Here is a 90,910-nt window from a genome sequence, read left to right on the forward strand (position 1 = left end):
TGCGCTGGGCCAACGCCCGCACCTCATCCGCCACCACGGCAAAGCCTCGGCCCTGCTCGCCGGCACGGGCGGCTTCGATGGCGGCATTGAGCGCCAGCAGGTTGGTCTGCTCGGCGACGCTCTTGATCACCTCCAGCACCGAGCCGATGTGCTGGATCTCGGCGCTGAGGCTTTCGATGCTGTGGCTGGCGGAGTCCGCCGCACTGGCCAGGCGCTCGATGCGCTGCATGCTCTGGCGCACCACCTGCTGACCGCTTTCCACCTTGCCGTCCGCCGCCTGCGCGGCCTGCGCCGCCTCCTCGGCATCGCGGGCGACACTGTGCACCGTGGCGGTCATCTGCTGCATGGCGGTGGCTACCTGGTCGGTCTCGTCCTTCTGGCTGCTGACTTCGCGATTGGTCTGCTCGGTCACCGCCGACAGGGTGTGGGCGCTGCTGGCCAGTTTATCGATACCGCTCTGCAGACCACTGACGATGCCGCTCAGGCCGCTGCCCATCTGCTGCATGGCCAGCAGCAACTGGCCCACTTCGTCACGACGATCGACGCTGATTTCGCCACGCAGGTCGCCGGCGGCGATCTCCTGGGCCCGACCGATCACCCGCCGCAGCGGCAGGACAATGGCCCGGGTAATCAGCACCGCCGCGACCACGCCGACCAGCAGCGCCGCCAGTGACGAGACCAGAATCAGCAGCGCGTTGCGCTTCAGCTCGCTTTGCATGCTGGCGTCGATTGCCCCGTTGATCTGCTCGACCCGCGCGGTGACCTGCTCGGCACGCTCCTGCAACTGCTTGCGCAACTGCGCCTCGCGCGCCAGCAGGTCGGTGTACTCGCCGAGTTTCTCGCCGAAGCTGGCGATGTGGGTGGTGACTTCGCCAAGCACGCTCTGGTAGCCCGGGTCCTGCACGCTGGCCTTGAGCTGGTCGGCCAGTTGCGCAGCCTGCTCGGCCTGCTCAATGCGGCCTTGGCGCTGATCCTCGGCGCCCTTGCGGTTCTGCTCCAGGCGTACCCGCGCCTCGTCCATGGCCTGCAGCATCAGCCGCGCCACCTGGGCCACCTGGCCGGCCTGCTCGACGAACTCGGCACCCTTCTGGCCCTGGGAATCCTTCAGGGTCCAGGTGCCGTCATCGGACAGCCCGGACTGCAGGACATCCAGGTTGTTGGCGACGCTGGACACCGACCAACTGGCCATGTCCAGGGCCAGCTCCTTGGACTGGGTCAGCTCGACGAATTCATCGAAGGCTTTGCGGTAGGCCGCGAGCGCATCGGCGACGTCGCTGCCGGCCAGGTCGGGCAACAGCGCGGCCTGTTCGTTGAGGGCATCGACGCCCTTGCGTAGCGCATCGGCCTCCTTGGGATCGGAGCGCTGGGCATAGCGCTGCTCGTGCAGGCGCAGCGCCAGCACGCCATTGTTGAACGCGGTGATCTGCTTGAGGCCATCGAAGCGCTGACCCAGACCATAAAGTGCGGCGATACCAATCGCGGCAACCACCGCCGTCAGCAACAGAACAAGAGTGAATCCCAGCCCCAGCTTGCGGGCCATGCCCAGGTTGGCAAAACCGCCATTCGCGCCCGACTTCATTGCTCGCTGCCCTCTCGTGCTGCCCTTGGAAAACGCCGGATATCCAAGAGCGCAGAGTGGCAACGGCGCCGGGGACAGCACAAGACACCGGGGTCGCAATAATGGCAAAAAGCTACGGAGCCGTCGTTTTCAGGATGCTGGAGGTCGCCGCGACGATGCTTGCGCCACCGCCTGGAAAAACCCTTGGGCACGCCGGTCGCGGGCGTAGGCGACGTTGATCCGCAGCCACTGGCTGTCGCGCCCCTGCGGGTCGAAGGCCGAGCCTGGCGACAGCAGCACACCCTGCTCCTGGGCAATGGCTTGCAGGTCAGCGAAATCGATACCAGCGTAGCGGGTCCAGACGAACATGCCACCGTAGGGCTCGGCAAACACCTCCCAGCCGTTGGCCTCCAGCAGGCGCAAGGCGCTGGCCATATGCTCGGCCAGCCGCACGCGCAGGCGCTGCACGCTCTTGCGATAGACCCCGCTGCCGAGCAGTTGCGCCACCACCTGCTCGGCAAAGCGCGACGCGCCGATGCCGGTGACCATCTTCACTTCCGCCAGCCGGGCGACCAGGGGCGCATCGGCGACCAGGTAGCCGACCCGTAGCGAACTGCTGAGGGTCTTGGAAAAACTTGCCAGGTAGATGACCCGTTGCTGGCTGTCCAGGGTGATCAGGCGGGTGGCCGGGCCTTCCTGGAAATCGGCGTAGATATCGTCCTCGACGATGCGCAGGTCGTGCTCGCCGGCCAGTTCCAGCAGGCGCTGCGCGGTACGCGGGCTCAGGCTGGTGCCGGTGGGATTCTGGTAGAGGCTGTTGATGAACAGGTAGCGCGGGGCATGGGTCCGCAGCAATGCGGCCAAGACGTCCAGGTCCGGCCCTTCGGGCGTGCGCGGCACCTCCAGCATGCGCACGCCATGCAGGCGCAGCAGGTTGTAGAGGTTGTAGTAACCGGGGCTTTCCACCAGCACCGTGTCACCCGGCCTGAGCAGGGTGCGTACCAGCAGGTCGAGGGCCTGGCTGGCGCCCTGGGTGGCGAGGATCTGCTCGGGCTGCACCTGGATGCCGATCAGGGCCAGGCGCTTGCGCACCTGCTGGCGCAACGCGGTCAGGCCCAGGGGCGGGCCATAGCCGAACAGGTCCTGCTCGGCACCGCGACTGACCTGGCGAATCGCCAGGGCGATCTCGTCGCTCTGCCGCCAGCTCGCTGGCAACCATCCGCAGCCCAGGCGCAGCAGGTCTTCCTGTTCGTCGCTGAACAGCCGCCAGCGACCTTCGGCGCCTTCGTCCCACGCCGGCTCTTCGGCGAACGGCGCCTGCCCCCTGCGCTCGGCGACAAAAAAACCGACGCCGTGCCGGGCCTCCAGCCAGCCCAGCGATACCAGGCGATCGTAGGCTTCGATGGCGCAGGACTGGCTCACGCCCTGCTCGCGGACCAACTGGCGGATCGAAGGCAGGCGCGTCCCGGGACGCAAGCGCTGACTGACGATCCACTCGCGCAAAGAGTCGGCCAGTTGTTGCACCAGGGGAATGGACAGTTGTCGATCGACGTTCAGTTGCATGGCGAAGGTGTTCGGTCATTTTGGCCAAACAGTTAATCACAAAAGTCCCGGGACTGTGCCTTTTCCCTCCAGCGCCTGCTTCGGACAATCGGCGAACCTTTCAAGGAGCCCTCCATGCAGAGCCGTCACGCCCCCGCCACGCTGGCCTTGGCCCTGTGCCTGGTGACCTTCGCCGTCAACCTCCAGGCCCCCCTGTACACCACCTACGCTGCGCTCTCCGGCCAGGGTGCGGCGGCGACCGCGGTGGCCTTTTCCGGGTATGTGGTCGGCGTCTTGCCGGTGTTGCTGTTGCTCGGCGGGCTGGCTGATCGGGTCGGGCACAAGCGCCTGATCCTGGCAGCGCTGTGTCTGTCGATGCTGGCCACCGGCTTGATGCTGCTGGCCCCCGGCCTGACCACCCTGGCTTTCGCCCGCACCCTGCTGGGCGTCGGAACGGCACTGGCCTCGGCGACCGGCACCGCCTACATGTGCGAATTGCTCCATGACGGCGACAGCCGCGCAGCAGCGAACCGGGTCACGGCCAGCACCTCGCTCGGTTTTGGCCTCGGCGCGGCGGTGACCAGCCTGTTCCTGCTGCAAGGACCGAGCCTGGCGCCGGGCAGCTTTCATCTGCATCTGGCCCTGGCGTTCGTCGCTGGGCTGGCGGTCCTGCGCCTGCCGGACCCGGTGCAACGTCGCAACACGGTGCTGCTGCGCCTGCCGTTCTATCCACCGGGCAGCCTGCCTTATGGCCTGGCGATCCTGCTGGCGTGGGCTTGCGTCGGCCTGGTCATTGCGTTGATGCCGTCGATCCTCGCCCGTCATCAGTTGGCCAACTGGTCGGGGATGTCGACCTTCTGCGTAATCAGTTGCGGGCTGTTGTTCCAGCCCCTGGCCCGGCGCATGGCCCCGGGCCGCTCGACCTTGCTGGGTTTGCTGGTGCTGCCCTGCAGCTACGCGCTGCTGGCCTGGGGGGCTCATGGCGGGCTACTGGCGGCGGTGCTGCTGGGCGCCATCGGTGCCAGCAGCGCCTGCTACGGCTTTATCTACCTGGGGGGATTGTCGGCGGTGACTACCTTGGCCGGTGCGGAAAAAACCCGCGCCAGCGCCGGATTCTTCCTGCTCGCCTACCTCGGCTTCAGCCTGCCGGTGATTTTTACTGGACTCATTGCCGACCGCCTTGGCGCCGGCCCGGCGCTGCTGCTGTTCGGCGTCCTGCTGCTGGCCGGCTGTCTGGTGGTCGCAGGCACGCTGTTGCGCGCCGGCAGGAACGCTGCGCTGGCAACGATCAGATAGCCGTCGCGCCACCGTCCACGGCCAGGGCATGGCCGGTGGTGAACGCCGCGCCATCGCTGCACAGATAGAGCACTGCGGCGGCGATTTCCTCGACCTTGCCGATACGCCCGACCGGATGCATCGCTGCGGCGAACTCGGCCTTGCGCGGGTCGGCCTCATAGGCGCGGCGGAACATATCGGTGTCGATCACCGCCGGGCACACCGCGTTGACCCGGATCTGCTTCTTCGCATACTCGATGGCAGCCGACTTGGTCAGGCCGATCACCGCATGCTTGGATGCCGCGTAGATGCTCATCTTCGGCGCGGCGCCCAACCCGGCCACCGACGCGGTATTGACGATCGCCCCGCCGCCCTGGGCCAGCAGCAACGGCAGCTGGTATTTCATGCACAGCCACACGCCCTTGACGTTGACGCCCATGATGGCGTCGAACTCCGCCTCGCTGCCTTCGGCCAGACGGCCTTGCTCGATCTCGATACCGGCGTTGTTGAAGGCGTAGTCGAGACGGCCGTAAGCCTCGATGGTGCGCGCCATCAACTGCTGTACCTCGGCATCCTTGGTGACGTTGCACGCTACGAAGATCGCCTCGCCACCTGCTGCACGAATGCCTTGCACCGTGGCCTCGCCACCGGCCACATCGAGGTCGGCTACCACCACTTTCAGCCCTTCCCGGGCAAAGGCCAGGGCCGTGGCCCGGCCGATACCGGCCGCGGCGCCGGTGACCAGGGCGACCTGGCCGCTAAACGTCATACTCATCGATAGCTCCTGCAACAGGTTGAGGACAGTGGTCGGCAGTCTAGTCAGGCCGGTGCTCGCTTGGGCAGCATCATCAAGGTGCCGGTTAAGGCGCCATGCAACCTGATGATTATCCATGGCACCCTTCATCATCTTGCTGGATGCTCGGGTATTCGCTACGGCGGGCGAACTTGCCGAGCAGGCTGCAAGGGTCTATCACAAAGCTTTTGCCCAATCCTTCGCGAGGCTTTCATGACTGCCCAGACCAATCGCCGCTTCCTGCTCGCCAAACGCCCGGTGGGCGCGGTGAGCCGAGACGACTTCAGCTTCGAACAGGTACCGGTAGGCGAACCCGCCGACGGCCAGGTGCTGGTGAAGAACCTGTACCTGTCCCTCGACCCGGCCATGCGCGGCTGGATGAACGAAGGCAAGTCCTACATCCCGCCAGTCGGACTGGGCCAGGTGATGCGTGCCCTGGGGGTTGGCGAGGTGGTTGCCTCACGCAATCCCAAGTTCGCCGTGGGCGATCATGTCAACGGCGCGCTGGGCGTGCAGGACTACTTCCTCGGCGAGCCCCAGGGCTTCTACAAGGTCGACCCGAAGCTGGTGCCATTGCCCCGTTACCTTTCAGCCCTGGGCATGACCGGCATGACCGCCTACTTCGCCCTGCTCGATGTCGGCGCGCCCAAGGCCGGCGAGACCGTGGTGATTTCCGGTGCCGCCGGCGCGGTGGGCAGCATTGCCGGGCAGATCGCCAGGATCAAGGGCTGCCGCGTGGTGGGGATCGCCGGTGGCGCACAGAAGTGCCAGTACCTGACGGACGAACTGGGCTTCGACGGGGTGATCGACTACAAGGCCGAAGACGTGCTGGAAGGCTTGAAGCGCGAGTGCCCGAAAGGTGTTGATGTATTTTTCGACAACGTCGGCGGCGAGATCCTCGATGCGGTGCTGAGCCGCCTGAACTTCAAGGCCCGGGTGGTGATCTGCGGTGCCATCAGCCAGTACAACAACAAGCAGGCGGTGAAAGGCCCGGCCAACTACCTGTCGCTGCTGGTCAACCGTGCGCGGATGGAAGGCTTCGTGGTGATGGACTATGTCAGCCAGTATGCGGCGGCAGGCCAGGAAATCGCCGGCTGGCTGGCCAGCGGCAAGCTGAAGAGCAAGGAAGATGTGGTGGAGGGGCTGGAGACCTTCCCCGAAACACTGCTCAAGCTGTTCAGCGGGGAAAACTTCGGCAAGCTGGTGCTGAAGGTGTGAAACAAAACGGGGCTCTGTAGCGAGCCCCGTTTTTCGTATCAACCGCGGATTTCCGCAACCACGGCCGCCAGCGCCTTGGCCGGGTCGGCCGCCTGGCTGATCGGCCGACCGATCACCAGGTAGTCGGAACCGGCATCCAGCGCCTGACGCGGAGTAAGGATGCGACGCTGGTCGTCCTGGGCGCTGCCTGCCGGACGGATACCCGGAGTCACCAGTTGCAGGGACGGATGCGCAGCTTTCAGGGCCGGCGCTTCCAGGGCCGAGCAGACCAGGCCATCCATGCCTGCCTTTTCGGCCAGGGCCGCCAGGCGCAGCACCTGCTCCTGCGGTTCGATATCCAGGCCGATACCGGCCAGGTCCTCACGCTCCATGCTGGTCAGCACGGTCACGCCGATCAGCAACGGCTGCGGGCCGCTGCGCTTGGCCAGCTCCTCGCGGCAGGCCGACATCATGCGCAGGCCACCGGAACAGTGCACGTTGACCATCCACACGCCCATCTCGGCGGCGGCCTTGACCGCCATCGCCGTGGTGTTGGGGATATCGTGGAATTTCAGGTCGAGAAAGACTTCGAAGCCCTTGCTGCACAGGGTTTCGACAATGCCGGAAGCGCTGCTGGTGAACAGCTCCTTGCCGACCTTCACCCGACACAGCGCAGGGTCCAGCTGATCGGCCAGCTTCAGGGCAGCGTCACGGGTGGGAAAATCCAGGGCGACAATCAGGGGCGTCTGGCAGGCGGACATGTGCAGGGTCTCTTGGCAAGTCGAAAACGGCGCGCATTGTAAACGATGCGGCGCTGTAGCGGGGGCCGCCGATCACGAATTAGCCTCGCACGCGGCCGGTCCTATAATGGAACCAATTCGGTCAAGTTTTACTCGATATTACAGGTACGGCCTAATTTGCCGTCCGAAGGAGAGCACCATGCCCTGGTATGCCTGGTTGATTCTGTTGGTGGCGATCGGCTCGATCGTGGGTGGCCTGATGATGCTCAGGGACACCGCGAAGAAGCTGCCATTGACGGATGAACAGTTGCGACGGATCCACGAACGTAATGCGGAGATGGATGCCAAGGAGGCGCAGGACCGTTAGCCCTGCCGCCTGCCAAAAAGGCCGATCGCAAGGATCGGCCTTCCAGCCTCCGGTGGCTTCAGTTCACCGTCAACTGGTCGCGGTTGCGCTCCAGCAATGCCTTGCCGATCCCCTTGATCTCCAGCAGTTCGTCCACCGAAGCGAAGTCACCGTGCTCCTCGCGATAGGCGACGATGGCTTCGGCCTTGGCCTTGCCGATGCCACTGAGCCGGCTTTGCAGTGTGGAGGCATCCGCCTTGTTAAGGTCGAGGGCGACTTGCTGTTGCTCTGCTACTACCGCAGGGACGGGTGCCGAGGTATCGGGCGCGGCGCTGAGAGGCAGGGAGAAGGCGCCGATCAGGGCGAAGACAAGCGAAGCGAAGTAGGTGTGGCGCATGGTTGGAACTCCTAGAAGAACGAATGACTAGGCAGCGTTTCCTTGGCTGCCTGAATCAAGTTAGCCCCTCATAGAAGAAGATCAAATTCCTTGAACGATCAAAAAGTTACAAGGTAAAACCAGGCACCTGTGCTTGCCTGAAAATGCACCGGAAACGGCCCTGCCAGCTCGTCGAGCTTTTCAGAGTACTTCAGTTTTTCCAGGCGGTAAGCCTTCGCCGCGCAACCTCAGGCTTTGGATCAGAATGCTCAAAGAAACGATGGCGACTACAAAGTAAGGGTTGGTCAAACCATTGGCCGTAACCAGCAGGATTATCGCCAGTGGCAGACTGCTCAGGCCAATCGCCAGGAACATGAGCACCAGCGGGATCAGCACGAGTATTCCGTAGACCACCACCGAGTAGGTGAAGGAATTGAACCAGATTCCCGCAGCAATCCCGGGATTGGCCAAATCCCTCAAGGCCTCATAATTCGGCAGGAAAAGGTTTTGGCTATCGACGAACACCCGGGTGAACGGCTCCACGACACGGATGGAGAGACTGCCCCCCCCTTCCAGGGTTTCCATGACACGGACGGGCAAAATCGGTATCACCCCCGACAAGACCAACCCGGCGAAAACCAGGGCAAACGGCAACAGAATCGCCACATATAGTGGGCTGACAAAGCGCATCAGCGATAGCACGATGAAAATGAACCCCAGTGCAGAGGTCGACAGCAAGACTGCTGCACTGAACAGCCCCCACAACCAGTAACGCTTACACGCTGCCGTGTAGATCAACGCAGGCGCAACGAAGGTCGCAAAGTAGCTGGGTTCCTTGAACACGCCACCGCTGCGGAAGCCCTGCGTTGCGATATCCAGCCCAAGTACCGAGTTCGGCTGGATGTCCAGCGGTGTATCGACATAGGCGAACACCACACCAAACAAATGGTAGGCCAGGACCTGGACGATCAACATCAGCGAGAAGACGACCGAGAGCTTCATATAGCTGCTGATCAGGCACGCAGAAAAATCCGGCCGGCGGCATACGGCCAGAAAAATGAAGAACGCCGAAATATAAAGCGCCATCCTAGCCAGTACGAAGACGCCCTCTGGATAGTCGCTTATGTAGAAGAAGGCCGATACGCAGGACAGGGCGATGATCGCGGTCAGGCCAGCCATGCAGACAATATCGATCTTGCGCAGTGACAAGGCACCGATGACCAGACACCAAAACACCGCCAGGTCGCCAACGGAGAATTTTCCGATCCCATTCAGATTGGCAAGAATCGGCGCCAGCAGAAAGCACAAGCAGAACAGCTTGCCAAAAAAGCCGATCCTGACGACAGGCTGTTGCATTCCGGATTCAACCACACGCATCGAAGCTCCTGGACGACCCGTTTGGTGATCGAGTCGACGCTGCTGATAGAACCAGGCGCCTATTCACCATCTGGCGAATAGACGCTCTCCGTCTCGCGCAGCAGCAAATATAGGGGTTGTTATTACCTGCTCACTCTATATGTGCTGCGTGAAATTTACGCAACACGCTTCAAGGTCGTCCGCAAGCGCTGGAGCAAACCCACCGTCATGCTCATTACCAAAGGATTGGAAAGTAAGCCGATTGCCGCACCAGTCAACAAGCGTTTGAAGCCTGAACAATATGAAAGCAGGTATGGCCGCAACTGCCTGACCTTTTCCGGATTGCGCTTGATTACCTGGCGATACACCTCACCTAGCACATAGCGATATCCGCCGCGCTGGCAGGCCTCCTCAAGTTTCCGATCATCCGGGTAGTGTTTTCTGATGACATCCAGAGTACGCAACGACTCATCCAGCAACTCAAACGTACGGTCGCTGGCACCCCGCCCATGCTTCCTGTATTTGCCATAGACACCGGGCAACTCTACGACCTTGCCCTTCATCGCAACCTCAAGGTCGAAGATCCAGTCGGAAACGACAGGGAAACTCGGATCAAAGCCATGTGCAGGACAGGCGGAACGTCGAACCATCACGGAGGATGCCCCGGGAATCCCGCCCTTGGTGATGAGGTCGTAGACATCGTTGATTCTTTCTTTTTCGGTGGTATTGCTGGTAAAGAGAATCTCGCCAGTCTGATGAAGGAAGATCTCTACCGGATGATAAGAAAGCACCACCTCGGGATCTTCGAACAGTTTCACCTGTGCTGCGATCTTTCCAGGCAAAATAAGATCGTCACCGCCCATCATGGCTACGAGCTCCCCTGTGCAGGCACCAAGGGCTGCATTGCAATTACCGGTAATGCCCAGGTTTACCGGATTCAGCACAGGCTTTATCTGCAGCGGATACTTTTCCTGATACGACTTGATAACGGCCTGAGTACCGTCCGTGGAAGCATCGTCGGCAACGACAATTTCCAGATTCGGATAGTCTTGCAAGATGACACTGTCTATCGTCTCACCAATCAAATCTTCCTGATTATAGGTCACAATCATGACCGATACTTTTGGAGAGTAATTGCTCACACATCACTTCCTGCGTTAGGTTTGGCTTTCATCAACGGTACCGTCGCGGTGCCAACCAGAAGCCAATAAAATAAATAAGTCGCTGCATGCGCAAGCGCCACACCCTGCAGGCCGATCCAATCGGTAAACAGACGGGTCAACAGCACGAACAGTGCTGCGCACGTTATCTCAAACAGGATGAAGCGCTTGACCATCGCCTTGCCCAGCATCAAATAGGCCAGGAGCCAGCTACCGATCTTCAAGGTATCTCCGACCATCTGCCAGGCAAACAATTCGCGCATGGGCTGAAACTCTGCCGTGAACAGCAAGCCAATGATCAAGTCACGGAAGACATAGGCGAAAAGCCCGCACGCCATGGACAAAGGAAGGATCAGCCGGTAGCCATTGAGAATCTCGCGACGCAGCATGGCCGGATCATTGAGTTCCGAGAGCCGCGGCAAAAAGTAGACACTCAAGGTGGTCGTCGCCACGATGAGATAGGCAGAACTCAAACGCCATAGCGCTTCCCAGAAACCAGCAGCTTCCCAGCCAAAGCTATCGCCAAGCTGATTACGCACCAGAATATGGCTAACTGGCACACTGACAGCAGAAACCAGGGCCATCAGAGTGAACTTGGAGAGGTTAATTAGCGCACGTTTCTCAATCCCGCCAAGCAAGTAACCAAGCTTGAACCAGGCTGCTTTTCGGCAGATCCACAGTGTGACGAAAAAGGCCAGGGACTGATATATAGCCAGCGCGACAAGTGCGCCATATAGACCATAAATGATAGTCATGAGTGCTGTCGCGAACAACGCGAACAGACTCCCGGCTATATTGGCGAACACATAAGACAACACCTCTTTCTTGCCATTGAGAATACTCAGCAGCAAAGTGTTGAACGTGAACAGCGTGAGTGTTGCGGCAAACCACAGGAATACACCACCGTACTCCTCGTCTTGCAAAAACCAGGATGCCAACTGCTGATTGAGCAGCGCGATTGCCAGGGACGTGATCAGCGACCCCACTAGCGCGACGGTGCCGGCGGTGCGCCATACAACCCGCTGTTCGTCAGGCTGATCATGATACTCCGCGGTGTATTTGGTCACCCCGGTGTTGATCGCACCACTGGCAAAGGTGGTAATCATCTGCACGGCATTCTGAAACTGCCCGAGGGCGGCATAACCTGCCGGCCCGACGTAAACCGCAAGTATCTTGTTGATACCCAGCAAGGTCAGCATTTTCACAAGTACAGCAATGCCATTCAGCATACTGGTTTTAATGAGTGTCATGGATCAGCAACACTCTACAGCTGGAAGCTGTTGCAGGCAGCGATGACTTTTTCCGCATCGGCAACATCCAGAATCGGACTAAGCGGCAAGCTCAGCACTTCTTGATGAATGGCCTCGGTCAATGGGAAGGACAAATTATTCATGTCCTTGTAAGCCCCCTGCTTGTGAGGAGGAATTGGGTAGTGAATGATAGTCTGGATCCCGTGTGCGGCAAGGTGCGCCTGCAACTTGTCACGGTTCTGGCAACGGATGACGAACAAGTGCCAAACATGTTGCTCGTAAGCAAGAACATCAGTATCGGTTGGCAATGGCAACTGAATCGCGCTGTTATTGATGCCCTGCAGGTACTGAGTGACGATGTTGCGACGATGCCGGGTATGGGCATCCAGATATTTCAGCTTCACACTGAGCATCGCCGCCTGGATTTCATCAAGCCGGCTGTTCACGCCTTCGTAGAGATTCTTGTACTTCTCGTGCGAACCATAGTTACCAAGGGCGCGAATGACTTTGGCCAGTTCGTCATCGTTGGTGGTGACAGCACCCGCATCGCCGAGCGCACCGAGGTTCTTGCCAGGGTAGAAGCTGAATCCGGAGGCATCACCCCATGCACCAGCTTTCTTTCCATCAATGGAAGCGCCATGGGACTGGGCAGAGTCCTCCAGGATCAGCAGGTTGTGCGTTTTGGCGATGGCCACCAACTCAGGCATCGGGGCCAGTTGCCCATACAGATGGACCGCGAGAATCAGTCGAGTTCTCGCGGTGATTGCCTGGCGGACACCTTCAGGGCAAAGGTTGAAAGTCCGTGCATCCGGCTCGACGAGAACAGGCACCAGATTGTTTTCAGTGATGGCAAGGACACTGGCGATATAGGTGTTGGCCGGGACGATCACTTCGTCGCCATCCTTCAACTTGCCGAGTTCTTTCCAGGCACGAATGGTCAGGATCAAGGCATCGAGACCATTGGCAACGCCGATGCAATGGCGTGCGCCACAATAATCGGAGAATTGCTTTTCAAACTCCGCAAGCTTACGACCGTGAATATACCAACCCGAATCGATCACTTCGGTTGCCGCCTCGACAAGCTCACTCCGCAACTGCTTGTTTACACCGGCGAGGTCCAAAAAAGAAACCATGCTGTTCTCCAGTCCCGCGCGAGTATAGTCAAGCGCAGGTTAACTCCATTAATACAGTGAGAAACGGGCTACAGAAGCTCGAAACCCAATGACAAATCAGCCTACCTGCATGCCTTGAGCTGCCAGGAAACTGTCGTAATCGCGAATGTAATCGCTTTCATCGTAAACTTCGCTAGCAAGAACCAGCAGTACGCAGTCCTTGCTGAATTCGTGCATTTCACGCCAGATCATGCCATCGATCAACAGCCCCTTGTCCGGGCGATCGAGCCATACTTCTTCGCGAACCTGACCATCATCCAGAATCATTTTGCATTTCCCGGATACACAGATCGCTACTTGTTTCAATTTCTTGTGCGCGTGATAACCACGACTAACGCCTTCTACCGTGTGGTACAGGTAATAAACCCTTTTTACGGCAAAAGGAACGACAGTACCGTCGTCGATCGCGACAAGGCTTCCCCGTTCATCCCCATGAGTCTGGAGTTCAATCAAATTGACCAGACTCATCTTTATACACCCTCGATTTGGGAAAACAGCGATGCTTCCTGATCTTTTTCACTAATGATCAAGTGATCCAGCTGTGGCCACTCGATGCCCAGGTCAGGGTCATTCCAAAGAATCGCGCCCTCAGACTGCTTGGCATAATAATCCGTGGTCTTGTACAGAACGTGGCTGTCGTCTTCTAGAGCGACAAACCCATGGGCAAAACCTTCTGGAATCCACAGCGTGCGCTTGTTCGACGCATTCAATTCTACGCCGACCCATTGACCGAAGGTCGCCGAGCCCTTGCGGATATCTACCGCAACATCGAAAACAGCGCCTTGAACGACACGGACCAATTTACCTTGAGCATGTGGCGGCTTTTGATAATGAAGCCCACGGACCACCCCGACCTTGGAGCACGACTGATTGTCCTGGACAAAGGACCGGGGCGTTGGAAGACCCAGAGCTTGCAACTCGGAGTGAAAACGCGCTTCGTTGAAGCTCTCCATGAACCAGCCACGGTCGTCCGTGTAAATGCTGGGCTCCAGGATAACCACGTCTGGAATACGAGTTTGTGTGAGTTTCAAGACGTCTACCTCCTATCGATTTTTGCACCAAGGGCCATCGTGGACGGCCCTGGAAAGGTCTGATTCGAATGATGATCGAACAGTGTTGGTGAGCGAGCTCTGTCAGTCCAGCAACACCTTGGCTTTTGCGGCAGGCAATACAGGCCCGCTCAGGTCAAGATTTTGTGGAGTAACCGACATCAGGCGTACGAGTTCTCGAACTCCTGCGACCCCAAGACCAAACATCAAACCAAGTAATGCGCCCAACGCGATCACAAGAGCCTTTTGGGGCTTGAGCGGCGATGTTGGTTGAACAGCACGGCGGTCGACGTCGACAAGCTGCACATCGCCGACATCGATACTCAACGCTTTAAGACGCAGGGCCTCCTTGCGCTGAGCATCAATGTCGATATAGAGGTCTTCGTTTGTACGACTCTTCAACGCTTGAACTTCACGGTTGACCTGAAGCATCTGCAGCTCTTTGGCGATCTGAGAAACACGTACGTCAGTGAATTCATCCGAACCACGCTGATTCAAGGCTGCGCGCTCTGCCTCAAGAGCGTCTGTGCCCATGAAGTACAAGGGAATCGCCTGATTGTTGACTTCGGTTCTTACACCTGAAAAAGATTTCGCGTCGGACTCACCTAGCGAAGATGGTGTCGTTGGCTTTTTGATCCCCAGGGAACGAGCAACCGTGATCGCTTCGTTCAGTTGGGCAATTCGATCTTTACGGAGCGTTTTCAATTGCCGGCGAAGTGCAGCCAACTCATCCTGCAACTGAGCACGACGGATTTCATCGCTTTCTTCAAGGCGAGCGATCTTGGAGTCCTTATCGAACGCATAGGAAGTGCGGGCATTAACGATAAATTTTTCGATCTCGCTTAGCCGGTTAGCCAGAATCCCGTCGAAGTCCGACTCGAGGCTAGCACGCTGAGCCTGAAGCGTGAAATCCACAAAGCGGTTGAGCAACTGCACACCATCAACCTTGCTGGAGTAATTCAACTCCAGCAATACCGAGGTAGTACCACTGGTCGCGCTGTCATCTCTCATAACGCGAAGCGCATTACGGTTGAACTCTTCGAAGTTTTGCTCAGGCGTTTTTCCAGAGTCCTTTATATTTTCAAAAAGTTCTGGATTAGCCCGATAAAACGCCAGGCGGTTCTCATATGACTCCAGCGCCGCATAGACTCGCTGCAGTGCTGTTTCAGGAGACAGGCTGTAAATCTGTGATCGGTTGATAACGTCCAGTGCCTTTATCTGGGTCGGGCGAAGAGTGCTGCTCACACGATATTCGGGAGTGGCAAGGAACGCATACAACGATGCCAATACTGTAAACAGGAGCATGACAAAGAGAATCAAGCTCTTTTGCCGCCACATGGCTCTGAAGAGAGAGAACAAGTCAAGCTCGCCACGCTCATGCATGCTTGGAATTCTGGTTACACTACTCACGTGTCGCACCTGCCCTGGAAATTAAACTTCAGCTTCGCTTTTTCAAAGCAGATCAAGCTGTACGGGTGTTTACTAAGCGAAAAAGGACGCACCGAGACCTGTCTGCCCCCCTAAAGCTTGAGCATTCTGCCACCGCTACCACCCTTTTGAAATCATGCGCTTGGGTTTTGCCTGGCAGCACTTCCACACAGAAGACAAGCGGCGGCTGCATGCAGGGCCGCTCAGGGATGGCAACCGCCGCAAGATGATCAGGGATCCTGGCGACGCTGCTGATAGATCAGATCGACAATGTCGCCATCAGGCGTGTAACCACTGACTGACTCGCGCAGCAACTGGCGAACCTTCGGATAATCGCCGCCCCCGACTGCCACAAGCAGATCCTGAATCCGCAATTTCAGAACCTCCCAGGCCAGGTAGTCCTCGTTGGCGCTCATGATCATCGGATGAGGTGTTACGACCACGTTCTCGCCGATCAGCAACTCCTCATAAAGTTTCTCGCCGGGGCGCAAGCCGGTGAACTCGATGGAGATGTCACCATGAGGGTTTTTTTCGGAGCGAACACTGAGACCCGATAGATGGATCATTTTTTCAGCCAACTCGACGATCCGCACCGGCTCCCCCATGTCCAACACGAACACATCCCCACCTTGCCCCATGGAGCCGGCCTGAATCACCAACTGTGCAGCTTCGGGGATGGTCATGAAATAACGGGTGATCTTAGGGTGGGTCACGGTCAACGGACCGCCGGCCTTGATCTGTTTGTGGAACAACGGAATCACCGAGCCGGATGAGCCCAGGACGTTGCCGAAGCGCACCATCGTGAATCTGGTCTTGTTGACTTGGGCCACGTTGCCATTTTCCCCGAACAGCACAGGCGCCACTTCCTTGCTCAGCGCCTGCAGCACCATCTCAGCCAAACGCTTGGTACTACCCATGACGTTCGTCGGACGAACGGCTTTGTCCGTGGAGATCAACACAAAGTTTGACACGCCTGCACGCAACGCAGACTGAGCAGTATTCAACGTACCAATAACGTTGTTAAGCACACCTTCAGCGATGTTGTGCTCAACCATTGGCACGTGCTTGTAAGCTGCCGCATGGTAAACAGTATCTACATGCCAGGTCTGCATAATGTCGAGGAGCAGATCCGGATTGCGGATCGAACCCAGAATCGGCAGAACCCTCACCGCCAGCGACTCACGGGTAACGCGCTGCTCCAGCTCGCTGAGAATACTGTACAGGTTGAATTCGCTGTGTTCGAACAACAAGAGGGTAGTTGGCTGGCAGCCCAGTATCTGCCTGCATAGTTCAGAGCCGATGGAACCACCAGCGCCGGTCACTAGTACCGACTTGCCCTTGATACAGTGCTCCAGAAGACTCTCCTGGGCGGGTACCGAGTCACGCCCGAGAAGATCGGCGATATCTACCTCTTGGATATCATCGACCTTGACCTGGCCACTAGCGAGATCCATGAAACCAGGAACGCTGCGGACATGAAGCGGAAAGCGCTCAAGATGTCCGAGGATTTCGCGCCGACGTGCACGACTTGCGGAAGGAATGGCCAGCAGGATTTCCTGGACCCCTGGTACGTCGATGAGCTTCTGGATATTTTCCGGGTGATACACCGGCAATCCTGAAATCACATGATCAACGATGCTCGGGTCGTCATCGATGAAGGCTACAGGACGCATCACTCGCCCCATGCGCAGGGCAGCGACAAGCTGGTTGCCAGCGGCGCCAGCACCATAAACCGCGACCTTCGTCAGGCCATCGTCCCGGTTGGAGAATGGAACATGTTGGGTCGCGGAGAACCAGTCACCCAGAAAGTACTGACGCATGGCCAGGCGCAATCCACCGATCATGATCAGGCTCAACCACCAGTAGTTGAAAATGATCGAGCGGGGAACCACTGCCTGATGACTGCTGTACCAATATACAGCGAGCGTAAGGATCAGCGATGACAGACTGACGGCCTTGATGATCGCCACCAGCGCATCGTTGCCGAAGTAGCGCATCACCGCTCGATACATACCGAAACGAATGAAAAGGGGAATGGCAATCACCGGCGCCACAATGAACAGCCACCCATGCTGGACCATCGGGTTGATCATTTCATCGATACCGAGGCGGACCACGAACGCCAACCACAGGGCGAACCAGACCAGCACGATATCGGCAGATACCTGCATCAACCGTTTTAGCTTGCGCGGCAACCCAAGCAATTTAGCCCTGAACCTGTCCATAACCCCTTCCAGCATCATTACTACTTCCAATCTTTAAACGATTTCGCTGTAGTTCAAACGGCCCATCCAGACCGCGACATATCCCAACCCAGCGGGTTAACTCTCAGGCTTCCCGGCACCGAACTTGACTGCAAGGACAACCAGCGGGGCATAGGCAACGAGCAATCCAACGATACCATCCACACCCTGACATGCTACAACCCAAGCCATCGGAAGCAACCATAACAGGTTGATCAGAAGAACCCCGAGAGTCACCGGCAAATGCTTTCCATAGCTGCGGGAAGCATACTGATATGCGTGGGTTCGATGAGCTTCGTAGACTTTCTGGCCAGCCATCAGGCGGCGAACCAGAGTCACCGTGGCATCCACTATGAACACGCCCAGCAGAATCAGCCAAGCCCAGAACAACTGGCTATCCGACCAGGCAGCGTGCAGTGCCAGGATACCCAAGGCGATCCCGAGAAACCCACTCCCGGCGTCGCCCATGAAGATGCGAGCGGGCGGAAAGTTCCAGAACAGAAAACCGGCGACTGCGAGCGCCAGGACCGATGCAGGCCAAATCAGCGCGAAATGCCCCGTAACCAGATAGATTGCGCACATACCAAGAGTGGCGCACATCGCCTCCACACTGGCAAGTCCATCAATGCCGTCCATGAAATTGTAAAGATTGAGCATCCATACCAGATAGACCGCAGCCAACAAGGTCCCCAACCAGCCCAGGTCCAGAACGAAGCCGAATACGTTCAACGCTGGTAATCCACCCAACCAGAACAGCGCCCAAGCCGCCCCGGTAAAGTGCCCTAGCAAACGCCAACGCGCGGCGATATGGCCGTGGTCGTCCATGAAGCCGATAATCGCGATCAATGCTCCCGCGCCCAACAGTGCGAGCATGGCTTCGAGCGACAGTACCCCCTGCACCCAACCGAGAGGAAGTGCCGCCAGGAAACTCAGAACGATCGCAACGCCACCTCCCCTTGGCGTCGGCACTGTATGGGAACTACGCGCATTGGGGATATCAATCAGACTCGTGGAAAGCGCATAACGTCGCAACGCACCAGTTATCAATAGCGAGGCACCGGCCACCAAAGGGAGAACAAGCCAGAGATTCATTGGGTTAAACCTGATTTTCGTAAAATTGGAAAATCCATTTTGACCACGGCAAAAGGAAACTGTGTCATCGGACTGCAACCAACACCCTCGCCCGCAACGTGCGCTGAAGAGCAATAGAGGCTGCACTTATCCAAGAAGACGCCCTCGACAAGCAGAGTTTTCATCCCAGCTCCTTCTCGAGTATTTCGTCCAGCCAACCCTCAAGCCGATAGCGCTCATAGATAGACCGCTCAACATCCACATACGGCGTCCGCAAGAACTCTTCCGGCACAACAGGATCGTTTCGATCGATAACGCATATATTGCTTGATGAAAAAAAGTCGTACGACTGCACACTCGCGTTGGTTGTCACCAATTTCTTCCGAGCACCCAGCGTCTCCAGTGTCCTCATGGTCAACCCGGTTTGCCGAGGATGCTCAATATCGAGCACTGCGGCTGACCCGAAAAATACTCGCTGTACGTCTGCCTTGGTCAAGGGGGTGAACTTGAAATCGGCAAGCCTGGCAGGACGGAACCCAGGATTGATTAGCCGGTACGCCCAATAAACCCATTTTGCCTGAAGGAATAGATACCAGTGCGCTCGAACCTCGCTGCCGAGCCCCTTGGCTACTTTCGAGGCAACGGCATAGCGGTCGCTATGGGCAGTACCCACGAAGCTGATATCCCACTGCACGGGAACATCCGCTCCTGCCTCGAAGCCTCTGGAGAAGAATAAAGGCCTGAAATGGATGTTGTACTTACTGGCGTCACCCTGCTCGAAGGTGAAGACATGATCAAAATATCGCAAGTTGCTAATCGCATCTTTTCGATTACCAAACGAGTCCCACATATAGAGGAAGAACTTGGCATTCTTAAAACTATTGCGCCACTCCTCGAGTATCTCCGCGGAGAGCGTCTGCCCATTAACCACGAACACATAATCATAATCAGCATTAAAATTCGTGTTGGCACGGTAGTAGCGATCAGCGGCCGACATTACCCACTGGCGGCGCCAGCGAGTAACAGCCTTGAGAAATGGAGACGTGAAAGGTCGGTCAAGAAGAAAGTCGACTCGTGCTCCACGTCGTTCGATCTCACTTCTGATTTCTTGCTCATAGCCAAAAAACTGAGGAGCTACGAAGAGCACTTTCTTGTTAGCCAGTGAATACTTCACGCCATTCCATTCCGCGTCTTGAGAATCTTCGCCGGAACCCCGCCCACCACACAGTGGTCCGGTACCGACATCAGCAATACAGCATTCGCGGCAACAGTTACACCATCGCCCACCCGGATACCGCCAAGCACCTTCGCTCCGGCGCCCAACATAACGCAGTCACCCAATACCGGACGATGATCCTCGTCATAAGTAAAATCGAGATCTCGCGCTCCGACTGTCACACCTTGATAGATAATCGCATTACTGCCGATGCGATAGGCACCGATGACTGTTCCTTGGGTGTGAGGGAAAAACAACCCTGGGCCAATTTTACAGTTCACCGCGATTTCAATACCGAAGAACATGAAGTTCAGCATTGAAAAAATCTTCGCCAATGGGGACAACCGACAACGTTGGCTGCTATACGCCAAGCGGTAGAGCAACACCGGCGCAAAGCGGGGCGAAAGCATGCCAAGACACAGCCTGAGCCGGGATACGTCCGGGCGAGCGCCAAACAATTCCCGGTGGCGACTGACATCCATGGACAGCAAGCGAAACAGCCCAATTTCATCCGAGTTCATTGGAAAACCTTCAGTTCATCAACTTCCGTTCGCGCAGTTCCTGATTGGCTTTTTCCAACAGATCCTCAGGCAGCGGCTGACTGCTTACCCACTGCGCAAAGCGCTCCAATCCCTGAGCGAGCGAAATTTTGGGCGTTACGCCAAGCAGGTTCTGCAAGCGGGAAATATCAGCGAAATTATGACGAATATCGCCAATACGAAACTGACCGGTGACAACCACATTCGGGGCTTTTCCAAATGCCCTGGACAGTTCCTCAGCTACGGTACGCACTGAGGTAGCGATGCCACTGCCGACATTGACAGCGGTGTTTGGTGCTTGGTCGACAACCACTGCTGCCAGCAGAGCGTCGGTAACATCTTCAACATGCACAAAATCGCGACTTTCCTCACCATCCTCGAATAGCGGCAGTTCGCTACCACGGCGGATTTTCGTGGAGAAAATAGAAAGAATGCCAGTGTAAGGATTATTCAGAGACTGGCGCTCACCATAGACGTTCTGCAGACGCAAAATCGCGTAACCAATTCCCATGGACTGGCAACCTATGCGCACAAGATCTTCCTGGGCATATTTAGTCGCAGCGTAGATGGAGGCAGGAGAAACCAAATCCGACTCATGAGTAGCAACCAGTTGCAACGCAGCACCAGTGTCGGGGCAAACCGGCTCCCATTGGCCATTTTTCAGTTGCTCACCACTGCGCGCGGACGGGTAGACTCGTGCGCCCGATTGCGGGTGCACGTAGGCACCTTCACCGTAGATAGAGCGACTGGACGAAAGCACAACGCGCTTGACCTGATGGCTTTCCATCTTGCCAAGAACATCGAACATGAGAGCAGTGCCCTGGCTATTGACTTCGTTATAACGAGCCACCTGGTACATCGACTGGCCGGTACCGGTTTCGGCGGCGAGGTGAACGACAGCATCGACACCCGGCAGGGCCGATTCCCAGTCACCGCGCTGGGTTACGTCACCACGCAGAAACTCGATGCCTTCCCCAGACAACCATTCAAGATCACGAGGGATCACGCCATGAATCTGGGGAGAAAGCGAGTCCAGAACACGCACCTGATAACCAGACGCAATCAACTTGGGAATCAGGTGAGAACCGATGAAGCCAGCGCCACCGGTCACAAGAATTCTTTTCGACATTTTTCTCTCCTAGAAATCGGCGTGCGTGCCACTGTCGAGGCAAAAGCAGAGGCCATAGCGCCCGAGTAGACCTGCGCTCCAACTGTAACCTGTACGGGAAGTTGTTACTCGAGCGAACTGCAATAGAACCGACGAGCCGCGAAAATTACCATAATGGCAGTAAGGTTTGAATGAAAAGTTTCCAAAATAAATCAAGAAAGTGCTTGACCACGAGGAATCAGGCACAACAGGGAGGGAAGAGATAGGTAACAGCAAGATTCATAAAGACCCAGCGACTGGACTATCGACAGGCTAGACACGGAGATGTCCGACGACACAGAAGGCTCTGCAAAGGGCCTCGCAGGTGCAGAGCCGCAACCAGAGCCTCTACCAGCAGCCAGCCAAAGCATCGCTTTCACCCTCGGTAAAAGCGACAGCAAATTGCTTGTCGCCCCCTACTATCGGATTCGACGCAAGGGAGGGCTGCCTGAACCCCCGCCTGACACCGATAACACGGCAGCCCTTAGACCCGGCGGAACAAGAACACACGACAAGTTACAATGAGGAATCCTACAAGCACCCCCAAAAACAAACTCAATGTAATGATCACGATTTTTTTCGGGCCGACTGGCTCATCCGGGAGTTCAATAGGACCGTCGAGACGATAAACTTCCACTACCTCAGGCTTAACCTCAAGATTTTTGTAGAAGCTGTAGGCAACCTGCAGTTCGCGCAACCCCTTTATAAACGGATCGTCGGACTTTCGCGCCTCCAGCGTCCCAATGGCAGCCTCGAGCGCCTTGCTTCCACGCATATAAGTCAATTCACCCGACATTTCGGCCGACACTTCAGAGGACAACAAGCTGGAGATCAGCGGCGGCGTCTCCAAATCAATCGCATGCGCAATCTGCAGCGCCTCACGCAACTGAACAATAAGATCCTCACGCACCTTCTGACCGCTATCGCGCAAAGTATTGATTTTCTGCGCAAGATTTCGCGCTCTGACTTCCGCCTCCTCCGAAACGTTCTTTATCATCTCCGCTTTTGCAGCAGCCCCTGCACGACTGAGGTACTCTTCCGCCCAAGCCTTCGACAATGCCGGGTCCCGATTCCTAACAGTGAGTACATAACGATCTCCGACAGGGCCAGATACAGTAAGCACCCTTGAAAATTCGCCATATAAAAGATCTACCGGCCTATCCCGCTCGCTCGACGACAGCGAAGGAAGATAGCGATCCTCGAAAAATTCTCGTCGCAGAAACTCACCATGCAAGTTCCGCAGAAAGACATCATAAACATCCTTTACCGAGTACCGCTTCAATTCGGTATCATTGGTCCGACCGTAGTTGAAATTGGCAATATCGCTTTGCGCCGGAGGAACTATAAATGCCTTGGCATCATAATGAGAAACACTGAAACAAACATACACAATCGAAAAGCAGAAAAATATAAAACCACTAAAGGCAATTAACAGTTTCTGCTTCCAATATACAAACACCAAATCGCGAAAATCAATTTCCCCAATAGAGCCAGTCAGAGGCGGTTCACTTTGCATAATTTTTTCCAATGATAATTTTTCTCAATAACATCCATATTAATTTATGCAAACCGCACCCTGAGCCCGCCTCTCATAAAAACTATAGCCCACCCACGCAAACCGACAACAACAGCTATCGGCAAGCGATGTAAATCAAAGCACAGAAAACAGCTCACTCTGGTTGATTTTTTTTCAAACGCCAACATGAATAAAAAGCACCCACAAAACCAAACACAAGCCCCACGCAAAAAGCTACTAGGATGTATACCGCCAATGATAGAGAAGGAAGACTCCAACCAAGAAAACTCAAACTGGTCGCAACCTGATTCTCCAGCACAAAAATTAGCACCATCGCAGAAATGAGGAGCAGCAATACGACAAAAACCAATCGGTTAAAGTTCCTCACAAGCATTCCCCTTTCGTCCGCTAATCAAACGTGTGCTCCTCTTCATTCACTCGATCCCTGAGCTCTTTTCCCGGCTTGAAGTGAGGCACAAACTTACCGTCAAGAGTAACGGACTGCCCAGTCTTCGGGTTACGCCCGACCCTTGGCGCACGATAGTGCAAAGAGAAACTGCCAAAGCCCCGGATCTCAATGCGATCCCCCGTGGCCAGACATTGGGACATCTGCTCAAGCATAGTCTTGATGGCCAACTCGACATCCTTGGATGAGAGCAGCCCCTGGTGGGTGACAATACGTTCGATCAGCTCCGACTTCGTCATGTTTTTCCCTTCTGTATCAAGCAGCTAGGTCATTGCCTCCATTGGTTTTAGCATGGCTTGGTGAATTTGAACAGCTCACTTATTGACTTGCACGGAAATTCAGTAACTGAATAATGAAACACCACACCGGAAAGCCCGCAGCCACAAGGGCCGGCCTTAACCAACTGAAATTTCAGGCATAAAAAAAGGCGACCGAAGTCGCCTTTTTTTGATCAAGCTGAACTTAGTTCTGCTTGGCCATTTGCTCACGAATCAGGTCACCCAGGGTCGCGGCAGGAGCCTCGGCCGACTTGGCAACTTTTTCGAAGGCTTCTTTCTCTTCCTCAACGTCTTTCGACTTGATGGAGAGGTTGATCACGCGCGACTTGCGGTCAACGCTGATGATCTTGGCTTCGATCTCTTCGCCTTCCTTCAGGACGTTACGCGCGTCTTCAACGCGGTCACGGCTGATTTCGGAAGCCTTCAGAGTAGCTTCGATGTCGTCGGCCAGGGTGATGACGGCGCCTTTAGCGTCGACTTCCTTGACGGTACCCTTGACGATTGCACCTTTGTCATTCAGGGAAACGTAGTTGGAGAACGGATCGTCTTCCAGCTGCTTGATACCCAGGGAGATGCGCTCGCGCTCTGGATCAACCGACAGGATGACGGTTTCCAGCTCGTCGCCCTTCTTGAAGCGACGTACGGCTTCTTCGCCCACTTCGTTCCAGGAGATGTCGGACAGGTGAACCAGACCGTCGATGCCGCCGTCCAGACCAATGAAGATACCGAAATCGGTGATCGACTTGATGGTGCCGGAGATCTTGTCGCCCTTGTTGAACTGGCCAGAGAAGTCTTCCCATGGGTTCGACTTGCACTGCTTGATGCCCAGGGAGATACGACGACGCTCTTCGTCGATGTCCAGAACCATGACTTCCACTTCGTCGCCAACCTGAACGACTTTCGACGGGTGGATGTTCTTGTTGGTCCAGTCCATTTCGGAAACGTGCACCAGACCTTCAACGCCTTCTTCCAGCTCAGCGAAGCAGCCGTAGTCGGTCAGGTTGGTGACGCGCGCCATGACGCGAGTGCTTTCTGGGTAACGAGCCTTGATAGCAACCCATGGGTCTTCGCCCAGTTGCTTCAGACCCAGGGAAACGCGGTTGCGCTCGCGGTCGTACTTCAGAACCTTGACATCGATCTCGTCGCCAACGTTGACGATTTCCGATGGGTGCTTGATACGCTTCCAGGCCATGTCGGTGATGTGCAGCAGGCCATCTACGCCGCCCAGGTCCACGAATGCGCCGTAGTCGGTGAGGTTCTTGACGATACCCTTGACTTGCTGGCCTTCCTGCAGCGATTCCAGCAGAGCTTCGCGCTCGGCGCTGTTTTCGGCTTCCAGGACGCTGCGACGGGAAACGACAACGTTGTTGCGCTTCTGGTCCAGCTTGATGACCTTGAATTCCAGCTCTTTGCCTTCCAGGTGGGTGGTGTCGCGCACAGGGCGGACATCAACCAGGGAGCCCGGCAGGAACGCACGGATACCGTTAACGTCGACAGTGAAGCCGCCCTTAACCTTACCGTTGATAACGCCCTTGACCACTTCTTCGGCGGCGAAAGCTGCTTCCAGAACAATCCAGCACTCGGCGCGCTTGGCTTTTTCACGGGACAGTTTGGTTTCGCCAAAGCCGTCTTCCACCGCGTCCAGCGCAACGTGAACTTCGTCACCGACCTTGATGGTCAGCTCGCCAGCTTCGTTGTAGAACTGCTCGAGCGGGATGACGCCCTCGGATTTCAGACCAGCGTGGACAGTAACCCAGTCACCGTCGATATCGACAACGATACCGGTGATGATCGCACCTGGTTGAAGGTTGAGGGTTTTCAGGCTTTCTTCAAAGAGTTCTGCAAAGCTTTCGCTCATTTTAATTCCTGTAGATTCGGGCGATAAATCCGCCCATCAGCCACACTCCAGACAATGTGGGTTTCGTTCATAGTAAGGGCCGCCTGCAGGACGTTGACTGGTGATCCTGCAACCGGCCCGGGTCATCCGGCGATATCGCGCAAAGCGACTTCGCTCAGAATGCGTTCAAGCACCTGCTCGATGGACAGCTCCGTGGAATCCAGCTGTATTGCGTCGGCCGCCGGCTTGAGCGGGGCCACCGAACGCTGGGTATCACGCTCATCGCGTGCACGGATCTCATCCAGCAGACTCGGCAGACTAACATCATCGCCTTTCGCCTTCAACTGGAGGTAGCGTCGGCGTGCCCGCTCCTCGGCGCTGGCGGTCAGGAAAATCTTCAAGGGCGCATCGGGAAACACAACCGTGCCCATGTCCCGGCCATCGGCGATCAGGCCCGGCGTCTCGCGGAAAGCGCGCTGACGCTGCAGCAGCGCTTCACGCACTGCCGGCAGCGCGGCGACCTGGGAAGCTCCAGCGCCGACATGCTCGTTGCGGATGTCATTGCTGACATCGTCACCCTCGAGAATGATGCGCTGCAACTGACCTTCTTCCGCAGCGAGGAACTGCACATCCAGATGCGCAGCCAGGGCCTTGAGCAGCTCTTCGTTGGTCAGGTCGACACCATGGTTGCTCGCAGCAAACGCCAGCAGACGGTACAAAGCCCCCGAATCCAGCAGGTTCCAGCCCAGGCGCCGGGCCAGCAGGCCAGCCACCGTGCCCTTGCCCGAGCCGCTCGGCCCGTCGATGGTGATGACCGGCGCTTGCATGTTCACGATTTACCCTCTTCAGCAACGCGAATACCGACTTCGGCGCACAGGGCGAGGAAGTTCGGGAAGGAGGTCGCGACGTTGGCGCAGTCATGGATGCGGATCGGCGCGGTAGCGCGCAGCGAAGCGACACTGAAGGCCATGGAGATGCGGTGATCACCGTGACCATGGACTTCGCCACCACCGATCTCGCCCCCATCGATGATGATGCCGTCGGCGGTCGGCTCGCACTTCACGCCCAGAGCCAGCAGGCCATCGGCCATGACCTGGATACGGTCGGATTCCTTGACCCGCAGCTCCTCGGCGCCACGCAGCACGGTGCGCCCTTCGGCACAGGCGGCAGCGACGAACAGCACGGGGAATTCATCGATCGCCAGGGGAACCAGGTGCTCGGGAATCTCGATGCCTTTCAGCTTCGCACCACGAACACGCAGGTCAGCCACCGGCTCGCCACCGACTTCACGCTGGTTTTCCAGAGTGATGTCGCCACCCATCAGACGCAGGATGTCGATGACACCGGTACGGGTCGGGTTGATACCGACGTGCTCCAGCACCAACTCGGAACCCTCGGCGATCGACGCCGCCACCAGGAAGAAGGCCGCCGAGGAAATGTCAGCCGGCACTTCGATATGGGTGGCTGTCAGCTTGCCACCGGACACCAGCGAAGCAGTCGGCCCTTCGACATTCACGTCGTAACCAAAGCCGCGCAGCATGCGCTCGGTATGGTCGCGGGTCGGGGCCGGCTCGGTCACGGTGGTTTTGCCTTCGGCGTACAGACCAGCCAGCAGCAGGCAGGATTTGACCTGGGCGCTGGCCATCGGCAGCGTGTAGGTCAGCGCCTTGAGCGCGTGTCCGCCACGAATGGTCATCGGTGGGCGGCCCTGCTCGGCGGTTTCGATGACTGCACCCATTTCCCGCAACGGGTTGGCGACACGGTTCATCGGGCGCTTGGACAGCGAGGCGTCGCCGGTCAGCACGGTGTCGAAGTTCTGCGCCGCCAGCAGGCCGGACAGAAGGCGCATCGAGGTACCGGAGTTGCCCAGGTAGATAGGGCCAGGCGGCGGCTTCAGGCCATTGAGGCCGACGCCGTGAATCGTGACGCGACCATGGTGCGGACCTTCGATCACCACCCCCATGTCACGGAAGGCCTGCAAGGTCGCCAAGGCATCCTCGCCTTCGAGGAAGCCTTCGACTTCCGTGGTGCCCTCGGCGAGGGAGCCGAGCATGATCGAGCGATGGGAAATCGATTTGTCGCCAGGAACGCGAATGCGTCCGGACAGACGGCCACCAGGTTGTGCCAGGAAAATCAGGTCGTTGGAGTTCATAGCGTCCACATAGGCCCGACGGGCCAGGATTTTACTGAAATGCTCGCGGGCAACCCGGGCGCGAGTGAATACGCCCAACAATTGGTGCCCATCCCCTGCATCGACCGCATCGCGCAAGGCGTCGAGGTCGCTGCGAAAAGTGTCCAGTGTGCGCAAGACTGCCTCGCGATTGGCGAGAAAAATGTCATGCCACATTACAGGGTCGCTTCCTGCTATCCGCGTGAAGTCACGGAAACCGCCGGCAGCGTAGCGGAAGATATCGAGGTTTTCATTGCGCTTGGCCAAGGAATCGACCAGGCCGAACGCCAGCAGGTGAGGCAAATGACTGGTAGCAGCAAGCACTTCGTCATGCCGCTCGACCTGCATGTGCTCGACATCCGCGTCCAGCACGCGCCACAGCCGATCGACCAGCGCCAATGCCTGGGGATCGGTTTCGGCCAGCGGCGTGAGGATTACCTTGTGTCGACGGAACAACTCGGCATTGGAAGCCTCCACCCCGCTCTGCTCGGAACCGGCAATCGGGTGACCAGGCACGAATTGCGCCAGGCGCTCCGGCATGACCGCACGAGCGGCGCGCACCACGTTGCCCTTGGCGCTGCCAACGTCGGTCAGCACTGCCTGGCCGAGGTCCATGCCGGCCAGACGGGCCAGCACCTTCTCCATGGCCAGGATCGGCACCGCCAACTGGATCACATCAGCACCGACACAGGCTGCCTCGAGGTCATCCTCGCAGCGGTCGACCACCCCCAGCTCCACTGCCAGCTTGCGCGACTGCGGATCGAGGTCGACGCCGACCACTTCGCTACAAAGGCCGCTTTCGCGCACGCCCTTGGCGAAGGAGCCGCCGATCAGCCCCAGGCCCACGACTACCAGCCGACCGATCAGCGGCCCGCTCTTTTGCGTTTCGACTTCAATCACTGAGCTCGGACCCTGTTCAAAACATCACGTATTGCCACGCCTCAAAGCACCGCTTTCGGGTAGGAACCCAGCACTTTCAGGGCAACCGCCTCCTGGCTGATCTTTTCCAGCACGGCCTTGATCAGCGGATCGCGGTGATGGCCGACGAAATCGATGAAGAACACGTAGGTCCATTTACCGCTGCGCGAAGGACGGGTCTCGATACGCGTCAGGTCGATACCGTTCTCGTGGAACGGCACCAGCAGTTCGTGCAACGCGCCCGGCTTGTTGCTCATCGACACGATGATCGAGGTCTTGTCGTCGCCAGTCGGCGGGACTTCCTGGTTGCCGATCATCAGGAACCGGGTGGAGTTGTCCGGACGGTCCTCGATCTTCTCGGCCAGACGGGTCAGGCCGTACAGGCCGGCCGCCATGTCACCGGCAATGGCAGCGGAGTTCCACTCGCCCTTGACCCGCTTGGCCGCCTCGGCATTGCTCGCCACCGCGACGCGCTCGACGTTCGGGTAGTGCGCATCCAGCCACTTGCGGCACTGGGCCAGGGACTGGGCATGGGAATAGATGCGGGTGATGCTGTCGGTCTTGGTGTTTTCGCCCACCAGCAGGTGATGGTGAATACGCAGTTCGACCTCGCCGCAGATGACCATGTCGTGTTCAAGGAAGCTGTCGAGCGTATGGTTGACCGCACCCTCGGTGGAGTTCTCGACCGGCACCACGCCGAAGTTGACCGCACCGGCAGCCACTTCGCGGAACACCTCGTCGATCGCCGCCATCGGCTTGCTGATCACCGCATGACCGAAGTGCTTCATCGCCGCGGCCTGGGTAAACGTGCCTTCAGGACCGAGGTAAGCCACTTTCAGCGGCTGCTCCAGGGCCAGGCAGGAGGACATGATTTCGCGGAACAGCCGGGCCATCTCCTCGTTGCCGAGCGGCCCCTGGTTACGCTCCATCACGCGCTTGAGCACCTGGGCCTCACGCTCGGGCCGGTAGAACACCGGCACCTCGCCTTCGGCCAGGGAACCCATCTTGACCCGGGCTACTTCCTGGGCGCAGCGGGCACGGTCACTGATCAGTTCGAGGATCTTCTCGTCAAGGCTGTCGATGCGTACCCGCAGCGCCTTGAGTTCCTGTTCGGACATCAGGAGTGTTCCTTCTCGAATTCAGCCATGTAGGCCACCAGCGCTTCGACGGCTTCCAGACCCAGGGCGTTGTAGATCGAAGCACGCATGCCGCCGACCGAACGGTGACCCTTGAGGTTGAGCAGGCCACGGGCATCGGCACCGGCAAGGAAGGCCTTGTCCAGGCGCTCGTCGGCCAGGCGGAACGGCACGTTCATCCACGAGCGGGAGTTGACGCTGATCGGGTTGCTGTAGAAATCGCTCTTGTCGATGAAACCGTACAGGAGATCTTTCTTCGCCCGGTTGCGCTGCTCCATCGCCGCGACGCCACCCTGCTCTTTCAGCCACTGGAAGACCAGGCCGGACAGGTACCAGGAATAGGTCGCCGGGGTGTTGTACATCGAGCCGTTATCGGCAGCGATCTTGTAGTCGAGCATGGTCGGACAGGCGCTGCGAGCGCGACCCAGCAGGTCTTCGCGCACGATCACCACCACCAGGCCGCTCGGACCGATATTCTTCTGCGCACCGGCGTAGATCAGGCCGAACTGCGAAACATCGATCGGACGGGAGAGGATGTCCGAGGACATGTCGACCACCAGCGGCACGTCACCGGCCTGCGGCACCCAGTCGAACTGGAGACCACCGATGGTTTCGTTGGAGGCGTAGTGCAGGTAGGCGGCACCCGGGGTCAGCGACCACTCGTTCTGACCGGGAATCGCCAGGAAATCGTAAGGCTTGGCCGAGGCGGCGACATTGACGTTGCCGAAGCGACGGGCTTCCTCGATGGCCTTCTTCGACCAGATGCCGGTCTCGATGTAGTCGGCAGTGCCGTTCTCGGGCAGCAGGTTCAGCGGAATCTCGGCAAACTGCTGGCTGGCACCGCCCTGGAGGAACAGCACCTTGTAGTTGGAGGGGATGGACAGCAGGTCGCGCAGGTCCTGCTCGGCTTGCTCGGCAATGGCCACGTAGTCGTCGCTACGGTGGCTCATTTCCATGACGGACAGGCCTTTGCCGTTCCAGTCCAGCATTTCGGCCTGGGCGCGCTGCAGAACAGCGTCCGGGAGCGCAGCGGGGCCTGCGCAGAAGTTAAAGGCTCGTTTGCTCACATCCACTCTCGCTCTGCTCAAGATAACGGCGGAAGCGGGGACCAGCCCCGCTTCCGTATTTCACGCGTTCTACAACTCAGTCCTGTATCGCTTCTTCTTCACCGGCAGCATCCGCTTGCGGCGCGTCGAGGTTGTCGCCATCCGCCTCGGCATCCAGCAACTCGTCGTCTTCGCCTTCGTCGGAAGGCTCCTGGACCCGCTCCAGACCAACCAGGGTTTCATCGCTGGCCAGTTTGATCAGGGTCACGCCCTGGGTGTTGCGACCCAGGCTGGAGACTTCGCCGACACGGGTACGGACCAGGGTGCCCTGGTCGGAAATCAGCATGATTTCCTCACCTTCCTGCACCTGCACCGCACCGACCAGGCGGCCGTTACGCTCGTTGCTGACCATGGCGATAACGCCCTGGCCACCACGTTTGTACTCGGGGAACTCGGCGATCGCGGTGCGCTTGCCGTAGCCGCGCTCGGAGGCAGTCAGGATCTGGCTGCCCTCTTCCGGAATGATCATCGAGATCAGCTTCTGCCCATCTGCCAGGCGCATGCCGCGGACACCGCGAGCAGTACGGCCCATGGCACGGACGTCGGACTCCTTGAAGCGGGTGACCTTGCCACCATCGGAGAACAGCATGACTTCACGCTCGCCATCGGTGATCGCGGCGGAAATCAGGATGTCGCCTTCGTCCAGCTCCAGGGCGATCAGACCGACGCTGCGCTGGCGGCTGAACTGCTCCAGCGGGGTCTTCTTCACGGTACCGTTGGCGGTGGCCATGAAGATGTAGTGACCCTCGGTGTATTCCTCCACCGGCAACATGGTGGTGATCTGCTCACCCTCGTCCAGCGGCAGCAGGTTCACCAGCGGACGACCGCGGGCGGCACGGGACGCTTCGGGGATTTCGTAGGTCTTCAGCCAGTACACCTTGCCCTTGCTGGAGAACAGCAGCAGCGTGGTGTGGCTATTGGCAACCAGCAGGTGGGAAATGTAGTCCTCGTCCTTGACGCCGGTAGCCGACTTGCCTTTGCCACCGCGACGCTGGGCCTGGTAGGCCGCCAGCGGCTGGGTCTTGGCATAACCGCCGTGGGAGATGGTCACCACGCGGTCTTCTTCCGGAATCATGTCGCCCAGGGTCAGATCCAGGCGCGCATCGATGATCTCGGTACGACGCACATCGCCATATTCGGCGCGGATCAGCTCCAGTTCTTCGCGGATCACTTCCATCAGGCGCTCGGCGCTGTTGAGGATGCGGATCAGCTCGCCGATCTGGTTGAGGATCTCCTGGTACTCGGCCAGCAGCTTCTCGTGCTCCAGGCCGGTCAGGCGGTGCAGGCGCAGGTCAAGAATGGCCTGGGCCTGTTCCGGCGACAGGTAGTACTTGCCATCGCGCAGGCCGTATTGCTCGTCGAGGTTCTCCGGACGGCAGGAATCGGCGCCAGCGCGCTCGACCATGACCTGCACGGCACTGGATTCCCACGGCGTGCCGATCAGCGCTTCCTTGGCCTCGGACGGGGTCGGCGAGGCCTTGATCAGGGCGATGACCGGGTCGATGTTGGACAGCGCGACCGCCTGGCCTTCGAGGATATGCCCACGCTCACGGGCCTTGCGCAGTTCGAACACGGTACGCCGGGTCACCACTTCACGGCGGTGACGGACGAAGGCTTCGAGCAGGTCCTTGAGATTGAGCAGACGCGGACGACCGTCGATCAGGGCGACGATGTTGATGCCGAACACGCTTTGCAGCTGGGTCTGGGCATAGAGGTTGTTGAGCACGACCTCAGGCACTTCGCCACGACGCAGCTCGATGACCACGCGCATGCCGTCCTTGTCGGACTCGTCGCGCAGTTCGGTGATGCCTTCGAGTTTCTTCTCCTTGACCAGCTCGGCGATCTTCTCGATCAGGCGTGCCTTGTTCAGCTGGTAAGGCAGCTCGGTGACGACGATCTGCTGGCGGCCACCGGCCTTGTCGATGTCTTCGACGGTGGAACGGGCACGCATGTAGATGCGTCCGCGACCGGTGCGATAGGCCTCGATGATGCCCTGGCGGCCGTTGATCAGACCGGCGGTCGGGAAGTCCGGACCCGGGATGAACTGCATCAGTTCGTCGATGCTGATTTCCGGGTTGTCGATCAGCGCCAGGCAACCGTCGATGACTTCACCGAGGTTGTGCGGCGGGATGTTGGTCGCCATGCCCACGGCGATACCGCTGGAGCCGTTGACCAACAGGTTGGGGATACGGGTCGGCATGACCGCCGGGATCAGCTCGGTGCCGTCGTAGTTGGGCACCCAGTCCACGGTTTCCTTGTGCAGGTCGGCCAGCAGTTCGTGGGCCAGCTTGGCCATGCGCACTTCGGTGTATCGCATCGCCGCGGCGTTGTCGCCGTCAACCGAACCGAAGTTGCCCTGGCCGTCGACCAGCAGGTAACGCAGGGAGAAAGGCTGGGCCATGCGCACGATGGTGTCGTACACCGCGGTGTCGCCGTGGGGGTGGTACTTACCGATCACGTCACCGACCACACGGGCGGATTTCTTGTACGGTTTGTTCCAGTCGTTACCCAGTTCACTCATCGCATACAGAACGCGGCGATGCACGGGCTTCAAGCCATCACGCGCATCGGGCAGTGCACGCCCGACAATGACGCTCATCGCGTAGTCGAGGTAGGACTGTCTCAGTTCGTCTTCGATATTGACCGGGAGGATTTCTTTGGCCAGTTCGCCCATGAGAAGCCTGATTCCTTTTTCTGGTGAAACTTCGTCACATCCATATGGGACGAACGAAGCTCGCCGTCGCGAAGGGCCTCCTGCGCGACGACTTACGACAAATCAACGAGTTATGCCATGGATCTGCGTAGTGAAGAACGCCCCGCAGGGCGCTCTTGGAAACCGCCGGATGTTATCACAGTCGCCGGGGGCATGGGAGTATGGCAAAGCGCCGCCTGGCACGAGGGAAAATGGACTCAATGCAGGCGCTTGCGACACATCAATTGCGCCAGCTTGGCCGTATCGGGACGCTCGACGATGCCCTTCTCGGTCACGATCACATCGATCAGGTCCGCCGGAGTCACGTCGAACACCGGATTGCACGCTTCCACCTCTGGCGCAATGCGAGTCCCGGCAATTTCCAGCAACTCATCGCCATCACGCTCCTCCAGGACGATCTCGTCGCCACTGGCCAGGCTCATGTCGATGGTCGAGCTCGGCGCCACCACCATGAAACGCACGCCATGGTGCATGGCATTCACCGCCAGCTGGTACGTACCGATCTTGTTCGCCACATCGCCGTTGGCGGTGATGCGGTCGGCGCCGACCACCACCCAGGTGATGCCCTTGGTCTTCATCAGGTGCGCGGCGGCAGCGTCGGCATTGACACTTACCGGAATCCCCTCGTTGGCCAGTTCCCAGGCGGTCAGCCGGGTGCCTTGCAGCCAGGGGCGGGTTTCATCGACATAGACATGCTCGATCATGCCGTCCAGCCAGGCGGCGCGGATCACCCCGAGCGCAGTGCCAAAGCCGCCGGTGGCCAGGGCGCCGGTATTGCAGTGGGTCAGCACGGTCTGCTCGCTGCCCTGGTACTTGCGGATCAGCTCCATGCCGAGCTGCGCCATGTTCAGGTTGGCCTCGCGATCGCTCTCGTGGATCGCCAGGGCCTCGGCCTCCAGGGCCTGCGACGGATCGTCACCCTCTTTCAGCCGTTGCAGGCGCTCGCGCATGCGATTCAGCGCCCAGGACAGGTTGACGCCCGTCGGCCGCGCCTCGCCGAGCGCAGCAAAATCAGCCTCCAGCGCTGCACGCCAGTCACCGCCCTCGGCCAGGCGCCGACGCAGGCCCAGCAGCAGACCGTAGGCGGCGCTGATGCCGATGGCCGGGGCTCCGCGCACCACCATCGAGCGAATCGCCTCGGCCACGCCGGCGGCATCGGTATACGCCAGCCAGGTCTCCTCGAAGGGCAAGGCGCGCTGATCGAGCAAGTAAAGGGTGCCATCACGCCAATCGATGGCCCTTACTTTCTCTGCAGCCAGAAGTCGATCGCGCATGCCTCACCCCGTCATTCGGACATCAAAAACCGGCGATTATAACGAGCCCCAAGCGCGGACGCTCGGGTATACTTCGCCACCACCCCATGATCCAGGGAAATCCGCCCCCCATGCCCAGATCCACCACCCCTATCGACCTGCTGCTCCTGCCGACCTGGCTGGTGCCTGTCGAGCCGGCTGGCGTGGTCTTCGAGGAACATGCCCTGGGCGTACACGACGGCCGGATCGTCTTCATCGGGCCGCGTAGCGAGGCTGGCCGCTTCAGCGCCACCGAGGTCCGCGAGCTGCCTGGCTGCCTGCTTGCGCCGGGGCTGGTCAATGCCCACGGCCACGCCGCCATGACCCTGTTCCGCGGCATGGCCGACGATCTGCCGCTGATGACCTGGCTGAACGAACACATCTGGCCCGCCGAAAACCGCTGGGTCGACGAGGATTTCGTCCGCGACGGCACCCGACTGGCCATCGCCGAACAGCTCAAGGGTGGCATCACCTGTTTCAGCGACATGTACTTTTATCCGAAGATCGCCAGCGAATGCGTGCACGAAAGCGGCATGCGCGCGCAGATCTGCGTGCCGTTGATGGATTTCCCCGTCCCCGGTGCACGCGACTTCGACGAAGCCCTGCACCTGGGCATCGAGCTGTTCGGCGACCTGCGCCATCATCCGCGCATCCGCATCGCCCTCGGCCCCCACGCGCCCTACACGGTCAACGACGAGCATCTGGAGAAGATCCGGGTACTCGCCGACGAACTGGACGCACCGATCCAGATGCACGTCCACGAGACCGCCAGCGAAGTCCGCGACGCCCTCGACCAGCGCGGCGAACGCCCGCTGCAGCGCCTGGCCCGCCTCGGTCTGCTCGGGCCGAACCTGCAGGCCGTGCACATGACCCAGGTCAGCGATGACGACCTGGCATTGCTGGTAGAAAGCAACACCAGCGTGGTGCACTGCCCCGAATCCAATCTCAAGCTGGCCAGCGGCTTCTGCCCGGTGGAGCGCCTGTGGCAGGCCGGGGTGAATGTCGCCATCGGCACCGATGGCGCGGCCAGCAACAACGATCTCGACCTGCTCGGCGAAACCCGCACCGCCGCCCTGCTGGCAAAAGCCGTGGCGGGCTCGGCCAGCGCCCTGGACGCCCACCGGGCCCTGCGCATGGCGACCCTGAACGGCGCCCGCGCCCTCGGACTGGATGCCATCACCGGTTCCCTGGAGGTGGGCAAGGCCGCCGACCTGGTCGCCTTCGATCTCGGCGGCCTGGCCCAGCAACCGATCTACGACCCGGTGTCGCAATTGATCTACACCTGCGGCCGCGACTGCGTGAAGCATGTCTGGGTCGCCGGCAAGGCGCTGCTCGAAGAGCGCCGCCTGACCCGCCTGGACGAACAGGCCCTGCATGCGAGCGCCACGGCCTGGGGCCGGCGCATCGCCGGGCACACCGAATGACCTGCGGGCAGCAACGCTGCCCCATCGAATTTTCACAGCTTCAGAGGATTGTTCCATGAGCAACGTCGACCACGCCGAAATCGCCAAGTTCGAGGCCCTGGCCCACCGCTGGTGGGACCGCGAAAGCGAGTTCAAGCCGCTGCACGACATCAACCCGCTGCGGGTCAACTGGATTGACGAGCGGGTCAAGCTGGCCGGCAAGAAGGTCCTCGACGTCGGTTGCGGCGGCGGCATCCTCAGCGAAGCCATGGCCCTGCGCGGCGCCACGGTGACCGGCATCGACATGGGCGAGGCGCCGTTGGCGGTAGCCCAGTTGCACCAACTGGAATCCGGAGTGAACGTCGAGTACCGGCAGATCACTGCCGAAGCCCTGGCCGAAGAAATGCCGGAGCAGTTCGACGTGGTCACCTGCCTGGAAATGCTCGAGCACGTCCCCGACCCGTCGTCGGTGATCCGCGCCTGCTTCCGCATGGTCAAGCCCGGTGGCCAGGTGTTCTTCTCCACCATCAACCGCAACCCCAAGGCCTACCTGTTCGCCATCATCGGCGCCGAATACATCATGAAGCTGCTGCCACGCGGCACCCATGACTTCAAGAAGTTCATCCGCCCTTCCGAACTCGGCGCCTGGAGCCGCGCGGCAGGCCTGAGCGTCAAGGACATCATCGGCCTGACCTACAACCCGCTGACCAAGCACTACAAGCTGGCCGCCGACGTTGACGTCAACTACATGATCCAGACCCTTCGCGAGGAATGAACATGCGTTTGCGAGCAGTACTTTTCGACATGGACGGCACCCTGCTCGACACGGCGCCGGACTTCATCGCCATCTGCCAGGCGATGCTCGCCGAGCGCGGCCTGCCACCGGTGGCCGACAAGCTCATCCGCGACGTCATTTCCGGCGGCGCCCGGGCCATGGTCGCGGCGACCTTCGACATGGACCCGGAGGCTCCCGAGTTCGAGCCGCTGCGCCTGGAATTCCTCGAACGCTACCAGCGTGATTGCGCCGTGCACAGCAAGCTGTTCGACGGCATGGAAGAGCTGCTGCAGGACATCGAGCGCGGCAAGCTGCTGTGGGGCGTGGTCACCAACAAACCGGTGCGCTTCGCCGAACCGATCATGCAGCGCCTGGGCCTGGCCGAACGCTCCTCGCTGCTGATCTGCCCGGACCACGTGAAGAACAGCAAGCCCGACCCGGAGCCGATGATTCTCGCCTGCAAAACCCTCGGCCTGGACCCGGCCAGCGTCCTGTTCGTTGGCGACGACCTGCGCGATATCGAGTCCGGCCGCGATGCCGGCACCCGCACCGCCGCAGTGCGCTATGGCTATATTCATCCTGAGGACAACCCCAACAACTGGGGCGCGGACGTGGTGGTCGATCACCCACTGGAACTGCGCAAGGTGCTCGACAGCGCCCTGTGCGGCTGCTGATCACCCTTCCATAGGCCATGCCGGGCCGGCTCGCATGCCGGCCCGCTGGCGTCTGAACGCCATTTCCTTTTCGAGGCAACTCCCATGTTCGACTATTCCGCCCGCCCAGAACTGCTCAAAGGCCGGGTCATCATGGTCACCGGTGCCGGTCGCGGGATCGGTGCGGCTGCGGCCAAGGCCTTCGCCGCCCATGGCGCCACCGTGCTGCTGCTGGGCAAGACCGAGGCCAACCTGGCTGCGGTCTACGACGAGATCGAAGCCGCCGGCCATCCGCAGCCCGTGGTCATTCCTTTCAACCTGGAAACCGCCCTGCCGCACCAGTACGACGAACTGGCGGTGATGGTGGAAAACGCCTTCGGCCGTCTCGACGGCCTGCTGCACAACGCCTCGATCATCGGCCCGCGCACGCCGCTGGAACAGCTGAGCGGCGATAACTTCATGCGCGTCATGCACATCAACGTCAACGCCATGTTCATGCTGACCCAGACCCTGCTGCCGCTACTCAAGCTGTCGGAGGACGCCTCGGTGGTGTTCACCTCCAGCAGCGTCGGGCGCAAGGGCCGCGCCTACTGGGGTGCCTACGGCGTATCGAAGTTCGCCACCGAGGGCCTGATGCAGACCCTGGCGGACGAACTGGAAGGGGTTGCCCCGGTACGGGCCAACAGCGTCAACCCGGGCGCCACCCGCACCAGCATGCGGGCCCAGGCCTATCCTGCGGAAAACCCGCAGGACAACCCGCTGCCCGAGGCCATCATGCCGGTCTATCTCTACCTGATGGGCCCGGACAGCACCGGGGTCAACGGCCAGGCGTTCAACGCCCAGTAACGACTCAGGCCAGGGCGCCGCGGCGGCGGGCGTCCTGGCTCGACTCGCTGTGTTCCAGCTGCATGCAGCGTTCGAGGAACAGGAACATATAGTCGTAGCTCTTGCAGATTGCCCGCTTCAGCTCGTTCTGCAAGGCCTTGCCCGGACTGTTGCCGGCCAGGGTGCAGATGATTTCCAGCGCTTCCCACGGGTGGGCATCGTCGTACTGCGCGTGCATTCGCAGCCATTTCATCGCGCGCTTGCGGTTTTCCTCGGGGAAGCCCATGGCGTAGGTATCGGTCGAACAGACCACCGCCGACCACTCACCCACCGCCCCTTCGATCGCATAGTTGGTCGCCGCCATGGCTACCACCAGCGAGTCCGAGGCACAGGTGTGCACGCACCAGTCGCTCAGCGCCTGCAATTCCGCCGGCACGTCCTGCGCCTGCAGATCTTCCAGGCTCACGCCATGGGCCTCGCACCAATGCACCCAGTAGTCGGCATGGTTGAGTTCGACACGGATATTGCGCATCAGCCAGCGCCGCGCCATGTCCTCGCCGGGATGGCGGGCGTAGCGGGTCTTGGTCAGGTTGCGGGCCATGTACACCGAGAATTGCTCGACCACCGGCCAGCCACCCACCAGGTACTGGTGCATGGTCCGGCTGGAGACCTGGCCGTCGCGCAAGCGCTGGTAGAACTCATGTTCCACCACACGACGCTTGCTCGCGCTGCATTCCTGGATCAGGCGCTGGGCCCAGAGGGGATAACTGGTGGCGTCCATCAATGGACCGGTCCGGGTAAAGGCATCAATCACTGTCAGCTCCTTGTCCTTGTGATTTGGATAGAAGCGTCAGCGCAATGCCCCCGGCGATCCGAACAGCACGGGCCTGGCCGCGTCGCGCCGACGCTGCAGGCTGGTGCAGGAAAAGACCTGGGGCCGCTCGATCAGGAAGCCCTGGGCGTAGTCGACACCGATCTCCCGCAAAGCCTGTTCGATCAACGGCGTCTCGACAAACTCGGCGATGGTGCGCTTACCCATGACGTGGCCGATGTGGTTGATCACCTGGACCATCGCCCGGTTAATCGGGTCGTCGAGCATATCCTTGACGAAACTTCCGTCGATCTTGAGGAAGTCTACAGGCAAATGTTTCAGATACGCGAACGACGACATTCCGGCGCAAAAATCGTCAAGGGAAAATTTGCAACCCAATCCTTTCAATTCGTTGATAAAACGAATCGCACTACCGAGATCGGCAATCGCGCTGGTCTCGGTTATTTCGAAACAGATCAATTCAGGCGGAATGCCATGTTCGCTGAACTGGCGGCGCAGGTAGTCGAGGAACTTGTCGTCACCGATGCTGTTGCCCGACAGGTTGATCGAACACATGGCCAGCGGCCCCTGCACGCCATCGTCGAGACACTGGCGGATGATCTTGAACACGCTGTTCACCACCCAGCGATCCAGCGCGGTAATCAGCCCGAAGCGCTCGGCGGCAGGAATGAAGCTATCGGGCAGGATGATCCGCCCGCTTTCATCATGCAGGCGCAACAGGATCTCCAGGTGCCCACCGCCATCGCTGCCGGGATCGAGTGCGGCAATTTCCTGGGCGTACAGGCAGAAGCGGTTCTCTTCCAGGGCGATATGCAGGCGCTGGATCCACGCCATCTCGCCGAAGCGCATCGACAACTCGGTATCGTCGGCCTGATACAGCTGGATACGGTTGCGCCCCTTCTCCTTGGCCATGTAGCAGGCCATGTCGGCGGCACGCAGCGCCGCCTCCAGTGAGTCCGGCGCCTGGTCGAGGTGGACCAGGCCGATGCTCACCGTGTTCATGAAGGGCCGTCCCTTCCACACGAAATGCAGACTCTGCACCGATTGGCGCAGGTTCTCGGCAATCCGCTCGGCCTGCTCCGGCGGGCAATCGTGCAACAGCACACCGAACTCGTCGCCGCCGAGCCGGGCCAGCACATCGCCCTCGCGCAGGGCCGACTGCAAAACCGCGCAGATATGCCGGAGCAACTCATCGCCGGCGGCATGCCCACTGGTGTCGTTGACCAGCTTGAACTGGTCAAGATCAAGGAACATCAGGGCATGCCGGCCGCCGTGCCGGCTCAGTTCCCCGAGCGCCTGCTCCAGGCGGTACTCGAATTCACGACGGTTGGACAACCCGGTCAAGGCATCGTGGGTCGCCTGCCAGGACAGGTTGGCGATGTACTGGCGCTCCTGGGTCATGTCGTGCAGCACCAGCACGGTACCGCTGATCCGCCCTTCGCTGATGATCGGTGCACCCACCAGGGCCACCGCCACGGTACTGCCGTCGAGGCGCTGGATCTGCCGGACATGCTCGGAGCCGCCGCACAGCGCGCCGTTGAGGATATGTTCGGTGAGGGTCAGGCTGTCCTTCTCGGAGTTGTCATCGAGCAGGCTGAACAGCGCCGCCAGCGGCAGGCCCTGGGCGTGCAGCGCATCCCAGTGGGTCAACTGCTCGGCGGCGGGGTTCATGTAGACGATGCAGCCATCGACATCGGTGGTGATGACCCCGTCGCCAATCGAGGCCAGGGTGATCTGCGCCCGCTCCTTTTCCACCTGCAAGGCGCTGGCGAAGGCCTGGCGCTGGGCCAGCAGCTTGCTCGAACGCAGCCAGGCCAGGGCGATCAGGAATGCTGCGGTGGCGAGGTTGGTCAACAGCAGCAGGCGCAAGAGCATGCGCGAGCCTTCGCCGAGGGCGTCGCTGAAGGCCCGGGCGGCGGGGGTCACGTTGTCATTGATGGCAACGATGCGCTGCTTCCAGGCCACCAGATCGCGGGGCGTGGCGCGGCTGGCGGCAATACCCGCGTGAATCTCGCTCGCCAGGGTGTCCAGCTCCTGCAGGAAGCTGTCCCCCACCTGCCAGCGGTCGATGGCCTTCTCCAGGTAACTGACATGACGGAAGTTGAGGTAGAACCAGATCACGCTGGCGACGTCGTCAGGGTGGTTGCCGCCGGCAAGAATGCCCTGCCGAGCCCCCTCCAGATCCGGCGGATCAAGGTCCAGGGCCAGGCGCAGGCGATGGCTGCCTTCGGGAATGGCAAACGCCTGGCGGTACTTGCGAAAGTTTTCCTCGTCGCGGCTGTCGACATACAGGCTGAGGTAGTAGATCGCGTCCTTCTGCCCCTTGGACCAGAGGCTCTCCCCCGCCACATAGGCGCGCATGGCCGACAAGGCATACAGGCTCATGCTGCCAAGCAGGGCCTGGAACAGCACCACGGCGATAAATGGCCAGATGAGCCCCAGGAGCCTGGGCGTTTCGAGCGTCCGTTTTCCCTTCATGAAATCCCTTGCAGCAGCATCGGTGAGTGACCTCACTCTGTTCCGATACAGACTAGGCCATTTGCCTCCATCGGGATAAGTGATTTCTCACAATCCTGGCTCAGCTCTGCTGCAAGTGACCGTACAGCTTGGCGTACAACCCGCCCTCGGCGATCAGCTGCTGGTGGCCGCCATCCTCGGCGACATGGCCGCCGTCGAACACCAGCACGCGATCGGCCTGTTTCACCGCAGACAGGCGGTGGGCAATGATCAGTGTGGTACGGGCGCTGAGGAAGCGCGCCAGGGCGTGATGCAGGTTGTATTCGGTGGCGGCGTCGAGGGCCGAGGTGGCTTCGTCGAGAATCACCACCTTGGGCTTGGCCAGGACCATCCGCGCAATCGCCAGACGCTGACGCTGGCCGCCGGACAGACGCACCCCGGACCGCCCGACCACGCTGTCCAGCCCCTGGGGCAAGGCGCCGATGGCGTCATCCAGTTGGGCGATGGCCAGGGCCTGCCAGCACTCCTCGTCGCTGCACTCACGGCCCATGGTCAGGTTGGCGCGTACCGTATCGTTGAACAACGAGGGATGCTGGAGCACCACCGCAACGTTCTCGCGCAGGGTTTCCAGGCCGATTTCCTGCAGCGTCGCGCCGCCGAAACGGATGGTTCCGGCCTGGGCGCTATAAAGGCCGAGGAGCAATTGCACCAGGGTGCTCTTGCCGCCGCCGCTGGCGCCGACAATGGCCACCTTCTCGCCCGGCGCGATGGACAGGTTCAACTGGTCCAGTACCGGTTCCTCGCCATAGCCGAAACGCAGGCCGCGCACTTCGATACCGACCGTGGTCTGCCCGTGGAACGGGTCGCTGCCGCCGGCGTATTGCGGCTCGTCGTTACGCGCCAGCAGCTCGTTGATCCGGCTCAGGGCGCCACCGGCCCCGTAATAGGCGTACTGCAGGTTCAGCAGTTGCTCCACCGGGCCGATCATGAACCAGAGGTAGCTGAACACCGCGAGCATCTGGCCGATGCTGAGGTCGGAGAACAGCACCGTGAGCATCGCCGCCGCCCGGAAGATATCGATGCCGAACTGGAACAGCAGGGCACTGGCCCGACCGCTGGCGTCGCTTTTCCATTGCGAGGCCACGGCATAGTTGCGCACCTCCTGGGCACGCAGGCCGAGGCGTCCGAGGAAATAGCCCTGGCGGTTGCCGGCGCGGACTTCCTGGATGGCATCGAGGGTTTCGGTGAGGGCCTGGGTGAAGCGCGAGGTGCTGTCGTTTTCCAGCTTCTTCAGGTGCTTGACCCGCTTGCCCAGTTGCACCGTGGCGAAGATCACCAGCGGGTTGAACAACAGGATCAGCAGCGCCAGTTGCCAGTGCATCCAGACCAGGATCGCCGCCGTGCCGGTCAGGGTCAGCATCGCCACGAGGAAACGGCTGAGGGTCTCACCGACGAATTTGTCGAGGGTGTCGAGGTCGGTCACCAGATGGGTGGTGACCGTGCCACTGCCGAGGCTTTCGTATTCGCTGAGGGAAATCCGCTTGAGCCGCTCGATCAGGCGGATGCGCAGGCGGTAGACGATGTCCTTGGCCAGGCCGGCAAACAGCTTGGCCTGGATCACGTTGAAGACCAGTGCGGTGGCACGCATGACCAGGGTGAACGCCAGCATCAGGCCGATATAGCCGACCGCCACCTGCCAGTCGGTCGGCAGCAAGTGGTTCATCCATTTCAGCGCGGCATCGCCGTGGCCGAGCAGGACTTCGTCCACCAGCAAAGGCAGCAACAGCGGAATCGGCACGCTGCACAGCGCCGCCAGCACGGCGACGCCATTGGCGGTCCACAGGGCTTTCTTGTGATGCAGCGCCAGGCGGCGGATTTCCGCCCAGCTCAAGCGATCGGCAGACGCCGCCGCAGGCCCGGGTACCGGGTCGGGCGAGCCTGGCAGATCAAGCATAGGCAGCCCGCTCCAGCCAGCGGCCGAGCAGCGGCTCAAGGGACTCCAGCGCCTGGTAGCCGTTGGTCAGCAGGGCCAGTTGTCCGTTGCGCTCGGCGAGCAGGGTGGGGAAACCGGCGATGCCCAGGTCCTGGGCCCAACTGAAGTCGGCGGTGGTGGCGGTGCGCTGTTCGGCACTGGTGAAAGCCGTGGCGAAGGTGGCGCGATCGAAACCGGCCTGTTCGGCCAGATTGACCAGGGTCGGCGCCAGGGTGACATCCTCGGCACGCTGGTAGAACGCCTGCTGGATCAGCGCCAGCAAGGCCCAGACCTTGTCACCATCGAGGCTGCGTGCGGTGACCAGCGCCCGGCACGCCGGCTCGGTGTCGTAGACGAAACCGTCAGGCATGGCACCGTCGAACCGGAACGGCTGGCCGGTGGCCTGGTTGACCGCCTGCCAGTGTTCGAGGATATAGCGCCGGGTCGACGCATCCAGCGCCGAGCTGCCAGTACGCAGCCCGCCCACCACGAGACGGGTTTCGACCCCCGCCTCACGCGCCTGGGCGATCAGGGCCGCGGCCACCGGCGCGAAGCCCCAGCACCAGGAGCACATCGGGTCCATGACATACAGCAGGCGAGCGCTCATCCATCACACCTCGGCTTTGCGGTAGTTGTACCCGATCGGGTGCGGCTGGTTGCGGGCCTTGGCCAGTTCGATCTGCTTCTGCCGGTCGATGGCACTGCGGCGGGTCTTCTCGCTCAGGCTGTCCCAGCAATGCGGGCAACTGATGCCTGGCGAATAATGCTCCGAGGCCCGGTCTTCCACACTGACCGGATGGCGGCAAGCGTGGCACTGGTCGTAGTCGCCTTCGCTGAGGTCATGACGCACGGTGACCCGGTTGTCGAAGACGAAGCAGTCGCCCTGCCACTTGCTCTGGTCCTGAGGAACTTCTTCAAGATATTTCAGGATCCCGCCTTTCAAATGATAGACGGCTTCGAAACCCTCGCCGAGCATATAGCTGGACGCCTTCTCGCAGCGGATGCCGCCGGTGCAGAACATGGCCACCTTCTTGTGCCGTGCCGGGTCGAAGTTGGCCTTGATGTAGTCGGGGAATTCGCGGAACGAAGTGGTCTTCGGATCGATGGCGCCTTCAAAGGTGCCAATGGCCACTTCGTAGTCGTTGCGGGTGTCGATCAGCAGCACTTCCGGGTCGCTGATCAGGGCGTTCCAGTCCTCGGGCTCGACATAGGTGCCGACCGCCTTGTTCGGGTCCACGCCCGGCACGCCGAGGGTGACGATCTCTTTCTTCAGCTTGACCTTGGTGCGGTAGAACGGCTGCTCGTCGCAGTACGACTCCTTGTGGTCGACATCCACCAGGCGCGGGTCGTTGCGCAGCCAGGCGAGCAGGCCGTCGATGCCTTCGCGGGTGGAGGAGACCGTGCCGTTGATGCCTTCTTCGGCCAGCAGCAGGGTGCCTTTGACGCCGTTGGCTTCCATGCAGGCCAGCAGCGGCTCGCGCAGTTCGACGTAGTCTTCCAGGGTGACGAACTTGTACAGCGCCGCCACGACGATGGGTTGGGTCATGCTTGCAACTCTCCAGTGGTTGCCCTCGCAAAGGGCGGACCGGGTTCGAAAATACAAATAAAAACGCGCCGACAAGCGGCGCGGGTGCGGAGTCTAGCAAAAACCGATGGTTAAATCAGTGCTTGCTACCTCCGGCGCAGGTCGGTGAAGCCGGCGCAGCGCCGACTTTTTCCCATTCCTGCGGGGTATAGGTATGCAGCGCCAGGGCGTGGAACTGCCCCATCAGGTCGCCGAGGGTGGCGTACACCTTCTGATGACGCTTGACGCTGTTGAGACCCTCGAACTGCTCGCTGACCAGTACCGCCTTGTAATGGGTTTCCTGGCCACGGCTATGCATGTGGCTTTCGTCCAGGACCTGCAGGTGCCGGGGCTCCAGCGCCGACAGGCTCTGTTCGATCTTCTGCTGCATCGACATCTTCGGCTCCGCTTATGGCTTCTTGGCCGGGGCGGCGGCCTTGCCGGCATTCGGATCGAGTTCGTTGGTCATGTCGGCCAGCAGCTTGTTGACCACCGGTACCGCGCTTTCCAGTTTCTGCTGGGTCAGCTGCGCCGATTGCTGGGTGACCTGAGGCATTTTCTCCAGGACTTTCTTGCCCAGCGGTGACTGGTAGAAGGCCACCAGGTCTTTCAGCTCCTGCTCGCTGAAGGTGCTGGTGTACAGCTTGACCATGTCCGGCTTGAGCTTGTTCCAGCCGATGGCGTTGTCCAGAGCCGCGTTGGCCTTGGCCTGGTAGCTGTCGAGCACGGCCTTCTTCGAGGCAGGCGCCTTGGTCTGCTCGAAGCGCTGGGCAAACATCTGCTGCACCTGCATGTACACCGGAGTACCGAGCTTGTCGGCGTGCGCCAGCTTGAGGAAGGTGTCGGCAGCCGCTTCGTGGCTGGGGGTAGCAGCGAACACCTGGCCGCTTGCGCAAACCAGGGCGACGGCCGTGCAAAGGGCGCGGAGACGGGTCATCGGAATTCCTTAAAAGAGTAAGTGAGTGTTTCCAGCGTAGAGCATTCTGCGCCCACGGGCGCAACCGCTCAATAGGACGAGTGGGCTATGGAACCGGCCTTCATAATCGAGACCTAAACTGTCTGGTCAAACCTGGCATCTTGCATAAGGAGTGGGTAACACATGAGCCGCATCGAAACTGACAGCCTCGGACCGGTCGAAGTTCCTGACGAGGTCTATTGGGGCGCCCAAACGCAGCGCTCGCTGATCAACTTCGCCATCGGCAAGGAACGCATGCCGCTGGCCGTGCTGCATGCCCTGGCCCTGGTCAAGAAAGCCGCCGCGCGGGTCAACGACCGCAATGGAGACCTCCCTGCCGATATCGCCCGGCTGATCGAGCAGGCCGCCGACGAAGTGCTCGACGGCGAGCACGACGACCAGTTCCCCCTGGTGGTCTGGCAGACCGGCAGCGGCACCCAGAGCAACATGAACGTCAACGAAGTGATCGCCGGCCGCGCCAACGAACTGGCCGGCAAGGGCCGCGGCGGCAAGGAGCCGGTGCACCCCAACGACCACGTCAACCGCTCGCAGAGCTCCAACGACTGCTTCCCCACCGCCATGCACATCGCCGCCGCCCAGGCGGTGCAGGGCAAATTGCTGCCAGCCATCGCCGAGCTGTCGGCCGGGCTGGCCGAGCTGTCGGCACGGCACACCCACCTGGTGAAGACCGGACGCACCCATATGATGGATGCCACGCCGATCACCTTCGGCCAGGAGGTCTCGGCCTGGATCGCCCAGCTGGACTATGCCCAGCGCGCGATCCGTGGCGCCCTGCCGGCGGTCTGCGAACTGGCCCAGGGCGGCACGGCGGTGGGTACCGGGCTGAATGCCCCGCACGGTTTCGCCGAAGCCATCGCATCAGAACTGGCGGCGCTGTCCGGGCTACCGTTCGTCACCGCACCGAACAAATTCGCCGCCCTCGCCGGCCATGAGCCCCTGACTACCCTGGCCGGCGGCCTGAAAACCCTCGCCGTGGCGCTGATGAAGATCGCCAACGACCTGCGCCTGCTCGGCTCGGGGCCCCGTGCCGGCTTCCAGGAAGTGCGCCTGCCGGCCAACGAACCCGGCAGCTCGATCATGCCCGGCAAGGTCAACCCGACCCAATGCGAGGCCCTGTCCATGCTGGCCTGCCAGGTACTGGGCAACGACACCGCGATCGGTTTTGCGGCGAGCCAGGGGCATCTGCAGTTGAACGTGTTCAAGCCGGTGATCATCCACAACCTGCTGCAATCCATCGAACTGCTTGCCGATGGCTGCGTGAACTTCCAGCGTCATTGCGTGGCCGGCATCGAGCCGGACGCCCAGCAAATGGCCGCGCACCTGGAGCGCGGGCTGATGCTGGTGACCGCGCTGAATCCGCATATCGGCTATGACAAGGCGGCGGAAATCGCCAAGAAGGCCTATGCCGAAGGCACCACCCTGCGTGAAGCGGCATTGACCCTGGGCTATCTGACCGATGCCCAGTTCGACCAGTGGGTACGGCCGGAGCAGATGCTCGAAGCCGGCGGCAAGGGCTGAATCAGCAAGTCCTGGGTTGTCGCTGCCGGCCTCATCGTCGGCAAGCCGACTCCCACAGGGTTCTGGGCCAGCCACAGTATCTGTGCTCGACGCAGGCCCTGTGGGAGCTGGCTTGCCAGCGATGAGACCGACAGGACAACATCGCCGGCATGCCGGTCAGTCGCTACTTCTTGTGCTTGCGAAACGCCGCTTCAAGCGCCTCATTGATGGTCCGCAACACCTTCACCCGCGCCCAGCGCTTGTCATTGGCTTCCACCAGGGTCCAGGCGGAAATCTCGGTGCTGGTACGGTCGACCATATCCCCCACCGCCCGGGCATACAGATCCCATTTGTCACGGTTGCGCCAGTCTTCCTCGGTGATCTTGAAGCGCTTGAACGGGATTTCCTCGCGCTCCTGGAAACGCTCCAGCTGGGTCTGCTGGTCGATCGCCAGCCAGAACTTCACCACCACCACGCCGGCGTTGCTCAACTGCTCTTCGAAATCGTTGATTTCGCCATAGGCGCGCATCCAGTCGGCCGGGGTGCAGAAGCCTTCGACCCGCTCCACCAGCACCCGGCCGTACCAGGAACGGTCGAATACGGTGAACTTGCCGCGCCCCGGAATATGCCGCCAGAACCGCCACAGATAAGGCTGGGCGCGCTCTTCTTCGGTCGGCGCGGCAATCGGGATGATGCGGTACTGGCGCGGGTCGAGCGCAGCGGCCACGCGGCGGATCGCCCCGCCCTTGCCCGCCGCATCGTTACCTTCGAACACCGCCACCAGGGCGTGGTGCTTCATGCGCTTGTCGCGCAGCAGGCCGGCCAGGCGTGCCTGCTCGGCGAGCAACTGCTCCTGGTAGTCGTGCTTGTCCAGGCGCACGCCGAGATCCAGGGCATCCAGCAGGCTGAGCTTGTCGATGCTCTCGCTCAGGGGCGCGATATGGGTCGGCTGCTTGACGTTGCCCTCGGTCTTCAGCGCGTTCTGCAAGCCCTCCAGAAGGATCCGCCCCACCGCCAGGCTGCGATAGTGCGGGTCGGAGCCTTCGATCACATGCCAGGGCGCGTAGTCGCGGCTGGTCCGCCGCAGCACCCGCTCGCCGAAGCGCACGAAACGGTCGTAGGTTTCCGACTGCTGCCAGTCCAGCGGACTGATGCGCCAGCTACTCTGCGGGTCTTTCTTGAGGGACTTGAGGCGGTCCTTCATCTGTTTCTTGGACAGGTGGAACCAGAATTTGAAGATCAGCGCGCCTTCATCGCAAAGCATCTGCTCCAGACGTTCCGCCCCGGTGATCGCCTGGTCCAGTACGGCATCCTTGAACTGCCCGTGCACCCGGCCCTGGAGCATCTGGCTGTACCAGTTGCCGAAGAACACGCCCATGCGCCCCTTGGCCGGCAGCGCCCGCCAGTAGCGCCAGGCCGGTGGGTGGGCCAGTTCCTCGTCGGTCTGCTGGTCGAAGGTACGCACCTCGATCAGCCGCGGATCCATCCATTCGTTCAGCAGCTTGACCGTCTCGCCCTTGCCGGCGCCCTCGATGCCGTTGATCAGCACGATCACCGGAAAACGCGCCTGCTGCTTGAGCTCGAACTGGGCTTCGAGCAGGGCCTCGCGCAGCGCGGGCACTTCGGCTTCGTAGGTTTCTTTGTCGATCGAGTGACCGATTTCAGCGGATTCGAACATACCAGGCTCCCTTCTTGGATAAGCAAGACTAGCGGATCGCCATCGTTTTTGTCCGGCCTTGCGCCAGATCAAACGGCGCCGTGGCGATCGGCTAGAATGCCGGATCCGCTGTTGCCGAGCCCCTTCATGACCGACACCCCTGACCCGCGCCACGCCCAGATCGACTGGGACGAACTGGGCCGCCCGCATTCGCGGCAGTACGACGACATCTATTTCTCCAAGGAGCAGAGCCTGGAGGAAACCCATCATGTGTTCATCGAGCAGAACGACCTGCGCCAACGCTTCGCCGCGCTGGTCCCGGACGAGTGCCTGGTGATCGGTGAAACCGGCTTCGGCACCGGGCTGAATTTCCTTTGCGCCTGGCAGTTGTTCGAGCAGTGCGCAGTGCCGGGCGCCCGCCTGCATTTCATCAGCGCCGAAAAATTTCCCCTGACCCGCGACGACCTGCACCGCGCCCTGGCCCTGTGGCCGCAACTGGCGACCCAGGGCCAGGCCCTGCTGGCGCAGTACGTGGCGGTACACGAGGGTTACCAGCAGTTCCTGTTCGATGACGGCCGGATCAGCCTGACCCTGATGATCGGCGATGCCCGCGAGCAGTTCGAGAAGCTCGACGGACGCATCGATGCCTGGTTCCTCGACGGCTTCGCCCCGGCGAAGAACCCCGACATGTGGACCCCGGAGCTGTTCGCCCAGCTTGGCCGGCTGAGCGTGCCCGGCACCAGCCTCGGCACCTTCACCAGCACCGGCTGGGTACGCCGCGCGCTGATCGCCGTGGGCTTCCGGATGAAGCGCATTCCCGGCATCGGCAAGAAATGGGAGGTGCTGCGCGGGGTGTTCGACGGCACCAGCGAAGAGCAGCCAGCATTGCCTGCACCAGCCCCGTGGTACCGCCGCCCGCCGCAGCCATCCGGGCCGCGCCATGCCCTGGTGATCGGTGCCGGCCTGGCCGGGTGCGCCAGCGCCGCCAGCCTGGCTGCGCGGGGCTGGCAGGTCAGCCTGCTGGAGCGCCATGCCGGCCCGGCGCAGGAAGCCTCGGGTAATCCGCAGGGCGTGCTGTATCTCAAGCTCTCGGCCCACGGCACGCTGCTGTCGCAGCTGATCGTCAGCGGCTTCGGCCATACCCGACGGCTGCTGCAGCGTCTGCAACGAGGCAGCGACTGGGATGATTGCGGCGTGCTGCAACTGGCCTTCGACGCCAAGGAAGACCAGCGCCAGGCGCAATTGGCCGGCGCGTTCAGCGAAGAACTGGTGCAACGCCTGGATCGCCAGCAGGCCGAAGCCGTGGCCGGTATCGGCCTGCCCAGCGGCGGCCTGTTCTATCCCGAAGGCGGCTGGGTGCATCCGCCGGCGCTGTGCCACTGGCAGGCCGGGCAGCCGGGCGTGCGCCTGCTCGCCCACCACGAGGTGCTGCAACTGCGCCGGCACAACGGACAATGGCAAGCGCTCGATGGCCAGACCGTCCTGGCCGAGGCGCCGGTGGTAGTGCTGGCGGGGGCGGCGGAAATCCAGCGCTTCGACGGCAGTGCCGGCTTGCCGCTCAAGCGGATTCGCGGCCAGATCACCCGGCTGCCGGTGACCAGTGCCAGCCAGGCGCTGCAAACGGTGGTCTGTGCCGACGGCTACGTCGCCCCGCCACGGCATGGCGAACACACCCTGGGCGCCAGCTTCGACTTCCACAGCACCGACACCACGCCGACCGAAGCAGAACACCGCAGCAACCTGGAGCTGCTGCGGGAGATTTCCCCGGACCTCGCCGAGCGACTGGATATCGATCAGCAGGATCCGCGCCACCTGCAAGGCCGCGCGGCATTCCGCTGCACCAGTCCGGATTACCTGCCGCTGGTCGGGCCGCTGGCGGATGCCGAAGCCTTTGCCGAAACCTACGCCGCACTGGCGAAAAATGCCCGGCAGATTCCCGACCAGCCCTGCCCTTGGCTGGAAGGCCTGTATATCAACAGCGGGCATGGCTCGCGCGGGTTGATCACCGCGCCCTTGTGCGGCGAGCTGGTGGCGGCCTGGATCAATGGCGATGCCCTGCCGGTACCGCGGGAGATGGCCGAGGCCTGTCACCCCAACCGCTTCATGTTGCGCGAGCTCAAGCGCGGCAAGGCTTGAGGCCCAATCGCCGGCAACGCCGGCTCCCACAGGGTTGAGTGGCGCACACGAACCCTGTGGGAGCCGGCGTTGCCGGCGATGAGGCCCTCAAAAGCACCACTACCCCTCAAACCCCAACCAAAGCCTTATTCCATATCGATCTAAAACTCCCACCATCCCCACCGGTCAGTTCCTGAGTGCCCCGTTTTCGGGCACCTTCCCCAACGGCAAAACCGGTAAGGACTTATGTGCGGATTAGCTGGAGAGTTTCGTTTCACCCCTGTAGCCACCCCTTCGCGCCCGGCGGACCTCGCCGCGGTTGAGCGGATCACCCACCACCTGGCACCTCGCGGCCCCGATGCCTGGGGCTTTTTCAGCCAGGGCCCGATCGCCTTGGGCCATCGCCGCCTGAAGATCATGGACCTGTCCGACGGCTCAGCGCAGCCGATGGTCGACCAGAACCTGGGCCTGGCCCTGGCCTTCAACGGCGCCATCTACAACTTCCCGGAACTGCGCGCCGAGCTGGAAAGCCTCGGCTACGCCTTCTATTCCGATGGCGATACCGAAGTGCTGCTCAAGGGCTATCACGCTTGGGGCGAGCAACTGCTGCCACGCCTGAACGGCATGTTCGCCCTGGCCATCTGGGAGCGCGATACGCAGCAACTGTTCCTCGCCCGCGACCGCCTCGGCGTCAAGCCGCTGTACCTGTCGCGCAACAACGAGCGCCTGCGCTTCGCCTCGACCCTCCCTGCCCTGCTGCAAGGCGGCGATATCGACCCGGTGCTGGACCCGGTGGCGCTCAACCACTACCTGAACTTCCATGCCGTGGTCCCGGCGCCACGCACCCTGCTGGCCAATATCGACAAACTGCCGCCGGCCACCTGGATGCGCATCGACGCCCAGGGCCGCAGCCAGCAGCAGCAATGGTGGAGCCTGCATTACGGCCCGCGCACCGATGAACAGGACCTGACCCTGGAAGACTGGCGCGACCGCGTGCTCGACAGCACCCGCGAGGCCGTGGCGATCCGCCAGCGGGCGGCGGTGGATGTCGGCGTGCTGCTCTCCGGCGGCGTCGATTCCAGCCTGCTGGTCGGCCTGTTGCGCGAGGTCGGGGTCGATGACCTGTCGACCTTCTCCATCGGCTTCGAGGATGCCGGCGGCGAGCGCGGCGACGAGTTCCAGTACTCCGACCTGATCGCCAAGCACTACGGCACCCGCCATCACCAGTTGCGCATCGACGAGCGCGAGATCATCACCCAACTACCGGCGGCCTTCCGCGCCATGAGCGAGCCGATGGTCAGCCACGACTGCATCGCCTTCTACCTGCTGTCGCGGGAAGTGGCCAAGCATTGCAAGGTGGTGCAGAGCGGCCAGGGCGCCGACGAACTGTTCGCCGGTTACCACTGGTACCCGCAGGTGGACGGCGCCGCCGATCCGTTGGCGGCCTATCGTGCGGCCTTCTTCGACCGCAGCCACGACGAATACCGCAACACCGTGCAACTGCCCTGGCTCCTGGAGCAGGACGCCGCCGGCGACTTCGTCCGCCAGCACTTCGCCCAACCCGGCGCCGTTGATGCGGTGGACAAGGCCCTGCGCCTGGACAGCACGGTGATGCTGGTGGACGACCCGGTAAAGCGGGTCGACAACATGACCATGGCCTGGGGCCTGGAAGCGCGCACGCCGTTTCTCGATTACCGCCTGGTGGAGCTGTCGGCGCGCATCCCGGCGCGCTTCAAGCTGCCGGATGGCGGCAAGCAGGTGCTCAAGGAAGCGGCGCGGCTGGTGATCCCCAGCGAGGTGATCGACCGCAAGAAGGGTTACTTCCCGGTGCCCGGCCTCAAGCACCTGCAAGGCGCGACCCTGGACTGGGTGCGCGAGCTGCTGCTGGACCCGAGCCAGGATCGCGGGCTGTTCAACCCGGCGATGCTCGACCGCCTGCTCAGCGATCCGCACGGCCAGCTGACACCGCTGCGCGGCTCGAAACTCTGGCAACTGGCGGCCCTCAACCTGTGGCTCAGCGAACAAGGAATCTGACCGATGAAAGCCCACGCAACCGCCTACGGGCAACGCCTGCTGCGCGGCCAGGTGCCGTCCTACGAACGCCTGCAGGCGCGCCTGGCCGGCGAAGGCAGCGAACCGCACGACGAGCCGCGCTCGCTGCACTGCGGCTGGGGTCGCTTGCTGATCGGTCATACCTACGCCGAGCCCGGCCAACTCGCCGAGGCCCTGCTCGAAGAGCAGCCGGGCGAACGGGATATCGCCCTGTATGTTGCCGCACCGCAGCAGGTGCTGGCCCAGGCCCCGCACCAGCTGTTCCTCGACCCGTCCGACACCCTGCGCCTGTGGTTCAGCGATTACCGCCCGGCCAGCCGGGTGTTTCGCGGCTTCCGCATCCGCCGGGCGCAGAGCGACGAGGACTGGCTGGCGATCAACACCCTGTACCAGACCCGCAGCATGCTCCCGGTCAAGACCGAGTTGCTGACCCCGCGTCATCTCGGCGGGCCGGTGTACTGGCTGGCCGAGGACGAGGACAGCGGAGCGGTGATCGGCAGCGTGATGGGCCTCAACCACCTCAAGGCCTTCGCCGACCCGGAAGCCGGCAGCAGCCTCTGGTGCCTGGCCGTGGACCCGAACACCACCCGCCCGGGCGTCGGCGAAGTGCTGGTGCGGCACCTGGTCGAGCATTTCATGAGCCGTGGCCTGAACTACCTCGACCTCTCGGTGCTGCACGATAACCGCCAGGCCAAGCGCCTCTACGCCAAGCTGGGGTTCCGCAACCTGCCGACCTTCGCAGTCAAGCGCAAGAACGGTATCAACCAGCCGCTGTTTCTTGGTCCCGGTCCCCAGGACGGGCTCAACCCCTATGCACGGATCATCGTCGAGGAAGCCTACCGGCGCGGTATCGACGTGCAGGTGGATGACGCCGAAGGCGGCCTGTTCACCCTCAGCCATGGCGGGCGGCGGGTGCGCTGCCGCGAGTCGCTGAGCGACCTGACCAGCGCGGTGAGCATGACCCTGTGCCAGGACAAGCGCCTGACCCAGCGCACCCTCGCTGCGGCCGGGCTGGCCGTGCCGGCGCAGCAACTGGCGGGCAATGCCGACGACAACCTGGCCTTCCTCGAGGACCACGGCGCCCTGGTGGTCAAGCCGGTGGACGGAGAGCAAGGCAACGGTGTGGCGGTCAACCTCACCAGCCTCGACGAGGTCAACCACGCCATCGAACAGGCCCGGCGCTTCGACAGCCGGGTGTTGCTGGAAAGCTTCCACCCCGGCCTGGACCTGCGCATCGTGGTCATCGGTTTCGAGGTGGTGGCGGCGGCGATCCGTCACCCGGCGCAAGTGATCGGCGACGGCCAGCACAGCATCGGCCGCCTGATCGAGGCTCATAGCCGCCGACGCCAGGCGGCGACCGGTGGTGAAAGCCGCATCCCCAAGGACGACGAAACCCTGCGCACGTTGCAGGCCGCCGGCTTTGACTACGACAGCATCCTCCCCGCCGGCCAGCGCCTGGCAGTGCGGCGCACCGCCAACCTGCACACCGGCGGCTGCCTGGAGGACGTCACCGCGCGCCTGCATCCGGCCCTGGCCGAGGCGGCGATCCAGGCCGCCCGGGCCCTGGACATTCCGGTGGTCGGGCTGGACCTGATGGTCCGCGGCGCCGACCAGCCGGACTACGTATTCATCGAGGCCAACGAGCGCGCCGGCCTGGCCAACCACGAACCGCAACCCACTGCCGAACGTTTCGTCGACCTGCTGTTCCCCCACAGCCGGCCGACGTCCTGATCCACGAGTACCCGAGGAGTGCCCATGACTGCCCCGCTACCCGAACCGGACCTGAACTATCTGCAGAAAGTCCTTCTGGAAATGCTGGCGATCCCCAGTCCCACCGGCTTTACCGACACCATCGTGCGCTACGTCGCCGAACGCCTGGAAGAACTGGGCATCCCCTTCGAACTGACCCGGCGCGGCACCATCCGCGCCACCCTCAAGGGCCGCAAGAACTCCCCCGACCGTGCCGTCTCCGCGCACCTCGATACCATCGGCGCCAGCGTCCGCGCCCTGCAGGACAACGGCCGCCTCGGCCTGGCGGCGGTGGGCTGCTGGTCGAGCCGCTTCGCCGAAGGCAGCCGGGTCAGCATCTTCACCGACAACGGCGTGCTGCGCGGCAGCGTCCTGCCGTTGATGGCCAGCGGTCACGCCTTCAACACCGCGATCGACCAGATGCCGGTGAGCTGGGAGCACATCGAAGTGCGCCTGGACGCCTACTGCGCGACCCGCGCCGACTGTGAGTCGCTGGGGATCAATATCGGTGACTTCGTCGCCTTCGATCCGCTGCCGGAGTTCACCGAAAGCGGCCATATCAGCGCCCGCCACCTGGACGACAAGGCCGGCGTAGCGGCCTTGCTGGCGGCGCTCAAGGCGGTGGTGGAAAGTGGCCAGCAGCCGCAGATCGACTGTCACCCGCTGTTCACCATCACCGAGGAAACCGGCTCCGGCGCGGCGGGCGCCCTGCCCTGGGATGTCAGCGAATTCGTCGGCATCGACATCGCCCCGGTCGCCCCGGGCCAGCACTCCAGCGAACATGCGGTCAGCGTGGCCATGCAGGACTCGTCGGGGCCCTATGACTACCACCTGTCGCGGCACCTGCTGCACCTGGCCAACGAGCACAACCTGCCGGTGCGGCGCGACCTGTTCCGCTATTACTTCAGCGATGCCCACTCGGCGATTACCGCCGGGCACGATATCCGCACGGCGTTGCTGGCGTTCGGCTGCGATGCCACCCATGGCTACGAGCGCACCCATATCGACAGCCTGGCGGCGTTGAGTCGTTTGCTCGGGGCTTATCTGCTGAGTCCGCCGGTGTTTGCCGCGGATTCACAGCCGGCGGGGAGTTCGCTGGAGAGGTTCAGTCATCAGCTGGAGCATGATGCGCAGATGGAGAGTGATACGCGGTTGCCGACGGTGGATGAGGTGTTTGGTCGCAGGGATTGATTGGTCTTGAGGGCCTCATCGCTGGCAATCGGATCGCCGCCCGGCCAGCTCCCACAGGTTCGCGTACACCGCCGAACCTTGTGGGAGCCGGCGTTGCCGGCGATGAGGCCCTCAAGTGCAACAAAGCAGGTAGCATGTGCCATCAATTCACAGCAGACCCAGTCCCATGCTCATCCCCTACGACCAACTCGAAGCCGAAACCCTGACCCGCCTGATCGAAGACTTCGTCACCCGCGACGGCACTGACAACGGCGACGACACCCCGCTGGAAACCCGCGTCCTGCGCGTGCGCCAGGCGCTGGCCAAGGGGCAGGCGTTCATCCTCTTCGATATGGACAGCCAGCAGTGCCAGCTGCTGGCCAAGCACGACATCCCGAAAGAGCTGTTCGACTGATCAGCCGGCCTTCTGCTTGTCCATTTCCTCCGCCAGGCGCCGATAGATTTCGGCGCGATGGATTTCCACGTTGCGCGGCGCGCTGATACCGAAGCGCACGGTGCCGCCGTCCACGGAAATCACCTTGAGCTTGATGTCGTTACCGATGTTGATGACCTCGCCAATCTCGCGTCCTATGACCAGCATCGACAAATCCTCCTTGTTCGAGTGAATTCGGAGACTGGCTGTCGGCGTAGTCCACTTCAATGGTCCGATCGGTAAATAGAGCTGTCCTACAACATGAAAAGAAAGAGCCTACTGAAACTTCCTACAATCTCAGCCCGCGCTCTGTAGCCGAGGGCCCAGCAGGATCACCGTCGCCCCAACCACGCAAAGCAGTGCGCCGAGCCAGTCGCTGGTCAGCGGCCGGCCCTTCTCGACAAAGGCCAGCCACAGCAGCGAGGTGACGATATAGATCCCGCCATAGGCGGCGTAGGCACGGCCGGCATAGGCCGCCTCGACCCGGGTCAGGAGCAGGGCGAACAGGGTCAGGCTGAGCAGCGCCGGGGCGATCCACCAGGCGCTCTTGTCCAGCCGCAGCCACATATAGAAGGCGTAGCAGCCGGCGATCTCGAACACGGCGGCGAAGAAGAACAGCAGGTAGTTGAGCACAGGTATCCCCGGTACTGGCAAAACGCCGAGGATACCTGATGAGACGACTCAGGATTGGCTGGGACGGCCTTTCGCGCGCATTTTCTCGGCCATGCTGGCCATCTCGTCATAGAGCGCCTGCGGGTCGTGCTGCTTGAGGTGCCAGGCCATGCGCCCCTGCTCGTGGGGCAGGATCATGAACTGGCCGCGCTCGACCTCGCGGTAGATGTAGTCGGCGATATCCGCCGCGCTGATCGGCGAACTTTCCAGCAGCTTGCCGACCTGGGCCTTCATCGCCGGGGTCGGGCCGCGGAACGAGTCCAGCAGGTTGGTCTGGAAGAACGATGGGCAGACCACATGCACGTCCACCTCGAGCTGGCGCAGTTCCACCAGCAGGCTCTCGGAAAGCGCCACCACGCCGGCCTTGGCCACGTTGTAGTTGCTCATCGCCGGGCCCTGCATCAAGGCGGCCATGGAGGCGATGTTGATGATTCGCCCTTTGCTCCGTTCCAGCAGCGGCAGGAAGGCCTTGCAGCCCTTGACCACGCCCATCAGGTTGATCGCGATCTGCCAGTCCCAGTCCTCCAGGGACAGCTCGGCGAAGAAGCCACCCGAGGCGACGCCGGCGTTGTTGACGATCACATCGATGCCGCCGAGCTGTTCCTCGCAGGCCTGGGCCAGGGCGATCAGCTGGCTGTAGTCGCGCACGTCGCAGCGCTGGGTGAAGCCGTTGCCGCCGGCCTCGCGGACCATGGCCAGGGTCTGTTTCAGGCCTTCCTCGTTGACATCGCTCAATGCCAGTTGCCACCCCTCGCGGGCCCAGCGCAGGGCAATCTCGCGCCCCAATCCGGAGCCTGCGCCGGTGATCATCATGCGGTTCTGCATAGCACCTGCCTTGTCTGTTTCATGTCGGTGACGGGCAGTGTAGCGAAGGGTTTGCGCGGGCCCGACCGGTATCAGGTTGCTGAATGGTCGGGGCAAAGATCCGAGGCTTTTGCTGGCCTGAAGACCGTCATCGCTGGCAAGCCAGCTCCCACAAAGTCCGCGGCGTATTCGCCCCCTGTGGGAGCTGGCTTGCCAGCGATGACGCACGAGAGAGCAACCCGATTAAACTTTCTTCCCTGGCCCGCAATCACACTTATTAAGCGGACCTGAACAGCAGGTCTGCCCATCCGACCGAAACCAGAGGAATCCGTCATGGGCACAATTCTGATCATCATCCTGATCCTGCTGCTGATCGGCGGCCTGCCGGTCTTCCCGCACTCCAGAAGCTGGGGCTACGGGCCGTCCGGGGTCGTCGGGACCGTGCTGATCGTGCTGCTGATCCTGCTATTGCTCGGCTACATATGACCGGCGTCTGAATCGCAGGCAAAAAAAACGGCCCTTCTCAGGGCCGTTTTTTCATTGCCGGGGAACTATCAGTGCGAAACCGCACCGCTGGCGCCCAGGCCGGTCTGCGAACGGACGAACTGCGGGAAGAACAGCGCACGCTCGTCTTCGGCTGCCTTGGACTTGTCGGTGACCGAGAAGAACCAGATACCGACGAAGGCAATGATCATCGAGAACAGCGCCGGGTACTCGTACGGGTAGATCGGCTTCTCGTGGTGCAGGATCTGCACCCAGATGGTCGGGCCGAGGATCATCAGCGCCACGGCACTGATCAGGCCCATCCAGCCGCCGATCATGGCGCCACGGGTGGTCAGCTTCTTCCAGTACATCGAGAGCAGCAGTACCGGGAAGTTGCAGCTGGCGGCGATGGAGAACGCCAGGCCGACCATGAAGGCAATGTTCTGGCTTTCGAACAGGATGCCCAGGCCGATGGCCAGCACCGCCAGGGCGATGGTGGTGATCTTCGAAACGCGGATCTCGTCCTTCTCGTTGGCCTTGCCTTTGCGCCAGACGCTGGCGTACAGGTCGTGGGAAACCGCCGAAGCACCGGCCAGGGTCAGGCCGGCAACCACCGCGAGGATGGTGGCGAAGGCCACCGCCGAGATGAAGCCGAGGAAGATGCTGCCGCCTACCGCATCGGCCAGGTGCACCGCCGCCATGTTGTTGCCGCCGATCAGGGCGCCAGCAGCGTCCTTGAAGGCCGGGTTGGTGCTGACCAGGAGGATCGCGCCGAAGCCGATGATGAAGGTCAGGATGTAGAAGTAGCCGATGAAGCCGGTGGCGTAGAACACCGATTTACGGGCTTCCTTGGCGTCGCTCACAGTGAAGAAGCGCATCAGGATGTGCGGCAGGCCGGCGGTACCGAACATCAGCGCCAGGCCGAGGGAGAACGCCGAGATCGGGTCTTTCACCAGACCGCCAGGGCTCATGATCGCTTCACCTTTCGGGTGCACGGCGATGGCCTGGGAGAACAGCTGGCTGAAGTCGAAGTTGACGTGCTTCATCACCATCAGCGCCATGAAGCTGGCACCGGAGAGCAGCAGCACGGCCTTGATGATCTGCACCCAGGTGGTCGCCAGCATGCCGCCGAACAGCACGTACAGGCACATCAGGATGCCGACCAGGATCACCGCGACGTGGTAGTCGAGACCGAACAGCAGCTGGATCAGCTTGCCGGCGCCGACCATCTGGGCGATCAGGTAGAAGGCCACCACCACCAGCGAACCGGAGGCGGACAGGGTGCGGATTTCCTTCTGCCCGAGGCGGTAGGACGCCACGTCGGCGAAGGTGTATTTGCCCAGGTTGCGCAGGCGTTCGGCAATCAGGAAGAGAATGATCGGCCAGCCGACAAGGAAGCCGATCGAGTAGATCAGGCCGTCGTAGCCGGAGGTGAACACCAGGGCGGAAATACCCAGGAAGGACGCCGCGGACATGTAGTCGCCGGCGATCGCCAGGCCGTTCTGGAAGCCGGTGATCTTGCCGCCGGCGGCGTAGTAGTCGGACGCCGAGTTGTTCTTTTTCGAGGCCCAGTAGGTGATGCACAGGGTCAGGCCGACGAAGGCGACGAACATGATGATCGCCGCGACGTTCAGCGGTTGCTTCTGCACCTCGCCGGTGAGGGCGTCGGCGGCCCAGACGGCGGGTGCGAACGCGCCGATGGCCAGGGTTGCCAGTACACGCCGGATCATTGCTGAACCTCCTTGAGGATTGCGTTGTTCAGCTCGTCGAACTCACCGTTGGCACGACGTACGTAGATACCGGTGAGGACGAAAGCCGAGAGGATCAGACCCACGCCCAGGGGGATGCCCCAGGTGATCGAAGAGTCAGGGCTGATCTTGGTACCCAGGATCTGGGGACCGTAGGCAATCAGGAGAATGAAAGCAGAGTAGAGGCCGAGCATGATCACCGAGAGAATCCAGGCGAATCGTTCCCGTTTTGACACCAGCTCCTTGAACCGCGGGCTGTTTTGTATCGAGAGGTAAATGCTGTCGTTCATTGTTTTTGTCCTCGCAGCACAGATTAGGTAGAACCCGTCACCACTTTATGCTGCCCATGGACGCACTCCAGACGACCTTAGTCTTAGATGTAAAAGTCTTTTGCGAAGTTGGTAACAGCCCCGAAACACAAGGGCCGCCCGCCGGAAAATCCGGGGGGCGGCCCTGCAAGGCTCAGGATAGAGGCATAAAGCCACTATGCGATGGGTTATTTAGCGGTCCACTCGGCAACGCGCTCGGGGTGCTTGGCGACCCAGTCCTTGGCGGCGGCATCGGGCTTTGCGCCCTCTTGAATGGCCAACATGACCTCGCCGATCTCGTCCTTCGACTGCCAGGAGAACTTCTTCAGGAACTCGGCCACTTCCGGCGCCTTGGTCGCCAGTTCCTTGCTGCCGATGCTGTTGACGGTTTCAGCGGCGCCGTACACGCCTTTCGGGTCTTCGAGGAAGCGCAGTTTCCACTTGGCGAACATCCAGTGCGGCACCCAGCCGGTCACCGCGATGGACTGCTGCTTGGCGTAGGCGCGACCCAGTTCGGCGGTCATCGCCGCGCCGGAGCTGGCCTGCAGCTTGTAGCCGGTCAGGTCGTAGTCCTTGATCGCCTGGTCGGTCTTGAGCATCACGCCGGAGCCGGCATCGATACCGACGATCTTGTTCTTGAAGCTGTCATCGGTCTTCAGGTCGGCGACCGATTGCGCCTTGACGTACTCAGGCACGATCAGGCCGATCTTGGCGTCCTTGAAGTTGGGGCCGTAGTCGACCACGTTGTCCTTGTTCTTCGCCCAGTAGTCGCCGTGAGTGACAGGCAGCCAGGCCGAGAGCATGGCATCGAGTTTACCGGTGGCCACGCCCTGCCACATGATCCCGGTCGCCACAGCCTGGACTTTCACGTCGTAGCCCAGCTTCTGTTTGATGACCTCGGCGGCCACATGGGTAGTCGCCACACTGTCGGCCCAGCCATCGACGTAGCCGATACTCACTTCCTTGGCCATCGCCGTCACGGCGCTCATTGCCAATACCAGGGCGGTGCCCGCCCCCAGGAGTCGTCGCATTTTCATCAAAGCTTCCCCTTGTCACTTCACGGATAGTCATGCCCCGACGGTGTTCGGGCCACGTCTTGTTCTGGTGCACGGCGCCCCCTTCACGCCCCAACCACTGAACCGCGACCGCCATCAGTGGAGTACTGATGCGTCCATCATCAACCTCGACCGACGACGGACCTGATCTGTCAGCGACCTCGAAACATCGAGAAACGACACCAGATTGCCAGCACCGCCAGCAATCACGGGGGCCACGAAAAATCCCGCCCGAACTTTGCATGGCAAGGGCAAACGCGGGGAGGTTTGCGGGTAGTATTGGCGGCTTTGTCACCTCAGCCGGAACGCTCCATGTCCTCGACTGCCCGCTTTGCGCTGCCGCCTTACCTGTTCGCCTGCCTGCTCGGCCTGTTCGCCCTCGCCGGGCTCTGGTACGGGCTCGGCAAGCCGGTGGTGTTGCCCGACGCCGCCAGTGCCACGCACAAATTGCAGTGCGCTTCCTACACACCGTTCGACAAGGACCAATCGCCTTTCGACCAGCCCTTCACCCTGCGCCCGGAGCGCATCGACGCCGACCTGGCGCTGCTGTCGAAACGCTTCGAGTGCATCCGCACCTACTCCATGACCGGGCTCGAAGGCATTCCCGCCATCGCCCGCAAACACGGGCTGAAGGTCATGCTGGGGGCCTGGGTCAACGGCAATCCGGCGGATACCGACAAGGAAATCCGCGCCCTGATCGCCTCGGCCAACGCCAACCCGGACGTGGTCAGCGCAGTGATCGTCGGTAACGAAACCCTGCTGCGCAAGGAAGTCACCGGCGACCGCCTGGCGGCGCTGATCGCCGAGGTGAAGAGCCAGGTCAAGGTGCCGGTGACCTACGCCGATGTCTGGGAATTCTGGTTGCAGCATCCGCAGATCGCCCCGGCGGTGGACTTCCTCACCATTCATCTGCTGCCCTACTGGGAAGACGACCCGCGCGGTATCGACGATGCCCTGGCCCATGTCGGCGAAATCCGCCAGCAATTCGGCAAGCAGTTCGCGCCCAAGGACATCCTGATCGGCGAGACCGGCTGGCCCAGCGAAGGTCGCCAGCGGGAAACCGCGGTGCCGAGCCGGGTCAACGAAGCGCGCTTCATTCGCGGCTTCGTGGCCATGGCCGAGGAGCACGGCTGGCACTACAACCTGATCGAAGCCTTCGACCAGCCGTGGAAGCGCGCCAGCGAAGGTGCGGTCGGCGGTTACTGGGGGCTGTATGACGCCGACCGGCAGGACAAGGGCGTGCTGGAAGGGCCGGTCAGCAACCTGCCGTTCTGGCCGCAATGGTTGATCGCCAGTGGCGTGCTGTTCTTCGTCACCCTGGTGCTGGCGGGGCCGGTGCGCACTGCGCGCAACGCCCTGGCGCTGCCGCTGCTGGCGGCGCTCGGTGCGGCGAGCATCGGCTTGTGGGGCGAGCTGGCGCGGACCAATGCGCGCTTTGCCGGCGAATGGCTGTGGGTGGCCTTGCTGGTGGGCTTGAACCTGATCGTGCTGGCACACGGCGCGCTGGCGTTGTCGGCGCGGGATGGCTGGCGTGAGCGGGCCTTTGCCTGGCTGGAAGCGCGGGGCGCCTGGTGGGTGCTGGCGGCGGGCTTTGCCGCGGCGGTGAGCATGCTGGCGCTGGTGTTCGATCCACGTTACCGCAGCTTCCCGAGTGCCGCGTTCGTGGTGCCGGCGCTGGTTTACCTGGCGCGCCCGGTGCGGGTGGCGCGGGGCGAGGTGGCGCTGCTGACCTTGATCGTCGGCGCGGGGATTGCGCCGCAGCTGTATCGGGAAGGGTTGTTGAGCCAGCAGGCGTGGGTGTGGGCCTTCGTCAGCGTGGCGATGACCGTGGCCCTGTGGCGTTGCCTGAGAACCCGATAGTTCTTTCGGGCCTCATCGCTGGCAAGGCCAGCTCCCACAGGTCCAGCGGTGCACGCGGTCCTTGTGGGAGCTGGCCTTGCCAGCGATGAGGCCCTCTAATCCACTACAAAAACCGTAGGCTCAGCGAGTCCGGCGAACCAGACGCAACCCCGCCAGCACCACGGTGAACACCGCAATACTCGCGGTATACAGCACCAACGCCGGAATCCCCGCCGCCAGCGCCAGCACCGCCAGCCACCAGCCGGCCTTGCGCGGCACCAGGGTTGCCAGAACCGCCAGCCCCAAGCCGATCCACGCCAGAATCCTGAAGTGAATGGTCAAGCCCAGGGCAGAGCGCACCGAGCACTCCCACACCTGCACCTGCGCCGAGCACACCCCAACCCACTGCGGATCCTCCATGAAGCCATAGCGCACCGCATAACTGGCGGCCAGCCACAGCGGGATGAACAGCAGCAAGGCGATCAGTGGCAAGCGCTGGGACATGGGTCACTCCAAAGTCAGAAAAATCGCCGGCCAGCATAATCCCTCAGGCCGTCTGCGCAAGGCGAAAGCGCCGGCCTGGGCTATTTTTATCCCCAGGATAAATGGAACCAATTGTTGCAACGGCCAAAGCGGGCGCGGCAACATTCGGGACAACAAAGACAGTGGCACTTGGCAACTTCTTTAGTAATGGAAGTGTCCTAGGCTGCATCGTGCTTTTTGCCTTTTTCCGGGGACCCGTCATGTTTCGACCACTGCGCCTCGCTGCCCTGCTGGGCGGCCTACTGTTGAGTGCGGCCGCGTCGGCGGCGGATATCGATGCCGCCAGCTATGGCTATCCGCTGACCAACCCCTTCGAGGCGACCATCGCCACCACGCCGCCGGACCTGCGTCCCGAGCTGCCCACGGACGATGACATCACCCAGAACGACTACACCCTCAACCTGCGCCCGGAACGGGAGTTCATCCTGCCGGACAATTTCTGGCCGGTGAAGAAGCTCACCTACCGCCTGGCCCGCCAGGACCACGAGGCGCCGCTGATCTTCCTGATCGCCGGGACCGGCGCACCGTTCAATGCCAGCATCAACGAATACCTCAAGCGCCTGTACTACAAGGCCGGCTTCCACGTGGTGCAGTTGTCCTCACCGACCAGCTACGACTTCATGAGCGCCGCCTCGCGCTTCGCCACGCCCGGCGTCAGCACCGAGGACGCCGAAGACCTGTACCGGGTCATGCAGGGCGTGCGCGCCCAGCACCCACGCCTGCCGGTCAGGGAGTTCTACCTCAGCGGCTACAGCCTCGGCGCCCTCGACGCGGCCTTCGTCGCCCACCTCGACGAGACCCGGCGCAGCTTCAACTTCAAGCGCGTGCTGCTGCTCAACCCGCCGGTGAACCTGTACACCTCGATCAGCAACCTCGACCGCCTGGTGCAGACCGAGGTCAAGGGCGTGACCAGCCACACCACCTTCTATGAGCTGATCCTCAACAAGCTGACCCGCTACTTCCAGCAGAAGGGCTATATCGACCTCAACGACGCCCTGCTCTACGACTTCCAGCAATCGCGCCAGCACCTGTCCAACGAGCAGATGGCCATGCTGATCGGCAGTTCGTTCCGCTTCTCCGCCGCCGATATCGCCTTCACCTCGGACCTGATCAACCGCCGCGGCCTGATCATCCCGCCGAAATTCCCGATCACCGAGGGCAGCAGCCTGACGCCGTTCTTCAAGCGCGCCCTGCAATGCGACTTCGACTGCTACCTGACCGAGCAGGTGATCCCCATGTGGCGCGCCCGTACCGACGGCGGCAGCCTGTTGCAACTGATCGACCAGGTCAGCCTGTATGCCCTGAAGGACTACCTGAGCACCTCGGACAAGATCGCCGTGATGCACAACGCCGACGACCTGATCCTCGGCCCCGGCGATATCGGTTTCCTGCGCAAGACCTTCGGCGACCGGCTGACCCTGTACCCCCATGGCGGCCATTGCGGCAACCTCAATTACCGCGTCAACGCCGACGCCATGCTGGAGTTCTTCCGTGGTTAAACCTCTGCTGATCACCGCCCTGCTGTTGTCCGCCGTCCCGGCCTTCGCCGACGAACCGGCACCTGCGGCCAGCGTGCTGGATACCGACGGCTTCACCGAGCCGCTGAAGGAACTGAAGTTCAACCCCGGCCTGGACCAGCGCGAGTTCGAACGTGCCACCCTCAATGCCCTTGAGGTCTACGACCCGCTGGAGTCGTGGAACCGCCGGGTCTATCACTTCAACTACCGCTTCGACCAATGGGTGTTCCTGCCGGTGGTCAACGGCTACCGCTACGTCACCCCGGAATTCGTGCGCAGCGGCGTGAGCAATTTCTTCAGCAACCTGGGCGACGTACCGAACCTGCTCAACAGCCTGTTGCAGTTCAAGGGCAAACGCTCGCTGGACATCACCGCGCGCCTGCTGATGAACACCACCATCGGTGTGTTCGGCCTGTGGGACCCGGCGGCGAAGATGGGCATCCCGAAACAGAACGAAGACTTCGGCCAGACCCTCGGCGTGTGGGGCGTGCCCAGTGGTGCGTACCTCGTACTGCCGATCCTCGGCCCGTCGAACCTGCGTGACACCGGCGGGCTGGTGGTGGACTACGGTGCGGAGAACCAGATCAACTTCCTCAATGTCGCCGAGGTCAGCAATGACCACCCGGAAATCTGGGCGCTGCGCATGGTCGACAAGCGCTACACCACCAACTTCCGCTATGGCCAGATGAACTCGCCGTTCGAGTACGAGAAGGTACGCTACGTCTATACCGAGTCGCGCAAGTTGCAGATCGCCGAATAAGAAGGCTGCACTTACCCTGTGGGAGCGGGTTTACCCGCGATGGCGCTGGTGAACCCACTGGCGCTATCGCGGGTGAACCCGCTCCCACAGGGTACTGAGCCCCGCTCTTACTCAGTTGTGATGCCCAGCCAATCCAAGGAAGTTGCATAGCTGAGCGCGCTTGGCCAGCGCATCCCGCCGTCCCAGCTCGATCAACTCGCTGCAATAGGCGGCTTCGAACAACAGATAGCTGAGCACCCCTGCCCCACTGGTCTTGGTCGCCCCCGGCCCACGCAGGAACAGGCGTAGCGCCGCCGGCAGTTCACGGCGATGGCGGGCGGCGATCTCGTCCAGCGGCTGGCTCGGCGCGACCACCAGGACTTCCACCGGCGCCAGGCCAAGACGCTGGGGATGGGTCTGGTTCGGAATCAGATGACTGAGATGGTTGAGACGCTGGAGCAATTCCAGGTCGTCTTCGAGGCTGTCGATAAAGGTGCTGTTGAGCAGATGCCCGCCGATCTGCGCCAGGGTCGGCGGCCGACCGCTGTAGATCCGCGCCTGCGGCGTGGCATCCGCCGGCCCCCGTGGGTTGCCGCTGACCCCCACCACGAGGATGCGATTGGCGCCCAGGTGCAGCGCCGGGCTGATCGGCGCCGACTGGCGGACCGCGCCGTCACCGTAATATTCGTGCCCCAGCTTGACCGGGGCGAACAGCAGCGGGATCGCCGAACTGGCCAGCAAGTGCTCGATACTCAGGCGGGTCGGCAGGCCGATGCGCCGGTGGCGCAGCCAGGGATCGATGGCACCGCGGCCTTGATAGAAGGTCACCGCCTGCCCGGAGTCGTAGCCGAAGGCGGTCACCGCCACGGCGCGCAGGTGGCGCTGCTCGATGGCCTGGCCAATGCCGTTGAGGTCCAGGTGCTCGTTCAGCAGGCCGCGCAATGGAGAACTGTCGAGCAGCGCCACCGGCACCTGGCGGCCAAGCCCCAGCAGGCTGTGGCCGACGAAGCGACTGGCCTGGCGCATCACCCCCGGCCAATCGCTGCGCAGCACCTGGTGGCTGCGAAAGCCCTGCCAGAAGCTGGTCAGGCGACGGATCGCCTCGGCGAAATGCAGGGCGCCGCTGGCCAGGGTCACCGCATTGATCGCCCCGGCCGAGGTGCCGACGATCACCGGAAAGGGATTGGCCGCGCCTTGCGGCAGCAGGTCGGCGATGCCCGCCAGGACCCCGACCTGATAGGCAGCACGGGCGCCGCCGCCGGAAAGGATCAGGCCGGTGACCGGTTCTGCTGCTGCCATGCACGTACTCCCTGGAATGAAGGATGAAGCCTGCTTACTTCTTGTACAGCTTCGGCTCTCCCAGCGGCCGCGACTTGAAGCGCCGGTGCGCCCACAGGTACTGCTCCGGGCATTCGCGCAGGGCCTGCTCGATCCACTGGTTGATGCGCAGGCAGTCGGCCTCCTCGGTTTCCCCCGGGAAGTCCTCGAGCGGCGGGTGGATCACCAGGCGATAGCCGCTGCCATCGGCAAGGCGCTCCTGGGTGAAGGGAATGACCCTGGCCCGGCCCAGGCGGGCGAACTTGGTCGTGGCGGTGACCGTCGCCGCCTGGATGCCGAACAGCGGCACGAACAGGCTCTGCTTGGCGCCATAGTCCTGGTCCGGCGCGTACCAGATAGCGCGGCCGGCGCGCAGCAGCTTGAGCATGCCGCGCACGTCCTCGCGCTCCACCGCCAGGGAATCGAGGTTGTGGCGCTCGCGACCACGGCGCTGGACGAAGTCGAACAGGGCGTTCTTGTGCTCGCGGTACATGCCATCGATGGTGTGTTCCTGGCCGAGCAGCGCGGCGCCGATCTCCAGGGTGGTGAAGTGCAGGGCCATCAATATGGCACCCTGGCCATCACGCTGCGCGGCCTGCAGGTGCTCCAGCCCTTCGATGTGCGCCAGGCGCGCCAGACGGGCCTTTGGCCACCACCAGCTCATGGCCATTTCGAAGAAGGCGATGCCGGTGGAAGCGAAATTTTCCTTGAGCAGACGGGTTCGCTCGACGGACGGCAATTCCGGGAAGCACAGCTCCAGGTTGCGCGCCGCGATCGCCCGGCGCGCACCGGCCACGCGGTACATCACCGCGCCCAGGGCACGGCCGATCCCCAGCAAAACCGGGTACGGCAGCTGCACGATCAGCCAGAGCAGGCCGAGCCCCAGCCACAGCGGCCAGAAACGCGGGTGCAGGAAGTAACGACGAAAACGCGGGCGATCCATTCAAGATTCCGGAAAGAAAAAGGCCGGGCATTCTACAACGGTTCGGCGCGGGTTGCGGCTAACCGGCGTTCTCGTTATAAGTCTGGGCACTTTTCGCAACAAAGCCGCCTCGACTTAGACCATGAGCCAAAGCCAGACGCCAGACCAAGCCCACGTGTTCCAGCTCAAGGGCAGCATGCTCGCCATCACCGTGCTCGAGCTTGCCCGCAACGACCTCGAAGGACTCGACCGGCAACTGGCGGCCAAGGTCGCCCAGGCGCCGAACTTCTTCAGCAACACGCCGCTGGTGCTGGCGCTGGACAAGCTGCCGGCCGGCGAAGGCAGCGTCGACCTGCCAGGCATGATGCGCATCTGCCGTCAGCATGGCCTGCGTACCCTGGCCATCCGCGCCAGTCGTATCGAGGACATCGCCGCCGCCATCGCCATCGATCTGCCGGTGCTGCCGCCTTCCGGCGCCCGCGAGCGGCCGGTGGATCCGGTGGAAATCGAGCCGGTGAAAAAGCCCGAGCCAGCCCCCGCGCCACCGCCTCCGCCGCCGGAGCCGGCGGTGCGTCCGACCAAGATCATCACCGCGCCTGTACGCGGCGGCCAACAGATCTATGCTCAGGGGGGCGACCTGGTCGTCGTATCGGCGGTCAGTCCGGGTGCGGAACTTCTCGCCGATGGCAATATCCATGTGTACGGGCCAATGCGCGGACGCGCCCTCGCCGGTATCAAGGGCAACACCAAGGCACGGATTTTCTGCCAGCAGATGACCGCCGAGCTGGTTTCGATCGCCGGGCAGTACAAGGTCTCCGAAGACCTGCGCCGCGATCCGCTGTGGGGGGCCGGCGTGCAGGTCAGCCTGTCCGGGGACGTGTTGAACATCACCCGCCTTTAACGGATACTGCCGCCATTTTCCGTGCAACTTTAGTCAGTTAGTTGCCGTTTTTTTGCATTTTAGGACCGCACGTCCTTTTTCATCATTTTTAGGGGTGATACACCTTGGCCAAGATTCTCGTGGTTACTTCCGGCAAGGGTGGTGTGGGCAAGACCACCACCAGTGCCGCCATCGGTACCGGCCTCGCGCTGCGCGGGCACAAGACTGTGATCGTCGACTTCGACGTCGGCCTGCGTAACCTCGACCTGATCATGGGCTGCGAACGCCGCGTGGTGTACGACTTCGTCAACGTGGTCAACAACGAGGCCAACCTGCAGCAAGCCCTGATCAAGGACAAGCGCCTGGAGAACCTCTACGTGCTGGCCGCCAGCCAGACCCGTGACAAGGACGCGCTGACCCAGGAAGGCGTCGAGAAGGTCCTGATGGAACTGAAGGAGACCTTCGACTACGTGGTCTGCGACTCCCCGGCCGGCATCGAGAAGGGCGCGCACCTGGCGATGTACTTCGCCGACGAAGCCATCGTCGTGACCAACCCCGAAGTGTCCTCGGTCCGCGACTCCGACCGCATGCTCGGCCTGCTGGCCAGCAAGTCGCGCCGCGCCGAGCGCAACGAAGACCCGATCAAGGAACACCTGCTGATCACCCGTTACCACCCCGAGCGCGTGAGCAAGGGCGAGATGCTCGGCGTCGAAGACGTCAAGGAAATCCTCTCCGTCGCGCTGCTGGGTGTCATTCCCGAATCCCAGGCCGTGCTCAAGGCCTCCAACCAGGGCGTCCCGGTCATCCTCGACGACCAGAGCGATGCCGGCCAGGCGTACAGCGACACTGTCGACCGCCTGCTGGGCAAAACCGTGGAACACCGGTTCCTCGACGTACAGAAGAAGGGATTCTTCGAGCGCCTGTTTGGAGGCAATTGAACCATGAACCTTTTTGACTTCTTTCGTGCCAGCAAAAAACAGAGTTCCGCATCGGTTGCGAAAGAGCGTCTACAGATCATCGTGGCGCACGAGCGCGGACAGCGCAGCACCCCGGACTACCTGCCAGCCCTGCAGCAAGAACTGCTGGAAGTGATCCGCAAGTACGTCAACATCGGCAACGATGACGTGCAGGTGGCGCTGGAGAACCAGGGCAGCTGCTCGATTCTCGAACTCAACATCACCCTGCCCGAACGCACCTGAGCGTCTGCGGGTAACCTGCCACGGCGGCGGCCGGGCCCGGGCTCTACAGTCCGGGTCCGGCCGCCGCCGTTGGCATTTGCAGAGAACACGCAATGCCGCTGTCCAACGTCGAGATCCTTTACCAGGATGACGCCATCCTGGTGATCAACAAGCCCACCCTGCTGCTCTCCGTGCCTGGCCGGGCCGAAGACAACAAGGACTGCCTGATCACCCGCCTGCAGGAAAACGGCTACCCCGACGCCCTGATCGTCCACCGCCTGGACTGGGAAACCTCGGGGATCATCCTGCTGGCGCGCGATGCCGACAGTCATCGCGAACTGTCGCGGCAGTTCCACGACCGCGAGACCGAGAAGGCCTATACCGCCCTGTGCTGGGGCCAGCCGGAACGCGACAGCGGCAGCATCGACCTGCCGTTGCGCTACGACCCGCCCACCAAGCCGCGGCACGTGGTGGATCACGAGCAAGGCAAGCATGCGCTGACTTTCTGGCGCATCGTCGAACGCTGCGGCGATCACTGCCGGGTCGAACTCACCCCGATCACCGGGCGTTCGCACCAGTTGCGCGTGCATATGCTGTCGATCGGGCATCCGTTGCTGGGCGATCGCCTGTACGCCAACCCGGAGGCCCTGGCGGCCCATGAGCGGCTGTGCCTGCATGCCTCGATGCTGAGCTTTACCCATCCGGTGACTGGCGAGCGGCTCAAATTCGAGTGTCCTGCGCCGTTCTGAAGGGCCTCATCGCCGGCAACGCCGGCTCCCACAAGGATCGTGTACACCGCTGCAACCTGTGGGAGCCGGCTTTGCCGGCGATGGACCGCAAAGCGGTCCCAACGAGCGCATCATCTGCGCTAAAATCGCGCCCACTGCCGTCTGGAGTGACTTATGCGCGACGCCCTGAACCAAGGCCTGATTGAATTCCTCAAAGCCTCTCCCACGCCCTTCCATGCCACCGCCAGCCTGGCCAAGCGCCTCGAAGCCGCCGGCTACCAGCGCCTGGACGAGCGCGACAGCTGGGCCACGGTGCCTGGTGGTCGCTATTACCTGACCCGCAACGACTCTTCGATCATCGCCATCAAGCTCGGCCGCCATTCGCCGCTGCTCGACGGTATCCGCCTGGTCGGCGCCCACACCGACAGCCCATGCCTGCGGGTCAAGCCGCAGCCCGAGCTGCAGCGTCAGGGTTTCTGGCAACTGGGTGTGGAAGTCTACGGTGGCGCCCTGCTCGCCCCCTGGTTCGACCGCGACCTGTCCCTGGCCGGCCGCGTCACCTTCCGTCGTGACGGCAAGGTGGAAAGCCAACTGGTCGACTTCAAGCTGCCGATCGCGGTGATCCCCAACCTGGCGATCCACCTCAACCGCACCGCCAACGAAGGCTGGGCGATCAACCCGCAGACCGAGCTGCCACCGATCCTGGCCCAGGTCGCCGGTGACGAGCGCGTCGACTTCCGCGCCCTGCTTACCGAGCAACTGGCCCGTGAACACGGCCTCAACGCCGACGTGGTGCTGGATTACGAGCTGAGTTTCTACGACACCCAGCCCGCCGCCCAGATCGGCCTGCACGGCGAGTTCATCGCCGGTGCGCGCCTCGACAACCTGCTGTCCTGCTACGCCGGCCTGCGCGCCTTGCTCGATGCCGACAGCGACGAGACCTGCGTGCTGGTATGCAACGACCACGAGGAAGTCGGCTCCTGCTCGGCCTGCGGCGCCGACGGCCCGATGCTCGAACAGACCCTGCGCCGCCTGCTGCCGGACGGCGACGAGTTCGTCCGCACCATCCAGCGCTCGCTGCTGGTGTCGGCGGACAACGCCCACGGCGTACACCCCAACTACGCCGAGAAGCACGACGGCAACCACGGGCCCAAGCTCAACGCCGGCCCGGTGATCAAGGTCAACAACAACCAGCGCTACGCCACCAACAGCGAAACCGCCGGCTTCTTCCGCCACCTGTGCATGGCCGAGGAAGTCCCGGTGCAAAGCTTCGTGGTGCGCAGCGACATGGGTTGCGGCTCGACCATCGGCCCGATCACCGCCAGCCACCTGGGCGTGCGCACCGTCGATATCGGCCTGCCGACCTTCGCCATGCACTCGATCCGCGAGCTGTGCGGCAGCCAGGACCTCGCCCACCTGGTCAAGGTGCTGACCGCCTTCTACCGCAGCCGCGAGCTGCCCTGAGTCACTGCGGGGCGCTCTGCCCCGCGGTTTTCCACCAGCGCGAGCGGCCCCGTTCGCGCTGTCTGTGACACCGGTCAACCCCGCCCCGTCATTTAGCGCCTATGCTCAAGCCTGAAATTTCCCAGGAAACAGAAGGACCTTGCGCATGTCCGCGTTCCACTCGATGTTCCTCCCGGTGCTCGCCGGCCTGATCCTGCTGACCATCGGCTTCACCAAGCGCGACAGCAACTGGGGCGTGCTGCTGATGTGGGTCGGCATGTTGTCGATACTCGGCATCATGGTGTGGAAGATCCTGGAAAAACTGACCTGAGAAATCCTCTACACTGCGCCGATTACCTGCGTTCGAGGTTGATCGTCCAGTGCCTGCCGTTCTCCGTTATCTCGCCCTGTCGCTGTTTCTCTTCGCCAGCATTGGCCAGGCCCAGGCGGTCAGCCTGCCCGGCCTGCTCGGCAGCGGCAGCGCCACCCAGCCGCAACCCAGCGAGCCGCTGGACAAATCCCTCGACCAGGTCATCACCACCCTGGAAAACGACCAGCAGCGCACGCGCCTGCTGGAAGACCTGAAGAAACTCCGCGACAGCACCCGCCAGGCCCAACCGCAACCCGAGCAGGGCGTGCTGGGCCTGATCGGCGGCACCCTGGCCGAGCTGGAAAAGCAGTTCAGCGGCGAGGCCAGCCCGTTCAAGCGCTGGGCCGACGAGATGGAACTGGCGGGCATCGAACTGGCCGCGCTCAAGGTGCCGGTGCAGCAATGGCCGGGGCTGCTGTTCGGCTTCATCGCCATCCTCGCCCTGTGGAGCCTGCTGGCCTACGCCCTGAACTGGGCCGGGCACCGCCTGCGCCTGCGCTTCGGCCTGACCGAAGAACTGCCCCAGCACCCGCGCACCTGGGACCTGGCACGCTTCGCCCTGCGCAAACTCGGCCCCTGGCTGGTGGCGCTGATCATCACCGTGTACCTGAGCTTCGCCCTGCCCTCGTCCCTCGGCAAATCCATGGCCATGGTCATCGCCTATGCCCTGGTGGTGGGCACGCTGTTCTCGGCCATCTGCGTGATCGCCTTCTCCCTGCTCGACGGCCCGCACCGCCACCGCGCCCTGCATATCCTGCGGCACCGGGCGTTCCGTCCGCTGTGGCTGATCGGCAGCTTCGCCGCCTTCGGCGAGGCGATGAACGACCCGCGCCTGTACCTCGCCCTCGGCACCCACCTGGCCCACGCCCTGGCGACCCTGGCCAATATCCTCGCGGCGCTGTCCACGGCCTTGTTCATCCTGCACTTCCGCCGCCCCATCGCCCACCTGATCCGCAACCAGCCCCTGGCCCAGCGCCTCAAGCGCAAGGCCCTGAGCGACACCATCGAGATCCTCGGCAGTTTCTGGTGGCTGCCGGCACTGGTGCTGGTGGCGATCTCGCTGTTCGCCACCTTCGTCTCCGCCGGCGACACCAGCACCGCGCTACGCCAGTCGCTGATGTGCACCGTGCTGGTGATCCTGTGCATGGTCATCAATGGCCTGGTGCGCCGTCATGCCCTCAAGCCGCGCCGTGCCAACCGTCGCCAGGCGGTGTACGCCGAACGCCTGCGCGGCTTCGGCTATACCCTGGTGCATATGGCCGTATGGCTGGCCTTCATCGAACTGGGCCTGCGGGTGTGGGGCTTCTCGCTGGTCGGCTTCGCTGAAGGTGAGGGCCACGAAGTTGCCGTGCGCCTGGGCGGGCTGGCCGGCACCCTGATTGCCGCCTGGCTGGTATGGATCCTCGCCGATACCGCCGTGCACCACGCCCTGACCCGCTCGCGCAAAGGCCTGGCCAATGCCCGGGCGCAGACCATGATGCCGCTGATCCGCAACGTGCTGTTCGTCGCCATCGCCATCATCGCCCTGATCATCGCCCTGGCGAACATGGGCATGAACGTCACCCCGCTGCTTGCCGGTGCCGGCGTCATCGGCCTGGCCATCGGCTTTGGTGCACAGTCGCTGGTGGCCGACCTGATCACCGGGCTGTTCATCATCATCGAGGACTCCCTGGCCATCGACGACTACGTCGATGTCGGCGGCCACCTCGGTACCGTCGAGGGCCTGACCATCCGCACCGTGCGCCTGCGCGACATCGACGGCATCGTCCATACCATTCCGTTCAGCGAGATCAAGAGCATCAAGAACTACTCCCGGGAGTTCGGCTACGCGATCTTCCGCATCGCCATCCCGCACAGCATGAACATCGACCAGGCCATCGCCCTGATCCGTGATGTGGGGCAGAAGATGCGCACCGATCCCCTGCAGCGACGCAATATCTGGTCGCCGCTGGAGCTGCAGGGAGTGGAGAGTTTCGAATCCGGCTCGGCGGTGCTACGGGCGCGCTTCAAGACTGCGCCGATCAAGCAGTGGGAGGTGTCCCGGGCCTTCAACCTGGCGCTCAAGCGCCAGCTCGACGAGGCCGGCCTGGACCTGGCCACCCCGCGTCTGTCGGTGCAGGTGCTGACCACCGCCGGCGGCGCCGTGGCCGGCAGCAGCGAAAAGGCTTAACCGGCGTCGGCACGAATGCGGATCGCGTCGTGCCGCCAGTACTCCAGGTCGCAGTCGATCAGGCGTCCCGACTGATCGCTGTTGACCCGGGTAATGTGCAACCCCGCACTGCCCGGCGACACCTTCAGCGCCGAAGCTGCCGCTGCCGGCAAGGCGGTCGGCAGGATCTCGAAGCAGACCCGCCCGTACTGGATGGCGTAGTGCCGGTCGTAGATCTCGGTCAGCGACTGGCCGAGGTCGTGTTCGAGGATGCCGGGGAAGTACTCCGGATTCAGATAGTGCTCGGCATACAACACCGCACGCCCGTCGATACGGCGCAGGCGGCAGATCTGGATCACGCTGGACAGTGGCGGCAGGCGCAGGCGCGCGCAGATCGCCGCCGCCGCCGGTTGCAGGCGCGCCGACAGCAGCTCGGTGGCCGGCGTGCGGCCCTGCTCCCGCACCATGGCATGGAAATGACTGCGCTCGATCAGATCGTAGGTCAGGCGCTGCGGCGCGACGAACCAGCCGCGCCGCTCCTCCCGGTAGATCAGGCCCTGGGCTTCCAGTTGCACCAGCGCTTCGCGCAGGGTGATGCGGGTGGTGTCGAACACTTCGCTGAGCTTGCGTTCGGCGGGTAGCTTGCATCCCGGCGCAATCAGGCCGTGTTCAATCTGTTCCTGCAGGGCATGGCAGATCGCTGTAACTGCGCGTGTCGGCAGTGCGTGCATCAAAGGGTTCCTTTCTGGACTAGTCCAGCGCTCCGACGTCCCATCATGGGGCAGCAGCGCAGCGCCGGGAAAACTTCTCAAGCCTAGGCAAGACTCATGAACAGTAGATGACAAGTCTCCCCAACGGTCGCTGACACAAAGGCTGAAAGCCTTGCCGGGCGTGGTCTTGCATCTGGTCTACGCTGTATTTCCAAGGTCGCTTGGCGAGCCGGGGAGCAACAACTCGACATCAAACTGTCATGCAACATCCCTACCTTGGCTCAGGTATTGCTGACCTAGACCAACCGAAAGGCAACACGCCCCACCCCCTCATGTTGTGCAAGGCACCCATTAAGGAGCTTCGGATGAAACAGCTTTTCCTGGCCTCTCTGTTAGGCGCGAGCATTGCCCTGTCGCACACGGCCATGGCCGCCGACACCGACCTCAAGGCACTCGAGGACGCCGCCCGCAAGGAAGGCACCGTCAACAGCGTGGGCATGCCGGATGCCTGGGCGAACTGGAAAGGAACCTGGGAAGACCTGACGAAGAAATACGGTCTCAAGCACATGGACACCGACATGAGCTCGGCCCAGGAAGTGGCCAAGTTCGACGCGGAAAAGGACAACGCCAGCGCCGACATCGGTGACGTCGGCGCCGCCTTCGGCCCGATCGCCGTGGCCAAGGGCGTGACCCAGCCATACAAACCGAGCACCTGGGACCAGGTCCCGGACTGGGCCAAGGACCAGGATGGCCACTGGGCCCTGGCCTATACCGGCACCATCGCCTTCATCATCAACAAGCAACTGGTGAAGGAAGCGGACATGCCGAAAACCTGGCATGACCTGGAAAAGGGCAAGTACAAGGTCGCCATCGGTGACGTCGGTACCGCCGCGCAGGCTGCCAACGGCGTACTGGCCGCGGCCATCGCCTACAAGGGCGACGAGAAGAACATCGAGCCGGGCCTGCAACTGTTCACCAAGCTGGCCCAGCAGAAGCGCCTGTCGCTGGCCAACCCGACCATCCAGACCCTGGAAAAGGGTGAAGTGGAAGTCGGCGTGGTCTGGGACTTCAACGGCCTGAGCTACCGCGAGCAGATCGATCCGAAACGCTTCGAAGTGCTGATCCCGTCGGATGGTTCGGTGATCTCCGGCTACACCACCATCATCAACAAGTACGCCAAGCACCCGAACGCGGCCAAGCTGACCCGCGAGTACATCTTCAGCGATGCCGGGCAGACCAACCTGGCCATCGGCCACGCCCGGCCGATCCGCGCCGAGCACCTGAAGCTGCCGGCGGAAGTGCAGGCCAAGCTGCTGCCGAACGAGCAGTACCGCGCGGCCCAGCCGATCAAGGACGCAGCAGCCTGGGAAGCGACCTCCAAGGCACTGCCGCAGAAGTGGCAGGAGCAGGTCATCATCGAGATGGAGTGAGGCCCAATCGCTGGCAAGCCAGCTCCCACAGGTTCGGCGGTGCACGCGATCCTTGTGGGAGCTGGCTTGCCAGCGATGCTGCACCCACAGTCCCCGGAGCCTTACATGAACCACAACGTCATCCTGGTCCTGCTCGACGGCCTCAACCATCAGGTCGCACACCACGCCATGGGCCACCTGCACGCCTACGTCGAAGCCGACCGCGCCGCCCTCTACCGCCTGGAATGCGAGCTGCCGGCCCTGTCCCGCCCGCTGTACGAATGCATCCTCACCGGCGTGCCGCCGATCGACAGCGGCATCGTGCACAACCAGGTGTCCCGGCTGTCCAAGGAGCGCAGCATCTTCCACTACGCCCGCGATGGCGGTGTGAGCACTGCGGCGGCGGCCTACCACTGGGTCAGCGAGCTGTACAACCGCACGCCCTTCGACGCGGTCCGCGATCGCCACACCCACGCGCCAAAACTGCCGATCCAGAACGGCCTGTTCTACTACGCCGACCACTATCCGGATTCTCACCTGTTCGCCGACGCCGAGTACCTGCGGCGCAAGCACAATCCCGGCTTCCTCCTGGTGCATCCGATGAACATCGACGACGCCGGTCACCGCCACGGCCTGGACAGCAGCCAGTACCGCAACAGCGCACGCAGCGCCGACATCCTCCTGGCCGATTACCTGGCCACCTGGCTCGCCGAGGGCTACCAGGTGCTGGTGACCGCCGACCACGGCATGAACAACGACCGCTCGCACAACGGCCTGCTCCCGGAAGAACGGGAAGTGCCGCTGTTCGTCTTCGGCGATGCCTTCAGCCTTGACCCCAATGCCAAGCCACTGCAAACCGAACTGTGCGGAACCATCTGCCAGTTGCTCGGGGTCGCTCACGACAAACCGTTCTGCCGGGAGCTGCTCTCTTGAATCCCCTTTCCCGCGGCAAGTGGCTGGCGCTGCTGTGCCTGCTGCCCTTCGCAGTGTTCTTCATCATCTTCCAGATCGCCCCACTGGGCTGGGTGGCGATCCACGGCCTGCAAGCCGAAAGCGGCTGGGGCCTGGACAATTTCAGCAAGATCTTCGCCTCGAAGTTCTACCGCCAGGCGATCCAGCACAGCCTGGAAATCAGCTTCTGGTCGAGTCTGTTCGGCATCTTCATCGCGGTGCTGGGCAGCTATTCGCTGCAACGGGTCGACTCGCGCCTGCGCGACTTCGTCAACGCCTTCGCCAACATGACCAGCAACTTCTCCGGGGTGCCGCTGGCCTTCGCCTTCATCATCCTGCTCGGCTTCAACGGCGCCCTCACCCTGGCCCTGAAGCAGGCCGGGCTGATCGAGGATTTCAACCTGTATTCCAAGACCGGGCTGATCATCCTCTATACCTACTTCCAGATTCCCCTCGGCGTACTGCTGCTCTACCCGGCCTTCGACGCCCTGCGCGAAGACTGGCGCGAATCGGCCTCGCTGCTTGGCGCCAGCCCCTGGCAGTACTGGCGGCATATCGGCCTGCCGGTGCTGACCCCGGCGCTGCTCGGCACCTTCGTCATCCTCCTGGCCAACGCCCTCGGCGCCTACGCCACGGTGTACGCCCTGACCACCGGCAACTTCAACGTGCTGCCAATCCGCATCGCCGCCCTGGTGGCCGGTGATATTTCCCTCGACCCGAACCTGGCCAGCGCCCTGGCGATCATCCTGGTCGGGCTGATGACCCTGGTGACCCTGGTCCATCAATGGCTGCTGAAGAGGAGCTACCATGTCGCGCGCTGAACCCGGGCGCACTGCCCTCTACCATCGTCTGGTGGTCTGGGTGCTGTTCCTGATCCTGCTCCTGCCCCTGGCCGGCACCCTGCTCTACTCGGTTTCCACCAGTTGGTCGGCCAGCCTGCTGCCCAGCGGCCTGACCTTCAAGTGGTACGTGGCGCTATGGAGCGACCCGCGCTTCCTGACCGCCTTCGCCCAGTCGCTGCTGGTCTGCGTCGGCGCCCTGGCGCTGTCGGTGCTGCTGATCCTGCCGCTGCTGTTCGTCGTGCATTACCACTTCCCCAAGCTCGACGGGCTGATGAACATCCTCATCCTGCTGCCCTTCGCGGTACCGCCGGTGGTGTCCTCGGTGGGCCTGCTGCAGCTCTACGGCTCGGGACCGATGGCGATGGTCGGCACGCCGTGGATCCTGATCGGCTGCTACTTCACCGTGGCCTTGCCGTTCATGTACCGGGCGATCACCAACAACCTCCAGGCCATCAACCTGCGCGACCTGATGGACGCCGCCCAGTTGCTCGGTGCCAGCACCTGGCAGGCGGCATTCCTGGTGGTCCTGCCGAACCTGCGCAAGGGCCTGATGGTGGCGCTGCTGCTGTCGTTTTCCTTCCTGTTCGGCGAGTTCGTCTTCGCCAACCTGCTGGTGGGTACCCGCTACGAAACCCTGCAGGTGTACCTGAACAACATGCGCAACAGCAGTGGCCACTTCAACAGTGCCCTGGTGATTTCCTACTTCCTCTTCGTGCTGGTGCTGACCTGGGCAGCCAACCGCCTGAACAAGGACAAGACCTGAAATGAGCTTCGTCAGCATCCAGAACCTGGAAAAGACCTACGCCGGCAGCCCGGTGTTCAAGGACATCAATTTCACCATCGCCCGCGGCGAGTTCATCACCCTGCTCGGCCCCTCCGGCTGCGGCAAGTCGACCCTGCTGCGCTGCATCGCCGGGCTGACCCCGGTGGACAGCGGCAAGATCCTTCTCGATGGCACCGACCTGGTGCCGATGAGCCCGCAGAAGCGCGGGATCGGCATGGTGTTCCAGAGCTATGCGCTGTTCCCCAACATGACCGTGGCGCAAAACGTCGCCTTCGGCCTGCGCATGCAGAAGGTCTCCGGCCAGGACAGCCAGGTGCGGGTCGACGAGGCTTTGCGCATGGTGGAATTGCAGGACTTCGCGGCTCGCTACCCGCATCAGCTCTCCGGCGGCCAGTGCCAGCGCGTGGCCCTGGCCCGTTCGCTGGTCACCCGGCCACGCCTGCTGCTGCTCGACGAGCCGCTGTCGGCCCTCGACGCCCGGATCCGCAAGCACCTGCGTGAACAGATCCGCAGTATCCAGCGCGAGCTGGGGCTGACCACGGTGTTCGTCACCCACGACCAGGAGGAAGCGCTGACCATGTCCGACCGCATCTTCCTGATGAACCAGGGCAAGATCGTCCAGAGCGGCGATGCCGAGACCCTCTACACCGCGCCGGTGGATGCCTTCGCCGCCGGCTTCATCGGCAACTACAACCTGCTCGACGCCGACAGCGCCAGCCGCCTGCTGGAGCGCCCGGTGCACTGCCGCCTGGCGATCCGCCCGGAAGCCATCGCCCTAAGCCTGGACGGTGCGCTCGACGGCCAGGTACGCAGCCACAGCCTGCTCGGCAATATCATCCGCTACCGGGTCGAGGCCCGCGGCGTCGAGTTGCTGGTGGACGTGCTCAACCGCTCGTCCGCCGATCTCTATCCGGACGGACAACGGGTATCCTTGTCGATCGATCCAACTGCCCTGCGCGAAGTCGCCTAGGGATGCACGGGAGTTTTGCGTTATGGCTTTAGCGATCTTCGATCTCGACGACACCCTGATCCACGGCGACTGCGCCTCGCTCTGGAGCGAGCAGATGGCCCGCCTGGGCTGGGTCGACGGCCCGTCGTTCCTGCAGCGCGACCATGAGCTGATGGACGCCTACGGCAAGGGTCACCTGGCGATGGAAGACTACATGGTGTTCAGCCTGGAGCCGGTGGCAGGGCGTACTCCCGAGGAAGTCGCGCACCTGGTCGAGCCTTGGGTCGAGGATTTCATCGAACCGGTCATCTACAGCGATGCCTGCCGTGTCATTGCCGAGCACCGGCGCAAAGGCGACCGCATCCTGGTGATCTCCGCCTCGGGCGAGCATCTGGTCGGCCCGATCGCCGCGCGGCTGGGCATCGATGAATTTCTCGCGATCAACCTGGAAGTGGTCAACGGCGTGTACAGCGGCCGTACCGAGGGTGTGCTGACCTACCGCGAAGGCAAGATCACCCGCTTGCTGGAATGGCTGGATCAGGAAGAGGAAAACCTGGAGGGGGCGAGTTTCTACTCGGATTCGCGCAACGACCTGCCGCTGCTGTCGAAGGTGGACCACCCGCATGTGGTGAATCCGGATCCGGTGTTGCTTGAGCATGCCGAGAAGAATGGCTGGCCGGTGCTGACCTGGAGTTGATGGGTTGTTCTTCAGGCCCCTATCGCCGGCAACGCCGGCTCCCTCAAGGATCATGTGTACCGCTGATCCTGTGGGAGCCGGCGTTGCCGGCGATAGGGCCCTCAAACATCACACCAGACTCGGATCCACCACCAGCACCAGCTTCCCGGACACCTGGTTACCTGCCAGTTCCTCGAAGGCCGACTGGGCATCCGCCACCGGATAGCTGCCCACCAGTTGCGGCTTCAGGCGCCCCTCGGCAAACAGCGGCCAGACCTGCTGGTGCAGATCACTGAGCAGGTCGGCCTTGAACTGATCATCCCGATTGCGCAGGGTCGAGCCGGTCACCTGGATGCGCTTGCCCAGCAGCAGGGCCATGTCCAGCTCGGCCTTGCGTCCACCCATCAGGCCGATGATCACCCAGCGGCCATCACGACCCAGCAGCTTCAGGTTCAGCTCGGCATAGCTGGCGCCGACCGGGTCGAGCACCACATCGAACGGAGCGAAGTCGTTCAGCGCTTGCAGATCGTCACCACGGACCACGCCACCGCTGGCGCCCAGGTTCTGGCAATAGGCCAACCGCTCGGTCGAGCCGACGCTGACCCAGCACGGGCTGCCGAAGGCCTTGCACAACTGGATCGCCGCCGAGCCCACACCGCTGGCCCCGGCATGCAGCAATACCTTCTCGCCCGGGCGCAGGCCACCGAACTGGAACAGGTTGAGCCAGGCCGTGGCATAGACTTCCGGTATCGCCGCCGCTTCATGCAGGCTCAGGCCTTCCGGCACCGGCAGGACGTGACGGGCATCGACCACCACTTCCTCGGCCATGCCGCCGCCTGCCAGCAGGGCACAGACCCGGTCACCCACTTGCCAGGAGGAACCGGCGCCCACCTCGGTGATCACCCCGGAGCACTCCAGTCCGAGGAACTCGCTGGCCCCTGGCGGCGGCGGATAGAGCCCGGCGCGTTGCAACAGGTCGGCACGGTTGAGGCCAGCGGCGGCAACACGAATTCGTACTTGACCTACATCGCATGTTGGACTTGTCGCTTCAACCCACTCCACATGTCCTTCAACGCCTTGCAATGCCTTCACAGTGCCTCCATAGTTGATGTCAAGACCGAGCCTGGCGCTTGTAGCGCCGGGCTTTTTGCATTATGCGACCGGTTCTTCTGGAACCGGCGAATCAAAGACGGCCCACTATGCGTTATGAATTGTCCCTGCGTCGAATCGGCATGAAGCATTTTCTCTCCAGTTCCGCCCTCGCCTTGCTGATCGGCCTCGGCAGCCTGCCCCTGGCAGGCAATGCATTGGCCGCCAACAGTTGGGAATCGCTGCATCCGGACCGCGACCAGGTGGCCGCCAGCCTGAACGTGGTGGAGCTGCTCAAGCGCCATCACTACAGCAAGCCCCCCCTGAACGACGCCCGCTCGGTGATCATCTACGACAGCTACATCAAGCTGCTGGACCCGGCGCGCAGCTACTTCCTGGCCAGCGACATCGCCGAGTTCGACAAGTGGAAGACCCAGTTCGACGACTTCCTCAAGAGCGGCAACCTGGAGCCGGGCTTCGATATCTACAAGCGCTACCTGGACCGGGTCAAATCCCGCCTGGACTTCACCCTTGCCGAGCTGAACAAGGGCGTCGACAAGATCGACTTCAACGCCCACGAAACCCTGCTGGTGGACCGCAAGGACGCCCCCTGGATCAAGACCGAGGCCGACCTTGACGACCTCTGGCGCAAACGCCTGAAAGACGAAGTCCTGCGCCTGAAGATCGCCGGCAAGGAACCCAAGGCGATCCAGGAGCTGCTCACCAAGCGCTACAAGAATCAACTGGCGCGTCTCGACCAGACCCGCTCGGAAGACATCTTCCAGGCCTACATCAACACCTTCGCCCAGTCCTACGACCCGCACACCAACTACCTGTCGCCGGACAACGCGGAAAACTTCGACATCAACATGAGCCTGTCGCTGGAAGGCATCGGTGCCGTTCTGCAAAGCGACAACGACCAGGTCAAGATCGTCCGCCTGGTACCCGCCGGCCCGGCCGCGAAAACCAAGCAGGTCGCCCCTGCCGACAAGATCATCGGTGTCGCCCAGGGCGACAAGGAAATGGTCGACGTGATCGGCTGGCGCCTGGACGAAGTGGTCAAGCTGATCCGTGGCCCGAAAGGCTCGGTGGTGCGCCTGGAAGTGATCCCGGCGAGCAACGCGCCGAACGACCAGACCAGCAAGGTGGTGTCGATCACCCGCGAAGCGGTCAAGCTGGAAGAGCAGGCAGCGAAGAAGTCGGTGCTCAACCTCAAGCAGGATGGCCGCGACTACAAGCTCGGCATCATCGAGATCCCGGCCTTCTACCTGGACTTCAAGGCCTACCGTGCCGGCGATCCGGACTACAAGAGCACCACCCGTGACGTGAAGAAGCTGCTCACCGAACTGCAGAAGGAAAAAGTCGACGGCGTGGTCATCGACCTGCGCAACAACGGCGGCGGTTCCCTGCAGGAAGCCACCGAGCTGACCAGCCTGTTCATCGACAAAGGCCCGACCGTACTGGTGCGCAACAGCGACGGCCGTGTCGACGTGCTCGAAGACGAGAACACCGGCGCCTTCTACAAAGGCCCGCTGGCGCTGCTGGTCAACCGCCTGTCCGCCTCGGCCTCGGAGATCTTCGCCGGCGCCATGCAAGACTATCACCGCGCCCTGATCATCGGTGGCCAGACCTTCGGCAAAGGCACCGTGCAGACCATCCAGCCGCTCAACCACGGCGAGCTGAAGCTGACCCTGGCCAAGTTCTACCGGGTTTCCGGGCAGAGTACCCAGCACCAGGGCGTGCTGCCTGACATCGATTACCCGTCGATCATCGACACCAAGGAAATCGGCGAAAGCGCCCTGCCCGAAGCCATGCCGTGGGACACCATCCGTGCCGCGATCAAGCCGGCCAGCGACCCGTTCAAGCCGTTCCTGGCCCAGCTCAAGGAACGTCATGACGTGCGCAGTGCCAAGGATGCCGAGTTCGTCTACATCCGCGACCGCCTGGCCCTGACCCAGAAGCTGATGAGCGAGAAGACCGTCAGCCTCAACGAGGAAGAACGCCGCGCCCAGCACGCCGACATCGAAGGCAAGCAACTGGCCCTGGAGAACATCCGGCGCAAGGCCAAGGGCGAAGAGCCGCTGAAGGAGCTGAAGAAGGAAGACGAGGACGCGATCCCCGCCGAGCCGGACGACAGCAAACCGGAAGACGACGCCTATCTGAGCGAGACCGGGCGTATCCTGCTCGACTACCTGAGCCTGAACTCGGCGGTGGCCAAGCACTGAACGAGGCTGAATCGATAATGGCGAAATACTATGACCGTGTAGTATCAAGTCATTAAACAGTCATCAAACTGTCGTGAAATAAGGGACTGAGCGTTACAAACGCCAGTCCCTTTTTTTCAAGGTAGTAACGATATGACCATGACCGAGCAGCTCAGCGCGTTGAGTTCCATCCTGACTCAAGGCGGCTTGCACAGCCTGTTCCAGCCTATCGTCTGCCTCTCCGAACGTCGCATCCTCGGCTACGAAGCCCTGAGCCGCGGCCCGTCCAACAGCCCCCTGCATTCGCCGATCAACCTGTTTGCCGTGGCCCGGCACGCGGGACGCCTGACCGAGCTGGAAATTGCCTGCCGGGAAAGTGCCTGCCGGCGTTTCAGCCAGCAACGGCTGGAGGGCAAGCTGTTCCTCAACGTGTCTCCGGAATCCCTGCTCGAACCGCAGTACCAGTCCGGGCTGACCCTCAAGCTGCTGCAGAATCTCGGCATCCCGGCGAGCCAGGTGGTCATCGAGCTCACCGAACAGACCCCGACCGATGATTTCCAGCTGCTCTACAACGCCCTGCACCACTACCGCGACATGGGCTTCTCCATCGCCCTCGACGACCTCGGCGCCGGCTATTCGAGCCTGCGCTTGTGGTCGGAACTGCGTCCGGACTACGTCAAGATCGACCGCCACTTCATCGACGGCATCCACCTCGACCCGGTAAAGCGCGAATTCGTCGGTTCCATCCTGCAGATCGCCAAGGCATCGCGGGCCAAGGTGGTTGCCGAAGGGATCGAGCTGCCCGAAGAACTGGCGGTCCTGACCGAAATGGGCGTCGATCTGGTCCAGGGCTACCTGATCTGCCGCCCCCAGGAACATCCGCCACGGGACGTCGCGCAACTGCTGCCGGGGCCGGTGCTGAACAGCCTGCCGATCCTCAGCGACGAGATCTCCGACCTCGGCGCACTGCTGATCGAACAAACGGCCGTCACCGGCGATACCGCCACGCCGCTGGTACTGGAAGCCTTCCGCCGCCAGGCCAACCTCAACTCCCTGGCGGTGCTCGATGAGCAACAGCGGCCGTGCGGCATCGTCCACCGCCATTCGCTCTCCGATGCCCTGCTCAAGCCCTTCGCCACCGACCTGTTCGCGCGCAAACCGATCAGCCGGCTGATGAGCGACGACTTTCTCGCGGTGGAGCTGACCCAGTCCCTGCAAAGCGTCAGCCGCCTGCTCACCAGCCGTGCACGGCAGCGCATCGAGGAAGACTTCATCATTACCCACCAAGGCCGTTATCTCGGGCTGGGGCGGGTGATCGACGTGCTCAAGCTGATCACCGAGCAGAAGATCCAGCAGGCCCGCTACGCCAACCCGCTGACCCTGCTGCCGGGCAACGTGCCGATCCAGCAGTGCCTGGCGCGGCTGCTGCAACAACGGCGTCAGGCGGCGATCTGTTACGTGGATATCGACAGCTTCAAGCCGTTCAACGATATCTACGGCTACGCCCGCGGCGACGAGGTGCTGCTGTGCCTGGCGCAATGCCTGAACGAGCGGGTCGATCCGAGTCGGGACTTCGTCGGCCATATCGGCGGCGACGACTTCATGCTGGTGCTGGGTTCGCAGGATTGGCAGCAGCGTCTGGACCTGCTGCTGGCGGACTTCGAAAAACAGTGCCGGCGCTTCTACCGCAGCGAGCATCTGGAAGCTGGCTGCTTCATCGCCCACAACCGGCTCGGGCAGCGTCAGGAGTTCCCATTGCTGTCGCTATCGATCGGGGTGGTGCAACTGCGCTCGGAGACCTGCGCCGAGCTGGACGCCGACCAGTTGGCCGACCTGGCCTCGCAGGCCAAGCACCATGCCAAGGAAGTCCAGGGGGCCAGCGTGTACCTCATCGATACCGCAGCCGCCTGAAAACACAACGCGGACCCTGTGGGAGCGGGTTCACCCGCGATTGCGATAGTGGACTCACCGACTCCATCGCGGCGGTCCGGCGTTCCGGTAAACCCGCTCCCACAGGGTCCGCGTAGCTCTTAAACCTGTTCTCTGCGCGACAGCGCAGCCTGAAAGGCTGGGTGAACTCCCACAGGGTCCGCGTTATCAGCCTTCTTCCGGGTAGGAATACTCGAATACCCGCACCACCTCCGAGGCATGCCACGACGCTGCGGCCATGCCATCGGAAGGCCCGGAAAACCGTCCCAGCCGCTCCACACACTCGAAGAATCCGGTACGCGGCAGGCGGCTGGCGCCCTGGCTGATCACCAGTGAGCTGCGCAGCGGCTGCTCGGCACGGGCATCGAGCACCGCCAGGTACTCCAGTGCCGCCGTCAGGGTCTGCATCGCCGGGCTCGGCAGTTGCAGGCGCTCCAGCAGCGCGCGGTAGGTCAGCAGGTGGCGCTGCCGGCGAGCGACATCCAGCTCGCCGAGCAGCCCCTCCCAGTGTTGCCGGCTGATCCGCACGGCGCTCATGACGGATCGCTCCAGCCCGGCACGCCCAGCTCCCAGGCCAGGCTGCGACGGATCGCCGAGTCCGGCAGACGTTCACCGCTTTCGATCATGGCCAGGTAGACCGGGCTGATGCCGACCTTGCGCGCCAGTTGCTCGGCCGCCAGGCCCTTGGCCTGACGCAACGCGGCCAGCTCGCTCAGGGCAGGCGCGCTGGCCGGGGAAGAAGCTGCATCGGTGGTGGTTTGCACATCGCCGGACACCGCCTCAGGGTGTCCCGCCGCCTTGAGTAACGCCTGATATTGATCCCAGGGAACAACCGCGTACTCGGGTTGACCATCTCGGCTAATTACCTGAATAGCCATTACAACCCCCTTGTCGGACTTCTCGCATGTAATCTGTAGGCATAATCGTTATGCCAATAATATTACCAGCCATCGAGGGAATTGCAGCACGTCGCGCGGGTCAGCTGCGGTGTTGCTCCAGGCGCAGCGCTTCAGGGGTGTCCGGCAGGCGTTCGACCACCCGCAACTTTTCCGGGGATTGACGCTGGCGCCAGGCACGGAAGGCGTCCAGTTCGTCGCTCACGGTCTTCAGCACCCAACCCAGCACGGCGATGTCGTCGAGCAGGCCGACGCCCAGCAGCCAGTCGGGAATCGCGTCCAGCGGGCTGACGAAATACAGCAGGCCGGCGACGATGGTCACCAGCGCCTTTGGGCTGACTGCCCGGTACTCACCACGCCACCAGGCCACGCAGAGGGCCTGCAGCAGGCGCACATCCTCCTTCAACTGCCCCAGTCGCGGCCCCTTGCGTGCCACGGCGAACAGCAGCGCCGGCAAGCGTCCACGGCTGAGCAGACGCTCGGCGAGGGGCAGGAAGCGGGCGAAATTCCACGGTGCTTTCATGGGACCTCCATCAGCAGTGGCGGGAAGGTTATCCACATTAATTGTGGATAACCTTGTGAACAGAGCTTCATTTCCGGGCCAGGGCTCCCGGTGGGCAAGGGCCGGGGTCGGATCGGGCGTTTTTTACACACTTGTTTCATTGCGCAATCGTTTTGCAGAAGCTTTTGTGAACCTTGTCACAGGGCCGTGGCCACTCTACTCCCGTCATCCTGCAAAAACGACAACGCCCCGTGGGTACGGGGCGTTGGACAACAGCAAAAGCCGAATTACTTGGCTGGAGCTGCTTCGGCAGCTGGTGCTTCGGGAGCCGCATCGGCTTCCGGCGCTTCCAGCTTGGACATGTCCTTGATGCCGATCAGTTCCAGATCGAAGACCAGGACCGAGTTGGCCGGGATCATCGGGCTTGGGCTCTGCGCGCCGTAGGCCAGGTCGGCCGGGATGAACAGCTTGACCTTCTCGCCGACGTGCATCAGTTGCAGGCCTTCGACCCAGCCCGGGATCACGCCGCTGACCGGCAGGTCGATCGGCGCACCGCGCTCGACGGAGCTGTCGAAGACCTTGCCGTCGATCAGCTTGCCTTCGTAGTGGACGGTGACCACGTCGGTCGGCTTCGGCTGGGCGCCGTCAGCCTTTTTCACCACTTCGTACTGCAGGCCGGAAGCGGTGGTGACCACACCAGGCTTCTTGCCGTTTTCCTCAAGGAACTTCTTGCCGGCCGCAGCGGACTCTTCGCCCTGCTTGGTCAGGCGCTCTTCGGCACGCTTCTGCAGTGCGGCGAAGGCTTCGATCAGCTCGTCGTCCTTCAGACGCTGCTCTTTCTTGCCGATGGCATCTTCGATGCCCTGGGCAACAGCCTTGGAATCGAGGTCGTCCATGCCTTCCTGAGCCAGGCTCTTGCCCATGTTCAGGCCGATACCGTAGGAGGCTTTCTGTGCCGGGGTTTTCAGCTCGACGCTGGTCTGCGAATCGCAACCCGCCAGGACCAGGCTAACCAGGGCAACCGCAGCCGCCAACCGATGCTGTTTCATGCTATTTCCTTGTTCATGCGCCAAAGGGGCAATCGGGTAAAGCCGCGAGAATATCAGGCGGCCACGACCAATGGCTACCGGCAATAAGAACGAGAAAAGTCCCGGAAGTTCAGCAATATGAACAGTTCTTCATGCAGCCATGCGGCATACGGCCAGCAGGGGCTTGGCGACCGCCCTCAAGGGTAGTCGCCATCCCGGTATTGCGCCGCAACTTCACGCAACACTTCACACAGCCATTGCGCCGGAAGTGCCGACGGCAGCGCCGCATTACTGCAGATCCCCACCGAGCCGCCGGGCTCGCTGACACCCAGGTCCAGCTCGTGCAGTTCACCGCGATCGAGGTCGACCCGCACTGCATCGCGCGGCGCGACCCACACCGCGTCGCTGCCCTGCACATAGCGCCGGCTCAAGGCCGGTGACAAGGTTTCCAGCCGCTGCTGTGGCTGTTCGATGGCGCACTGCACGAACAGGCTGTCGGCATGCTTGCGGATGGTGGTTCCCGCAAGCGGCAGCACCAGCGGGTAATCACCGAGACGGGCACGCTCCAGCGGCTCGCTGGCCAGCAACGGATGGCCCGGGCGCACCACCAGTGACATGGATTCGCTGTACAGGTGCTCGAAGAGCAGGCCCTGGATCTGCGGGCTGTCGGTCATGCGCCCGATCACCAGGTCCAGCTCGCCGACATGCAACTGCGCCAGCAGATGGGCACTGGGTCCGGTGGCGACGCTGACCACCAGGGCGGCATGACGCTGGTGCAGGCGGCGGATGACTTCCGGCATCAGCAGGCTTTCCACGGTGGACAGCACACCGACCTTCACCTGTGGCGGCGCGTGCTCCTCGCCGCGCAAGGTGCTCACCCCCTCGCGCAGGGCCTGGACGCAGGGACCGGCGTAACGCATGAAGCGCACCCCGGCCGGGGTCAGCTCGACACCCTGCCGGCCGCGCTCGAACAGCCGGGTCTGAAGCAGGTCCTCAAGCTCCTTGAGGGTCTTGGAAATCGCCGGCTGGGTGATGGCCACGGCGTCCGCGGCCTTGGCGAAGCTGCCCTGGCGGGCGATTTCGAGAAAGCACAGGAGATGGCGGAATTTGATGCGGGTATCGAGGTTCATGCAGCGAGTGTATCTGTGTCCTGATGTTTTTGTGTCAGGTTCGAGGGCCAATCGCCGGCAACGCCGGCTCCCACAGGTATCGCGTACACCGCAGAA

The 90,910-nt window shown here is 62.1% G+C and carries 84 protein-coding genes and 1 pseudogene (1 of these 85 running past the window's edge); 32 read left to right on the forward strand and 53 right to left on the reverse strand.

What is annotated here, in order from left to right:
* The 3 genes and pseudogenes from ACODSK_RS09140 to ACODSK_RS09150 all read right to left on the reverse strand — a co-directional run.
* Positions 1-505: the 5' portion of a methyl-accepting chemotaxis protein gene (locus ACODSK_RS09140; RefSeq protein WP_489015621.1), read on the reverse strand. The gene continues 368 nt to the left of window position 1, outside the view; only the first 505 of its 873 coding nucleotides appear in the window; the start codon lies at positions 503-505; its stop codon lies off the left edge, out of view.
* A 39-nt stretch (positions 506-544) separates the two neighbouring features.
* Positions 545-1,579 (reverse strand): annotated as a pseudogene (locus tag ACODSK_RS09145) (methyl-accepting chemotaxis protein); the annotation flags it as partial.
* A 129-nt stretch (positions 1,580-1,708) separates the two neighbouring features.
* Complete coding sequence (locus ACODSK_RS09150; protein WP_489015495.1) at positions 1,709-3,121, reverse strand: aminotransferase-like domain-containing protein; 1,413 nt, start codon at positions 3,119-3,121, stop codon at positions 1,709-1,711.
* Positions 3,122-3,235: 114 nt separating this feature from the next.
* On the opposite strand from ACODSK_RS09150, the gene ACODSK_RS09155 reads away from it, so the two are divergent.
* Positions 3,236-4,396, forward strand: a complete 1,161-nt coding sequence (locus tag ACODSK_RS09155; protein ID WP_489015497.1) for an MFS transporter — start codon at positions 3,236-3,238, stop codon at positions 4,394-4,396.
* Here the strand turns inward: ACODSK_RS09155 and ACODSK_RS09160 are convergent.
* Positions 4,389-5,150, reverse strand: a complete 762-nt coding sequence (locus tag ACODSK_RS09160) for an SDR family oxidoreductase (protein ID WP_489015499.1) — start codon at positions 5,148-5,150, stop codon at positions 4,389-4,391. The genes ACODSK_RS09155 and ACODSK_RS09160 overlap by 8 nt on opposite strands.
* Before the next feature lie 231 nt (positions 5,151-5,381).
* Between ACODSK_RS09160 and ACODSK_RS09165 the strand changes: the two genes are divergently transcribed.
* Positions 5,382-6,386: an NADP-dependent oxidoreductase gene (locus ACODSK_RS09165; protein WP_489015501.1), complete on the forward strand. Its 1,005-nt coding sequence runs from the start codon at positions 5,382-5,384 to the stop codon at positions 6,384-6,386.
* Positions 6,387-6,424: 38 nt separating this feature from the next.
* On the opposite strand, the gene pyrF is transcribed toward ACODSK_RS09165, so the two are convergent.
* Complete coding sequence (gene pyrF / locus ACODSK_RS09170) at positions 6,425-7,126, reverse strand: orotidine-5'-phosphate decarboxylase (RefSeq protein ID WP_186656029.1); 702 nt, start codon at positions 7,124-7,126, stop codon at positions 6,425-6,427.
* A gap of 178 nt (positions 7,127-7,304) precedes the next feature.
* Here pyrF and ACODSK_RS09175 point away from each other — a divergent pair, with 178 nt between their 5' ends.
* Entirely contained in the window at positions 7,305-7,472 is a 168-nt protein-coding gene (locus ACODSK_RS09175; protein WP_489015503.1) for a DUF2897 family protein, read from the forward strand.
* A 58-nt stretch (positions 7,473-7,530) separates the two neighbouring features.
* Here ACODSK_RS09175 and ACODSK_RS09180 read toward each other — a convergent pair whose 3' ends face one another.
* The 24 genes from ACODSK_RS09180 to mtnA form a co-directional block, all read right to left on the reverse strand.
* Positions 7,531-7,848, reverse strand: a complete 318-nt coding sequence (locus ACODSK_RS09180; protein WP_489015505.1) for a ComEA family DNA-binding protein — start codon at positions 7,846-7,848, stop codon at positions 7,531-7,533.
* Positions 7,849-8,028: 180 nt separating this feature from the next.
* Positions 8,029-9,204, reverse strand: a complete 1,176-nt coding sequence (locus ACODSK_RS09185) for a hypothetical protein (protein ID WP_489015507.1) — start codon at positions 9,202-9,204, stop codon at positions 8,029-8,031.
* 155 nt (positions 9,205-9,359) lie between these two features.
* On the reverse strand, positions 9,360-10,325 hold the full coding sequence (locus tag ACODSK_RS09190; protein ID WP_489015509.1) for a glycosyltransferase family 2 protein: 966 nt from the start codon (positions 10,323-10,325) through the stop codon (positions 9,360-9,362).
* On the reverse strand, positions 10,322-11,593 hold the full coding sequence (locus tag ACODSK_RS09195) for an O-antigen translocase (RefSeq protein WP_489015511.1): 1,272 nt from the start codon (positions 11,591-11,593) through the stop codon (positions 10,322-10,324). Before ACODSK_RS09195 ends, ACODSK_RS09190 begins: the two co-directional genes overlap by 4 nt.
* Before the next feature lie 14 nt (positions 11,594-11,607).
* Positions 11,608-12,726 (reverse strand): DegT/DnrJ/EryC1/StrS family aminotransferase, encoded by a 1,119-nt coding sequence (locus ACODSK_RS09200; RefSeq protein WP_489015513.1) that lies wholly within the window; start codon positions 12,724-12,726, stop codon positions 11,608-11,610.
* A 96-nt stretch (positions 12,727-12,822) separates the two neighbouring features.
* Complete coding sequence (locus ACODSK_RS09205; RefSeq protein WP_489015515.1) at positions 12,823-13,233, reverse strand: sugar 3,4-ketoisomerase; 411 nt, start codon at positions 13,231-13,233, stop codon at positions 12,823-12,825.
* A gap of 2 nt (positions 13,234-13,235) precedes the next feature.
* Positions 13,236-13,796 (reverse strand): dTDP-4-dehydrorhamnose 3,5-epimerase, encoded by a 561-nt coding sequence (gene rfbC, locus ACODSK_RS09210; RefSeq protein ID WP_489015517.1) that lies wholly within the window; start codon positions 13,794-13,796, stop codon positions 13,236-13,238.
* Positions 13,797-13,898: 102 nt separating this feature from the next.
* On the reverse strand, positions 13,899-15,224 hold the full coding sequence (locus ACODSK_RS09215) for a Wzz/FepE/Etk N-terminal domain-containing protein (protein ID WP_489015519.1): 1,326 nt from the start codon (positions 15,222-15,224) through the stop codon (positions 13,899-13,901).
* A gap of 248 nt (positions 15,225-15,472) precedes the next feature.
* Positions 15,473-17,467: a polysaccharide biosynthesis protein gene (locus tag ACODSK_RS09220; RefSeq protein WP_489015622.1), complete on the reverse strand. Its 1,995-nt coding sequence runs from the start codon at positions 17,465-17,467 to the stop codon at positions 15,473-15,475.
* A gap of 96 nt (positions 17,468-17,563) precedes the next feature.
* Positions 17,564-18,577: an MraY family glycosyltransferase gene (locus ACODSK_RS09225; protein WP_489015521.1), complete on the reverse strand. Its 1,014-nt coding sequence runs from the start codon at positions 18,575-18,577 to the stop codon at positions 17,564-17,566.
* Positions 18,574-18,741: a hypothetical protein gene (locus ACODSK_RS09230; protein ID WP_489015523.1), complete on the reverse strand. Its 168-nt coding sequence runs from the start codon at positions 18,739-18,741 to the stop codon at positions 18,574-18,576. Before ACODSK_RS09230 ends, ACODSK_RS09225 begins: the two co-directional genes overlap by 4 nt.
* On the reverse strand, positions 18,738-19,730 hold the full coding sequence (locus ACODSK_RS09235) for a WaaS/CpsH family glycosyltransferase (RefSeq protein ID WP_489015525.1): 993 nt from the start codon (positions 19,728-19,730) through the stop codon (positions 18,738-18,740). The genes ACODSK_RS09230 and ACODSK_RS09235 overlap by 4 nt, the downstream gene beginning before the upstream one ends.
* On the reverse strand, positions 19,727-20,293 hold the full coding sequence (locus ACODSK_RS09240) for a serine O-acetyltransferase (RefSeq protein ID WP_489015527.1): 567 nt from the start codon (positions 20,291-20,293) through the stop codon (positions 19,727-19,729). The genes ACODSK_RS09235 and ACODSK_RS09240 overlap by 4 nt, the downstream gene beginning before the upstream one ends.
* Before the next feature lie 10 nt (positions 20,294-20,303).
* The gene (locus tag ACODSK_RS09245) at positions 20,304-21,440 is read right to left on the reverse strand and encodes an NAD-dependent epimerase/dehydratase family protein (RefSeq protein WP_489015529.1); all 1,137 of its coding nucleotides are present in this window, start codon (positions 21,438-21,440) and stop codon (positions 20,304-20,306) included.
* Positions 21,441-21,942: 502 nt separating this feature from the next.
* Positions 21,943-22,974, reverse strand: coding sequence for a Wzz/FepE/Etk N-terminal domain-containing protein (locus ACODSK_RS09250; protein ID WP_489015531.1), 1,032 nt, complete (start codon positions 22,972-22,974; stop codon positions 21,943-21,945).
* Positions 22,975-23,128: 154 nt separating this feature from the next.
* Positions 23,129-23,368: a lipopolysaccharide assembly protein LapA domain-containing protein gene (locus ACODSK_RS09255; RefSeq protein WP_489015533.1), complete on the reverse strand. Its 240-nt coding sequence runs from the start codon at positions 23,366-23,368 to the stop codon at positions 23,129-23,131.
* 14 nt (positions 23,369-23,382) lie between these two features.
* Positions 23,383-23,679: an integration host factor subunit beta gene (gene ihfB / locus ACODSK_RS09260; RefSeq protein ID WP_489015535.1), complete on the reverse strand. Its 297-nt coding sequence runs from the start codon at positions 23,677-23,679 to the stop codon at positions 23,383-23,385.
* A 223-nt stretch (positions 23,680-23,902) separates the two neighbouring features.
* On the reverse strand, positions 23,903-25,576 hold the full coding sequence (rpsA, locus tag ACODSK_RS09265) for a 30S ribosomal protein S1 (protein WP_489015537.1): 1,674 nt from the start codon (positions 25,574-25,576) through the stop codon (positions 23,903-23,905).
* A gap of 122 nt (positions 25,577-25,698) precedes the next feature.
* Positions 25,699-26,382 carry a (d)CMP kinase gene (gene cmk / locus ACODSK_RS09270; protein WP_489015624.1) on the reverse strand — a complete coding sequence of 228 codons (684 nt, stop codon included), beginning with the start codon at positions 26,380-26,382 and terminating at the stop codon, positions 25,699-25,701.
* 2 nt (positions 26,383-26,384) lie between these two features.
* A complete protein-coding gene (locus ACODSK_RS09275) occupies positions 26,385-28,592 on the reverse strand; it encodes a bifunctional prephenate dehydrogenase/3-phosphoshikimate 1-carboxyvinyltransferase (protein WP_489015625.1) in 2,208 nt (735 codons plus the stop codon).
* Positions 28,593-28,666: 74 nt separating this feature from the next.
* Positions 28,667-29,761: a prephenate dehydratase gene (pheA, locus tag ACODSK_RS09280; protein ID WP_009407557.1), complete on the reverse strand. Its 1,095-nt coding sequence runs from the start codon at positions 29,759-29,761 to the stop codon at positions 28,667-28,669.
* A complete protein-coding gene (gene serC / locus ACODSK_RS09285; protein WP_489015539.1) occupies positions 29,761-30,846 on the reverse strand; it encodes a 3-phosphoserine/phosphohydroxythreonine transaminase in 1,086 nt (361 codons plus the stop codon). The genes pheA and serC overlap by 1 nt, the downstream gene beginning before the upstream one ends.
* A 76-nt stretch (positions 30,847-30,922) precedes the next feature.
* Complete coding sequence (gene gyrA, locus ACODSK_RS09290) at positions 30,923-33,559, reverse strand: DNA gyrase subunit A (RefSeq protein WP_489015541.1); 2,637 nt, start codon at positions 33,557-33,559, stop codon at positions 30,923-30,925.
* A gap of 236 nt (positions 33,560-33,795) precedes the next feature.
* Positions 33,796-34,872 carry an S-methyl-5-thioribose-1-phosphate isomerase gene (gene mtnA / locus ACODSK_RS09295; protein WP_489015542.1) on the reverse strand — a complete coding sequence of 359 codons (1,077 nt, stop codon included), beginning with the start codon at positions 34,870-34,872 and terminating at the stop codon, positions 33,796-33,798.
* Positions 34,873-34,982: 110 nt separating this feature from the next.
* On the opposite strand from mtnA, the gene ACODSK_RS09300 reads away from it, so the two are divergent.
* The 4 genes from ACODSK_RS09300 (at position 34,983) to ACODSK_RS09315 (ending at position 38,567) form a co-directional block, all read left to right on the forward strand.
* Positions 34,983-36,314: a TRZ/ATZ family hydrolase gene (locus ACODSK_RS09300; protein WP_489015543.1), complete on the forward strand. Its 1,332-nt coding sequence runs from the start codon at positions 34,983-34,985 to the stop codon at positions 36,312-36,314.
* A gap of 55 nt (positions 36,315-36,369) precedes the next feature.
* Positions 36,370-37,068 carry a bifunctional 2-polyprenyl-6-hydroxyphenol methylase/3-demethylubiquinol 3-O-methyltransferase UbiG gene (gene ubiG, locus ACODSK_RS09305; protein ID WP_042122517.1) on the forward strand — a complete coding sequence of 233 codons (699 nt, stop codon included), beginning with the start codon at positions 36,370-36,372 and terminating at the stop codon, positions 37,066-37,068.
* Between the two features lie 2 nt (positions 37,069-37,070).
* Positions 37,071-37,742 carry an N-acetylmuramic acid 6-phosphate phosphatase MupP gene (mupP, locus tag ACODSK_RS09310; protein ID WP_489015545.1) on the forward strand — a complete coding sequence of 224 codons (672 nt, stop codon included), beginning with the start codon at positions 37,071-37,073 and terminating at the stop codon, positions 37,740-37,742.
* A gap of 84 nt (positions 37,743-37,826) precedes the next feature.
* Positions 37,827-38,567 (forward strand): YciK family oxidoreductase, encoded by a 741-nt coding sequence (locus ACODSK_RS09315; protein WP_489015546.1) that lies wholly within the window; start codon positions 37,827-37,829, stop codon positions 38,565-38,567.
* A 4-nt stretch (positions 38,568-38,571) separates the two neighbouring features.
* On the opposite strand, the gene ACODSK_RS09320 is transcribed toward ACODSK_RS09315, so the two are convergent.
* The 7 genes from ACODSK_RS09320 to ACODSK_RS09350 form a co-directional block, all read right to left on the reverse strand.
* Complete coding sequence (locus ACODSK_RS09320; RefSeq protein ID WP_489015547.1) at positions 38,572-39,360, reverse strand: iron-containing redox enzyme family protein; 789 nt, start codon at positions 39,358-39,360, stop codon at positions 38,572-38,574.
* Positions 39,361-39,396: 36 nt separating this feature from the next.
* Positions 39,397-41,856 carry an EAL domain-containing protein gene (locus ACODSK_RS09325; RefSeq protein ID WP_489015549.1) on the reverse strand — a complete coding sequence of 820 codons (2,460 nt, stop codon included), beginning with the start codon at positions 41,854-41,856 and terminating at the stop codon, positions 39,397-39,399.
* 100 nt (positions 41,857-41,956) lie between these two features.
* Complete coding sequence (locus ACODSK_RS09330) at positions 41,957-43,789, reverse strand: ABC transporter ATP-binding protein (RefSeq protein WP_489015551.1); 1,833 nt, start codon at positions 43,787-43,789, stop codon at positions 41,957-41,959.
* A complete protein-coding gene (locus ACODSK_RS09335; RefSeq protein WP_489015552.1) occupies positions 43,782-44,414 on the reverse strand; it encodes a DsbA family protein in 633 nt (210 codons plus the stop codon). Before ACODSK_RS09335 ends, ACODSK_RS09330 begins: the two co-directional genes overlap by 8 nt.
* A gap of 3 nt (positions 44,415-44,417) precedes the next feature.
* Positions 44,418-45,353 (reverse strand): oxygen-dependent tRNA uridine(34) hydroxylase TrhO, encoded by a 936-nt coding sequence (gene trhO / locus ACODSK_RS09340; RefSeq protein WP_489015554.1) that lies wholly within the window; start codon positions 45,351-45,353, stop codon positions 44,418-44,420.
* Positions 45,354-45,468: 115 nt separating this feature from the next.
* Positions 45,469-45,768 (reverse strand): BolA family protein, encoded by a 300-nt coding sequence (locus ACODSK_RS09345; protein WP_489015555.1) that lies wholly within the window; start codon positions 45,766-45,768, stop codon positions 45,469-45,471.
* 12 nt (positions 45,769-45,780) lie between these two features.
* Positions 45,781-46,308, reverse strand: coding sequence for a DUF2059 domain-containing protein (locus tag ACODSK_RS09350; RefSeq protein ID WP_489015556.1), 528 nt, complete (start codon positions 46,306-46,308; stop codon positions 45,781-45,783).
* Between the two features lie 162 nt (positions 46,309-46,470).
* Here ACODSK_RS09350 and ACODSK_RS09355 point away from each other — a divergent pair, with 162 nt between their 5' ends.
* A complete protein-coding gene (locus ACODSK_RS09355; protein WP_489015557.1) occupies positions 46,471-47,865 on the forward strand; it encodes a class II fumarate hydratase in 1,395 nt (464 codons plus the stop codon).
* A gap of 163 nt (positions 47,866-48,028) precedes the next feature.
* Here the strand turns inward: ACODSK_RS09355 and pap are convergent, their stop codons facing one another.
* A complete protein-coding gene (gene pap / locus ACODSK_RS09360; protein ID WP_489015558.1) occupies positions 48,029-49,522 on the reverse strand; it encodes a polyphosphate:AMP phosphotransferase in 1,494 nt (497 codons plus the stop codon).
* A gap of 126 nt (positions 49,523-49,648) precedes the next feature.
* On the opposite strand from pap, the gene mnmC reads away from it, so the two are divergent.
* The 5 genes from mnmC to ACODSK_RS09385 all read left to right on the forward strand — a co-directional run bounded on the left by mnmC (position 49,649) and on the right by ACODSK_RS09385 (position 57,002).
* Positions 49,649-51,637, forward strand: a complete 1,989-nt coding sequence (gene mnmC, locus ACODSK_RS09365) for a bifunctional tRNA (5-methylaminomethyl-2-thiouridine)(34)-methyltransferase MnmC2/FAD-dependent 5-carboxymethylaminomethyl-2-thiouridine(34) oxidoreductase MnmC1 (protein WP_489015560.1) — start codon at positions 49,649-49,651, stop codon at positions 51,635-51,637.
* A 225-nt stretch (positions 51,638-51,862) separates the two neighbouring features.
* Entirely contained in the window at positions 51,863-53,650 is a 1,788-nt protein-coding gene (locus tag ACODSK_RS09370; protein WP_489015562.1) for an N-acetylglutaminylglutamine amidotransferase, read from the forward strand.
* A gap of 3 nt (positions 53,651-53,653) precedes the next feature.
* Entirely contained in the window at positions 53,654-55,399 is a 1,746-nt protein-coding gene (gene ngg, locus ACODSK_RS09375) for an N-acetylglutaminylglutamine synthetase (protein ID WP_489015563.1), read from the forward strand.
* Between the two features lie 24 nt (positions 55,400-55,423).
* Positions 55,424-56,608 carry an osmoprotectant NAGGN system M42 family peptidase gene (locus ACODSK_RS09380; protein ID WP_489015565.1) on the forward strand — a complete coding sequence of 395 codons (1,185 nt, stop codon included), beginning with the start codon at positions 55,424-55,426 and terminating at the stop codon, positions 56,606-56,608.
* 166 nt (positions 56,609-56,774) lie between these two features.
* Positions 56,775-57,002: a YheU family protein gene (locus ACODSK_RS09385; protein ID WP_075803776.1), complete on the forward strand. Its 228-nt coding sequence runs from the start codon at positions 56,775-56,777 to the stop codon at positions 57,000-57,002.
* Here the strand turns inward: ACODSK_RS09385 and csrA are convergent, their stop codons facing one another.
* From csrA to ACODSK_RS09400, 3 genes are all read right to left on the reverse strand, one after another.
* A complete protein-coding gene (gene csrA, locus ACODSK_RS09390) occupies positions 57,003-57,188 on the reverse strand; it encodes a carbon storage regulator CsrA (RefSeq protein WP_489015566.1) in 186 nt (61 codons plus the stop codon). It abuts the gene before it with no gap.
* Between the two features lie 129 nt (positions 57,189-57,317).
* Positions 57,318-57,653, reverse strand: coding sequence for a YnfA family protein (locus ACODSK_RS09395; RefSeq protein ID WP_489015568.1), 336 nt, complete (start codon positions 57,651-57,653; stop codon positions 57,318-57,320).
* A 48-nt stretch (positions 57,654-57,701) separates the two neighbouring features.
* A complete protein-coding gene (locus ACODSK_RS09400) occupies positions 57,702-58,517 on the reverse strand; it encodes an SDR family oxidoreductase (RefSeq protein WP_489015570.1) in 816 nt (271 codons plus the stop codon).
* A 312-nt stretch (positions 58,518-58,829) separates the two neighbouring features.
* On the opposite strand from ACODSK_RS09400, the gene ACODSK_RS09405 reads away from it, so the two are divergent.
* Positions 58,830-58,982, forward strand: a complete 153-nt coding sequence (locus tag ACODSK_RS09405; RefSeq protein ID WP_489015572.1) for a DUF3309 family protein — start codon at positions 58,830-58,832, stop codon at positions 58,980-58,982.
* A 68-nt stretch (positions 58,983-59,050) separates the two neighbouring features.
* On the opposite strand, the gene ACODSK_RS09410 is transcribed toward ACODSK_RS09405, so the two are convergent.
* From ACODSK_RS09410 to ACODSK_RS09420, 3 genes are all read right to left on the reverse strand, one after another.
* Complete coding sequence (locus tag ACODSK_RS09410) at positions 59,051-60,709, reverse strand: cation acetate symporter (protein ID WP_489015574.1); 1,659 nt, start codon at positions 60,707-60,709, stop codon at positions 59,051-59,053.
* The gene (locus ACODSK_RS09415; RefSeq protein WP_489015576.1) at positions 60,706-61,017 is read right to left on the reverse strand and encodes a DUF485 domain-containing protein; all 312 of its coding nucleotides are present in this window, start codon (positions 61,015-61,017) and stop codon (positions 60,706-60,708) included. Before ACODSK_RS09415 ends, ACODSK_RS09410 begins: the two co-directional genes overlap by 4 nt.
* Before the next feature lie 206 nt (positions 61,018-61,223).
* On the reverse strand, positions 61,224-62,072 hold the full coding sequence (locus ACODSK_RS09420; RefSeq protein ID WP_489015578.1) for a glycine betaine ABC transporter substrate-binding protein: 849 nt from the start codon (positions 62,070-62,072) through the stop codon (positions 61,224-61,226).
* 330 nt (positions 62,073-62,402) lie between these two features.
* Between ACODSK_RS09420 and ACODSK_RS09425 the strand changes: the two genes are divergently transcribed.
* Entirely contained in the window at positions 62,403-63,950 is a 1,548-nt protein-coding gene (locus ACODSK_RS09425) for a glycoside hydrolase family 17 protein (RefSeq protein WP_489015580.1), read from the forward strand.
* A 120-nt stretch (positions 63,951-64,070) separates the two neighbouring features.
* Here ACODSK_RS09425 and ACODSK_RS09430 read toward each other — a convergent pair whose 3' ends face one another.
* On the reverse strand, positions 64,071-64,433 hold the full coding sequence (locus ACODSK_RS09430) for a hypothetical protein (protein ID WP_489015582.1): 363 nt from the start codon (positions 64,431-64,433) through the stop codon (positions 64,071-64,073).
* A gap of 239 nt (positions 64,434-64,672) precedes the next feature.
* On the opposite strand from ACODSK_RS09430, the gene ACODSK_RS09435 reads away from it, so the two are divergent.
* Both ACODSK_RS09435 and ACODSK_RS09440 read left to right on the forward strand, forming a co-directional pair.
* On the forward strand, positions 64,673-65,971 hold the full coding sequence (locus ACODSK_RS09435; protein ID WP_489015584.1) for a serine/threonine protein kinase: 1,299 nt from the start codon (positions 64,673-64,675) through the stop codon (positions 65,969-65,971).
* A complete protein-coding gene (locus ACODSK_RS09440) occupies positions 65,964-66,749 on the forward strand; it encodes an MlaA family lipoprotein (protein WP_489015586.1) in 786 nt (261 codons plus the stop codon). Before ACODSK_RS09435 ends, ACODSK_RS09440 begins: the two co-directional genes overlap by 8 nt.
* A gap of 111 nt (positions 66,750-66,860) precedes the next feature.
* Here the strand turns inward: ACODSK_RS09440 and ACODSK_RS09445 are convergent, their stop codons facing one another.
* Both ACODSK_RS09445 and ACODSK_RS09450 read right to left on the reverse strand, forming a co-directional pair.
* A complete protein-coding gene (locus ACODSK_RS09445) occupies positions 66,861-68,027 on the reverse strand; it encodes a patatin-like phospholipase family protein (protein WP_489015588.1) in 1,167 nt (388 codons plus the stop codon).
* Positions 68,028-68,061: 34 nt separating this feature from the next.
* Positions 68,062-68,988 carry a lipid A biosynthesis lauroyl acyltransferase gene (locus tag ACODSK_RS09450; protein WP_489015590.1) on the reverse strand — a complete coding sequence of 309 codons (927 nt, stop codon included), beginning with the start codon at positions 68,986-68,988 and terminating at the stop codon, positions 68,062-68,064.
* Between the two features lie 121 nt (positions 68,989-69,109).
* On the opposite strand from ACODSK_RS09450, the gene minC reads away from it, so the two are divergent.
* From minC to ACODSK_RS09485, 7 genes are all read left to right on the forward strand, one after another.
* Entirely contained in the window at positions 69,110-69,868 is a 759-nt protein-coding gene (gene minC, locus ACODSK_RS09455; protein WP_489015592.1) for a septum site-determining protein MinC, read from the forward strand.
* A gap of 104 nt (positions 69,869-69,972) precedes the next feature.
* Positions 69,973-70,785 (forward strand): septum site-determining protein MinD, encoded by an 813-nt coding sequence (minD, locus tag ACODSK_RS09460; RefSeq protein WP_075803762.1) that lies wholly within the window; start codon positions 69,973-69,975, stop codon positions 70,783-70,785.
* A 3-nt stretch (positions 70,786-70,788) separates the two neighbouring features.
* Positions 70,789-71,046, forward strand: a complete 258-nt coding sequence (minE, locus tag ACODSK_RS09465; protein WP_458975692.1) for a cell division topological specificity factor MinE — start codon at positions 70,789-70,791, stop codon at positions 71,044-71,046.
* A gap of 92 nt (positions 71,047-71,138) precedes the next feature.
* Positions 71,139-71,774, forward strand: coding sequence for an RluA family pseudouridine synthase (locus ACODSK_RS09470; RefSeq protein WP_489015594.1), 636 nt, complete (start codon positions 71,139-71,141; stop codon positions 71,772-71,774).
* Between the two features lie 153 nt (positions 71,775-71,927).
* Positions 71,928-73,217 (forward strand): M18 family aminopeptidase, encoded by a 1,290-nt coding sequence (locus ACODSK_RS09475; protein ID WP_489015596.1) that lies wholly within the window; start codon positions 71,928-71,930, stop codon positions 73,215-73,217.
* Between the two features lie 145 nt (positions 73,218-73,362).
* A complete protein-coding gene (locus ACODSK_RS09480) occupies positions 73,363-73,527 on the forward strand; it encodes a hypothetical protein (RefSeq protein WP_489015598.1) in 165 nt (54 codons plus the stop codon).
* A 49-nt stretch (positions 73,528-73,576) separates the two neighbouring features.
* Positions 73,577-75,736 carry a mechanosensitive ion channel domain-containing protein gene (locus tag ACODSK_RS09485; RefSeq protein ID WP_489015600.1) on the forward strand — a complete coding sequence of 720 codons (2,160 nt, stop codon included), beginning with the start codon at positions 73,577-73,579 and terminating at the stop codon, positions 75,734-75,736.
* Here ACODSK_RS09485 and ACODSK_RS09490 read toward each other — a convergent pair.
* Positions 75,733-76,446, reverse strand: coding sequence for a UTRA domain-containing protein (locus tag ACODSK_RS09490; protein ID WP_489015602.1), 714 nt, complete (start codon positions 76,444-76,446; stop codon positions 75,733-75,735). The genes ACODSK_RS09485 and ACODSK_RS09490 overlap by 4 nt on opposite strands.
* A gap of 344 nt (positions 76,447-76,790) precedes the next feature.
* Here ACODSK_RS09490 and ACODSK_RS09495 point away from each other — a divergent pair, with 344 nt between their 5' ends.
* From ACODSK_RS09495 to ACODSK_RS09520, 6 genes are all read left to right on the forward strand, one after another.
* On the forward strand, positions 76,791-77,855 hold the full coding sequence (locus ACODSK_RS09495; protein WP_489015604.1) for an ABC transporter substrate-binding protein: 1,065 nt from the start codon (positions 76,791-76,793) through the stop codon (positions 77,853-77,855).
* Between the two features lie 105 nt (positions 77,856-77,960).
* The gene (locus ACODSK_RS09500) at positions 77,961-78,767 is read left to right on the forward strand and encodes an alkaline phosphatase family protein (RefSeq protein ID WP_489015606.1); all 807 of its coding nucleotides are present in this window, start codon (positions 77,961-77,963) and stop codon (positions 78,765-78,767) included.
* The gene (locus tag ACODSK_RS09505; RefSeq protein ID WP_489015607.1) at positions 78,764-79,606 is read left to right on the forward strand and encodes an ABC transporter permease; all 843 of its coding nucleotides are present in this window, start codon (positions 78,764-78,766) and stop codon (positions 79,604-79,606) included. Before ACODSK_RS09500 ends, ACODSK_RS09505 begins: the two co-directional genes overlap by 4 nt.
* Positions 79,593-80,390: an ABC transporter permease gene (locus ACODSK_RS09510; protein ID WP_489015608.1), complete on the forward strand. Its 798-nt coding sequence runs from the start codon at positions 79,593-79,595 to the stop codon at positions 80,388-80,390. Before ACODSK_RS09505 ends, ACODSK_RS09510 begins: the two co-directional genes overlap by 14 nt.
* A gap of 1 nt (position 80,391) precedes the next feature.
* The gene (locus ACODSK_RS09515) at positions 80,392-81,381 is read left to right on the forward strand and encodes an ABC transporter ATP-binding protein (protein ID WP_489015609.1); all 990 of its coding nucleotides are present in this window, start codon (positions 80,392-80,394) and stop codon (positions 81,379-81,381) included.
* A gap of 22 nt (positions 81,382-81,403) precedes the next feature.
* Positions 81,404-82,057 carry an HAD family hydrolase gene (locus ACODSK_RS09520; protein WP_489015611.1) on the forward strand — a complete coding sequence of 218 codons (654 nt, stop codon included), beginning with the start codon at positions 81,404-81,406 and terminating at the stop codon, positions 82,055-82,057.
* Positions 82,058-82,165: 108 nt separating this feature from the next.
* Here ACODSK_RS09520 and ACODSK_RS09525 read toward each other — a convergent pair whose 3' ends face one another.
* Complete coding sequence (locus ACODSK_RS09525; protein ID WP_489015612.1) at positions 82,166-83,128, reverse strand: zinc-binding dehydrogenase; 963 nt, start codon at positions 83,126-83,128, stop codon at positions 82,166-82,168.
* Between the two features lie 140 nt (positions 83,129-83,268).
* Here ACODSK_RS09525 and ACODSK_RS09530 point away from each other — a divergent pair, with 140 nt between their 5' ends.
* Positions 83,269-85,350, forward strand: a complete 2,082-nt coding sequence (locus ACODSK_RS09530) for a carboxy terminal-processing peptidase (RefSeq protein ID WP_489015626.1) — start codon at positions 83,269-83,271, stop codon at positions 85,348-85,350.
* Between the two features lie 132 nt (positions 85,351-85,482).
* Positions 85,483-87,240 (forward strand): bifunctional diguanylate cyclase/phosphodiesterase, encoded by a 1,758-nt coding sequence (locus tag ACODSK_RS09535; RefSeq protein WP_489015613.1) that lies wholly within the window; start codon positions 85,483-85,485, stop codon positions 87,238-87,240.
* 186 nt (positions 87,241-87,426) lie between these two features.
* Here the strand turns inward: ACODSK_RS09535 and ACODSK_RS09540 are convergent, their stop codons facing one another.
* The 5 genes from ACODSK_RS09540 to pcaQ all read right to left on the reverse strand — a co-directional run bounded on the left by ACODSK_RS09540 (position 87,427) and on the right by pcaQ (position 90,814).
* Positions 87,427-87,795: a hypothetical protein gene (locus tag ACODSK_RS09540; protein ID WP_489015614.1), complete on the reverse strand. Its 369-nt coding sequence runs from the start codon at positions 87,793-87,795 to the stop codon at positions 87,427-87,429.
* Positions 87,792-88,136: a helix-turn-helix domain-containing protein gene (locus tag ACODSK_RS09545; RefSeq protein ID WP_489015615.1), complete on the reverse strand. Its 345-nt coding sequence runs from the start codon at positions 88,134-88,136 to the stop codon at positions 87,792-87,794. The genes ACODSK_RS09540 and ACODSK_RS09545 overlap by 4 nt, the downstream gene beginning before the upstream one ends.
* A 100-nt stretch (positions 88,137-88,236) precedes the next feature.
* Positions 88,237-88,677 carry a YkvA family protein gene (locus ACODSK_RS09550; RefSeq protein ID WP_489015616.1) on the reverse strand — a complete coding sequence of 147 codons (441 nt, stop codon included), beginning with the start codon at positions 88,675-88,677 and terminating at the stop codon, positions 88,237-88,239.
* Positions 88,678-88,943: 266 nt separating this feature from the next.
* Positions 88,944-89,705 (reverse strand): BamJ family beta-barrel-assembly machinery protein, encoded by a 762-nt coding sequence (gene bamJ / locus ACODSK_RS09555; RefSeq protein WP_489015617.1) that lies wholly within the window; start codon positions 89,703-89,705, stop codon positions 88,944-88,946.
* 176 nt (positions 89,706-89,881) lie between these two features.
* Positions 89,882-90,814 (reverse strand): pca operon transcription factor PcaQ, encoded by a 933-nt coding sequence (gene pcaQ, locus ACODSK_RS09560; protein ID WP_489015619.1) that lies wholly within the window; start codon positions 90,812-90,814, stop codon positions 89,882-89,884.
* Between the last annotated feature and the right edge of the window lie 96 nt (positions 90,815-90,910).

It is taken from the genome of Pseudomonas sp. FG98, from assembly GCF_057808595.1.

What these genes read in the sequence shown, in the direction of transcription:
- ACODSK_RS09150 (WP_489015495.1), bottom strand. Translation starts at nt 3,121, where the DNA reads ATGCAACTGAACGTCGATCGACAACTGTCCATTCCCCTGGTGCAACAA.
- ACODSK_RS09155 (WP_489015497.1), top strand. Translation starts at nt 3,236, where the DNA reads ATGCAGAGCCGTCACGCCCCCGCCACGCTGGCCTTGGCCCTGTGCCTG.
- ACODSK_RS09160 (WP_489015499.1), bottom strand. Translation starts at nt 5,150, where the DNA reads ATGAGTATGACGTTTAGCGGCCAGGTCGCCCTGGTCACCGGCGCCGCG.
- ACODSK_RS09165 (WP_489015501.1), top strand. Translation starts at nt 5,382, where the DNA reads ATGACTGCCCAGACCAATCGCCGCTTCCTGCTCGCCAAACGCCCGGTG.
- pyrF (WP_186656029.1), bottom strand. Translation starts at nt 7,126, where the DNA reads ATGTCCGCCTGCCAGACGCCCCTGATTGTCGCCCTGGATTTTCCCACC.
- ACODSK_RS09175 (WP_489015503.1), top strand. Translation starts at nt 7,305, where the DNA reads ATGCCCTGGTATGCCTGGTTGATTCTGTTGGTGGCGATCGGCTCGATC.
- ACODSK_RS09180 (WP_489015505.1), bottom strand. Translation starts at nt 7,848, where the DNA reads ATGCGCCACACCTACTTCGCTTCGCTTGTCTTCGCCCTGATCGGCGCC.
- ACODSK_RS09185 (WP_489015507.1), bottom strand. Translation starts at nt 9,204, where the DNA reads ATGCGTGTGGTTGAATCCGGAATGCAACAGCCTGTCGTCAGGATCGGC.
- ACODSK_RS09195 (WP_489015511.1), bottom strand. Translation starts at nt 11,593, where the DNA reads ATGACACTCATTAAAACCAGTATGCTGAATGGCATTGCTGTACTTGTG.
- ACODSK_RS09200 (WP_489015513.1), bottom strand. Translation starts at nt 12,726, where the DNA reads ATGGTTTCTTTTTTGGACCTCGCCGGTGTAAACAAGCAGTTGCGGAGT.
- ACODSK_RS09205 (WP_489015515.1), bottom strand. Translation starts at nt 13,233, where the DNA reads ATGAGTCTGGTCAATTTGATTGAACTCCAGACTCATGGGGATGAACGG.
- ACODSK_RS09220 (WP_489015622.1), bottom strand. Translation starts at nt 17,467, where the DNA reads ATGGACAGGTTCAGGGCTAAATTGCTTGGGTTGCCGCGCAAGCTAAAA.
- ACODSK_RS09225 (WP_489015521.1), bottom strand. Translation starts at nt 18,577, where the DNA reads ATGAATCTCTGGCTTGTTCTCCCTTTGGTGGCCGGTGCCTCGCTATTG.
- ACODSK_RS09230 (WP_489015523.1), bottom strand. Translation starts at nt 18,741, where the DNA reads ATGAAAACTCTGCTTGTCGAGGGCGTCTTCTTGGATAAGTGCAGCCTC.
- ACODSK_RS09240 (WP_489015527.1), bottom strand. Translation starts at nt 20,293, where the DNA reads ATGAACTCGGATGAAATTGGGCTGTTTCGCTTGCTGTCCATGGATGTC.
- ACODSK_RS09245 (WP_489015529.1), bottom strand. Translation starts at nt 21,440, where the DNA reads ATGTCGAAAAGAATTCTTGTGACCGGTGGCGCTGGCTTCATCGGTTCT.
- ACODSK_RS09250 (WP_489015531.1), bottom strand. Translation starts at nt 22,974, where the DNA reads ATGCAAAGTGAACCGCCTCTGACTGGCTCTATTGGGGAAATTGATTTT.
- ACODSK_RS09255 (WP_489015533.1), bottom strand. Translation starts at nt 23,368, where the DNA reads ATGCTTGTGAGGAACTTTAACCGATTGGTTTTTGTCGTATTGCTGCTC.
- ihfB (WP_489015535.1), bottom strand. Translation starts at nt 23,679, where the DNA reads ATGACGAAGTCGGAGCTGATCGAACGTATTGTCACCCACCAGGGGCTG.
- rpsA (WP_489015537.1), bottom strand. Translation starts at nt 25,576, where the DNA reads ATGAGCGAAAGCTTTGCAGAACTCTTTGAAGAAAGCCTGAAAACCCTC.
- cmk (WP_489015624.1), bottom strand. Translation starts at nt 26,382, where the DNA reads ATGCAAGCGCCGGTCATCACCATCGACGGGCCGAGCGGCTCGGGCAAG.
- pheA (WP_009407557.1), bottom strand. Translation starts at nt 29,761, where the DNA reads ATGTCCGAACAGGAACTCAAGGCGCTGCGGGTACGCATCGACAGCCTT.
- gyrA (WP_489015541.1), bottom strand. Translation starts at nt 33,559, where the DNA reads ATGGGCGAACTGGCCAAAGAAATCCTCCCGGTCAATATCGAAGACGAA.
- mtnA (WP_489015542.1), bottom strand. Translation starts at nt 34,872, where the DNA reads ATGCGCGATCGACTTCTGGCTGCAGAGAAAGTAAGGGCCATCGATTGG.
- ACODSK_RS09300 (WP_489015543.1), top strand. Translation starts at nt 34,983, where the DNA reads ATGCCCAGATCCACCACCCCTATCGACCTGCTGCTCCTGCCGACCTGG.
- ubiG (WP_042122517.1), top strand. Translation starts at nt 36,370, where the DNA reads ATGAGCAACGTCGACCACGCCGAAATCGCCAAGTTCGAGGCCCTGGCC.
- mupP (WP_489015545.1), top strand. Translation starts at nt 37,071, where the DNA reads ATGCGTTTGCGAGCAGTACTTTTCGACATGGACGGCACCCTGCTCGAC.
- ACODSK_RS09315 (WP_489015546.1), top strand. Translation starts at nt 37,827, where the DNA reads ATGTTCGACTATTCCGCCCGCCCAGAACTGCTCAAAGGCCGGGTCATC.
- ACODSK_RS09325 (WP_489015549.1), bottom strand. Translation starts at nt 41,856, where the DNA reads ATGAAGGGAAAACGGACGCTCGAAACGCCCAGGCTCCTGGGGCTCATC.
- ACODSK_RS09330 (WP_489015551.1), bottom strand. Translation starts at nt 43,789, where the DNA reads ATGCTTGATCTGCCAGGCTCGCCCGACCCGGTACCCGGGCCTGCGGCG.
- ACODSK_RS09335 (WP_489015552.1), bottom strand. Translation starts at nt 44,414, where the DNA reads ATGAGCGCTCGCCTGCTGTATGTCATGGACCCGATGTGCTCCTGGTGC.
- trhO (WP_489015554.1), bottom strand. Translation starts at nt 45,353, where the DNA reads ATGACCCAACCCATCGTCGTGGCGGCGCTGTACAAGTTCGTCACCCTG.
- ACODSK_RS09345 (WP_489015555.1), bottom strand. Translation starts at nt 45,768, where the DNA reads ATGTCGATGCAGCAGAAGATCGAACAGAGCCTGTCGGCGCTGGAGCCC.
- ACODSK_RS09350 (WP_489015556.1), bottom strand. Translation starts at nt 46,308, where the DNA reads ATGACCCGTCTCCGCGCCCTTTGCACGGCCGTCGCCCTGGTTTGCGCA.
- ACODSK_RS09355 (WP_489015557.1), top strand. Translation starts at nt 46,471, where the DNA reads ATGAGCCGCATCGAAACTGACAGCCTCGGACCGGTCGAAGTTCCTGAC.
- pap (WP_489015558.1), bottom strand. Translation starts at nt 49,522, where the DNA reads ATGTTCGAATCCGCTGAAATCGGTCACTCGATCGACAAAGAAACCTAC.
- mnmC (WP_489015560.1), top strand. Translation starts at nt 49,649, where the DNA reads ATGACCGACACCCCTGACCCGCGCCACGCCCAGATCGACTGGGACGAA.
- ACODSK_RS09370 (WP_489015562.1), top strand. Translation starts at nt 51,863, where the DNA reads ATGTGCGGATTAGCTGGAGAGTTTCGTTTCACCCCTGTAGCCACCCCT.
- ngg (WP_489015563.1), top strand. Translation starts at nt 53,654, where the DNA reads ATGAAAGCCCACGCAACCGCCTACGGGCAACGCCTGCTGCGCGGCCAG.
- ACODSK_RS09380 (WP_489015565.1), top strand. Translation starts at nt 55,424, where the DNA reads ATGACTGCCCCGCTACCCGAACCGGACCTGAACTATCTGCAGAAAGTC.
- ACODSK_RS09385 (WP_075803776.1), top strand. Translation starts at nt 56,775, where the DNA reads ATGCTCATCCCCTACGACCAACTCGAAGCCGAAACCCTGACCCGCCTG.
- csrA (WP_489015566.1), bottom strand. Translation starts at nt 57,188, where the DNA reads ATGCTGGTCATAGGACGCGAGATTGGCGAGGTCATCAACATCGGTAAC.
- ACODSK_RS09400 (WP_489015570.1), bottom strand. Translation starts at nt 58,517, where the DNA reads ATGCAGAACCGCATGATGATCACCGGCGCAGGCTCCGGATTGGGGCGC.
- ACODSK_RS09405 (WP_489015572.1), top strand. Translation starts at nt 58,830, where the DNA reads ATGGGCACAATTCTGATCATCATCCTGATCCTGCTGCTGATCGGCGGC.
- ACODSK_RS09410 (WP_489015574.1), bottom strand. Translation starts at nt 60,709, where the DNA reads ATGATCCGGCGTGTACTGGCAACCCTGGCCATCGGCGCGTTCGCACCC.
- ACODSK_RS09415 (WP_489015576.1), bottom strand. Translation starts at nt 61,017, where the DNA reads ATGAACGACAGCATTTACCTCTCGATACAAAACAGCCCGCGGTTCAAG.
- ACODSK_RS09420 (WP_489015578.1), bottom strand. Translation starts at nt 62,072, where the DNA reads ATGAAAATGCGACGACTCCTGGGGGCGGGCACCGCCCTGGTATTGGCA.
- ACODSK_RS09425 (WP_489015580.1), top strand. Translation starts at nt 62,403, where the DNA reads ATGTCCTCGACTGCCCGCTTTGCGCTGCCGCCTTACCTGTTCGCCTGC.
- ACODSK_RS09430 (WP_489015582.1), bottom strand. Translation starts at nt 64,433, where the DNA reads ATGTCCCAGCGCTTGCCACTGATCGCCTTGCTGCTGTTCATCCCGCTG.
- ACODSK_RS09435 (WP_489015584.1), top strand. Translation starts at nt 64,673, where the DNA reads ATGTTTCGACCACTGCGCCTCGCTGCCCTGCTGGGCGGCCTACTGTTG.
- ACODSK_RS09445 (WP_489015588.1), bottom strand. Translation starts at nt 68,027, where the DNA reads ATGGCAGCAGCAGAACCGGTCACCGGCCTGATCCTTTCCGGCGGCGGC.
- ACODSK_RS09450 (WP_489015590.1), bottom strand. Translation starts at nt 68,988, where the DNA reads ATGGATCGCCCGCGTTTTCGTCGTTACTTCCTGCACCCGCGTTTCTGG.
- minC (WP_489015592.1), top strand. Translation starts at nt 69,110, where the DNA reads ATGAGCCAAAGCCAGACGCCAGACCAAGCCCACGTGTTCCAGCTCAAG.
- minE (WP_458975692.1), top strand. Translation starts at nt 70,789, where the DNA reads ATGAACCTTTTTGACTTCTTTCGTGCCAGCAAAAAACAGAGTTCCGCA.
- ACODSK_RS09470 (WP_489015594.1), top strand. Translation starts at nt 71,139, where the DNA reads ATGCCGCTGTCCAACGTCGAGATCCTTTACCAGGATGACGCCATCCTG.
- ACODSK_RS09475 (WP_489015596.1), top strand. Translation starts at nt 71,928, where the DNA reads ATGCGCGACGCCCTGAACCAAGGCCTGATTGAATTCCTCAAAGCCTCT.
- ACODSK_RS09480 (WP_489015598.1), top strand. Translation starts at nt 73,363, where the DNA reads ATGTCCGCGTTCCACTCGATGTTCCTCCCGGTGCTCGCCGGCCTGATC.
- ACODSK_RS09490 (WP_489015602.1), bottom strand. Translation starts at nt 76,446, where the DNA reads ATGCACGCACTGCCGACACGCGCAGTTACAGCGATCTGCCATGCCCTG.
- ACODSK_RS09495 (WP_489015604.1), top strand. Translation starts at nt 76,791, where the DNA reads ATGAAACAGCTTTTCCTGGCCTCTCTGTTAGGCGCGAGCATTGCCCTG.
- ACODSK_RS09500 (WP_489015606.1), top strand. Translation starts at nt 77,961, where the DNA reads ATGAACCACAACGTCATCCTGGTCCTGCTCGACGGCCTCAACCATCAG.
- ACODSK_RS09510 (WP_489015608.1), top strand. Translation starts at nt 79,593, where the DNA reads ATGTCGCGCGCTGAACCCGGGCGCACTGCCCTCTACCATCGTCTGGTG.
- ACODSK_RS09515 (WP_489015609.1), top strand. Translation starts at nt 80,392, where the DNA reads ATGAGCTTCGTCAGCATCCAGAACCTGGAAAAGACCTACGCCGGCAGC.
- ACODSK_RS09520 (WP_489015611.1), top strand. Translation starts at nt 81,404, where the DNA reads ATGGCTTTAGCGATCTTCGATCTCGACGACACCCTGATCCACGGCGAC.
- ACODSK_RS09530 (WP_489015626.1), top strand. Translation starts at nt 83,269, where the DNA reads ATGAAGCATTTTCTCTCCAGTTCCGCCCTCGCCTTGCTGATCGGCCTC.
- ACODSK_RS09535 (WP_489015613.1), top strand. Translation starts at nt 85,483, where the DNA reads ATGACCATGACCGAGCAGCTCAGCGCGTTGAGTTCCATCCTGACTCAA.
- ACODSK_RS09540 (WP_489015614.1), bottom strand. Translation starts at nt 87,795, where the DNA reads ATGAGCGCCGTGCGGATCAGCCGGCAACACTGGGAGGGGCTGCTCGGC.
- ACODSK_RS09545 (WP_489015615.1), bottom strand. Translation starts at nt 88,136, where the DNA reads ATGGCTATTCAGGTAATTAGCCGAGATGGTCAACCCGAGTACGCGGTT.
- ACODSK_RS09550 (WP_489015616.1), bottom strand. Translation starts at nt 88,677, where the DNA reads ATGAAAGCACCGTGGAATTTCGCCCGCTTCCTGCCCCTCGCCGAGCGT.
- bamJ (WP_489015617.1), bottom strand. Translation starts at nt 89,705, where the DNA reads ATGAAACAGCATCGGTTGGCGGCTGCGGTTGCCCTGGTTAGCCTGGTC.
- pcaQ (WP_489015619.1), bottom strand. Translation starts at nt 90,814, where the DNA reads ATGAACCTCGATACCCGCATCAAATTCCGCCATCTCCTGTGCTTTCTC.